Origin of the sequence: Micromonospora sp. D93 (genome assembly GCF_018070365.1) — a bacterium.
In the GTDB taxonomy this organism is placed as follows: Bacteria; Actinomycetota; Actinomycetes; order Mycobacteriales; family Micromonosporaceae; genus Micromonospora; species Micromonospora ureilytica.
In genome coordinates, this window is the sequence record NZ_JAGPXW010000018.1 from 1 (window position 1) to 115,343 (window position 115,343).

The following is a 115,343-nucleotide window of genomic DNA, read 5'->3' on the forward strand; positions in this document are numbered from 1 at the left end:
GCTCACCGCGATGCCACGGCCGGTTGTCGTGTCAGTTGGTCGCCTTGGCGGCGGCCTCGATCTGGTTGGTGACCGCACCCGCGTCCGTGACCATGGACAGGTGGGGGGCGTTGATCTCGACGGTGTGCGCCTTGGCCCTCTTGGACATGGCGATCTGCTGAGCGGCGGGGATGACGGCGTCCTGCTTGCCGATCACGGACCAGGAGGGGATGGTGCGCCAGGCCGGCTCGCCGGACTCCTCGACCAGGGCGCTGTAGGCCAGGGGGCGCTGCCGGGCCGCCAGCACCGCCACGTCCTTGGCGGGGATGCTCTTGTCGGCGAACGCCTTGCCGAAGACCGACGGCTTGACGTAGAGGTTGGGGTAGTGCGGGTCGCCACCGGGGATCGCGACCTGGTCGAAGACGGTGGACGCTTCGGCGGCGAAGACCGAGCCCGGCACGGCCGAGGTCAGCGAGTAGACGGTGTCGTGCTGGTCCGGGATGTACGCGTCGACGTACACCAGGGCCTTGACCTGCTTGTCACCCAGGGCGGCGTTCGTGATGACCATGCCGCCGTAGGAGTGACCGACGAGGACGACCGGTCCGGTGATGGTGTCCAGGTACGCGCGCAGACTCGCGGCGTCGTTGGCCACGCCCGACAGCAGGTTCGGCGGCGTGACCACCCGGTAGCCGTCGTGCTGGAGTTTGGCCGCCACCTTGTCCCAGCTGGACCCGTCAGCCCACGCGCCGTGCACGAGCACGACTGTCGGCTTGACCGATGCGGGGCGCGAATGCTGGGCCGTCGAGGCCTGCGCGGTGCCGATACCGGCACCAACCAGGGTCAGGGCGCCGATGGCCACGCCTACGGAAATGAGGCGCCGCCGGAAGGACAATTTCACGGTGTTTGTGTTTCCTTTCACTTCTGAAGAAAGTCGAGCAGGGCGGCGTTGACCTGATCGCTGTGGGTCCAGGCAATGGCGTGCGGACCGCCCTCGATAACGAGCAATCGCGTGTCCCCGATGAAGGCGGACAGTCGCTGGCCGGTCACCCCGATGGGTAGGACGCGGTCCTGGTCGCCCTGGATCACGAGTACCGGTACGTCAACCTTGGCCAGGTCGTCCCGGAAGTCGGTGAGCCAGGTCGGGATACAGGCCACCGCGGCGACGGGAGATCCGGCCACGGCCACGTTCAGACTGGCCTGGAACGCCTCGTCGCTGACCAGCGAGCCGCCGTAGACGTCGAGGTTGTAGAAGTTCTCCAGGAACTGCTTGAGCCATGCGTTCCGGTCCGCCCGCGCCGCCTGGATGAACCCATCGAACAACGACTGCGGTGCGCCTTCGGGGTTGTCGTCAGTGCGCAGGAGGAACGGCGGGATCGGCGACATCAGCACGGCCTTCGCGACCCGCTCGGTGCCGTAACGACCCAGGTACCGGGCAACGTCGCCAGTTCCCATCGAGTGACCCACGAGGATGGCGTCGCGTACGTCCAGGTCCGTGAGCAGCACGTTCACATCGCTGGCGAACGTGTCGTAGTCGTATCCACCGGCGGGCTGGCTGGAATTGCCCCAACCCCGCCGGTCATACGTGATGACCCGGTATCCGGCTGCGAGCAGTGCGGAGACCTGCTTTTCCCAGGCTTGCCCGCTCAGCGGATAGCCGTGACTGAGTACCACTGGCGTACCGGTGCCGTGATCCTCGTAATAGATCTCGATCGGGTTGGCTCCCTCTGAGCCAACTGTGACACGGGGCATGCGCACTCCTTGGGCTTGCGTTCCGCGCTGGGAACCTTGCCAAAGATATGGTTGTGGAGCCTTTCGCGAATCACCCGAATCACGTAGTCCCCGTGTGTGGCGACCGACTCGACGGACAACGAGAGATGGGGGATGCGGGGGACCTGGGGCAAACCGCAGGCTGGGCCGAAAAGCGAAGCCGCTGCCCTTCCATCTCTAGGATGTCAATCGTGACGACGCCCGACCGCAGGCTCCCGGACGCGCCGCAGTCCCACTGCGAGTTCAAGGTCTTCGGCGGTCTTGGCTCCCGGCGGGACGGCTCGGACGTCGATCTCGGCCCGGTACGCCAGCGGATCATCCTGGCCAAGCTCCTCGCCGCCGGGGGTGACGCGGTCAGCCTCGACAACATCATCGACAGCCTGTGGGACGAACAACCGCCGGCCAGCGCCGCCAACCAGATCCACAGGCACGTCGGCAACCTCCGGCGGATTCTCGAACCGGACCTGGACGTCCGCGAAACCGGTCGATACCTCCTACCGGCCGGTACGGGTTATCGGCTACTCCTCGCGACCGAGGCCTCCGATCTGGCCATGTATCGCGAGTTGGTCCGGCGGGCCCGTGAGGCGCTCACCGGCGGGGACGTCGTGGCCGGCGTGCGGGCGTACCTGACCGCTCTGGAACTCGGCCGCAGCCCTGCGTTCACCGACCTTCCGACAAGCGCGTTGAGTTCGCCGGAGTTCGTCGCCATCGAACGGGAACGCATCGCGGTGGCGCTCGCGGCCAGCGAGGCAGCGATCGATCACGGCATGGCCGGCGCCGTGTTGACCCCACTCCTGAGCGTTGCCGCCGCGGCGCCGCTGGACGAGGCGCTACAGGCGTGCCTGATGCGCGCGTACGTGGCCACCGGTCACCGGGCGGAAGGGGTACGGGTCTTCGAACGGAGCCGTCAACGTCTGGCCGAGGACCTGGGGGTGGACCCGGGGCCGGAACTGCGGGAGGCGTATCGGGAACTGCTCGCCAGCGGCTGGACCCTGCAGGAGGAACTGCACCCGCCGGAGGCTCCCCGGCCCGCACAGCTGCCGCCGCAGGTCGCGGGCTTCGTCCGCCGAAACGACGTGGCCAACGTGCTCGACGACCAACTGTCCGGCGCATTCAACGACGCGACCATCGTGATCACGGTGCTCGGCGGCATGGGTGGCATCGGCAAGACCGCGCTCGCCGTGCACTGGGCCCACCAGATCGCCACCGAGTTTCCCGATGGTCAGTTGTTCCTGAACCTGAGGGGTCTCGATCCGGACGGACGCGTCATGTCGTCGGAGGAGGCGCTCGCCACGTTGCTCGCGTCCCTGGGCGAGCCGGCGGTCTCGTCACCGCAGGAGAACGTCGACGCGCAGGCAGCTCGTTACCGCAGTCGTCTTTTCGGTCGTCGGCTCCTGATTCTCCTGGACAACGCGCGCGACTCCGATCAGGTCCGCCCGCTGCTGCCAGCCTCCCGGGGCTGTCTGGTCATCGTGACGAGCCGCAACCGGATGACGAGCCTGGTCACCCGGGAGGGCGCACGTTACCTGCAGGTCGATCGGCTGACCGGGGCCGAGTCCCGCCAGCTTCTGATCAATCGCCTCGGCGTTCGTCGCGTCACCACGAACCCGGACGCGTTGGACAAGGTCATCGCGCTCTGCGCCGGGCTGCCGCTCGCACTGGCGATCGTCGCGGCCCGCGTGGCCCTCAATCCGGCCCTGCCACTGAGCGCGGTCCTCAGCGACGTCTCGGCGCCGTCCGCCAGACTCGACGCGTTGTCCAGCGCGGACTCGTCCGACGACGTCCGGTCGGTGTTCTCGTGGTCGTATCGCGCCCTCGGCCCGTCAACGGCGCAGGTGTTTCGCGCCCTCGCCGTGCATTCGGGTCCAGGGATCTCGCTGGAGTCGGTGGCCAGTGTCGCTGGAGTCGGTCGCGCACAGGCGCGCGAACTGCTCATGGAATTGGTGACCGCGAATCTGCTCGACGAGTCGCAGCCGGGACGATACGTTCTGCACGACCTGTTGCGGGCCTACGCGGGTGAGCTTCTCGACGAGGATCAAGAGCGACCGGAGTACGAGCGGCGTCTCATCCTGCACTACCTGCACTCGGCCCGTGCCGCCTACGCGACGCACCACCGGCAGCCGGTCGGCACCGTCAGCGAACCGCCGTCGGATGTGACGCCTGAATCGTTCGACAGCGTGCCAGAGGCTGCCGCCTGGTATGCACGGGAACGGTCCGCCTTGTGGGCGACGATCGATCTGGCCCTCGCACACAGCCTCGGGCGCGACGCGGCGGCCATGGTCCTCGCCGCCTCGGCACCGGGCAGCAACTCCATACCCGCGGGTCGAACGCAGACGGTACTCGCGATCCTCGATCTGGTCAGCGTGCTCGGTGAGCCGCTGATGGAGGCCGAACTTCTTCGTACCGTCGGCGAGGTCTCCGCGCCGCTGCCACCGGCCGACGAATATCTACGTCGAGCCCTGTCCATCTTCGAGGGCGCCGGAGAACTCGCCGGACAAGCCGACGTCCTGCGAAACCTTGCCGTGCTGTCGTTGTCGCGTGGCGACCACGACGCCGCAAATGCCCACGGTGAACGCTCCGTTGGTCTTGCCCGGCAGACGGGGCGCCAGGAGCTGCTCGCCGTCTCGCTGCTGACGTTCACGAGAGCGCTCCTGGGATCCGATCGGTTCGAGGCTGGCACACGGGTCGCGGACGAAGGGCTGGCCATCGCAGTGGCGGAGCACCTGGATCACCTGAAGATCTATTACGCACAGCTCATTGCGGAGTCCTCCTGGAAACTCGGCCGGCTCGAACGAGCGGCGGAGGTGTCGGAGTGGGGATTGACGGAGGGCGTCTGTGAGTCGAACGGCCCCCGGTGTGCCGTCGCGGCGATCCTCGCGCGGGCCGCATTCGATCTGGGCGACCTGGCGCACGCGGAACGGGGGTGCCAGCAGTTCGAGAACCTGATCGCCGACAACGGCTTCCGGGAACTCATCGAGTTCTCCGGCATGGAGGAGGCCGAGACATACCGGACCATGGTCGCGTATGTGCGGGCCCGGCTCAGCTTGATGGGGGGCGCGTCCTGAGCGGATAGGGCGAGCACTCAGTCTGCACTCGTCGTGCACAGCGGTGCGTTCGGATGGTCGTCGAGACCCCGAACCCTCGCCCGAGGAGCACCATGCACTGCGCCGTAGCCGAGCCTGCCCGAATCCTTCCCCGTGCGGTGTTGACCCCACGACAGGAACAGATCGCCCTGCTGGTGGCGGCAGGCTCCACAAACGTAGAGGTCGCGACGCACCTGGTCATCAGCACCCATACCGTCAAACATCACCTACGCGGGGTGTTCCACCGGCTGGGCGTCGCATCCCGCCGCGAACTACGCAGCAGGCTGGCCTGCCACGACACGACCAACCACCTCGCCCAGAGCTGCTGCCTGACCAGCCAGGAGCGGGACATCGCACGGCTGGTCTCGAACGGCGCCTCCAACCGCGAGGTGGCGGCACAACTGTTCATCAGCCCCAGCACCGTGGACTACCACCTACGCAAGATTTTCCGCAAGCTCGACATCACCTCGCGCAGGGAACTGGCGCGACGAGACGCACGTGCCGCGCCTCGACCGGACAGCGCATCGTCGGCCGCGAGGTCTGGGCCTGGTCGGTCGGAACCGCACTCGGGTTCGCCAGTGACGAACACGCACCCGTAGGCGGCGAACCTGCTGAAGACGACCCCAGGTCATCGAAGCCGACGGCGATCCATATTACGACGAGGACTGTCCGGGCGCGGCGACGCGAGGGCTCGCGCCGACCCCTGGCCTCGATCTTGGGATTTGAGCACTCACCACCAACGGATACGAGCCCGCCAGGGGTGAAGTTCTCCGAGGACGACGACGCGCAGCCCGTCGCGTTCGGGCTGCGCGTCACTTCGTCGACGTCAACTGTTGATCAAGCCGGTGATGGCGGCGTTCGTACCGCCCCTCTCCGCCCGGTCCGCAGCCTTGCGAGCCTCTTCCTGTGTAGCTCCTCCTGCGGTTGCACCCAGGTACGCCTCCTGGCGCCGCTGCTGGATCTGCTTCTTTCGCCGGTCCTTGAGCCTGCTCCAAATGGTCATGACAAGATCCTTTCCGAATTGCGGCGGCGGCAAACCGCGAGGAGAAGCGCCCTTACGAGCTGGCCTACGCTTCGGCCGGGGACAAGCTCGCCGGGTGGGGTCAGGAGCCCGGGGCCAAAACAGTGAAGGGTGAGGCGCAGCGCGAGAACCTCACCACGCGGCGCTGGAGCGGAAACTGTCGGCGACCTCGGCCAGGAGGGTCTCGACCTCCGCACCGTTGCTGGCGCCGCCTGTTGCTTCGCAGTCGACGATCAGGCTGTGGGCCGGGGCCAGGTTGAACCCGCGCTCGCGCAGGATGTCCGCGGACTCCAGGGCCAGCCGCCCCGCGCCCGCCCGGTCGTCGGCTCGGGCGGCGATCGCCGCGAGGACGCCGAGCGCCATCCCCTCGAAGCCCCGGTAACCACCGCGATCTGGCGGGCGACGGTCGCGTCGCCTTGGAAGAGGCGTACGACCGCGAGGTATCCGGACGCGGCGGCCCGCCCCTCCACGTCGCCGAGCTGCTCGTAGAGGTCGACCGCGCGAATCGAATTGATTCGATATAACATCGCGGCAGGGCAGTCTTACTCCGCATGGGCGTACGGCGCGGAGTGCTCACCCACCACCGGGCGGACCGGGCAGCCGGCGGTGGCCACCGATTCGGGCGCGGCTGGGTTGACGCCGGCTCGGCGTCACCTGCGGCGTGCTGGTCCAGAGGCGAGCGCGGTGCTTCGTTCGTCGGCCGTGCAGCGACCTTCGCTTCCGTGTCTCTCATCGGCAATGGACCAGACGAACACCGAGGAGAAAGCACAGATGAACGACGTACCCGCTCGACCGAAACGCCGAACCAGGGGTGCCGCCAGGCTGCTTCTGGGTGGGGCCTGCGCCCTGGCGATCACCGTGTCCTCGATGGCTCTGGCGACATTCGCCCGCGCCGATCTCAGCGGACCGCCCGGGACCACCCTGAAAGCTGCCGCCGAGCGCAGCGGCCGGTACTTCGGCGCCGCCATGGGAGGGGACCGTCTCAGCGACTCGGGCTTCCTGACCATCGCGAACCGCGAGTTCGACATGATGACGGCCGTCAACGAGATGAAACCCGACGCGACCCAGCCCAACCCCGGCCAGTTCGACTTCCGTCGCGGTGATGCGATCTACAACTGGGCCACCCAGCGCGGCATGCGGTTCCGTGGTCACACCCTGGCCTGGCACGCGCAGCAGCCGAGGTTCTGGGGGAGTCTCAGCGGCAGCGCCCTGCGGACCGCGATGATCGACCACATCAACGGCGTGATGGCCCACTACAAGGGCAAGCTCTACGCCTGGGACGTGGTGAACGAGGCATTCGCCGAGAACGGCAGCCGGCGGTCGTCGAACCTGCAGTCCACCGGGAACGACTGGATCGAGGTGGCGTTCCGGACCGCGCGCGCCGCCGACCCGAGCGTGAAGCTGTGCTACAACGACTACAACATCGAGAACTGGACGTACGCCAAGACGCAGGGCGTCTACAACATGATCAGGGACTTCAAGGCCCGCGGGGTCCCGGTCGACTGTGTTGGCCTCCAGACCCACTTCACCGGTGGCAGCTCGCTGCCGGGCAACTTCCAGCAGACGCTGTCCAGCTTCGCCGCCCTCGGGGTCGACGTGGCGTTGACCGAGGCCGACGTCACAAACGCCTCGACCAGCCAGTACCAGGGTCTGACCCAGGCCTGCATGAACGTTCCCCGTTGCGTCGGCATCACGACGTGGGGCATTCGGGACAGCGACTCCTGGCGTGGCAACGAGAGCCCACTGCTCTTCGACCGCAACAGCAACCCCAAGGCGGCGTACACCGCTGTCCTCAACGCTCTCAACGCCGCCTCCACCACCGTGCCGGGAACGACCCCGCCGACCACCGATCCACCGACCACGCCGCCGACCACCGATCCACCGACCACGCCGCCGACCACCGATCCACCGACCACGCCGCCGACCACCGATCCACCGACCACGCCGCCGACCACCGATCCACCGACCACGCCGCCCGGGGCCTGCACCGCGACGTACCGCATGGTCAACAGCTGGAACGGTGGCTTCCAGGGCGAGGTCACCGTGGCCAACAACGGCTCCGCCACCCTCAGCGGCTGGACCGTACGGCTGACACTGGCCGGTGGGCAGGCCATCGCCAACGTCTGGAACGGCATCAACACCGGCACCAGCGGCACGGTCAGCGTGAGTAACGCCGAATACAACAAATCTCTCGGCGCGAACGCCTCCACCACCTTCGGCTTCCTGGCCAACGGCAGCAGCAACGCTGCGCCTGGCGGCCTCTCCTGCACCAGCCCCTGACCCGCGACACGTACCGGCCCTCCGCGTCAGGACGCTGACCGGGCCCGGAGCCACCGGCTCCGGGCCCGGGTGCCCGTCGTGGTCGGTCGAACCCTGTTCACGACTGTCGACCGGCTGCCGGCCGACCGAAGCCAACCCCCTCGCACGCCCCTGTGCCGGGGGACCAGCCCTCATGAAGGATGACCATGCGCAATGTTCTCGCGGCGTTCAGCGCCGCCCTGATCCTCGGCGCCGCAGTCGGCAGCGTCCCGGCCGGCGCGTCGGGGGCCTCCCCGTCCTCGTGCCCCCGTGGCCTGCTCTTCTGCGAGGACTTCGAGCGACTGCCCCCCGGTGGGCCCAGCACGTTGAAATGGGGCGTCGACACCCGCCACGGCACGCTCACCGTCGAACGTGCCCGCCGTGGCAACCAGGTGCTGCACATCCACACGGTTGACAACGGACGTGCCTTCCTGCGCGTCGACGATTTCGCCGCGCCGGGCAACCGCTTCTACGGACGGATGCGTCTGCGCGTCGACGCCTTCCCCACGGCCCCGGACTGGGCGCACTTCACGCTCGTGGAAGCGACAGGCACCGGCAGCACGGAGGTCGTCCGTCCGGTCGGTGGCCAGTACGCGCCCACGGTCCCCGGAACCTTCTGGGGGGTCGGCGCCGACGGCGGTCCGACCGGCGACTGGACCAACTGGCGGGAGTCCGCCCCGGTCGTCGAGGACACCTGGCAGTGCTTCGAGTGGAAGATCGACGCCGTGGACAACCGCGTCGCGGTGTGGATCGACGGCGTGGCGAACCCGGAGCTGACCGCCTCCACGAGCGACCACGGTGGCAACGATGTTCCGTTCGTCCTGCCGACGGTCGACACGGTGAAGATCGGCTGGCAGCTTTACCAGGGCGGCACGACACCTGGCGAGTTCGACCTCTGGATCGACGACATCGCCCTTTCGAGTAAGCGGCTCGGCTGCTGACCTGGAGCCCCGGGTGGCTCGGGCGCTCTCGGCACATGTCGTCGTGGTGTCGGCCCCGATCGGCCCCCTGCCGGGGTGCGGTTCTGCTCCCGCACCCCGGTGGTGGCGTCGCCGGGCTGGTCTGGCCGCGAGGCGAAGCACCAGCCTCCTGGCGGTGTGGCCAGTCTCCATGGCCGCCACCGCCGCAGCGCTCTGATCGAAGGTGGAAGGCTCAACTGACGATGAAGTTGGCCATCATGGCCATGTCTTCGTGTTCGAGGTTGTGGCAGTGGAAGACGTATTTACCCTGGTAGCCGTCGAAGTGGATGAGGATTTTGGCTTGCTCGCCGGGGCGCAGGTCGATGGTGTCCTTCCAGCCGGCGTCGAAGGGGCCAGGGCCTCCGCTGCCCCGAGCCAGAACTTGGAATGGGCTGAGATGAATGTGGACGGGATGGTGAAAGTCGGCGTTCAGTTGCCAGATTTCGGTGCTGCCGAGGCGGACGTGCGCGGCGATGGAGTCGGGGCTGAACGGGGCCTGGGAGATGAGCCAGCCGTCGTGGTCGTTGACGTCACCGGCCCGGAAGTCGAACTTGCGGGTGACGATCGCGTCGGCTGGCCGCAGGACCGGGATGGTGGACAGTCGATCCGGCACCTTGTATGCCGCAGGCCGGCCTTCGCCGACGACGAATCGCATGACCTGTCCCATTGCCGCAGTGCCGAAGTCGTTGACCAGGGTGACTTCGGCGCCCGGGGCGTAGTGGGAGAAGTCGACGAGAACGTCGAAGCGTTGGGCGGGGGCCAGTTCGAGGTGATCGTGTCGGACGGGTTCGGCGAGGAGCCCTCCGTCGGTGCCGATCTGGGTGATGGCGGACGGGGGCGGCGGGTCAAGTCGCAGCGAAAGTCGCCGGGCGTTGCAGGCGTTGAGTAGGCGTAGCCGGTAGGTGCCCCGTTCGACAGGTGCGACGGGCCAGGGTGTGCCGTTGACGAGCATCACGTCACCGAGGACGCCGGCGACGTAGTCGCCGTGGACTCCGTGTTGGTTCACCAGGGTGGGGTCGAGGCTGGGGTAGAGCAGTGATCCGTCGCTGTCGAAGCTGCGGTCGGTGATCATCAGCGGCAGCACGTATTCGTTGTCCGGCAGGCGAAGAGCTGCTTCTTCGTCGTCGTGATGCAGGTGGAAGCCGGCGAGTCCCCGCCAGACGCTGGGACCTGTGAAGTCCATGCGGTGGTCGTGGTACCACAGCGTCGCTGCCCGCTGCTGTAATGGGAAGGTGTAGGTCCGCTCGCCCTGTCGGGTGTCGCCGCCGGTGTCCATGTCGTGGCCGCTGCCGGTGTGTTCGTGACGGTGGTGCCGGGCGTAGCAGCTCATGTCGGTCGGGTAGACGTAGTCGGTCGGGTAGCCGTCGCTGTCCTGCGGTGTGCGTCCGCCGTGCAGGTGAACGACGGTGGGTATCGGCAGGTCGTTGGTGTGTCGGACCTTGACGGTGCGGCCCCGTCCGCTTCGGATGGTGGGCCCCGGGAAGGAGCCGTTGTAGGTCCACAACTCCGTCGTCAGCCCGGGGAGGATCGTGGCCCGGGTGGCGGTTTGCACGATGTCGTAGTAATCGGTGGTCGCGTCGGAGCGGGTCGGGCGTAGCACGGGCGGGAGGGTGAGCCGCCGTCGGAATGGCGGTGGGAGCGGTGCGCGGCTGGGCAGGACTCTCCCGGTGGAACTGGCTCCGGCGATGCCGCTGACGAAGGGGATGCCGATGCCGGCGGCAGCGATCCCAGCTCCGGCGATGCCGAGGAAGGTTCTGCGGCTGATGGTGCTCATCGGGTCTTTCTCCATGCTGCGGCGGTGAGGGCGATCAGCAGCACGACGATGGTGACGCCCAGGGGGATGTGTACGGCCAGGATCAGCTGGTAGCCGAGCCAGGTCTGCAGTGCGGTCAGGACGAACAGCACGATCGACGCGGGCAGTGGCCAGCGTGGGCCTGCCCCGGCGCGGCGCCACAGGGTCGCGGTGACGATGGTGGCCGCGAGCGCCGCGACGGTGTAGGTGGCTGTGTCCCGGTGGAGGTGCAGTGCCCCGTAACTGCCGGAGAGGAACTGGCCGGCGAAGACGGCCTGGTCGAAGGCCAGGACTGCCGCTGTGGTGCTGGTGAGCCGGAACAGCCAGATCGGCCAACGCCGCTTCGGCGAACTGGCTTGGGGCTGCCCGGATGGCGTGGTCTGGGTGGTTGTCATGATGCTTCGAATGCCTGGCTGTGGTGGGAGCGGAAGGTTTTGACGTCAGCGAGCAGACGAGAGGCCGCCATGCTGGAACGGCCGCCAGGGCTGGCCAGCATGGCCCCCAGGGCGTCGTCGTCACGCCAGCGCGCGTGGTGGATGACATGTCGCCCGTCGTCGGACCGGGTCAGTGTTGAGCCGAGGAAGCCGGGCGTGTGCTCCAGTACGTCCTGGCCGTTGGCGGCCAACAGCGCGTACAGCTGGGCCTGGTGTTGTTCGGTCACGGTGAAGACGCTGGTCACGGTCAGTTCACCGCTCGTCGCTGCCGGATGGTCTGGTCGGCTTGCTGGGCCCTCGGTAGGGGCGGTCATCGCTGAGCCGCCAGGGTCTTGCGGACGGCGACGATCGTGACCGCGACGAGGGTGGCGAAGACCGGTCCGGTGGCCGCGTGGGCGACGGCGAGCACGACGGTGTCGCCTCGCTCGTAGAAGATCACCTGCACGGCGGCGTTGATGACGTTGATACCGATCGCCGCACTGGTGGCGGCCAGGTGGACGCGGCGCAGCGCGGTGTTGCGGTACCAGTCACGAGGGCCGCCGGTGACCCGGTTGAGCAGCAGTCCGGTCAATGGCCGGCGCGCGATGATGGTGGCCAGGCACGCCATGATCACGGCGAACGGGATCAGGGTTGGGACCAGGAAGAAGCCTCGCGCGTCGCCGGTGACGGCGGCTACCACCGCGCACACCGTCACGACAAGGATGCCGATGAGCGCCGATCTCGGCGACTGTCGGCGCGCCAGCCGAAAGCCCAGCCCGGCGACAGCGGCTGCGGCGGCGGCGATGATCGCCGGGTACAGGGTGGCCACGACGTTCACTGCCACGAACACCAGACCCGGCGCTGCGGCCACGGCGATCTCGACCCACCGGTCCGGGTCACTCCATATCTGCCTGATCGCCGACCAACCCGACTCCGGTCCCTGGCGACGGCCCTGCGGCGGGCCGGATCGCGGTGGTGGTTCGGGGTGACGGCTGACGTCGTGCTCGGGCATCCGATCGCCGATCGTGAGGGTCGCTCGTTGGTCGCTCATGGAAAAATGGTTACACGTGAAACGGTTTCTTGCAAACCTGTGTCAGGTGAGATAGTGTTCGGCTGTGCCTATAGAATCAGCTTCCGCCAGCCAGCCAGCTACGTCCGGCACTCCGGAGAACCCGGGGGAGGGGTCACCCTTTGCGATCGGGCTGCTGCTGCGTCAGGCGCACGACCACGTGGCGGCGGCGATGGACGGCGCTCTGGTGCCGTTCGGCATTGAGCGGCGCCACCTGATGGTGCTGATGCGGCTGCACGCCTCGGGTCCGCTCAGCCAACGTGACCTCGTTGCGCAAACAAACCACGACAAAGCCTCGATCGTCCGGATTGTCGACGACCTTGAGCGACTCGACCTCGCGTCACGCCAGCTGGTGCCCGGCGATCGGCGACTGCGGGCCGTCACCCTGACCGAGCACGGCCGTGACGTCTTCGCCCAGGCGCACCAGGCTGCCGAACCCGCGGCCGCGGCCGCAACCGCTCCGCTCACCCCGGCGCAGACCCAGCAACTGCAGCGGCTCCTGCGCGCGATGGTCGCCCCGTGAACCCACCCGGCTGATACCCCGGCCGTTCATCGCTCGTCTCAGGCCGCCCGACGCCGTCCGGCAGGCCCTCACCGTCAGCTCGCTGGCACGAAAGGCAGCACCTCATGCGCGTTCTCATCATCGGCGCGGGCCTCGGTGGACTCACTCTCCTGCACGGCCTACGAAGCGCAGGAATCGACGCCCGAGTGTTCGAACGATCGGCGCACCGCGCCCAGCAACCGGCCAGCTACGGGATCCACCTCAACGCCGACGGCCTACGCGCCCTGCACGCCTGCCTCCCCGCTCAGAACTGGAAGATGATCGACGCGGCCGGAACTCCCGTACCGCTGATCATCCGGTTCCGCGACCCCCGCCGCGGCGTCCTGGCCACCATCGACAAAAGATTCCCCGAAGACACCACCGACCCGATCACCAAACGCCGCGCGATCAGCCGCGGCAAGCTCCACGAAGCCCTCCTGCACAACACCCGCACCGACGACGGCGCGGAACCTCTTGTGCACTGGGACAAGAAGTTCACCCACTACGAGCTGCACAACGACGGCGTCCGGGTGTACTTCGCCGATGGCTCCCACACCGACGGCGACATCCTGGTCGGCGCCGACGGCAGCAACTCCCGGGTACGCCACCAACGTCTTCCCGGCCTGCAACGTCAGGAACTCGGCATCATCAACATCGCCGGGCGTGTCCCCCTGGCAGGCGCCGTCGCCGCCGCCCTGACGGCTGACCTCACCGACGGCGGCATCAACAACGTCGTCCCCGCCCGCAACGGGTGGATGTTCCTCTCCACCTGGCCCAGTGGCGATCCCGACAACACTGACGTCAGCAACGGCGCCGCCGAGTACGTCGTCTGGGCCTGGGCCGGATCGGAAAACTCGTACCCACCGGGATTGAAGGACCTCGATGGAAGCCAGCTCAAGCGACTCGTCACCGAACGCGTCCGCGACTGGGCAGCACCGCTACGGACCCTGGTCGACGCCACGGACGCCGCGACCCTCACCACCGTGCCGCTACGGACCATGCCCCGGCTCCCCGAGTGGGCACCCTCGCGAGTCACACTCCTCGGCGACGCCATCCACAACATGACACCCATGGCAGGCATCGGCGCCAACACCGCCCTGCGCGACGCCGACCACCTCCGCCAAGCCCTCACGAACGACACCGACCCGGTGAACAGCATCGGCGTCTACGAAACGGCGATGCGACACTACGCCAACCAAGCCCTGGCCCTCTCCACCCGAAACGCCACAAACGCCGCCCTCGCCACGCCGGCGAACCGGACCGCCTTCCGTGCGCTTCTCCGTGCTAGCGCGGCCATCCCCGCACTACGGCGCAAGATCTTCGGGCCGTCCATCTAAAGAGCAGACATCTCTGAGGGCCCATCCTGGCCGCGCGAACGTCGGGTCGGCGACCGAACGGCGATGGCCGCCCCGGCGACGCCAGCGCCCGCGGTGTGGGGTTCTCTGGCTCATTTGTCGAACCGGATCTCGACACGTCGATTGCTGGCCCTGCCCTTCGGGTTGTCCTTGCCGTCCACGGTGTTCGGCGCGACGGGTCGGGTCTCTCCGAAGCCGTTGATCTCGTAGGTGATCCCGCTGTCGGCGAGTGCTGCGCTCAGCGCGTCGCGCACCGCCTGCTGGACTCGGCCTGCAGGCTGGCGCCGTCGGGGTCCCCGGTGAGCAGGAAGATATCCTGCACCGGCCCCTGGATGTCCACGATAGGCGCGCTCACCTGCTCGCCGGACGCGACCTGTGGTCCAGGCACGATGGTGGTCGACGGCGCTGGCGTCGGTATCGGCGCGGACCAGGCGACCGCCGGTTCGCTGACCAGTAGGCAGACGGTCAGCGCGGCGGCCAGCGCTGTCCGCCGGCTAGCACGGCTACGGCTCCTGACGGCTCGTTTCAAGGTTCGATGGTTCGGTTTTCAGGCGGTGCGGTGGGTTCGGGCGAAGGCTAGTCCGCCGAGGAGTGTGGCGAGCAGGCCGAGGACCAGGGCCGCGTAGCCGCCGACGATGCCGTTGCCGGTGCCGGGTCCTCCGTCGGCGGTGGCCACTACCAGCCCGCCGACGAGCACGCCGGTCACTCCCGCGATCAGGGCCACGGCCGATCTGCGCTTCCGGGTGAGGCTGGTGGGGCGGCCCAGCGCCAGTCCGCCGATGATCGCGCCGGCCAGCGCCACCACGACCGCCGCTGTGGCCACGATGCGGTCGCCGGTCAGGGTGGACGCGTCGACTGTGGACGCGGCGAGCAGGTCGTTGTTGGGCATGAGGTGCTCCTTCGTCTGGCCCGAACTAGCTGTCGCCTGATCCTGTCCGGTGGTTCGCCGCCTGGCGTCGTGCCGGCGTGGTCATGTCGTGCTGCTGCGGTCGTGGGCACCGGCTACTGCGAATGCGGGCGCGAGCCGGAAAGGTACTGCGTACGCGGTAGGGGTGGGTCCTTCGCTCGCACGACTCGCCCCGGGTGGGTGTCCGGTTAGGGTGCGCGCATGAGCAGCGCACGGATCGGTGTCCGGGACTGGCTGATAGCAGCCGGGGTGGCGGCGATCCTGCTGATCAGCGGGCTGTCCGGGGAGCGATCCGCCACCGGCCTCGATCCGATCGGGGTCGTCCTGCTGGGCGCCGGCGGTCTGGCGCTGGTCGCGCGGCGGCGGGCTCCGGTCGTTGTCCTGGTCGTGGCCGGGGTGTGCGCGGCGGGCTATCAGGCGGCCGGGTTTGACGTGTTCGCGGTCGCGTACCTGGTCGCGGTCTACGCGGCGGTGCGGGCCGGGCACCGGACCGTGACCGTGGTGACGAGCGTGCTCATGCTGGCAGCCCTCCCGGTGGCGGCGATGACCTCGGGTCTGCCCGCGGGGGAGGCGTTCGCGCAGGCCAGGGGTGTCCTTGAGCTGGCCTGGCTGATCGCCGCGGGTGCGGCGGGCGAGGCGCTGCGCCAAGCCGAGCGACGCGCGGACGAGGCCGAACGCACCCGCGAGGAGATCGCGCTGCGCCGCGCCGACGAGGAGCGGCTGCACATCGCGCGGGAGCTGCACGACACGCTCACCCACCAGATCTCGGTGATCAAGGTGCAGGCCGAAGCCGTCGTGCACCTGGCCCAGAAGCGGGGCGAATCGGTGCCGGACGCGCTGCTGGCGATCCGGGACGCCGGTCGTGAGGCGTCCCGGGAACTACGCGCGACCCTGGAAGCGCTGCGCGAGGACGGCAGCACCGCGTCGTACGGGCTCGACCAGATCTCGGACCTGGTGCAGCGGGCGCGGACGACAGGTCTGGCCGCGTCGTTGACGATCGAGGGCCACCGCAACGGTGTGCCGGTCGCCGTGGACCGGACCGCGTACCGGATCGTGCAGGAGTCACTGACCAATATCACCCGGCACGCCGCGGCCGTCACCGCGTCGGTCCGTGTCGAGTATCGCCCCGATGCGGTCGTCGTCCAGGTCGATGACGACGGCACGGCCACGCCGGAGTCCGGGCTGGTGCCCGGGGTCGGGCTGCTCGGAATGCGGGAACGGGTGACCGCTCTGGGCGGACGGTTCCGCGCCGCGGCGCGCAGCGAGGGCGGCTTCAGGGTGCACGCCGAACTACCCGTGGAACGGGCGTCGTGATCCGGGTCCTGCTGGTCGACGACCAGCCGCTCATCCGCAGCGGGTTCCGCGCCCTGCTCGACGCCGAGGACGACATCACTGTGGTGGCCGAGGCCGCCGACGGCCGTGCGGGGGTGGCGCTGGCCAGGCAGCACCTGCCCGACGTCGCGCTCGTCGACGTCCAGATGCCCATCCTCGACGGCATCGAGGTGACCCGCCGGATCGCGGCGGACCCGGCCCTGGCCGCGGTCCACGTCGTCATCCTGACCAACTACGGCCTGGACGAATATGTCTTCAACGCCCTGCGGGCCGGCGCGGCCGGCTTCCTCGTCAAGGACATCCTGCCGGAAGACTTCCTGCCCGCCGTCCGCGTCGCCGCACGCGGCGACGCCCTGCTCGCACCATCGATCACCCGCAAGCTGATCGATCGGTACGTCACCCAGCCGCCACCCTCCAACACCGCGGCGTTGGCACACCTGACCACCCGCGAACGCGAAGCCGTCGCTTTGGCCGCGCACGGAATGTCCAACGACGAGATCGCGGAACGGATGGGAATCAGCCCGGTGACCGCCAAGACCCACCTCAACCGCGCCATGACCAAAATGCACGCCCGCGACCGCGCCCAACTGGTGGTGCTCGCCTACGAGTCCGGCCTGGTGATTCCCCGCACCCGTTGACGCCGACCGCGCTGCTCGATCAGCCGCGGAACCCGGTCTGATACGAGGGGGCCGCCTCAATTCAGCAGCTTCTCCGTGAGGTCCATCAACCGTTCGGCGTCGCGGGGGTCGCGCTCGCGGCTGACGCAACAACCGCCGGGAGTGGCCCGGCGGCTGGACGTGGAGCCGACCGCAAGACCCCGCTCGCGGGGCTGGTGGCATTGAAGCGTCAACCCGGCACCGCGCCAGCGGGTCAGACCGGGACCGTCTCACGGCAAGGCGAGACTGCCAACCGCGTGCTCGCCAGAGCACACTGAGAGGCAACGGGAGTACGAGCGCTGTCCGGTCACCGACGTGCTGCGCCAGGTGAGCGACAAATGGACGCGGCTGCTGATCACCCTGCTCGGCCGGCATCCGTACCGGTTCAACGTTGCATCGGGCCGTGGAGGGCATCAGCGCGCGCATGCTCACCCGGACGTTGCGCACGCTGGAGAGCGACGGCCTGGTCGATCGTGAAGTGTTTCCGACGTTGCCGCCGAGCGTCGAGTACCGGCTGACGCCGCTCGGCGTCAGCAGTCTCGAACCGCTCTCCGCGCTGGCCGACTGGGCGGTCGACCACCACGCCGAGGTCGCCGCGGTACGTCAGCGGCCTGCCTGAGGCGTATTGGCGACAGCCGCCAACCGTGGTCGAGTCAGGGCTTCTCGAAGCCCGTCAGGTCACCCAGTTCGCTGAGGAGCGTCGCGTCGGTGTCCCCCTCGACAGGCTCACCGGGATCGAAATGCGCGAAGGTCGGTGCGGCCGCCAGCCGGCTCAAAATCGCCGAACGACTCGCCGCGAGGTCGGTGGTGAGCGACGCCCGTAGCACCGCCTCGGTCGCCGCCGCGATCACCTCCGAGGCTCGCAGGCTGGCGGTGAGGATTCCCTGACAGTCGGCACCCCGAAACACGCTGGTGTGGCCCTCCTGCCATTCCAGCGGATGACCGACCACCATCAGGTCTACCGGCAGCTCCAGAAGACTGCGGATGCTGGCCCGGTACTGGCGACCGGAGCCGTAGTAGACCGGGAGTTTCCGGGCGGATCCCGTACCCTGCACGCTGTCGCCGACGATCAGCAGTCGTCGGATCGGTTCGTAGAAGCAGACGCTGCCGGCAGTGTGCCCCGGCGTCTCGACCACGTCGAGGGTGACGTCCCCCCGGATGATCCGGTCACCCCCGGACACCGGCACGTCGGGTGCGAAACCGGCGAGGCCGGTGTCGTGCGGGGAGAAGTAGGAACGCGCACCACTGACCTCGCGGATCGCCGGGCTGCCACCCGTGTGGTCACGATGGCCGTGTGTGCTGCACACCGCGGTCACGTCCCGGGCGCCTCGGCCGAGCAGTGTGAGCGCCGGGCTCAGTGCCGCAGGCATGTACTCGGACATCCCGCTGTCCACGAGGAGCACGCCCCCTGCTCCCGCGTCGATTGCCACCATCGTCACCACGCCGGTGTGGCTCTGGGGTTTGGGACAACGGGCCAGGACCACACCGGCCGCGATCGGGATCGCCGCTGCAGACTCAGACACTGTTTCTTCTCTCGTCGAGTGGCAGGCCCCAGCCACGTGCCAGGGCGGCGAACTCCTCGTGGAACTGCGGGAAGGTCTTGTCGACGCAGGACGGTTCGTCAAACTCGATTGCCGGCGTCCGAAGGCCGGTCACGCTCATGCTCATCGCGATGCGGTGATCTGAGCGGGTCTGCACCAACGCTCCAGTCGGGATTCCCGGGTCGATTTCGAGCCAGTCAGGACCTGAGCGGGTGGACACGCCGCAGGCGGCGAGCGCGGCGGTGATCGCGTCGATGCGATCCGACTCCTTCAGCCGGCAGTTCGCCACATCGGTGATCCGGGTCGGCGCATCGGCGAACGGCGCGATGGCCGCCAGGGTCATCATGGTGTCGCTGATGTCGCGCATGGCAACCGTGCCTGGCGAACGCAGTCGGGTCGGGCCGGTGACGGTGACGCTGTTGTCACCGACCTCCACCCGGCAACCCATCGTCGGTAGGACCTCCGTGGCGAACCGGAGATCGCCCTGGCTCGACCGCCGGCCGAGACCCGGCACCGTCACCGTGTTTCCCGTGACGGCGGCAGCGGCGAAGAAGTACGACGCCGTCGACGCATCCGGCTCGATCTGATACTCCTGAGCCTGGTAGGTGCCCGGCGGGACAGTGATCGTGGAATCCTGCCAACTGGACTCGACCCCGAACTGCCGCATCATCGTCAACGTGAGATGAACGTACGGCGCCGAGACGGGGTTGGGCGCCCGCACCGTGAGGCCGTGTCGCATCGCCGGCGCCGACAGGCACAGTGCCGACAGGTACTGACTGGAGGCGCCCGCATCCACCTCGATGGCTCCGCCAGCGACGCGTGAGCCGTGCACGACCCACGGCAGGCCGCCCCCGACCGCAGCGTCGACCCGAACATCGAGGCCCCGCATCGCCGTCAACAATGACGCCATCGGGCGGGCCCGCATCTGCACGCTGGCATCGATCACATATCGCCCCGAACCCAACGCCGCCAGGGCCGGCACGAACCTCGCCGCAGTGCCCGAATCGTGGCACCACACCGTCGCCTCCGTGGCGGGCGGGCCGGCCGGATCACCAGTCACGCTCCACACGTCGGGCTCGCGGATCACCGGAAACCCGAGGCTGCGCAGACCCTCCGCGAAGGCAACCGTGTCGGCCGCGACCAGAGGGGCCACCAGGCGGGTCGTTCCCTCGGCCAGAGCCGCGATGACCAACGCTCTGGCCATGACCGACTTCGAACCGGGAACACGCGCAACTACCGTACGGGGTGCAGAAGTCATGCAGGCCTCTCCTGGCTAGTGCTGTGACCACTAACGTTCACCGGGTTGTCGGTGGTGTTGTGGTTCCTCGCCCAGACGTTGTCGGAGCGAGCGACCCCCCACCGGTAGTGGGGCGGGCCTCAGCCGGCCAACCGACCCTGCCACCGCTGGTGGGCGGCGTGGGTCACGCCGGGACAGCCCGGCACCGGGAAGGTGTCGGCCTGCTCGACGGTGCGTGATGACCGCACCCATGTTGGGTGCGGTGGTGGTGACGCCGCCCGGGGTCCGGGTGGCGATGGTGAACGCCGCGGCAACATCACGATGCCCGACGAACCCGCAACTCCTGCATATCATGGTCCGCCCGCGGGGCTTGACCACTCTGCGCCGGCACACCGGGCAGGTCGACGACGTACCCCGCTCATCGACCAGATACACGGTGATCCCGGCCAGCTCCGCCTTGTCCTTCAGGACCGCGATCGCCCGGCCGAGTTGCCACTGCCGCAACCGCAGGTTGTGCCGCCGACCCGCCGACAGATCGAGGACACCACGCGGGTCACCGACGGTAAGCGTCCCGACCCGGTGCTGCACTGCCCAGCCGATCACGGTCTTCGCGGCCTCGTGCCCGGCCTGCCGTACCCGACGCCGATGCCGCCCCTCCATCAGCCGAGCCCGCCGGCGGGTCTTGCGCCACCGCCGCGAACCCCGCTGGCCCCTCTTCGGCGCACGGGCGGCGGTCGCCCGGCGGCGGCCTTTCGCGTCGGCCAGGTGCTGACGGTGCTCGGCGCGGATCGCCCGCCCGGACACCAGCAACATCTGCCCGTCACCGGCTGCCACCGCGTACGGGTGAATGATGCCCAGGTCGACCCCGGCGACCCGCCCCCGCTCCGGCTCCTGACCCGCAGGGTAGGTCGCGACCGGAAGCTCCGCGGTGACCTCGACCCACAACCGCCCCTGATCGAACACCAGCGTCACTGACCGCACCGCATCATGGGGGTAGGGAACCGCCCGGTCCAGGCGCACCACCAGCGGCGGGCTCCCGGCCGAGGTCGGCAACCGCAGCCGCCGTTCACTCAGACCGAACGTGCCGTGATACCAGCGGACCGGCATCAACGACCGTCGCCGCCGCGGATACCGCACCTCACCATGCCCCGCCCTGCGGCGGGCAGCAGCGCTGAACCACGCATCAGAATAGCGACGCAACACCGACCGGGCGCCGGTCGAGTCGAGCTCACCGAACGTGCCCGGACCAGACGCGGCGAGCAGTCGACACAACTCCTGATAGCTCGCGACGGGCCGATCTTGACGACGATGCCGCCAGCCGTTGTATTCCAATACACACGCCCAAAGATCCCCGGCCGCGCGGAGCAGGCCGAAGCAGCGTTGCCGCTGCGCCCGGGTCAGACGCAGACCGACCCGGGCGGTGCGATGCACCACCCGCGGCGCTCCCGAATCCCTACGTCTGGGCATACCCGAAGCCAACCACGAGGGTCTGACACAACCCGGCCAACGTTAGTGGACACAGCACTAGCCGGCCGGGCATCACCAGACTAATCAGACGTGTCAGTGCGTCAGCCCCCGCCCGATGGTGGGGCGTCGGCGATACTGTGCGCGTGGAGTACGTGTCCAGAGTGCCGCGGCCGCCGCTGGACGGGCTGATCGACGACCTTTACTACCTGGAGGGTGCGCCGCCGTACGCCCGGCTGACGCTGCCGCCGCCGTCGGCGTTGCTCATCGTCAACCTCGGGGCGCCGTTCCGCATCCGCGCCGGCACCGACCTTGAGGCGGCCGAGTACGCCGACGGCTGCGTGGTCACCATGCCCACCCGCGCATGGGAGTTCGGCTATCCACTCCGAACCCGGTCCGTCGGCGTGCACTTCAAGCCGTGGGGGCTGGCGCCGTTCCTGCCGATGCCCGCGGCCGAGCTGTGTGACCGGCCGGCGACGGTGGAGCAGGTTTGGGGCCGGCCCGCCACTGCTGAGCTGCGGGACCGGCTGGCCACGGCGGCCGGGCCGTACGAGATGCTGACGCTCCTCGAAGACGAGTTGATGCGACGGCTGTGCGAGACCCCCGGTCTGGGGCTGGTCCGGCATACGAGCAGCGTCATCGTGGCGACCAGGGGGGCGGTGGCGATCGGCGACGTGACGGCGGCAGCCGGTGTCAGCAGCACTCACCTGGCGCAGCGGTTCAAGAAGCTCATCGGCGTCACGCCGAAGCGGCTGGCCCGTACCTACCGCTTCGCCGCCACAGTGCTCTCGATCGACCCCGCCGGACCGATCGACTGGGGCGACCTCGCCGGTGGAGCGGGCTATTTCGACCAGGCACACTTCGGCCACGAGTTCCGGGCGTTCACCGGGCTCACACCGACCCGATATGTCGAGGTCCGGCGGCGGTTCCTGCGCGAACATCCCGGCCACGTGCTGGACAGTTGGCCGCTGCCGGCCGATTGATTTCGTACAAGAGCGACAGCCCACAGGACTCTAATCTGAGGGCATCCCCCAAGCAGAGGAGCGCCCGTGGGCAAGGTGGTCATGTACAGCTCGGTGTCGGTGGACGGCTTCATCGCGGACGAGAACGACCAGCCCGGACCACTGTTCGACTGGTTGCTCGGCGGTGACGTCCCGTTGGACGAGAGCGGCGCGTTGAAGGTGTCGCAGTCCTCCTACGACTACACCCGGCCGTACTGGGACCAGATCGGAGTCACGATCGCCGGCCGCCACGTCTTCGACATGACGGACGGCTGGGACGGGAAACCTCCCGGCGGGGTCGACCACGTGGTCGTCGTGACGCACCGGCCGAAGCCCGAGGGCTGGGACCCAGAGGCGCCGTTTCACTTCGTCGACGGCGTCCAGGCAGCCATGGCCAAGGCGCAGGAGCTCGCGGGTGACCGCGTCGTCGAGGTCGCCGCTGGCGACGTCGGTGGCCAGGTGCTCGCCGCGGGCCTGGTCGACGAGGTGCGCATGGACGTCGTACCCGTCGTGTTCGGGTCCGGCAAGCGCTACTTCGGGTCGGTCCACGCGCAGCACCTGTTGGAGGATCCGGACGTGGTGATTCAGGGAAACCGGGTGCTTCACCTGCGCTTTCGGGTGCGGCGTCGACCGATCTGAGCGGGTCCGCGAAGAAGTCTTGCGGTCAGTCGAGGCCGGTGCGGCCCTCGGCCCAGTATGCCTTGCCCATGACCTGCCGGGGTTTCCGCTTCCACCCACGACTGTCGCGCCGTACGGCGTGCACGGTCGCCGCGTCGCCGGTGACGATGAGGGTGTACGGCGCCTGGATGGCCGCTGTGCGGCCGTGCTGGAGAAGCTCGACCCGGTCGGCGTCCTTCGCGACGACCGCCACTCGTTCGGTGATCCCCAGTTGGGCGAGTACGTCGGTGAGCGCGATGGGATCGCGTGCCTCGAAGACATACGACGTCTCGGCGGGAATGGTGAGCAGTGCGCGGGCGAGCGCCACGCTGGTCTCGTCCCCGACGAAGAGCACGGGACCGGCGGCCTTGCGCAGGTCGATCGAGCGCCGCGGCCCGAAGACCTCACAGGTCTGCCCTTCCGCCACCCGCTCGAACCACTGCGCCGCCGGACCGTTTCCGTGCGTGTACACGACCAGTTCCGTCGCGCCGTCGGTGGCGTCCCACATCGTCGGTGTGTAGGTGCGCAGGCTCATCGAGCCGCGCCGCGGCCGGAGCTGGAGTTTCGCCCCGGGCACCCAGGTCGCCTTGCGGAATGCCTCGGCCGACAGCGTCATCCGAATGAACTCGGGGGAGAGGTGGCTGAGGCCGGTGACGTGGGCGCTGTCCAGCATCGCGCCACTGGCGACGTCGGCCAGGCGTTCGGCGAGTCCGGTCATTGTTCCTCACTTCAGGCTCTGTTGTTATGCGGCGGTCGGTGCCCCGCTTCCCGAGCGGGGCGCCGCTCACGCCTCCACGATGCGGAGCATGCCGCCGACGCCGAGGACGCTGTCGAGGCTGCGCAGTTCCGCCACGGCCTGCCTCATCGCGCCTTCCTCGGCCCGGTGCGTGATGAAGACGACGCGCGCCTTCGAGGCACGGTCCTCCTGGGTGATGGAGCGGATGGACACCTGGTGGCGGCCCAACACACCCGACACCTCGGACAGGACGCCCGGCGCGTCGGTGACCTCCAACTTGAGGTAGTGGGGGTGCGCCAGCCGTTCGGTGGGTCGCAGCACCGCGGAGCTGCCGAGCGGCACCCTCCGGTGGGTGCCGCGTCGCAGGTGGTCCGCGGCGGTGACCAGGTCGCCGAGCAGGGCTGACGCGGAGGGCAGCCGCCCCGCGCCGTGACCGTAGAACATCTGGTCGCCGGCCGCGCAGCCCTTGAGGAACACCGCGTTGTACGTGTGGCGGACGTTGGCGAGGGGGTGGTTCTTGTCCACCAGGGCCGGGAAGACCTGGACCCCGATCTCGCGCTCGCCGGAGCCGGCCGCCCCGAAGACCTCGGCCTTGGCGATCGACTTGATCACGTAGCCGAAACGCGCCGCGATGTCGAAGTCGTCGCGTTCGAGCTTGTCGATCCCCTCGCGCTCGACGTCGTCGACGGCGATCGCGCGTTTGAAGGCGAGCGAGGCGAGGATGGCCAGCTTGGACGCGGAGTCCGCGCCCGTCACGTCGTTGGTGGGGTCGGGCTCGGCGTAGCCCTCCTCCTGTGCTTGGCGCAGGGCCTCGGAGTAGCCGAGCCCCTCTTCGGACATGCGCGTCAGCATGTAGTTGGACGTGCCGTTGACGATGCCGAGGACGCTGGTGATGTCCTCGCCGAGGAACGATTCCCGGAGCACGCGCAGGATCGGCACGGACGCGACGGCGGCAGTCTCGAAGAAGAGGTCGACGCGGCTGGCGTCGGCCGCCTCGTACAGCTCCGGGCCGTGTTTGGCGATCAGTTCCTTGTTGGCGGTGACGACCGACTTGCCGGCGCGGAGCGCGGCGAGCACGTACGCGTGGGCGGGCTCGATGCCGCTCATCACCTCGACCACCACGTCGATGTCGTGGGCGTCGGTGATCGCCCGCACGTCGTCGGTGATGAGCGGGGCCAGCAGGCCCGAGCGCTTCTTCCCCGCGTCCCGTACGGCGATGCGCTTGAGTGTCAGATCGATCCCGCTGATCTCCTGGATATCGGGGGCCCGGTCCAGGAGGAATTCGGCAAAAGTCGCTCCGACGTTGCCGCAACCGAGCATGCCCACGTTCACGGGACGATCCATGGCGGGAGCATATACACCCGCATCGTTCGGCCAACGCCGCTCCGCTGCGTCGTCTTGGATGGTGAAACCGGCCAGAAAGAGAAAATTTCCTGGGCGGCTGCTCGACGGCTGCCGAGGGCCGGTCGGGGTTGCCCAAATCATCTTAGTCATTAAGATAACCGCATGGGCGTATCGACTGAGTTCTCCGTGGCGATCGCGGGTGCCGGCCTCTCCGGCCTCTGCCTCGCCCAGTACCTGATGCGCGCCGGCATCGACGTGCACGTCTACGAGCGGGATCCGGGCCCCTTCGTCCGGCGGCAGGGCTACCGGATCATTCTCGACCGGTACGGGCTGGAGGCGCTGCGCGAGAGCCTGCCCCGCTCGCTGTACAACCTGGCGCTGACCACCGGCGACGAGCCCGGCGGGCACCTGCGCTTCACCGACAGCCGGCTGCGGGACGCATTCACCATCACCTTCAAGGACGAGCCGCACGCGACCCGTCAGGTCGACCGGCTGACCCTTCGGTCGATCCTGCAGTCCGGGCTGGACGGGCGCGTCCACTACGGCAAGGACGCCGTCGCGGTGGACAGCGGCGACCCGGCACGGCCGCGGTTGCTGTTCTCCGACGGCGGGGCCGCCGCGGCAACCGTCGTCGTGGGCGCGGACGGCGTCGGCTCGGCGCTGCGCGCGCAGATCATGCCGGACGCCGACCCGGCGAACACCCCGATGGCGGGCATCTACGGCCGGTCACCCCTGCGGCGCAACGGCGAGAGTGTCATCCCGGACGCGCTGCGTACCAGCGGGGTCCTGGCCATCGCCGACCGGCCGGGCCGCGCCTTCTTCTTCACCTCCATGCGGTTCGGCGAGAGCCCGCCGGAGGCGTTCGCGCGCCTGGCACCGGGCAGCTACGCGCCCACCGGCGACGACTACGTCATGTGGGGCCTGCTGCTGCGGCAGGAGGAGGTGCCCATCGGCATCCGGGGCGACCTGCTGGCGATGTGGAGACTGGCCTCCGGGATGAGCATGGACTTCCACCCGGTCATCCGGCGGCTGGTCGGCACGGCCGAGCTGGACGCCACGGTGCTCAACCTCTTCGCCACCGGACGGCGCCCGCGCCGGTGGGCGGTGCCCCGGGCGACGATGATGGGCGACGCCGTGCACGTCATGCCGCCGTTCGGCGCTCACGGCGGCAACACCGCGCTCCGCGACGCCGCAGTGCTCGGCCACCGGCTGGTCGAGGCCCGGGCCGGCGGCACGTCGGTGGAGGAGGCGATCGCCGGCTACCAGGACGAGATGGTGCCCTACGCCTTCCGCGCCGTCGACACCGCCGCTGGGCTGATGCGCCGCCTCACCGGGAGTGCGGCCGCACCGCACTGGGTGCTGACCCGCGTGTTACCTCGACTGCACCGGGTGACCGTGCCGGAGGCATGATTGCGGGCATGTCCGACGAGCCGGCCCGTGCGTCCGCGATCGCCGACCTCATGCGCGCCGGGCGGGAGACGTCGCGGCTGTCCATGGTGTTCCGGTACGCCATCGCGGAGCGGCTGGGCCTCACCGTGAGCGACCTGGAGTGCCTGGACTACCTGGCGGACGTCGGCTCCGCCACCGCGGGGCAGGTCGCCGAGCGGACCAACCTCACCACCGGGGCGGTGACCAGCATGCTCCGCCGGCTCCAGCAGGCGGGCTACGTGACGGCCGAGCGCGATCCGGCGGACCGGCGGCGGGTGATCGTCACCCTGCGGCCGGAGCGGGTCGCCGAGTTGAGGCGACCGTACGAGCGGTTCGCCGAGCGGGCGGGGCGGCTCATCGAGGGCTACCGCGTCGAGGAGGTCATGCTGCTGGTCCGGCACTTTGACCGCATGCAGGCGATGTACCTCGCCGAGTTGGACCACCTCCGCGGCGGCGACGCCGCGCAACGGTCTGCCTGAGGGCCCACTGCCGGCCCGCCGGGCGGGGAACTGTCCTGTCAGGTCCAGCTCCCCGCCCGGATCGTCAGGAAGCGGACCTCTGTACCGCCGTGGCCGGGTTGCCGTCCATCGCCGCGGCCAGCTGCGGGACGAGCTTCTCCAGCAGGAACGGCAGGCTCAGCGGAGTGATGAACGAGGTCGCGGCGCCGACCAGCTCCTCGTTCTCCAGGTAGATGTCGCGACCCTCGGTCTTGACCTTGAGCTTGCTGTAGAGCGGGTCGGCCTGGACCTTCGCCTTGTCGGTGTCGTAGCTGTCGACCAGCCAGATCAGCACGCCGGTGTCGAGCATGTCGGTGCGCTCCCGGCTCAGGTTCGCGCCGAATTCCTTGCCGGTCACCTCGGCCAGTCCGGCCGGCAACGTGAAGCCCAGGTCGGTGAGGAACCGGCCGCGCGAGTCCTGCGGGCCGTACACGTAGTAGCCCTCGTAGGTGGTGGCCATCAGGCCGGTCGCGCCGGCGAAGGCGGGGTTCGCCGTGCGTACCGCTGCGAACTTGGCCTCGACATCCGTGACGACCTTGTCCGCCTGAGCCTTGCGGCCGACGGCGGTGCCGACCGTACGGGTCACATCCTGCCAGGACACCCCATAGTCGACGGAGTCCTTCGGCTGTGCCACCGTCGGTGCGATCTTCGCCAGCTTCGAGTAGTCCTCGCTCGTCAGCCCCGAGTAGACGCCGAGGATGAGGTCGGGCCGCAGGGCGGCCACCTTCTCGAACTGGATGCCATCGGTGTTGGTGAGCACCTGCGGCTTGGCCCCGCCGCCCAGCGCGGCCTCGGCCCAGGGCCAGATGGCGCCCGGCTTCTCGCCGAACCACTCGGTGGTCGCCACCGGCACGACGCCCAGCGACAGCAAGGCGTCCTGCTCGACCAGGCCGACCACGGCGATCCGCTTGGGCTCGGCCGGGATGGTGGCGGTGCCGAACTTGTGCTCGATCGAGACCGGGAAAGCGTTGGAGGTGGCGGCACTGGATGACGGGGCCGACGGCTCCGACCCACCACCGCAGGCCGCGAGGAGAAGCAGGAGCGCGGTCGAAGCGACAGTCGCGCCCCGGCGGATTGAGGGAAGCCGCACGGCTGTTCCTTTCTGCCAACGAGGCCCCAGGGTGGTGACCTCGAACGGGAGTGTAGGTTAGCCTCACCTAATTGAGTAATGCGAACGGGTGGACGGATGGAGCACGTGTTGACCCCAGGCACCGGCACCCGCCCGGAGCCCGGGACCGTTTCACCCCAGAAGGTGCCGCGCGAGTCCTTGTCGCGCACCGGTCGCCGCTGGACCGGCCTCGTCGTCGGCGTCGTCGCCCTCGCCGCCGCGGTGGCACTGAGCATCGCGGTCGGCAGCCGCTCGCTCGGCCTCGGCACGGTCTGGCAGGTGCTCTGGCACGACGACGGCTCCGCCGCCTCGGAGATCGTGCACCAGCTACGGGTGCCCCGCACGATCCTCGGGTTCGGCGTGGGCGCGGCGCTGGGTCTGGCCGGCACGGTGATGCAGGCGCTCACCCGCAACCCGCTGGCCGAACCCGGGTTGCTCGGGGTCAGCCTGGGCGCGTCCACCGGCGTGGTGCTCGCCATCGCGCTGCTCGGAGTGACAAGCGCGAACGGGTACGTCTGGTTCGCCATCGCCGGCGCCGGGCTCACCTCGGCGGCCGTCTTCGCGCTCGGCGGCGCCGGCCGGGCGCCCACCCCGGAACGGCAGGTGCTTGCCGGGGTCTCCCTCACCTCGGTGCTCGGCGCCGGAATCTGGGCGATCCTGGTCACCCATCGGGAGGCGTTCGACAGGTACCGGCACTGGGACGTCGGATCGCTCGCCGACCGGGAGTCCAGCACGATCACGCAGTTGGCGCCCTTTCTGGTGGTCGGTGTCCTGCTCGCGCTGCTGCTGGGCCGCCAACTCAACGCGCTGAGCATGGGCGACGACACGGCGACCTCGGTCGGTGCACACCCGGGGCGGATCCGGGTGCTGGGCATGATCACGATCACGCTGTTGTGCGGCGCGGCCACCGCCGCCTGCGGGCCGATCTGGTTCGTCGGCCTGGCCGTCCCCTACGCGGCCCGGATGTTCACCGGCTCGGACCACCGCTGGATCCTGGCCTACTCACTGGTCCTCGGACCCACCCTGCTGCTCGTCTCGGACGTGCTCGGGCGGGTCCTGGTGGCCCCGGCCGAGTTGCCGGTCGGGGTGGTCACCGCGTTCCTGGGGGCACCACTGTTCATCGCGCTGTGCCGCCGACGCCGGCTGAGCACCCTGTGAGCGGGCCGGTGCTCCAGCTCCGTCCGTCCGGACGGACCACCCGGCTGGTGATCCGCAGCCGCGGTGGTCGGCTCTCGCTGCGGGTGCACCTGCGGTCACTGATCGCCGGCACCGCGCTGCTGCTCACGGCGCTGGGCGTCGCGGTGGTCAACCTCTCCAGCGGCGACTTCCCGATCCCCGTGCCCGACGTGCTCCGCAGCCTCGTCGGCCAGGGCGACCCGGGCACCGACTTCATCGTGCACGAGCTGCGGCTGCCCCGCGTGCTGATCACCCTGCTGGTCGGTACGGCCCTGGGCGCGAGCGGGACGATCTTCCAGGGGTTGACCCGCAACCCCCTGGGCAGCCCCGACTTCGTCGGCTTGACGGTGGGCGCGGCGACCGGCGCGCTGATCGTCCTGCTGCTGTTCAACGGCGCGGGCTTCCAGGTCGCGGCCGGTGCGATCGTCGGCTGCCTGGCCACCTCGGTCGCCATCTACCTGCTCGCGTTCCGCCGTGGGGTGCAGCCGTTCCGGCTGGTGCTGATGGGCGTCGGAGTGTCCGCGCTCCTCGACTCGTTCAACTCGTACCTGATCTACCGCAGCCGACTCGACGAGGCGATCGCCGCCCAGGTCTGGTTGATCGGCAGCGTCAACGGCCCCGGCTGGACCGAGGTGACGCTCGTCGCCGTCGCCGTCGCGGTGCTGCTGCCGGTCGCGCTCTACCACAGCCGGCACCTCGACATGTTGGCCCTGGGCGACGAGCCCGCGATGCTGCACGGCGTACCCGTCGAACGCAGCAGGGTGGTGCTCGCGCTGGCCGGCGTCGGACTCGCGGCCGGTGCCACCGCCGCGGCCGGGCCGATCGCGTTCGTCGCTCTCGCCGCGCCACCGTTGGCCGCTCGGCTGACCCGGTCGCCGAACGCCGGGATCCTGCCGGCCGCGTTGATGGGCGCCGCCCTGTTGACGGCCAGTGACTGGGTGGCGCAGCGCATCCTGCCGGACGACGACGTCCCGGTCGGTCTCGTCACCGCCGCCCTGGGCGGCATCTACCTGACCTGGTTGCTCTTCCACGAGCGACGTAACCGCGGACAAGGAGCACAGTGATGACCGAGTCGCGGCTGCGGGCCGACGCGCTGACCCTGGCGTACGACAAGAGGGTGGTCGTCCGGGACCTCGACGTCCAGATCACCGACGGTTCGTTCACCGTCATCGTCGGGCCCAACGCCTGCGGCAAGTCGACGTTGCTGCGGTCACTGGCCCGGGTGCTGAAGCCGCAGTCCGGCGCCGTCTACCTCGACGGCCAGACCATCGCGTCGCAACCGTCCAAGCAGGTGGCCCGACAGCTCGGCATGCTGCCGCAGTCGTCGGTCGCACCCGGCGGGATCGTGGTCGAGGAGCTTGTCGCCCGGGGCCGCTTCGCCCACCAACGTGTGCTGCGGCAGTGGTCGCCGGAGGACGAGGCGGCGGTCGCCGACGCGATGCGCCAGACCGAGGTGACCGAGCTGGCCGACCGGTTCGTCGACGAACTCTCCGGTGGCCAGCGTCAGCGGGTCTGGCTGGCGATGGCGCTGGCCCAGCAGACGCCGATCCTGCTGCTCGACGAACCGACCACGTTCCTCGACCTGTCGCACCAGTTCGAGGTCCTGGACCTCTGCGCCGACCTGCACGAGCAGGGCCGGACCGTCGTCGCCGTCCTGCACGACCTCAACCATGCCTGCCGGTACGCCACCGAGCTGATCGTGATGCGGGAGGGCCGGGTCCTCGCTCAGGGCCCGCCCGCCGAGGTGATGACGGCGGAGCTGGTGGAGACGGTCTTCGCGATGCCCTGCCGGGTGATGACCGACCCGGAGACGGACACGCCGATGGTGGTCCCGGCCGGGCGGCAGCGGCGTCGACTGGCCCGCGCCGGCGTCGTCGCGGCGCCTGTCGACCGGGTTCCCGCGTGACCGCCGGGCGCAGACTGCTCATCGACACGCTCGGCAGGCAGCGGCGGCTCATCTCGCTGAGCACGCTTCTGATCACCGGCCACCAGGCCGGCGAGGCCGCGGTGCCGTTCCTGATCGGTGTGATCATCGACCGGGCCGTGGACGGCGGCGTCGGCAGCCTGGCCCTCTGGCTGGGTGTGCTGGCCGCCGTCTACGTGGGCCTGAGCTACAGCTACCGGTACGGCGAGCGTACCGGTGAACGTGCCGCCGAACAGGCGGCGCACGACCTGCGGCTACGGGTGACCAGGAGGGTGTTGCACGAGCGCGGAGGCGCGGAGGTCGACCGGCTGCCCGGTGCCCTGGTGTCGATCGCGACAAGCGACGCGGCCCGGGTCGGGGCAGTCGCCATCGCTGTCGTGTCCGGCGTGGCCGCCGTCGTCGGCCTGATCCTCGCGGCGGTCCTGCTGCTGTCCATCTCCCTGCCACTCGGGCTGGTGGTGCTCCTGGGCACCCCGCCGCTGCTGCTGCTCACCCGCCTGTTCGGCAAGCCGTTGGAGGAGCGCAGCGCAACGGAGCAGGAGCACAGCGCCCACGCCTCCGGCATCGCCGCCGACCTCGTCATCGGCCTTCGCGTGGTCAAGGGCCTGCGGGCCGAGACGGCGGCGGTCGAGAGGTACGCGCAGCGCAGTCGCAGCGCGCTCGCCGCGACCGTACGAGCGGCGCGCGCCGAGGCCGCGTACCAGGGACTGGTGCTCACGCTCAGCGGGGCGTTCCTGGCGGTCATCGCGGTCATCGGCGGGGTCCTCGCACTCCACGGCCAGATCACCGTCGGTCAGCTCATCTCCTCGCTCGGCCTGGCGCAGTTCCTGGTCGGTCCGATGTCCACGTTCGGCTGGGTGGGCGCCGACCTCGCTCAGGGCCGCGCGTCCGCCCGCCGCGTCGCCGCCGTCCTGGACACCCCCGTCGCGGTGCCCGACGGCACGGCGAACCCGGTCACGCCGGCCCGTGGTGGTCTCGCACTGCGCGGGGTGGACAGCCCGCCCCTGCGCGGAATCGACCTGGAGATCGCCCCCGGCGAGCTTGTCGGAATCGTGGCCACCGACCCGGCCGAGGCAGCCGAGTTCGTGCGGCTGCTCGGGCGGGTGCGTGATCCGGTCGCCGGGGTGATCGAACTGGACGGCATACCGCTCGCCGACCTCGCACCGAACGACCTGCGGGCCGTGGTGCTGGCCGTCGAACATCAAACCGACCTGTTCGACGACACCGTCCGAGCGGCCGTCTCGCTCGCCGGACGGGCCCTCCCGGCACGCGTCGACGCAGCGGTGACCGCGGCAGACGCCGACGAGGTGGCCCGCGGCCTCCCGGACGGGCTGGACACGGTGCTGGACGATCGGGCCCGTTCGCTCTCCGGCGGCCAGCGGCAGCGCATCGCGCTCGCCCGGGCACTGGCCGGCGAACCGCCGGTGCTGGTCGTGCACGACCCGACCACAGCTGTCGACGCGGCGACCGAGTCCCGCATCGCCGGGCGACTGCGCGCGATGCGGGACGGACGTACCACGATCCTGATCACCGCCAGTCCGGCGCTGCTCGCGGTGACCGACCGGGTGATCGTCGTACACGACGGCACCGTCCGCACCGACGGCGCGCACGGCGACCTGGTCGCCGAGGACGACACCTACCGGGAGACCGTGCTCGCATGACCACCGACTCGACGACGTTGCTGCCGATCGCGACCGGACGTCGCACCCTGGCGCAGTTGCGGACGCTTGTGCGTCCGCACCGGTCCCGGCTGGCCGGGGCACTCGCCCTGCTGGTCGCCGGCACCGCTGCCGGGCTGGTGGGCCCGCCGCTGCTCGGGCGCATCGTCGATCTGGCCACCGGCGGCGGCAGCACCGGTGACGTGGTTCTCGCCGGCGCGGGGCTGGTGGCCGCCGCGGTCGTCGAGGCGGTGTTGGCCGGGTTCGGTGTCGCCCTGCTCGCGCAGGTCGGCGAGGGTGTGCTGGCCCGACTACGGGAACGGTTCGTCTCCTCGGCGCTGCACCTTCCGCTGGAACAGGTCGAGCGCGCCGGGACCGGTGACCTCACCTCCCGGGTGACCAACGACGTCGCCGTGATCGCCGAGGCGGCCCGCAGCGCGGTCCCCGAGTTCACCCGCGCCCTGCTGACCATCGTGCTCACCCTGGCCGGGATGGCCGTGCTCGACTGGCGTTTCCTCGTCGCGGCGCTGATCGCGGTGCCCGTGCAGGCGCACACCGTGCGCTGGTACGCCCGCCGCGCCGTCCCGCTCTACGCCCGGCAGCGGGTCGCCGTCGCCACGCAACAGCACCACCTGCTCGCGACCATCGACGGCGCGTCGACCATCCGCGCGTTCCGGATCGCCGACGAGCACCGGGAGCGGGTCGCCACGAGGTCCCAGCAGGCGGTGGACCTGCTGCTGCGGGGCGTCGCGCTGCAGACCCGGTTCTACGCCCGGCTGCACGTCGCCGAGTTCCTCGGGCTCGCCGCCGTCCTCGGCACCGGCTTCTTCCTCGTCCGCGGGGATTCGGTGAGCATCGGCACGGCGACCGCGGCGGCGCTGTACTTCCACGGCCTGTTCGGCCCGATCAACGTCGCTCTCGCCCTGGTCGACGATGCCCAGGCCGCCGCCTCGGGGCTGGATCGGCTGGTCGGGGTCGCCGACCTGACCCCGCCCGTACGGCAACGGGCCAGCGCCGGCGACGGCCCGGACGCGGTGGTGGTAGGTGGGCTGGACTTCGCCTACCGCCCGGACCGGCCGGTGCTGCACGCCGTCGATCTGACGATCGCCCGCGGCGAGCGGGTTGCCCTGGTCGGCGGCAGCGGCGCCGGTAAGACCACTCTGGCCAAGGTGATCGCCGGCGTGCACCAGCCGACCCGCGGGAACGTCGCGGTGCCGGCCGGCGAGGTCGCACTGATCACCCAGGAGGTGCACGTCTTCGCCGGACCCCTCGTCGACGACCTGCGACTGGCCCGTCCGGACGCCACCGACGACGAGGTGAGCGCCGCGCTGGACCGGGTGCAGGCGCTGGGGTGGGTGCGGCAACTGCCCGACGGCCTGCACACCGAGGTCGGTGCGGGTGGGCACGTCCTCACCGCGGCGCAGGCCCAGCAGTTGGCGTTCGCCCGGCTGATCCTGGCCGATCCGCCGGTGGCGATCCTCGACGAGGCCACCGCGGAGGCCGGGAGCGCCGGAGCGCGCCTGCTCGAACGGGTGGCCGACGCCGCGCTGGCGGGGCGTACCGCGCTGATCGTGGCGCATCGACTCACCCAGGCGGTGGCAGCGGACCGGGTCGTGGTGATGGAGGCCGGCCGCATCGTCGAGGCGGGCACCCACAGCGACCTGATCGAGCGGGACGGCCCGTACTCCACGCTGTGGCGGGCCTGGTCGGACCAGCGCGCTCGGCGCTGAGCGCGCTGGTCCGGGCCGCCGGTCAGCGGTCGGCGTCGATCAGGCTCTGCGGACGCATGTCGGTCCAGTTCGCGTTGACGTAGTCGACGCAGTCCTGCCGACCGGCCGGGCCGTGCACGGCCCGCCAGCCCGCCGGCACCTCGGCGAAGACCGGCCACAGGCTGTGCTGGTTCTCGCCGTTGACCAGCACCAGGAACGTGCCATCGGCGTTGTCGAACGGGTTCGTGCTCATCGGATACTCCTCGTGCGGGTGTGCGTTACCAGGGTTTGCAGTGCGTCGAACCAGAGGTGGGCGAGATCGTCCACCGATCCCTCGGGGAACACGCCGTCCGGCCAGCTCCAGGTGGCAACCAGTTGCGGGCCGGTCGCGCGGTCCTCGGTCTGGGCGTTCAGCACCAGTTCGTACGTCTCGGGCATGGCGTCGTCGGCGCCGTTCTCGGCGGCCTCCGCCTCGGGGGCGAACTCCCAGTCGGCGGCTTCCGGGAAGTCGAACCGTCCCATGTAGTTGAACTGGATCGGCGGATGTGGCAACGCGGCCAGGGTGGGCGCGGTCACCGGGTTGAGGTAGCGGAGCATGCCGTAGCCCATGCCGTTGTCCGGCAACTGGGCCAGGTCCTCGCGGACCCGCGCCACCGCCTCGGCCACCGCCGCACCGCCGACCGACACATCGATCCCGGCGGTGTCCAGGCAGACCGGGAAGATGTTGGTGAACCAGCCGACGGCGCCGGACAGATCCGCCCCGTCCACCAGGTGCTCCTCCCGCCCGTGGCCCTCCAGCGCGACGAGCACCGCGTCGCCTTCGTCGCCCTGCGCGGCCCGCCACCGGGTGACGGCCACACCCAACGCGCCCAGCAGGACGTCGTTGACACCGGCGCCGAGCCCCGCCGGAACGCGGGTGAGCAGGGCCTCGCTCATGTCGGTGGGCAGGGTCACTGTGATGTCGCGCAGGGTGCCGGCCACGTCGACCGCGGCATCGAGCGGGCGGCGTACCGGCAACGGGTCGCCCCGCCGCACGATCTGCGCCCACCTCGGCAGTTCCGCCACCCGTGCCGGATCCAACGCCCGCTCGGCGAGGCCGGTCGCCCAGCGGCGGAACGACGTGCCTGTCGCGGCGGTGAGCGGTGCACGACCGGCGACCGCGTCCCGCCAGGCCGCGCCGATCTCGGGCAGCAGCACCCGCCACGAGACACCGTCCACGACCAGGTGGTGGACCAGCAGCAGCAGGCGGCCCGGCCGGTGCGGGCCGGCGTCGAGCCAGGCGGCCCGGATCATCGCCCCGTTGTCCGGGTCGAGTCCGGCCTGCGCGACGGTCGCCTGCTCGACGACCGCGTCCCACAGGCCACGATCGTCGAGGCCGCTCACGTCGACGCGTACGGTCCAGTCGGCGGCCCGCGACGAGCCCGGCGGCGGCACGGTCACCGACCAGTCCCCAGTGCGGTCCAGCCGGGCCCGCAGCAGGTCGTGCCGGTCGGCGACGGCCTGCAACGCGGCCAGCAACGGCTCCCAACCGAGGCCCGCCGGGACCTGCACGACAGCGGACTGGTTGAACCCGTCGATCGGGCCGTCCACCTCGCGCAGCCACCGCATGACCGGGGTCAGCGGGAACGACCCGACCCCGTCGTCGACCCGGCCACCGGTCCGGTCGAGCACTGTCGCGACAACTGCCAGCCCGGCCACCGTACGCTCCGCGAAGACCTGCCGGGGGGTGAGCCGCAGGCCGGCCGCACGGGCCCGACCGACGAGCTGCATCGCGACGATGCTGTCGCCGCCCAACGTGAAGAAGTCCGCCTCGACATCCACCGAGGGCAGACCCAGCACGGCCGCGACCACCTCGCCCAGGACCCGTTCCCGCTCCGTGCGGGGTGCCCGGCCGGCACCCGTCGCGCCGAGTTCGGGCGCGGGCAGCACGGCTCGGTTCAGCTTGCCGTTGGCCAGGGTGGGCAACCGGTCGAGGCGGACCAGGGCGGACGGCACCATGTAGTCGGGTAGCTCGACGGCGACAGCGGCACGCAGCGCGGCCAGGTCGAGGCCGCCGGCACCGACCACGTAGCCGGCCAGGAGGCGTACGCCGGGGCGGTCCTCCCGGGCGATCACCACGGCCTCGGCGACGCCGGGCTGCGCGGCGAGCACCGACTCGATCTCACCCAGCTCCACCCGGAAGCCGCGGATCTTCACCTGTTCGTCGACCCGGCCGAGGTACTCCACCCGGCCGTCCTCGGTCCACCGCACCAGGTCACCGGTGCGGTACATCCGCTCGCCCGCCGGGCCGTACGGGTCGGCGAGGAAACGCTCGGCGGTCTGGTCCGGCCGGCCCAGATAACCACGCGCCAGGCCGGCGCCGGCGACGTACAACTCGCCGGCCACGCCGGTCGGGGTGTGCCGCAGGGCACGGTCCAGCACGTACGCGCGGGCGCCCGCGACGGCCCGGCCGATCACGGGGGACACGGTGTCGCCGATCCGGGCGGCGAGAGCGTCAACTGTCGCCTCGGTCGGACCGTACAGGTTGAACGCCTCGGTGCCGGGCAGCCCGCCAAGGCGTTGCCAGAGCGCGGGCGGCACCGCCTCGCCGCCGACACCGACCACGGCGAGGGGGCAGCGCCCGTCGCGGATCAGGCCGGCGTCGGCGAGTTGCGCGAAGTGCGAGGGGGTCAGCTCGATGAAGTCGATCCCCTCGGCCCGGATCAGCTCGGCGAGCTGCTCCGGGTCGCGTTGCAGTTCCTCGCTGACGATGTGCAGGGCATGCCCGTCGAGCAGCCACAGTTGCGGCTGCCAGGAGGCGTCGAACGCGAACGACCAGGCGTGCCCGACCCGCAGGTGACGGCGGCCGGTGGCGGCGCGGGCGGGCAGGTGCAGCTGCGCGCGGTGGCTCCGGAACAGGTTGACCAGGTTGCGATGGGTCACCACCACGCCCTTGGGGCGTCCGGTGGAGCCGGAGGTGTAGATGACGTACGCCGGGTGCTGGGGGAGGGCCGGACGTACCCGCTCGCCGTCGGTCAGGTCGTGCCCGGCGATGGTGTCCAACGCCGGGTCGTCGACCAGGACGCGGTCGAGCCCGTCCACGGCGACACCGACCCCGGAGGCGGTGACCAGCAGGGCGGGCCGCGCGTCGGCGAGCATCGCGGCGATCCGGGCCGGTGGGTAGGCCGGGTCCAGCGGCAGGTAGGCGGCACCGCACTTGAGCGCCGCGAGGATCGCGGTGATCGCGTCGGCGGTGCGCGGCAGGGCCAGTCCGACCACGTCCTCGGCGCCGACTCCACGGGCGGCCAGCAGCCGGGCCAGCCGGTTGGCGCGACCGTTGAGTTCGGCGAACGTCAGGCGAACCGTGCCGCAGACGACTGCTGGCGCGTCCGGCGACTCGGCCACCTGCCGTTCGAACAGGACCGCCACGGTCGGGTCGTCGCCGCCGGCGGGCGGTGGCGGGTTCCAGCCGGCGCGATCCTCGTCCGACACCAGGTCGAGGCGGCCCACCGCGCGGTCCGGATCGGTGGTGAACGCGGTCAGGACGGCGGTGAGCGCGCCGACCAGGCGTCGGGCGACCGGCGGGGCGAACAGGTCGGGACGGAACTCCAGGCCCACCCGCAGCCGCTGCCCCGGGTCGACGACCCAGGTGAGCGGATAGTGGGTGGCGTCCCGCCCACCCGCGTCGACGGCGGCGAGCAGGCTCTCCGGCCCGTCGCCGGTCCGCTCCGGGTAGTTCTCGACGATCAGCAGCGTGTCGAACAGCTCCCCGACCCCGGTCAGGCGCTGGACGTCGGCCAGCCCGAGGTACTGGTGATCGAGCAGCGCCGACTGCTCGTCCTGGAGCCGGGCCAGCAGCCCCGCCACCGGCTCGGCCGGGTCGATGCGCACCCGCACCGGCACGGTGTTGATGAACAGCCCGATCATCGACTCCACGCCTGGCAACTGCGCCGGTCGCCCGGAGACGGTGGCGCCGAAGACCACGTCGTCACGGCCGGTGAGCCGGCCCAGCACGATGCTCCAGGCGGCCTGGACCAGCGTGTTCAGCGTCAGCCCCCGGGAACGGGCCAGGCCGGTCAGGCGCGCGGTCACGGCCTCGGCCAGCTCGTGTTCGACAAGCTCGGGCACCGCCGGTTCCCGTTGCGGGTCGGCCGGGACGAGCCGGGTGGCGTCGGCGACCCCGGCCAGCGCGGCACGCCACGCCTGCTCGGCGGCGGACCGGTCCTGCCCGACCAGCCAGGCGAGGAAGTCGCGGTACGGCGCCGGAGCGGTGCCGCCGTCGGCGCCCTCGTACAACTCGGAGAGCTGGTCCATCAGCGGCCCTCGGGACCAGCCGTCGAGCAGCATGTGCTGGTGGGTGAGGATCAGCCGGTACGCGTCACCGGTGCGTACCAGCATCATCCGCAGCAGCGGGGCGACCGCCGGATCGAATCGGCGGCCCTCCTCGGCGAGGCAGCGCTGCCACGCCTCCTCCTGCCGTGCGGCCTCCAGATCGGACAGATCCGCCTCGGCCCAGGGCAGCGTGACACCACGGTTCACCACGGCGACCGGTCGGCCGGAGTCGAGTTGGTGAAACGACGTCCGCAGGTTGGCGTGCCTCTGCAACAGCGCCTGCCCGGCGGCGCGCAGCCGGGCAGGGTCGACGCTGCCGGGCAGGTCGAAGACCATCTGCACGGTGTAGAGGTCGAGGCCGTCGGCGTCGAACGCGGCGTGGAAGAGCAGCCCGGTCTGCAGCGGTGAGAGCGGCAGCACCTCGGCCACGTCCAGGCCCTGCCCGGCGATCTCGGCGGTCTCGGCGTCGGTGAGCGTGACCAGTGCACCGCTGCCGCTGGTCACGGTGAACGCCGACCCGGCGGCGGCGGCCAACGCGGCAGGCGTCCGCAGTTGGAACACCTGCCGCAGGGTCAGCGACAGACCGGCGGCGCGGGCCCGGCCGACCAACTGGATCGAGATGATGCTGTCGCCGCCGAGGCTGAAGAAGTCGTCCTCGACACCCACAGTGGGCACCGCCAGCACCTGTGCGAACAGGTCGACGAGCACCTGTTCACGCGGGTTGCGCGCGGCCGTGCCGGTGCCCGCACCGGCGAAGTCGGGCGCGGGGAGGGCGGCCCGGTCCAGTTTGCCGTTGACCGAGACCGGCAACGCGTCGAGGACGACGAACGCGGACGGCACCATGTGCTCGGGCAGCAGCGCCGCGAGCCGGGCCCGCAACACGGCCTCGTCCAGGTCGCCGGCCACGGTGAGGTACGCGACCAGGTGTGCGACACCCGGCCGGTCCTCGCGCAGCAGCACCACTGCCGAACCCACGTCGGGCTGTCCGGTGAGCGCGGCCTCGATCTCGCCCAGTTCGACGCGCAGCCCACGGATCTTCACCTGGCCGTCGCCGCGACCGAGGAACTCGAGCACCCCGGGCGCGCTCCAGCGGACCTGGTCTCCGGTGCGATACATGCGCGTGCCGGCCGGACCGTACGGGTCGGCGACGAACCGGCCGGCGGTCAGGTCGGGCCGGCCCCGGTAGCCGCGGGCCAACTGCACACCGGCGAGGTAGAGCTCACCCGGCACCCCCACCGGCACCTGGCGCAGCCCGGCGTCGAGGACTGTCACCCGGGTGTTCCACACCGGCGCGCCGATCGGGACCGTGCCCGTGCCGGTACCACGCTCGGCGGGCCACGCCGTCACGTCCACCGACGCTTCGGTCGGGCCGTACAGGTTGTGCAGGGCGGCGCCGGACAGCAGTTCCCGGCACCGATCGGCGAGGACGCTGGGCAGCGCCTCGCCGCTGCACAGGACGCGGCGCACAGCTGTGCAACCGGCCGCGCGGGGCTCGGCGAGGAACGCGGCGAGCATCGACGGCACGAAGTGCACGGTGCTGACCCGTTCCCGCTGGATCAGTTCGGCGAGGTAGACCGGGTCGCGGTGGCCGTCCGGCCGCGCGAGGACGAGGGTGGCCCCGGTGATCAGCGGCCAGAAGAACTCCCAGACCGAGACGTCGAAGCCGGCCGGGGTCTTCTGCAGCACCCGGTCGCCCACCGTGAGGCCGTACTCGTGCTGCATCCACCGCAGCCGGTTGACGATGCCAGCGTGCTCGATCTCGACACCCTTGGGCACGCCGGTGGAGCCGGAGGTGTAGATGACGTACGCCGGGTGCCGGGGACCGGGCGGGCTGAGTCGGACCTCCGGGTCGTCCAGCGGTCCGTCGAGCACGATGGGCGCGTCCGCGTGCGGCAGCCCGGCGACGCGCGCCGCGGTGCCGCCGACGGTGAGCACTGCGGCGGGCCGCGCGTCGGCGAGCATCGTCGCCAGTCGCGCGTCCGGGTGGTCGAGGTCGAGCGGCAGGTACGCGGCACCGGCCCGCCCGGTCGCGAGGATCGCCACGACCAGCTCGACCGAACGCGGAAGGGCCAGCGCGACAACTGTCTCCGGTCCGGCGCCGACGGAGGCGAGCACCCGGGCCAGCCGCTCGGTGCGCGCGTCCAGTTCGCGGTAGGTCATCTCGACACCGTCCGGGTCGACGAGCGCCACCGCGTCGGGGGTCGCCGCGACCTGGGCGGCCACCAGCTCCGGCAGGGTCGCCTCGGGCAGTTCCCGGATCTCGCCGGTCCCGGCGGCGAGGATCGCCGCGCGCCCGGCCCGGTCGAGCAGGCCGACCCGACCGACCGGGGCGTCCAGCCCGGTGACGAGTTCGTCCACGACGGTGACCAGCGCCGTGGCGAGCCGGGTGGCGTACGCGGAGTCGAACAGATCGGGCCGGTACTCGACGGCGAGGTGCAGGGTCGGGCCGGGCTCGGCGATCAGCGTGAGCGGATAGTGGGTGGCGTCGTGCCCGTCGGTGCCGGTGACCGGCAACCCGTCGTCGTCGGCGTCGCCGTCCGGGTAGTTCTCGAAGACCAGCAGCGTGTCGAACAACTCGCCGTGCCCGGCGATGCGCTGGATGTCGCTGAGGCTGAGGTACTGGTGTTCCATCAGCGCGGACTGCTCGTCCTGGAGGCGGTCGAGCAGCGCGTGGGCGGGCTCGGCCCTGTCGATGCGGACCCGCACCGGCACGGTGTTGATGAAGAGCCCGATCATCGACTCGACACCTGGCAGCTGCGGTGGCCGCCCGGAGACGGTGGCGCCGAAGACCACGTCGTCGCGGCCGGTGAGCCGGGCCAGCAGCAGTGCCCAGGCGGCCTGCACGATGGTGTTCACGGTGAGACCACGGGCGCGGGCGCTCGCGGTCAACGCCGCCGTCCGGTCCTCGGGCAACTCCACCTCGGCCACCTCAGGAGCCAGCGCGGCACGACGCCCGTCGGCGGGCGCGACACGGGTGGGCTCGGCCAGGTCGCCGAGCGCGGCGGCCCAGGCGTCCTCGGCGGTCCGCCGATCCTGCCCGGCCAGCCAGGCGAGGTAGTCCCGGAACGGCCGGCCGGTCACCGGCTCGGTGTCGCCGTCGCGGTACAGGGCGGACAGCTCGGCCAGCAGTGGTCCTCGGGACCAGCCGTCGAGCAGCAGGTGGTGGTGGGTGAGCACGAGCCGGTGGGAGTCCGGGCCGGTACGCGCCAGGGCGAGGCGCAGCAACGGCGCGACGGTCGGATCGAAGCGGCGGCCCTGCTCGGTGAGGAGCCGCTGCCAGGCGTCCTCCCTCGCGTCGCCGTCCAACTCGGACAGGTCGACAGCGGTCCACGGCACGGTGGCGGTGGCCGGGACGACGCTGACCGCCGTGCCGGATGTGAGGTGGTGGAACGAGGCGCGCAGGCTGGCCTGCCGGTCGAGCAGGGCCTGACCGGCGGCGCGCAGGCGGGTGGCGTCGATCGGCCCGGTCAGGTCGACCACCATGTGGACGGTGTAGACGTCCGGGCCGGCGTCGTCGAGCAGGCTGTGGAACAGCAGGCCGGTCTGCAACGGCGAGAGCGGCAGCACCTCGCGTACGTCGACGCCGAGGCCGGCCAGTTCGCGCCTGTCGGTCTCGGTGAGGGTGACCAGGGACAGGCTCGACGGAACCGCGTCGGCGCCGGTCACGGTGCCGGCGACGGCCACCAGCCGGGCCGGGGTGCGGTGGTGGAACACCTGGCGTGGCGTGATCACCAGGCCGGCGACCCGGGCCCGGCCGACCAACTGCATCGACATGATGCTGTCCCCGCCGAGGGCGAAGAAGTCATCGTCGATGCCGACCGTGGGCACCCCCAGCACCTCGGCGAACACGTCGCAGAGCAGCTTCTCGCGGGGAGTGCGTGGTGTGCGGCCGCCGCCGTCGGCGGCGAACTCCGGGGCCGGTAGAGCGGCCCGATCCAGCTTGCCGTTGACGGACACCGGCAGCGCGTCCAGGGCGACGAACGCGCCGGGGACCATGTAGTCGGGCAGCGTGGCGGCGATGCCCGCCCGAAGCTGGCCGAGATCGGTGCCGCCGACGACGTACGCGACGATCCGCTTGACGCCACCGTCGGTACGCAGCACCACGGCGGCCTGCCGGATGCCCTCCTGGCGGGCGACGACTGCCTCGATCTCGCCGAGTTCCACCCGGAACCCGCGGATCTTGACCTGGTGGTCGACGCGACCGACGAACTCCAACGCCCCGTCGGGGGACCAGCGCACCAGGTCGCCGGTGCGGTACATCCGGGCGCCGGGCGCGGCGAACGGGTCCGGCAGGAAACGCTCGGCGGTCAGACCGGGTCGGTTGTGGTAGCCACGGGCCAGGCCGAGGCCGCCAAGGTACAGCTCACCGACGATCCCGGGCGGGACCGGGTTCAGACCGCTGTCCAGCACGTACGCCAACTGCCCGGGATCGGGGTAGCCGATCGGCACGGTGCCGGTGGAGACCGGCGCGCACTCCCACAGGGTCGCGTTGACGCTTGTCTCGGTGGGCCCGTACGCGTTGAACATGCGCCGGCCGGCGGCGAACCGCTCGGCCAGCCGGGCGGGCACCTCCTCGGTACCGACAAGCATGGACACCCCGAGCGGCAGTCGGCAGTCGGCGGGCAGCGCGCTGAGCACCGACGGCGGCAGAGCCAACTGGGTGACCTCGTGCTTGGTGAGGTAGTCGACGAGCGGCGCGCCGGGAACGCGCAGTTCGGCCGGGACCACCACGAGCGCGCCGCCGGACAGCAACGCCTGGCACAGCTCCCAGTAGGCGAGGTCGAAGCTGGGCGACGCGAAGAGCAGCACCCGACTGGCCTGCGTGACACCGAGCCGGCGCTGCTGGGTGGCGAGCAGCTTCGCGACGCCCTCGTGGGTGACGACGACGCCCTTGGGCTGGCCTGTCGAACCGGACGTGTAGATGACGTACGCGGTGTCCGAGACGGCGGGCTCGACAAGCGTCACGTCCGGCCCGGACGCGGCTACGTCCACCACGGGAACGTCGTCGGGCAGCGCGTCGGTCAGCTCGGCGCGGGTGATGACGCAGGCCGGCGCGGCGTCCTCCACCATGTAGCGCAGCCGGTCGGCCGGGTAGTCCAGGTCGAGCGCGAGGTAGGCGGCGCCGCAGCGCAGCACGCCGACAAGCGCGGTGACCAGGTCGACCGAGCGGGGGAGTGCCACCGCGACGACCTGGCCGGGGCCGACCCCACGGGCGGCCAGCGCCCGGGCCAGCCGGTCCGACCGGACGGCCAGCTCGGCGTAGCTGATCTGCACGTCCTCGCAGATCACTGCGATGTTCTCCGGATACGCCGCGAGCATGTTCGCGAACTGCCGGGGGAAGGTCGTGGCGACGATGCCGTCCGTGCTGCCGTTCCACTCGGTGAGGACGACAGCGCGCTCGGCCGGGTCGAGGATGTCGATTCGGCCGACCGGGGCGGCCGGGTCGGCGGCCATCGCGCTGACGACGCGGATCAGCCGGTCGAGGATGGTGCGGGCGGCGTCGGCGTCGAAGACGTCGGCGCGGTGCCGGATCTCCAGGTTGATCCGGGGGCCCGGCTCGGCGACCAGCACCAGCGGATAGTGGGTGGCGTCCTCGTCCTGAGCCTCGGTGACCCGCAGTCCGGGCACCGGCTCGGCGGCGTCCGGATCGTAGGGGTAGCTCTCGAAGACGGTGAGCGTGTCGAACAGCTCGCCGTGCCCGGCCAGCCGTTGGATGTCGGCCAGCCCGAGGTACTGGTGTTCCATCAGCGCGGCCTGCTCGTCCTGCAGGCGTACGAGCAGGGCGTCGGCCGGCTCGGCCGGGTCGATGCGGACCCGCACCGGCACGGTGTTGATGAACAGCCCGATCATCGACTCCACGCCTGGCAACTGCGGTGGCCGCCCGGAGACGGTGGCGCCGAAGACCACGTCGTCACGGCCGGTGAGCCGGGCCAGCAGCAGACCCCAGGCCGCCTGCACCACAGTGTTGACTGTGACGCCGAGGGTGCGCGCGAGATCGGTGAGCCGGCCGCTCAGCTCGGCGGGCAGCGCGGTCTCCACCGAGCCGGGGACGACCGGCTCGGGCCTGGTGCCGGCGGGTGCCATCCGGGTCGGTTCGTCCAGCCCGGCGAGCGCGTGCCGCCAGGCGGCGGTGGCCGCGTCGCGGTCCCAGCGGGCCAGCCACGCCAGGTACGCCTTGTACGGGGTGACCGGCGGCAACGAGCCGGGCTTGGCGTACAGGTCGAGCAGTTCCCGCACGAGCAGCGGCGCGGACCAGCCGTCGAGCAGGATGTGGTGGTGCGTGATGGTGAGGCGGTGTACCGCGTTCCCGAGTCGGGTCAGTGTCATCCGCAGCAACGGCGGCCGGGCCATGTCGAAGCGTTGTTGCCTGTCGGCGGCGCTGAGCCGGTCGAGTTCGGCGTCGCGTTCGGCCTCGGACAGGCCGCTGAGGTCGTACTCGGCCCAGGGCAGGCGTGCCCGGGTGGGGATCGCGGCGACAGTGGTGCCCTTGGCCGTACGCCGGAACCCGGCCCGCAGGTTGGCGTGCCGGTCGAGCAGCGCCTGCCCGGCGTCGCGAAGCCGGACGCTGTCCAGCTGCCCGGTCAGGTCCAGCGCTGTCGACACGGTGTAGACGTCGGGGGCGTCGGTGTCGTAGAGCGCGTGGAAGAGCAGCCCTTCCTGCAACGGCGACAGTGGCAGGACGTCCTCGAGCCCGGTCTTCTTTGTCACTGCGTCTCCCACTCGGACTCGAGGTCGGCGAACTCGGCCTCAAGGCTGTCGATGTCGGCCTGGCTCAACTCGACCAGGCTCAGGTCGGACGGGGTGTAACCCCCGGATCCCGGATCGGCGGCGAGTGCCCGTAGCGCCGCCTGCCAGCGGCCGGCCAGGTCGCGGACCTGCTCCTCGGTGAGCAGGTCCCGCGGCCAGGTGAAGGTCGCGGCGAGCCGGGGCCCGTCGGCGTGGTCCTCGGTGGTCGCGTTGATCTCCAGCGGATGGTCGGCGGGCATGCCGTCGTCGGCGCCGCCACCCCAGCCCTCCCCGGCCGGTTCCCACGGCCCCTCGTCGGCGTTCCCGGCAGCGAACCGGCCGAGGTAGTTGAAGCTGATCAGGGGCTTGTCGTACCCGGCGAGCACGGTGGCCGTCTCGGGGTTGAGGTAACGCAGCAGGCCGTAGCCGACGCCGTTGTCCGGTGCCGCCCGCAACCGCTCCTTGATCGTTTTCAGGGCGTCACCGGGATGCTCCGTGCCGAGGTCCAGTCGTACCGGGTACTCGCTGGTGAACCAGCCGACCGTGCGGGACAGGTCAGCGCCGGCCACCAGGTGCTCCTCGCGGCCGTGCCCTTCGAGCATGACCAGCCAGCCGGCGCCGCCGGCCCAGTCGCGTAACGCCAACGCGAGCCCGGTCAGCAGCACGTCGCCGACGCCGGCGCGGAACCCGATGGGCACAGTGGTGAGCAGCGGCTGGGTCTCCTCCGGTGGCAGTTCGATGGTGATCTCGTCGCAGGTGCCGGTGCGGTCGCGGGTCGGGTCGAGGGGTCGGCTGCCCAGCGGGGCGCGCGGCCCGGCCAGAACCTCGGCCCAGTACGGCAGTTGCGCCACGGTCTTCGCGTCGCGGGAGAGGCCGTCGATTTCGCGGGCCCAGCGGCGGAACGAGGTGCCGGTGGGCGGGAGGGTGATCGGGGTTGCCGCCTGCCGGGCCGCCCAGGCGGCAACGAGGTCGGGCAGCAGGACCCGCCAGGACACTCCGTCCACGGCGTAGTGGTGCACGACGAGCAGCACGTGCCCGGGTTCGAGCAGCACCGCCTGGAGCATGACGCCGCGGGCGGGGTCGAGCCGGTCGCGGGCAGCGGCGGCGATCGCGGGCAGGTCCTTTTCGTCGTACGAGGCCACCCGCACGACGTCGACAGGCGCGCCGGGCTCGGGGATCCGCACACCGTCCTCGGTCACCCGGGCGCGCAGCAGGTCGTGGCGATCCACAAGCGCCTGTAGCACCTCGGCCAGCCCGGCCGCGGTGAGCCCGGCCGGGGCGTGCAGCAGCATCGACTGGCTGTATCCGGTGGTCGGGCCGTCCACCTCGGCGAGCCAGCGCATCACCGGGGTGAGCGGCGCGCTCCCGTACGCCTCGCGGGGGTCCTCGGTCACCGCGACCTCGACGGTGGCGGCCTGGGCGAGTCCGGCCGGGGTCTTGTGCCGGAAAACGTCACGTGGGCTGATGCCGAGTCCGGCCGCACGGGCGCGGCTGACCAGTTGGATCGAGACGATGCTGTCTCCGCCCAGGGCGAAGAAGTCGTCGTCGATGCCGACCGATGGCAGGTTCAGCACCTCGGCGAAGAGGTCGCACAGGTGTTGTTCGCGGTTGTTGCGGGCGGCCGTGCCGCCGGCCAGCGTGGAGAAGTCCGGGGTGGGCAGCGCGGCCACGTCGAGTTTGCCGGCGATGGTGCGGGGCAGCGCGTCGACCTCGACGAACGCGGACGGGATCATGTAGTCGGGCAGCGTGGCCCGTAGTCGGTCGGTGTCGACTGGTCCGCCGACCACGTACGCGACGAGTCGGCCGTCGCGGACGACGACTGCGGCTTGGCCGAGGGCGGCCTGGCCGAGGGCGGCCTCGATCTCGCCCACCTCGATCCGGTAGCCGCGGATCTTTACCTGTCCGTCGGCGCGGCCGGCGAACTCCAGCACCCCGTCCTGGTTGAACCGGGCGAGATCTCCGGTGCGGTACATGCGCGCGCCCGCCGGACCGAAGGGGTCGGCCACGAACCGCTCGGCGGTGAGCCCGGTCCGGTTCAGGTAGCCGTGTGCCAGCCCGGCCCCGGCGACGTACACCTCGCCGAGCACCCCCGGCGCCACCGGCTGCAACGCGGCGTCGAGCAGATAGGTCCGCACGTTGGCCAACCGGTACGCCGACCGGTCCGGACCCTCCCACCCGTAGGCGTCCACCGATGCCTCGGTCGGCCCGTACAGGTCATGGCAGGCCAACCCGGGTGTGGCACAGACCCGCTGCCACAACTGCCCGTCGATCGCCTCACCACCGACCAGCAGCACGCTCAGACCCGCGTCCAACACACCCGCCGGAACCAACTCCCGCAGATAGGTGGGCGTCACGTCCAACACATCGAGGTGGTGGCGGCGGACGTAGCCGACCAGGGCGGCGTCGTCGCGGTACTCGTCGTCGTCCAGGACGTGCAGGGTGTGCCCGTCGAGCATCCAGATCAAGGGTTCCCACGACCCGTCGAAGGTGAACGACGCGACGTGCGCAACCCGTCGCCGCGGACCCGTCATCAGCCGCTCACGATGCGAGCCGAACAGGTTCACGATCCCCCGATGGGGCACCACCACACCCTTCGGCCGCCCCGTCGACCCCGACGTGAAAATCACGTATGCGGGGTCGTCCGCCCGAGGGCGGGTGGTGCTGCCGATCGGACCCTCGAAGACTGTGGGGTCGTCGAGCGGCAGGCGGGCGGTGCTGGGCCTTAGGGGCGTGTCGCCGGTGGTGAGCACAAGCGTCGGCGCGGCGTCGTCGAGCATCGCGGCGATCCGGTCGGTCGGCTGGTACGCGTCGAGCGGCAGGTACGCCGCACCCGCCTTGAGTACGCCGAGGATCGCCGGGACGGTGAGCGGGCGGGGGACCGCGAGCGCGACCAGGTCCCCTCGGCCCACGTCGCGTCCGGCCAGTATCCCGGCCAGCCGGGACGACCACCCGTCCAACTCGGCGAACGTCCAGGACCGGCCACCGGAGACCAGCGCCACGGCCGTGGGCGTGGTCGATGCCTGCTTCTCGAAGAGGTCCACGATGGACCCCGGCGGGATGGTCGCGCTGACGTCCGCGTCGAAGAGCCGATCCCGTTCGTCAGGGCTCAGGACGTCGATTCGGCTGACCACCGCCGACGGGTCGGCGGCGACAGTGGCGAGGACCCGCTGCAACCGCTCGACCACTGTGTGAGCGGTCGTGCGGTCGTACCGGTCGGTGGCGAATTCGAGGCTTCCCTCGATGCCGCCGTCCGGGGCGTCGGCGAAGTCGAAGGAGAGGTCGAACATCGCCGTACGGTGTCCGACGGGTTCGGGCCGTCCGGTCAGCTCGTCGAGCGTCCAGGTGTCACCCCCACCGGGCAGGTAGGAGACCATCGTCTGGAACAGGGGGTGCCGGCCCAGCGACCGTACCGGGTTCAGCGCTTCGACCAGGTGCTCGAACGGCACGTCCTGCCTGTCGAACGCGGCGAGGTTCGTCTCCCGTACCCGGGCCAGCAGTTCCTGGAACGACGGGTCTCCCGAGGTGTCGGTGCGGAGCACGAGTGTGTTCACGAAGAAGCCGACGAGGTCGTCCAGTGCGGCGTCCGGGCGGCCCGCCACGGGCGCGCCCAGCGGCACGTCAGTGCCCGCGCCCAACCGCGACAGCAACACCGCCACCGCAGCCTGCACCACCATGAAGAGGCTGGTGCCTGTCGATCGGGCCAGGTGGCGGAGGTCGCGGGCCACCGCGTCGGGCAGGACGAAGTCGACGAGGTCGCCGCGGTGGCTGGCCTCGGCGGGGCGGGGACGGTCGGCAGGCAGGTCCACCTCGTCGGGCAGCCCGGCCAGGGCCTCCCGCCACGCCTGCACCTGTTCGGTCAGGTCCGCGGACTGCTCGCGCTGCCAGAGGGCGAAGTCGGCGTACTGCACGGGGAGCGGTCGGAACGCGGGCGCGCGTCCGGCGCGGCGCGCCTCGTACGCCGCGGTGAGGTCGGCGCGCAACGGTTCGTCGGACCACTCGTCGCCGGCGATGTGGTGCAACAGCAGGAGCAACACGTGCTCGTCCGGTGCCATCCGGAACACGTCGACCCGCAGCGGCGGCTCCCGATCGAGCGCGAACGCGTGTTCGGCGGCGGCGTCGACGTCGCCGCCCTCGTGGAACGCGACCGGGACGGCGTCCGGTTGAAGGATGTGTTGGTAGGGAGCCCCGTCGACGTCGGGGAAGATGGTGCGCAGGGTTTCGTGTCGGGCCACGACGTCGCCGACGGCGGCGATCAACGCAGTGGCGTCGAGACGGCCCCGCAGTCGCCAGGCGATCGGGATGTTGTAGGTCGGGTTCGGTCCCTCAAGGCGGTAGAGGAACCACAGCCGTTGTTGGGCGTACGACAGTGGCACCCGGTCCGGGCGCGGCCGTGCCACCAGCGGCGCTCGACTCGCCCCCACCAACCTCGGCAGCAGAGCCGCCACTGTCGGTGCGTCGAACACCGCTCGGACCGGCAACTCCACACCCATGACGGCCCGCACCCGACCGGCGAGACGCATCACCAGCAGCGAGTGCCCGCCCAACGCGAAGAAATCGTCCTGGATGCCGACCGATGGCAGGCCCAGCACCTCGGCGAACAGGTCGCAGAGGTGTTGTTCGCGGTTGTTGCGGGCGGCTGTGCCGCCGACGAGTTGGGAGAAGTCCGGGGTGGGCAGCGCGGCCACGTCGAGTTTGCCGGCGATGGTGCGGGGCAGCGCGTCGACCTGGACGAACGCTGAAGGGATCATGTAGTCGGGCAACGTCGCTCGTAGTCGTTCGGTGTCGACCGGCCCGCCGACCACGTAGGCGACGAGTCGGCCGTCGCGGACGACGACGGCGGCTTGGCCGAGGGCGGCCTCGATCTCGCCCACCTCGATCCGGTAGCCGCGGACCTTGACCTGTCCGTCGGCGCGGCCGGCGAACTCCAGCACTCCGTCCCGGTTGAACCGGGCGAGGTCCCCGGTGCGGTACATCCGCGCGCCGGCGGGACCGAAGGGGTCGGCCACGAACCGCTCGGCGGTGAGCCCGGCCCGGTTCAGGTAGCCGTGTGCCAGCCCGGCGCCGGCGACGTACACCTCGCCGAGCACCCCCGGCGCCACCGGCTGCAACGCGGCGTCGAGCAGATAGGTCCGCACGTTGGCCAACCGGTACGCCGACCGGTCCGGACCGTGCCATCCGTAGGCGTCCACCGATGCCTCGGTCGGCCCGTACAGGTCGTGGCAGGTCAGCCCGGGTGTGGCACACACCCGCTGCCACAACTGCCCGTCGATCGCCTCACCACCGACCAGCAGGACGCTCAGACCCGCGTCCAACAGCCCGGCTGGAAGCAACTCCCGCAGGAACGTGGGCGTCACGTCCAGCACGTCGATGTGCTGTTCACTCAACCGCGACACCACAACACCCGGATCGCGGTACTCGTCATCATCGAAAACGTGCAGGGTGTGCCCGTCGAGCAGCCAGATCAGCGGCTCCCACGACCCGTCGAACGTGAACGACGCGACGTGCGCCACCCGACGCCGCGGACCGGCCATCAGCCGCTCACGATGCGAGCCGAACAGGTTCACGATCCCCCGGTGGGGCACCACCACACCCTTCGGCCGCCCCGTCGACCCCGACGTGAAAATCACGTACGCCGCATCCTCCGCCGACGGCGCCCCCACGAACGGCGTCGCCTCCGGCACCGCCGAACCCACCACCAGTCGAGGGCCCGACCAGGGCACGTCGGTGTCCCCGGTGGTGACCAGGATCGCCGGCTGGGCGTCGTCGAGCATCGCAGTGATCCGGTCGGTCGGCTGGTACGCGTCGAGCGGCAGGTACGCCGCACCCGCCTTGAGCACGCCGAGGATCGCCGGGACGGTGAGCGGGCGGGACGTGGCCAGCGCGACGAGGCCGCCCGCGTACGCGGCGAGCGCACCGGCGAGCCGCGACGACCAGTCGTCCAGCTCGGCGAACGTCCAGGAGCGTCCGCCGGAGACCAGGGCCACCGCGTCGGGCCTGGCGGCCGCCTGCGCGACGAACAGGTCCACGATGGAGTTCGAGGGGATCGGCGCTGCGGCCTCCACGGCCAGCAGCCGCGAACGCTCGGCCGGGGCGAGCACGTCGATCCTGCTCACCACCGCCGACGGGTCGCCGGCGACCGTGGCGAGGACCCGCTGCAACCGCTCGACCAGGGTCTGGGCGGATGAACTGTCGTACCTGTCGGTGGCGTACTCCAGTTCGGCACGTATGCCGCCGCGGGTCTCGAAGAAGTCGAACGACAGGTCGAACATCGCGACGTGCTGGCGCACCCGCTCGGTCTCGACGCGCAGCGACCCGAGGTGCCAGGCGCCGTCGGCCTCGCCGAGGTAGGAGACCATCGTCTGGAACAGGGGGTGCCGGCTCAGGGACCGGACCGGGTTCAGTGCTTCGACCAGGTGCTCGAACGGTACGTCCTGCCGGTCGAATGCGGCGAGGTCGGTTTCTCGTACTCGGGCCAGCAGTTGCTGGAACGACGGGTCGCCCGATGTGTCGGTGCGGAGCACGAGTGTGTTCACGAAGAAGCCGACGAGGTCGTCCAGTGCGGTGTCCGGGCGGCCCGCCACGGGGGCGCCCAGTGGCACGTCAGTGCCCGCGCCCAACCGCGACAGCAGGACCGCCACCGCCGCCTGCACCACCATGAACATGGAGGTGCCTGTCGACCGGGCCAGCGCACGCAGCCGTTCGGTCACCTCGGCGGGCAGCGTGAAGTCGACAACGTCGCCGCGGTGGCTGGCCTCTGCCGGGCGGGGCCGGTCGGCCGGCAGGTCCACCTCGTCGGGCAGCCCGGCCAGGGCCTCCCGCCATCCGTCGACCTGCGCGGTGAGCGCGCTCGACTCTTCGCGCTGCCACAGCGCGAAGTCGGCGTACTGCACGGGCAGGGGCGGGAACGCCGGCGCCAGTCCGGCGCAGCGGGCCGTGTAGGCGGCCACGATGTCCCGGCGCAGCGGCACGTCCGACCATTCGTCGCCGGCGATGTGATGCAACAGCAGGAGCAGCACATGCTCGTCCGGTGCGATCCGGAAGAGCCAGGCGCGCAGTGGCGGCTCGTGGTCGAGGCGGAATGCGTACGCCCCGATCTCCGTGAGCCGTTCGGGGAGGTCCGCCTCGGCGATGTCCGCCACCGGCACCGCGACCGGTTCGGCGGGCAGGACGCGCTGGTACGGCTCACCGCCGTCCTGGTCGTTGAAGATGGTGCGGAGGGTTTCGTGTCGGGCCACCACGTCGCCGACGGCCGCGATCAACGCGTCAGTGTCGAGACGGCCCCGCAGTCGCCAGGCGATCGGGATGTTGTACGTCGGGTTCGGTCCCTCAAGCCGGTAGAGGAACCACAACCGTTGTTGGGCGTACGACAGCGGCACCCGGTCCGGGCGCGGCCGTGCCACCAGCGGCGCTCGACTGGATCCGACCAGCCTCGGCAACAGACCCGCCACCGTCGGTGCGTCGAACACCGCTCGGACCGGCAACTCCACACCCATGACGGCCCGCACCCGACCGGCGAGGCGCATCACCAGCAGCGAGTGACCGCCCAACGCGAAGAAGTCGTCGTCGATGCCCACCGACGGCACACCCAGCACCTCGGCGAACAGGTCACACAGGTGTTGCTCGCGGCTGTTGCGGGCGGTGCGACCCACGCGTGACCCGGCGAGGTCCGGAGCCGGCAACGCGGCCACGTCGAGCTTCCCGGCCACCGTCCGGGGCAGCGCGTCCATCTCGACGAACGCCGACGGGATCATGTAATCCGGCAACGTCGCCCGCAGCCGGTCCATGTCGACCGGCCCGCCCACCACGTACGCGACCAGCCGGCCGTCGCGGACCACCACGGCGGCCTGGCCGAGGGCGGCCTCGATCTCGCCCACCTCGATCCGGTAGCCGCGGACCTTCACCTGCCCGTCGGCGCGGCCGGCGAACTCCAACACCCCGTCCCGGTCGAACCGGGCCAGATCCCCGGTGCGGTACATGCGCACACCGGCGGGACCGAACGGGTCGGCCACGAACCGCTCAGCGGTCAACCCGGCCCGGTTCAGGTACCCGTGCGCCAACCCGGCCCCGGCGACGTACACCTCGCCGAGCACCCCCGGGGGTACCGGCCGCAACCCGCCGTCGAGGACGTACGTGCGCACGTTCGTCAGTCGATACGCCGACCGATCCGGGCCCTCCCACCCGTAGGCGTCCACCGATGCCTCGGTCGGCCCGTACAGGTCGTGGCAGGTCAGCCCCGGAGTGGCCGACACCCGCTGCCACAACTGCCCGTCGATCGCCTCACCACCGACCAGCAACACACTCAGACCCGCGTCCACCACACCCGCCGGAACCAACTCCCGCAGGAACGTGGGCGTCACGTCCAGCACGTCGATCCGCTGCTCACGCAGGTGGCCGACCAGCGCGGCGGCGTCGTGGTAGACGTCGGAGTCGATGACGTGCAGGGTGTGCCCGTCGAGCAGCCAGATCAGCGGTTCCCACGACCCGTCAAACGTGAACGACGCCACGTGCGCCACCCGACGCCGCGGACCGGCCATCAGCCGCTCACGATGCGAGCCGAACAGGTTCACGATCCCCCGATGGGGCACCACCACACCCTTCGGCCGCCCCGTCGACCCCGACGTGAAAATCACGTACGCCGCGTCGTCCGCCGACGGCGCCCCCACGAACGGCGTCGCCTCCGGCACCGCCGAACCCACCACCAGTCGAGGGCCGGCCCACTGCGGGGCCGGGTCGTCGCCGGCTGCTACCACAAGCACCGCCGGGGCCGCGTCGTCGAGCATCGCCGTGATCCGGGCGGTCGGCTGGTTCAGGTCGATCGGCAGGTACGCCGCGCCGCTGTCGAGCACGCCGAACACCGCCGGCACGGTGAGCGCCCGTGGCAGCGCGAGCGCGACCCGATCGGTTCGTGTGACGCCGCGCTCGCGCAACGCCCCGGCCAGTCCGGCAGCCCAGCGCTCCACGTCGGCGAAGGTCCACTCGCGTCCGTCCGCGACGAGAGCGACAGCCGTGGGCGTCCGGGTCGCCTGCTCGTGGAACAGCGCGCTGACCGTGGTGTCGGGCACCGGCCTGTCGGTGTCGTTCCAGCCCCGCAGGACGCGGTCCCGTTCCACCGAGGTCAGCACGTCGACAGCGGCGAGGGGTGCGTCCGGGGCGTCGCAGATCCGGGTCAGCACCAGGGTCAGCCGGTCCAGCAGCGTCCCGGCGGCGTCCCGGTCGATCAGGTCGGCGCGGTACTCCAGGTCGAGGTGCAGCCGGTGGCCGGGACGCGCGGTCAGTGTCAGGGGATAGTGCGCGCAGTCGCGGACGTCCGCGCCTGTCACGCGTAGGCCGTCGACCGGCTCCGGCAGCGACTCGCCCAGCGGGTAGTTCTCGAAGACCGTCAGGGTGTCGAACAACTCGCCGTGCCCGGCCAGCCGCTGGATCTCGGCCAACCCGAGGTGCTGGTGCTCCATCAGCCGCACCTGCCCGTCCTGCAGGCGGCGCAGCACTGTCGCCACCGGCGCGGCCGGGTCCAGGGTGATGCGTACCGGAATGGTGTTGATGAACAGACCGATCATGGTGTCGGCGCCGGGGAGGTCCGGTGGACGACCGGCGACTGTCGCGCCGACCACCACGTCGTCGCGTCCGGTCAGCGCCCCGGCCACAACCCCCCAGGCACCCTGGACGATGGTGTTCATGGTGAGCCCACGGGCACGACCGAGTGCGGTGAGCCGCGCGGTCAGTTCGACCGGGAGGTCACGCACGAGGCGTTCCGGCACCACCGCGTCGGCCGGGGGACGCCCGGCGAGCACTGTCGGTCCGTCCAGCCCGGCCAGTGCCTCGCGCCAGGCGGCCTCGGCTGCCGGACGGTCCTGAGCGGCGGTCCAGGCGAGGTAGTCGCGGAAGTCGGCGGGCTCCGGCAGCAGGTCGCCCCGGTACAGGGCGATCAGCTCGTCCAGCAACAGCGGCACCGACCAACCGTCGAGCAGCAGGTGGTGGTGGGTGATCACGAGTCGGTGCCGGTGTGGACCGAGGCGGACCAGTGTCATCCGCAGCAGCGGCGCGGTCGCCGGGTCGAGCCGGGTGGCGAGGTCCTTGTCGAGGAATCCGGGGAGTTCGTCCTCGGCCAGGGTCAGGGCGGACCAGGGCAGTGGCACGTGCCGCGGCACCACGGCCACGGACTGCCCGTTCTTGCGGCGGCGGAAGGCCACCCGCAGGTTGGGCCGACGGTCGAGCACTGACTGCCCGGCGGCCCGCAGCCGCTCGGCGTCCAGTGGCCCGTCCAGGGCGACTGTCAACTGCCCGGTGTAGACGTCCGGGCCGTCCGCGGCGAGGTGCGCGTGGAACAGCAGCCCCTCCTGCAGCGGGGTCAGCGACAGGATGTCGGCGATCCCGGAGGCATGCCCGGGAGTGGCGGTCGCGGTCACGAAAGCTCCCATTCGGCCTCGAACTCGTCGATCTCGTCCTGGCTGAGCGTCAGCGTCAGGTCGGACGGGGTGAGCCCGCCGGCGGCCGGGCCGCGGGCATGCACGACGAGCGCCTCCAGCGCGGCGAACCAGGCCGCGGCGAGGTCGGCGACCGCCGCGTCGTCCAGCAGGTCACGCGGGTACGCCCAGGTCACACCCAACTCCGGGCCGGCAGTGGTGTCCTGCACGTACGCGTTGATCTCCAACGTGTACGGCGCGACAGGCATGCCGAGGTCGAACCCGCCGGCCAGGATGCCGTGCCCCGCCACCGGCGTCCAGCTCTCGCCGTCGCCGGACGAGGCGGTGAACCGGCCGAGGTAGTTGAAGCTGACCTGCGGCGCGGGGCGGCCGGCCAGCTCAGGCTCGGTATCCGGATTGAGGTAGCGCAGCATCCCGTACCCGATGCCGTGGTCCGGGATGGCCCGCAGTTGCTCCTTGAGCCGCTTCAGCGCGGTGCCGGCACTCGGTCCACCGGTCAGCGCGTCGGCGACATCGATGTCACCGGGGTCGAGGCGGACCGGGAAGACTGTGGTGAACCAGCCGAGCCCCGGGGTGAGGTCGGCGTTCGCGACGATCTGCTCCTCCCGGCCGTGCCCCTCCAACGCGATGAGCACCGAGCGCTCGGTGCCCTTCCCGTGCCGGGTCCGCCAGTCGATCATCGCCAGGGCGAGCGCGGTGAGCAGCACGTCGTTGATGCCGGCGTGGAAGGCGGCGGCGACCGTGGTGATCACCGGTTCGGTGGTCGCGGCGGGCAGTCGTACGGTGTGCCGGGCGACAGTGGCGAGGTCGTCCACCGGCCGCAGCGGGCGCCGCGTCAACGCGGGGTCCGCGCCGGTCAGGATGCGCTGCCACAGCGGGAGTTCCGCTGTGCGTTCCGGGCGGCGGGCCGCCTCGGTGAGTTCCGTGGCCCACCGCCGGAAGGACGTGCCGGTGCGTTCCAGGACGGGGGTACGACCAGCCAACCGCCGCTCCCAGGCGGTGGCGAGGTCGGCCGGCAGGATCCGCCACGAGACGCCGTCCACGATGCTGTGGTGGATGACCAGCAACAGCCGGCCCGGCGCGGAGTCCCCCCTGTCGAACCAGACGGCCTGGGCCAGCACACCTTGCTCGGGGTCGAGCCGGCCGGCGGCGGCCTGCTCCTCGACCTCGATCACCGCTGCGGGTTCGGCCCGCCGCAGCCACGACCGGCCGGTGCCGCGCGGCGCGACGTGCAGCCGGCCCGGTGTCGTGGGGGTGGCGCGGATCAGCCGTGAACGCAGCAGGTCGTGCCTGTCGGTGAGCGCGTTCAGCACGGCGGCCAGGTCAGCCTCTGTGGCTCCCGCCGGGGTCGCGAGCACGATCGACTGGCTGAACGCGTCGATCGGGCCGCCGGTCTCGTCGAGCCACCGCAGGATCGGCGTGAACGGGACGTCGCCCACGCCGTCGTCGGGCTGGTCCTGGGTGCCGGTGTCGAGGTCGGTGACGACCTTGGCCAGCGCGGCCACCGTCCGAAGCTCGAACACCTGGCGTGAGGTGCAGACCAGCCCCGCCGCGCGGGCGCGCAGCACGAACTGGATGGAGACGATGCTGTCCCCGCCCAGGCTGAAGAAGTCGTCCTCGATGCCGACGCCGGGGACGCCGAGGACGTCCGCGTACAGCTCGCAGAGCACCCTCTCCCGTGGCGTGCGGGGGGCGGTGCCGGTGGCCTGGGCGGCGTAGTCCGGTGCTGGCAACGCGGCCCGGTCGAGCTTGCCGCTGGTCAGCACCGGCAGTCGGTCCAGCAGTACGAAGCCGGTCGGCACCATGTAGCTGGGCAGCCAGGATTCGGCGTGCAGGCGCAGCGCCTTCACCAGCGCCGTCGGATCGCCGACCGCGGTCAGGGTGTTGGCGTGCGCGACCACGCCACCGGGGCGGTAGGCGTGGCGGGGCTCGGCGCCGCGTTGGAAGACGACGTCCAGATCGCCGCTGGTCGAGGAGCCGTCCCAGGTCACCACGGCCCGGTAGCCGGATGCGTCGGCCAGCGCGTGGAAGTCTTCGACGGACGGGGCGTGTTTCCCACCCAGGCGGGCGTTCGGCACACCTGTGATCCGCAGCCGCTGCGGGCCGACCGCCAGCTGGTCCCGGACGTCGTCCAGGCGCCCGGCCCAGGCGTACGTCGCCTCGGCTGGGGGCGGGGGCGTGGGCGCGGTGGTCAGCACGACGTCGTAGCGGTAACGGCTCAGCTCGTTGTCGTAGCCGCCCCGCTTGACCCACACCTCGGCGCCCCGGATCGATCCGCTCGGCAGCGCGGCGAAGTAGTCCGGGTCGAGCAGTAGCTCGCGTTCGGCTCGGACCGCCGCCTCGACCGCGGCGTCCAACTCGGCGGGGGCGACGCCACGGCTGGCCTGGATCGCCTCGTGCAGCATCCGGTGCAGGCGCAGGTTACGGACGTCCCCGACGAAGATCACACCGCCGGGGGCGAGTCGCTCGGCTGCGGCGCGCAGCACGCCAGTCAGGTAGTCGGCGCTCGGGAAGTACTGCACCACCGAGTTGATGACGACAGTGTCGAACCAGCCGGTCGGCACCCCCGTCAGGTCGTGGGCCGGTTGGGCGCGAAGCGTGACCCGTTCGTCGAGCCCCGGGATCGTCGTCACCGCGGCACGTAACGTGTCGATGGCCTGCTCGGAGAGGTCCAGCCCCCAGTAGCTCTCGCACTCCGGGGCGAGTCGCGACAGCAGCAACCCGCTGCCGACGCCGATCTCCAGGACGCGTCGGGGCCGCAGCGACCGGATCCGGTCGACTGTGGTGTCCCGCCACTCGCGCATCTGCTCCAACGGGATGGGCGAGCCGTCGAAGCTGCTGTTCCATCCGGTGAAGTTCTCGTCGAAGCGCTCGACCCGGCCGGCCTGGTAGAGCAGTTCGTGCAGCTCCTTCCACTCGGCGACCTGACTGTCGGCCCGGTCGTCCGGTGCGTCGTCCTCGCTCGGTACGACGTAGGCGGCCAGCCGCACGTCACCCGGGCGGTCCTCGCGGGCCAGCACGGTGACCTGGCCGACGTTCGGGTGGCGGGCCAGCACCGACTCGATCTCGCCCAGCTCGATGCGGTATCCGCGCACCTTCACCTGGTCGTCGACCCGCCCGAGGAAGTCCAGCCGGCCGTCGGCACGCCAGGTCGCCACGTCACCGGTGCGGTACATCCGTCGGCCGGGTGGCCCGTACGGGTCGGCGAGGAACCGCTCGGCGGTCAGGTCCGGCCGGTTGACGTAGCAGCGGGCCAGTCCCGGACCGGCGAGGTAGAGCTCGCCGGGCACACCGGGCTCGACCGGCCGCAGCGCGTCGTCGAGCACGTAGGCGTCGGTGCCCGGGTCGGGGCGTCCGATCGGGACGGAGGAGCCCGCGATCCGCTCCGGGTCACACTCGCCAAGCGTGGAGTTGACGGTGGCCTCCGTCGGGCCGTACGCGTTGAACATGCGGCGGCCCCGCGCCCAGCGGGCGACCAGTTCCGGTGACACCCGTTCGGTGCCGGCCAACAGGATGCCCGGTGGCAGTTCACACTCCGGGGGCAGTGCGGCCAAGAGCGCCGGTGGCAGGATCATGAAGTTGACCCGGTGCCGGATCGCGTACTCGGTGAGCGCCGGTCCGGCGACGCGGCGGTCGGCGGGGACGATGACCAGCCGCCCACCGGAGAGCAGGGCCAGGCAGAGATCCCAGAACGCCACGTCGAAGCTCGGCGAGGCGAAGTGCAGGACCCGGACGTCGGGGGTGAGCCCGAACCGCTCGAACTGGGTGGAGAGCAGCTTGGCCACGCCGGTGTGGGTGAGCAGCACTCCCTTGGGTCGGCCGGTCGAGCCCGAGGTGTAGATGACGTAGGCGGCGTGGTCGACCCGCAGGCCGGGGCGTTCGGGGTCGTCGGCCGACGCGTTCGCCAGCTCTGCAGTCACCTCGGGGGCATCGAGCAGCAGCCGGGGCACATCGTCGACCCGGGGGAGCCGGTCGGCCACCTCGGAGGTGGTGACCAGGCAGACCGGCCGGGCGTCGCCGACCAGGTAGGCGAGCCGCTCGGCCGGGTCGGCCGGGTCCAGCGGAAGGTAGGCGCCCCCGGCCTTCAGCACGGCCAGCTCCGCCACGATCATGTCGACCGAGCGCGGCACGGCGAGCCCGGCCACCCGATCCGGGCCCAGCCCTCGGGCGACGAGCAGGTGCGCCAGCCGGTTGGCCCTGGCGTCCAGCTCGGCGTAACTGACCTCGATGTCCTCGAAGACGACAGCTACCGCGTCGGGGTTGCGTCGAGCCATCGTCGCGAAGGCGTCCGGGAGTGTGGTCGGCGCGACGGTCAGCGGGCCGCCAGTGGAGTGCGCCTCCCGGTCCGCCACGGTGCCGCCGGTGCTGCCACCGATGATCTGCATACAGTCGCTCCTGAGGGCCGGGGCGGTTGAAGTCGGTAAGGCAAGCCTGCCCTAAATGTGTGGATCCGGGGCGCGACGGATCCGGGGCCCGGCCCATCGGCGCGAACCCCGGAGGCCCGAACGAATCAGCGCCCGCGCGTCACGGGTGGCTGGTGAGATAGCCGCCCATGGTGCGGAAGTACTCCGCCGCGGTCAGCTCGGTGCCGTCGTCCAGGCGGACCCGCTCGATCGCGAGACCGCGGCTCTTGCCGCGGCGGGCCTCGGCGCCAGCCACGATGACGACGGCGTCACCCTCGCGGATGAAGATGCGACCAGGCGTACCGCCGTAGTTGCCCTGCGAGACGGACGCGGCGGTGATGCGCAGTCGCTGTCCCTTGTGGAACGCGTACGCGTTCGGGTACGGGTCGGACTGCGCCCGGACCAGCCGGTCCAGCTCCTCCGCCGACCAGGTCCAGTCGATGCGGTTGTCCTCGTCGGACCGCTTGTGGAAGAAGCTGGCCTTCGAACGGTCCTGCGGCGTCCAATCGGTCTTGCCGGAGGCGATCAGCGCGAGACCGTCGACGGTGATCGGCCCGAACAGCTCCAGCGTCTTGTGGAAGAGATCGGTGGTGGTGTCGCGTGGGCCGACCGGGACCGACCGCTGCAACACGACGTTTCCGGCATCCAGCTCCGCATCCATCATGTGCGCGGTCACCCCGACCTCCTTCTCGCCGTTGATCAGAGCCCAGATCAACGGCGAGAAGCCCGCGTACGCGGGAAGTAACGAGTCGTGCACGTTGAGCGTGCCCCGGCGGGGCAACTCGAAGATCTGCGGTGGGATCCAGGTACGCCAGTTGGTCGCCACGATGACGTCCGGATCGGCCTTCTCCAGCGGGACCAGCAGGTCGTCGTCGGGCCGGTCACGGACCTCGACTGGAACGCCGTGCGCCGCCGCGAGGTCGGCGACCGAGTCGCTCCAGATCCGCTCGTACGCGTGGTCACTCGGCGGATGCGTGACCACGAGAGCGACCTCGTGCTCCGAGTCCAGCAGCGCTTGCAGGGTGCGATGCCCCCACGTCTGGTACCCGAACATGACTACCCGCACGGTTCCTCCTGGCCCATCCAACTCAGCAAAAGTTAGGTTAGTCTAACCTAGCTTCGCGCCGTCCCCGGGGGCGGCTCGTTCACGTGCAGGGTGTCGACCCGCTCGACCTGACGATGAGGACTGCCGATGTCACAGGCCGCTCCGTACGGCGCAATTCCGGTCATCGACCTGCTGGGAATCGGCTTCGGTCCGTCCAATCTGGCCCTGGCGGTCGCTGTTCACGAGCACAACCGCAGCGGCGGCGCGACGGACCCGGTCACCGCCGTGTTCCTGGAGCGCCAAGCCCGTTTCGGCTGGCACCGCGGCATGCTTCTGTCGGACGCGACCATGCAGGTGTCCTTCCTCAAGGACCTGGTCACGCTGCGTAACCCCACCAGTGAGTTCAGCTTCCTGTGCTACCTGCAGGACCAGGGACGACTCATCGACTTCGTCAACCACAAGAGCTTCTTCCCGCTGCGCGTCGAGTTCCACGACTACCTCGAGTGGGCCGCGGCCAAGGTCGGCGACATGGTGCACTACGGCCAGGACGTCACAAAGGTCGTCCCGGTGCTCCGCGACGGCGTCGTCGAGGCGTTCGACGTGCTGGTCTGCCACAGCGGCGGCGCCAGCTCGTACCGCGCCCGCAATCTCGTCATCGCGACCGGGCTGCAACCGCAGACCCCGGCCGGCGTGGAGATCTCCGACCAGATCTGGCACAGCCGCGACCTCCTGACCAACATCGACCGGCTCGACGGCACCGACCCGTCCCGGGTCGTCGTGGTGGGCGCCGGCCAGAGTGCCGCCGAGGTCACCGCGTTCCTGCACGAGCGGTTCCCGAACACCGAGGTCTGCGGTGTGTTCTCCCGCTACGGCTACAGCCCGGCCGACGACAGCTCGTTCGCCAACCGCATCTTCGACCCGGCCGCCGTGGACGATTACTTCACCGCGCCGTCCGAGGTCAAGACGATGCTGATGAACTACCACCGCAACACGAACTACGCGGTCGTCGACGCCGAACTCATCGAGGACCTCTATCGGCGCTCCTACCAGGAGAAGGTAAACGGCGTCCAGCGGCTGCGCCTGCTCAACATGTCCCGCCTGACCGGAGCCCGCCAACACGACGGCAGGGTGGCGGTGAGCGTCGAGACGCTGACCACCGGCGAGGTGTCGGTCCTCGACGCCGACGTCCTGATCTGCGCCACCGGCTACCAGCCGGTCGACCCGTTCCCGCTGCTCGACGACGCCGCCCGGTACTACCACCGGGACGAATTCGGCCGGGCCGTGGTGCAACGCGACTACCGCATCCGGGCCGACGCGTCCGTGTTGGCCAACGTCTACCTGCAGGGAGGCACCGAACACTCCCACGGCATCACTGCCTCCCTGCTGTCCAACGCTGCCGTACGCGCCGGCGAGATTCTCGGCTCCATCGTCGGCCACCTCGGCGACGCGCGCCCGATGGCCAACCGCGTCGCGGTGAGCGCGGGCGTTCCGGACTGACGGCGCAGCCCCCGTCGATCGCCCGGCAACTGCGCCTGGCCGACGTGGCGTCGCTGCTATTCGGCGTCGGTGACGATGACGAGGTTGGCCATGTCGACGACCGGCCGGTAGCCGAGGGCGGCGTAGATCTTGTTCGAGGTCGGGTTGGCCTGGTCGGTGAACAGGCAGACCCGCGCACCCTCGGCCTGGATTCGCCGGGAAACCTCGGCGACCGCGTTGCTGGCCCAACCACGCCCGCGCTGGGCCGGCGGTGTGTACACCGGGCCCACGCGGGCCACCCCGAACGCCGGTGGGTTGGCGCCGGTGAGGTGCACCGGCTCGCCGGTCTCGTCGACCCAGAACCACAGCCGTCCGGTGTGGAGTCGGCGCAGCATCTCCGCGTGGTCGGGCACGTCGTGCGCGCTGGCACCGCGCGGGCGGCCCGCCTGTTCGTCGGCGTCGCCCACGAACGCGGCGAACCACTCCGTGACCAGTCCCACGTCGTCCTCGCTCGCGGCCACCAGGCCGCCACGGACAGGTGGCGGCCAGGCCAGCTCGCCGAGTTCGTGCAGTCGTGTGTGCTGGGTGACCTGGACCCGACCCCCGCCGAGCCGGGTCAGCTCGGCGGCGCACAGCTCAACGGCGGGCAGGGCCCCGTTGACCGCGAGGACCTCCTCACCGCGCTCATGCAACGCGTGGGCCAGCGCAACGGCCGCCTCGTCGGGCATGGGCAGCAGGAAGGGCGGGTAGGGGGCGTACGGCGCCGAGCGCATCCCCGCGCCGACCACGGCACCCGAGTCGTCGCTGACCACCAGCCACCAGTTGCGGTCGGGCTGCGAGATTCCCTCGGACCGCTGCGACAACACCCGGTGCGCGATGGTGGTCACCACAGTGCTGACGACCGGATCGGCGCCCAGGTAGTCACCCGCAGCGGCCAGGAACTCTTCCGGATCGGTGTAGAACCGCAGCCGCAGGCCGGCCATCGGGAGGATGCTCATCTGCGTACGCTAGCCACCGTCGACCACGTCGACACCCGAATTTTGCACGGCGGAGAACCTGCGAACCCTGAGCCAGCCGGCGCGCGCTGCCGCGCGGAGAGGCGCCGGGTCCGGCCTTCACCGTCGTCCTGAGGCTCGGGTACGAGACCTCGACGCCGTTGAAGGCCGGGCGCCGTCGTGCGTCAGCGGCCCTGCAGGCGCTTCACGTTGTCGCCGAAGGTCCATCCCTTCGACCCGTCCCAGTTAGCCGACCAGGTCATCAGGCCCTTGAGGCCGGGCACGGAGTTCCATGCCTGCGTGACCAACGACGTCGACAGGTAGCCGCCGCCCGCCCCGTTCTGCGCGGGCAGGCCCGGGACCTGCTTGTCGTACGGCACACGGATGGTGGTGCCCTGAATGGTGAGGCCGTTGTTCAGGCACTGCGTCTGCACCGTGAAGCCCTGCACGGTGCCCGCCGGGTACGAGTCGCCGGCGCAGCCGTACATGCTGCCGTTGTAGTACTGCATGTTCAGCCACCAGAGCCGGCCGTTGTCCACGTACTTCTTGATGATCGGCAGGTACGAGCCCCAGATCGAGCCGTAGACCACGCTGCCACCGGTGACGTAGGCCGTCTCCGGCGCCATGGTCAGGCCGAAGTTCGACGGCATCCGGGCCAGCACACCGTCGATGATCCGGATCAGGTTGGCCTGCGACGTGGACAGGGTGTTGATGTTGCCGCTGCCGGTCAGGCCGGTCTCGATGTCGATGTCGATGCCGTCGAAGTGGTAGGCCGTCAGGATCGGCACGATCGTCGCGATGAACCGGTCGGCGACCGCGGCGGAACTCAGGTCGATGCCCGCGGCGGCCCCGCCGATCGACATCAGGATGGTGGCGCCGGCCGCTTTGGCCTGGCACATCTCGGCCGGGGTCGCCACCTTCACGCCAGCGTCCATGCCGTTCTCCCAGAGGACGGTGCCGTCCGAGCGGATGACCGGGAACGCCGCGTTGATCACGTTGTAGCCGTGCTGGGTGAGCCGGCTGTCGGTGATCGGGATCCAGCCGAGGCCGGGGTGTACGCCGTTGGAGGCGCCGTCCCAGTTCTCCCAGTAGCCCTGCAACACCTTGCCGGTGGGCCGCGACTTCACCGCGCAGGTCCCACCGGTCGGCGGCGGCGTGGTGGGGGGAGGTGTGGTCGGTGGTGGGGTGGTGGGCGGCGGAGTGCTACCCGAGCACGCGCCCAGGTCACGCCACAGCGACGGAGTCGCGGCGGGGTTCCAGCCGGCGCCGGGGTGCGCGGTGTGGGTGACCAGTGCCTGGTATTGCCTGCCGCTGTAGGTGACCTGGGCGCCCGCCTGGTAGGTGGGGCCCTCGGACCAGCCCGGGGCGGTGCAGGCGACCATCGGGGCGGCGTTGGCCGAGGACACGGCCGCCATGCTGCTGGGGACGAAGGCGACGGCGGCCGCGACGGTCATCGCCGCCCCGGCTACCACTGCGAAAATTCGACGGCTTCTCATGGCTCACTCCCCAGGCTTCGACGACCCGCGACCTCCACATATTGACGTTCGTGAAGTTTAATATCAAGGGTTGTTTACAGATCCGGGGAAGTTGGGGGTGCCGAGGCCGGGGCGCCTCCCTGGGTTCCCTACTTGGAGCGTGGGCCTCGTCTATCTGGCGCCGCACCTCATGAACCGACGCAGTGCATCGAGTGTCGCCGGGGCGAGCACGTCGGGATTGGCGGGATCGGTCAGATCGTGAGCCACGCCCGGTAGCACGATTCGGCCGGGCCCGCTGGTGTGCGCCCGCTCCAGCGCTACCGCCAGCTGCGTGGTCGTGTGGCACGGGACCTGCTGGTCGATGGTTCCGCAGGTGAGCAGGGCAGGGGTCCGAGGCGGTAGCCGGTGTGCGACCGAGACAGGGTTGATGGCGTCGATGGTTTCCACGTACCGCCGACTGGGACCGGCGAGGGCCCGGAAGAGTGTGGCGAGCGCGGGCGGCATGGCGCTGGTGTCGGGCGGGCGGTGCGCCCGGAGATCGGCAACGGCCTGGTCGACGGCGCGGCCGATGGTGAGTTGCTCCTGCCGGCTCAGCTGGCCTGCGGCGACGGCGGCGGCGAGCTGGTCGTGCAGTTGCTGGGCGAGCACGTCGAGGAACCGTCTCGCCAGGGGTTGCAACAGCCCGACTCCGGCCGCGCGGGGTTCGGCGGTGACCGCGACCCGCAGTGCCGTCAGTGCGCCTTCGCTGTGACCGATCAGGCGTACCGCTCGCCGGTTGACCTCGGGCTGGCCGGCGAGTAGCCGGTACGCGGCATCGGCTTGGCGGACGAAGGCGGGGTAGTCGAGCGTCTCGGGCCGTCCGGTGTAGGCGCCCAGCCCGGTCCGGCCCGTGCCGTACTTGTCGAAGCGCAGGCTGACGACTCCGTCACCCGCCAGCGCCCCGGCAAGTTTGGCCAGGGTGTGCGGGGTGAGCGCGGGCGGCTGGTCGCCGTTGCGGTCGGTGGGACCGCTGCCGGGCAGCAACAACACGGCAGGCATCTTCTGCCCCCGGCGGTGGGCGGGGATGTGCAGGGTGCCGTACGTGATGGTCCCGTCGACGGTGAAGGTGATCTCACGGTCCGCGGCCGGCGTGGCTGGCCTGGCCTGCGCGGCGGTGGCGGTGGCGGGAAGGGACCCTGCGGCGATGCTGCCGACCATGACGGTGCCGACCGCGACCCTCCGTGCGATCCGGCGGACGGTCCGCGGCACCCGGCCGATCGAGATCATCGCCGGACCGCCTGCTCGATCAGGGCGACCGTGGCGGCCGGGTCGGCGACCTCCACGACCAGGCGGGCGTAGTCCTCGTCCGCGAGTTCGATGACGACGGCGCGGGCACCGTCACGAATGTTCCAGAAGATGCGTTCACCGTCCTGGTGGAAGGTGCCGGCCGTGATCACACCGGGCAGGCTCGTTCCCGGTGCGCGCAGGCCCTTGGGTTCGGCGGCGATGCCCGGGTCGGCGGTGGCGCCGCGGACGTTGGCCAACGGGATCACCATGCGGCTCTTGAGCGACCACAACCTGTCCATACCTTCGATCTGCACGACGAGGTCGTCGCCATCGATGAGGACATTGGCCATGAATACGGTCCTTTCGTCAGCCCCGGCGGCACCGGCTGCGGGGCGTGGTGGGGCACCGGCGCGCGCAGCGCTGGGCGGGGTGGTCGGGTGAGCACAGGGCTACCAAGGGTCGGCCGATGCCGGAGCGGCACGGATCCGCAGCCGCTCGCCCAGTAGCACGTCCAGCGCGGTCGAGCGAGGGTCGTCGGCGGGGGTCGTCGACGCCCGTTGCAGGGCCTGATCAAGCGCCTGCCACGCCTTGGCCACGAGGGTGGCTACCTCGACGTCGTTGGGGGCGCGTTCGACCGCGGCCAGCAACAGCAGATCGAGCGCGGAGCCGTCGGCGACTGCCGCGTCGGCGGCGAGTTGCTCGGTCAGCGACGGTAGGCGGTGCTCGAGGTGCCACCGCAGGGCGGCGAGATACAGACCTCGCTTGCTGCCGAAGGTCTTGTACAGACTGTTGCGGTGCACGCCCAGCTGTTGGACGAGGTCGTCGACGGACACCCCGTCGTAGGCCCGGACGGCGAACAGCTCCGCTGCCGCGGCCGTCACGGCCTGTTCGTCGAAACCCCTCGGGCGTCCCATGTCGAGAACCCTAAATTATTTGGGAACGACCAGTCAAGAACAATCGTTCCTAATCTGCGCGGGTGCTCCGCTGCCGCTGGACGAGGACGGTGAGATCGTCGCGCCGGATGGCGGCGACTGGCCTGGGCAATCGGGCGACAAGCGCTCGGGCGGTGAGCAAGCTGTCCGTCGAAGATCGCTCTGCCAACCGGCGCGCGGGTTGGCCAGGCGGGACGGATCGCGTGGCGGCTGGCCACGCCGGCCTGTCTGCCTGTCTGCCTGTCTGGCGAGGGCGACGTTCCTGACGCGGCAGTAGCCCTGCGGCACCCACCGTCTCCGCGCGATGCCTGCTGGGCGCTTGACGGTAGGGACCGCGCCGATATAATTCATCAAACCGGGATGTCACCAGATGAGGAAAGCCCTTCGTTCGGCACGAGCACACCCGTCGAGCCGGCCCGCCGTTCGAGCAGCGTGGAGGCTACGTGTCCACTATAGATTCGCCGCTGGCGGCCGGGAGGAATGATTTGCCCGCGCACGGCACCGGTTGGGTCGACGACGTCCTGCTGGCCGGGCCGGGCAGCGAAACCTGCCTCGTCCTCGGCGTACCGATCACCAGGGCGCAGCTGCGCGCCGAGGTGACCTCCCGGCAGGCCCGGCTCACCGACGCCGGCCTGCGTCCGGGCGGCGCGATTGTGCTGCGCCTGCCCTCCTCGCTGGCATACGTGGCCAACCTTCTCGCCGCCTGGCGGATCGGCGCCCAGGTGACGCTGCTGGACCACAGACTGTCACGCGGCGAGGTGGAGCGGGCGCTCGAACGCGTCGGCGCGCAGTTCCTCGTGCAACCCGCCGCGGCGGTGGTCGCTCCGCTGCGCGGCTTCGTCACAGTCGACGAGACGGTCGTCGCACTCCCGGCCGGGCGACCCGCGCCGACATCGCACGCGCTCATCCAGCTGAGTTCCGGGTCCACCGGTCCGTCGAAGGTCATCGGCCGCACCGTCGACGATCTCGTCGCCGAGATCGAGCGCTACACACGCATCGACGGCGTGCCCCGGCCCGGCGAGCGGCTCGTGCTGCTCGCGTCGATGGCGCACGTGCTCGGCCTGGTCGGCGGCCTGCTCTACGCGCTGCACGCCCGTGTCAGGCTCACGCTGCCCGAACGGATGACCGTGGGTGGGGTGCTGGGCGCCATCACGGCGGAATCGACGCCGACCACGGTGATCGGTGTTCCGGTCCACCTCGAGATGCTGATGGCCGGCCGCCCCGACGGGCCGCTGTCGCAGTTCGTGCGGATGACCACGGCGGGCGAGCTGGTCCGGCCCGGGGTCCGGGAGCGTTTCGCGACCTGCTACGACACCGTGCTGGCCAACATGTACGGGATGACCGAGGTCGGCGTCATCGCCACCGACCTGTTCGGCGAACACCGGCCCGGGGTCCGCCCGGCGCCCGGGATCGACGTACGGGTCGTCGACGGTGAGCTTCAGGTGCGCCGACCCGTCACACCGTACGTGGGGCTCGTCGACGAGAGCCGCTGGTCCGACGGCTGGCTGCGCACCCGTGACGCCGCCTCGCTCGACCCCGTGACGGGCCTGGTCACGATCCGCGGTCGCCTCGACTCGCAGGTCTCCATCGGGGGCCTCAAGGTCGACCTGACCGAGGTCGAACAAGCCATCCTCGACCTGCCCGGCGTCACCGAGGTGGTGGTGACGTTCGACGGCGGTGCCATCGAGGCCTACACGGCGGTGGAGAAGCCGTGGACCGGGCCGGAGCTCGACGCCGCGCTGGAGGACGTGCTGGCCCCGTACAAGCGACCGCTGCGGTGGCAACTCCTGGAGCGTCTGCCGCGTACGTCCAGCGGCAAGGTCGTGCGTGACGTGGCGGTGCTGCGCAGTGCGTCGGCCGGGCCGACGCCGTCATGATGCCCCTGCACGGGACGCGTGCGGCGCAGCTGCCGACCGGCCCCGGCCGTCATGGCGCGGTCGCCTCCCGGGGGTCGGTGATCAGCCGGATGCCGTCGGCAGCGCCGTCGTGGAGCAGCCTGTCCTGCCCGGCCACCGCCAGCACCAGGCCGCCGGAGAGCACACCGCAGGCCACCCCGGCCGTGCTGCCGGGCACGGGGCGTAACGGCAGCGAGCCCAGCGGGTCCGGCCAGACGGGCGGCAGCACCAGCGGCTGCCGTAGACCGCCGCCGCGCAGGCCGGTGCCGCGTGCCTTGCCGATGGCCTCCTTCTGCGTCCACAGCCACAGGAACGCGCTGGTGTGCAGCGCCGCCGGCCGGTCGGTCAGCCAGTCGGCGTCGGCCGCCGTCATCCAGCGCCGGGCCAACGCCTCACCCGGCAGGGCGCGCTCGCGCTCGACGTCCACACCGACCTCCGTGACCGCAGACACGGCCACCGCGACCACGCCGCGTCCGTGGCTGATGCTCGCGTGCAACCCTCGCGCCGCGCCGGTGAGCCTCGGCCGGCCGGTCTGGTCCCGTGCCACGGCGACCTCGCCTGCCGGCACGCCGAGCACGTCGGCGGCGGTGTCGACCAGATATCCCGACGCCCGATCCCTGGGGTCGCCGGTGACCCTCGCAATCCGCACCACGACCCATTCCATGGGAGGAGTCAAGCAATGTCAGATGAGGTTCGCCAGTCCATCATCGATGCGCTGGCCCAGATGAACTACGACGTCGACGACGTCAACGGGACCACAGTGCTCGGCCCCGCCGGGCTCGACCTGGAGTCGCTGGCCGTCGCCGAACTCGCCGTCCGGGTGGAGGACACCTTCGGAGTCAAGTTCACTGATGAGGAGTTGGAGAAGCTGGCCGACCTGACGCTCGATCGGTTCGCCGCCGAGGTGGCCGGGCGTGCGGAGCCGGCGTTGAGCGCACCTGCCGCGCCGGCTGCTACGGCGGAGTGACGGTGGGCGGCAGCGATCGCCGCGACGAGATCCTGTCGATCCTCGCCGCCGTGGGTTACCGGACAGTCGACGCCTCGCGCGAGCGCATCGACTCGCTGGAGCTCGCCCGGCTGGTCCACGAGCTTGAGCGGCGCTACGGCATCGACCTGGACCTGGACGACGACGAGTTGGCGGCCATGTCCACGGTGTCCGGTGCGGCGGAGCTCCTCGGCCGCCTTACCCTGACGGCGGCGGAGCCCGAGTGACCTGCTCACCTGTTCTGGTCACCGGGCTGGGCCTGCTGACGGCCCACGGCCGTGGCGCCGCGCGGCTACTGGCGGCGGTGTTGGCCGGGGAGCCCGCGTTCAGCGAGGTTCGCCGCTTCGACCCGGGCCGCAGCCGGGTGCGGGCGGCGGCGACGCTGGCCGACGCGGGCGACCTGACCGCCGAATTGGTCGCCGTGGTGGCGGATGCCTGCGACGACGCCGGGTTGGCGCACCGTCGAGCGGAGTGCCAGTTGTTCTTCGCCACCGGCACGGGCACCACAGTGGTCCGTTCCGGCGGGCAGGGCAACGGGCCGGCCGAACTGGCGGCCGCCGTGGCCCGGCGGTCGGGGCTTTCCGGCGTCGCGCGGGTCTACACGTCGGCATGCGTGGCGGGCAGCACGGCGCTGGCCGAGGCCGCCTCGATGATTGCCCGGGGCCGCTGCGAACGCGCCGTGGTCGCCGGGGGCTTCCTCGTCGACGCCGACCACCAGGCCCTGTTCGACGCCGGCCGGGCGCTGGCCGACGACGGCGCCGTACGGCCGTTCAGTAAGGACCGGCGGGGGATGCTGCTGGGCGACGGGATCGTCGCCGTGGTGCTGGAGTCGGCGGCCGGCACCCGGGGTCGGGGCGATCGGGTGCGGTCCCGGCTGGCCGGCTGGGCCCGGGCTGGAGACGCGTACCACGTCTGCCAGCCCGACCCGGGCGGCGCCGGGTTGGCGTCGGCCATCCGGGCCGGCCTGGCCCGGGCCGGGGTGACGCCGGAGGAGGTGGCCTACGTCAACGCCAATGGCACCGGCACGATGCGCGCCGACGCCGCCGAGAGCAGCGCCCTGCGCACCGGCCTCGGCGCCGTGGCGGGGTCGGTCGCGGTCAGCTCGACCAAGTCCGTTCACGGGCACGCCCTGGAGGCGTCCGGTCTGCTCGAGTTCGCGGTCACCGCACTGGCCCTCGACGCGGGACAGCTGCCGGTCAACGCCGGCTTCCGGGCGGCGGATCCGCAATGCCCGGTACAGGTGGTCCGCGAGCCCAGCCCGATGGTGGGCCGGTACGCCCTGAGCTGCAACCTCGCCTTCGGCGGCGCGAACACCGCGCTGGTGCTGGGGGCGGTGTGACCGGCCTCGACACCGACCGTGGTGCGCTTCACGAGCTGGCCCGCGCGGCGTGGCCCGAGCCCGGCGACGCTGGCCCACCGCCGCCGATCCGCGGCTTTGTCGCCTCGCCGTTCGCCCCGCTCGTCGCGGCCGTCGCCGGTCGCTGCCTGCACCGGCGCACCGGAGTCGGGCCGGCTGGGCAGACCGCTGTCGTCCTGGTCAGCGCGTACGCCGACCAGGCGACGGCGGCGGCGGTCGTCGCGGAGGTGGACGCTGGCCGCCGGGTGTCGCCGATGTACTTCTTCCAATCCGTGCCGAACTCGATCCTCGGCCACGTCGCCACCGAATGGGCGTTGACCGGACCGGTCGTGTGCCTCAGCCCGGCCGGCGATCCACTTGGCGAGGGCCGGGCGGTGGCCGAGGGCCTGTTCGCCGATGGAGACGCGGCCGAGGCGCTGGTGATCATCGTCGAGCACGGCGCCGACCCGGCCAAGCCCTCCGGCGCTACCGCCGTGCTGCTGAGGCCGGACAACCAGACGACCAGGCCGCCGACCGGCGGCGGACAGGGCGGTTGACATGACCGGATCGACCAGAGTCTCGGCCACCATCACCGGCATCGGGCTGGTGACGCCCGTCGGGCGGGGCGTGGCGGACTTCTTCGGGGCGATCTGCACCGGACGCTCCGGGCTGGTGCGCCCACCCGACGGGCACGGCGCGGCCGGTGCCACGGAGGCGGTCGGGATCGCCCCGGACATCGACCCCACCACAGTGCTGCCGCGCAACGAGGTGCTGGGCGCCGACCGATTCCTGATCATGGCGTTGGCCGCCGCCGACGACGCGATGCGCGACGCCGCGCTGGAGGTCGGCCGCGATGTCGACCCGCTGCGGATCGCCGTTGTCGTCTCCAGCGGAGCGGGCGGCCTCACCACCTATGAGGCGCAGGCCAAGGCCCGGGAGGAGCGCGGCCGCACCGCGGTGAGCGCGTACCTCTACCCAGGCTTCCTCCCCAACATGGCGGCCGCCCGTATCGCCATCAGGTACGGCATCCAGGGCTACAGCTCCTGCATCGCCACCGCCTGCGCGGCCGGCGCCCACGCGGTGGCCGAGGCGCTGCGGCTCATCCGGGCCGGCGACGCGGACGTGGTCGTGTGCGGCGGTGCCGAGTCACCACTCGGGCCGACCGGCACCGCCGGTTTCGCCAATGCCCGGGCGCTGGCCACCGGCTGGCCCGACCCGACGGAGGCGAGCCGCCCGTTCGACCGACGACGTAACGGCTTCGTGCTCGGCGAGGGTGCCGGGATCATGGTCGTCGAGCGCGCCGGACACGCGGACGCGCGGGGGGTGGCCGGCTATGCCGACATCATCGGGTGGGGAGCCACTACCGACGCCTTCCACCCCACGTCGCCGCGGGCGGACGGCGCCGGCGCCGCGCAGAGCATGCGTCGGGCGGTCGCCGACGCCGGCGTCGAGGCTACCGACGTCGGTTACATCAACGCCCATGGCACGAGCACCAAGCGGGGCGACGTGGCCGAGACCCGGGCCATCCACACCGCATTCGGTGCGCACGCCCCCGCGGTCAGCTCCACCAAGGGCGTGACCGGCCACCTGCTGGGTGGCGCCGGAGCCGTGGAAGCGGCAGCCACCGCCCTGACGATGACCTACGGGCTGCTGCCGCCGACCCACAACCTCGACGAGCCGGACCCGGCCTGCGACCTCGACCACGTGCGGGATAAGGCGCGCCCGGCTCGGCCCCGCGCGGCCCTGTCCAACTCCTTCGCGTTCGGCGGACACAACGTCAGCCTGATGTTCGGCCCGCCGTCCACGACGCGGGCCCGGGAGGCGGACGCGGCGCCGGCGGTCACCACAACGGACCAACGATGAGAGGAGCGCGATGACAACGACGGAATTCACGCTGACCGACGCGGAACGGGCCGCGCTGCCCACCGACGAAGACGTGCGGTCGTACGCGGAGCGGGGCTGGTACCTGAGCCAGAAGCTCCTCACCGACGACGAGGTCGACACGCTCGTCGAGGCCAGCGAACGGTTCTACGCGGGTCACCGCGACCGGCGGCTGCCCAGCCGGCCGGCGAAGCTCGCCTACTGGGAGCCGGAGCACGGCGACGTGCAGCGGCACAACGACTACGTGCACTACGAGAGCGACGAGATCGCCGCGATCCTGCGCAAGCCGATCATCGGCGCGGTCGCGGCCCGGCTGGCGGAAGCGGCCGAGATCCGGGTGTTCCAGAGCACGCTCATCCTCAAGCCGCCGAGCCCCGGCGAGCCGAGCAACATCGTGCCCTGGCACTTCGACCGCCACTACTGGCAGACCTGCACCTCCGAGCGGATGCTCACCGCCTTCATCCCGATGCACGAGTGCACCGAGGAGATGGGCACCATCACGATGGTCGACGGCAGCCACGCCTGGAAGGAGATCGGCGGGGACGACAAGACGACGAGGCACTTCGCCGAGCGGAATCGTTCCGAGCTGGAGGACCTGCTCGTCCGCAACGCGGAGTACAACGGCGCGCAGGTGAACAAGATCCCCATGCACATCCCCAAGGGGCACATGAGCTTCCACCACTGCCGCACGTACCACGGCAGCGGGGCCAACCGCAGCTCGCGCCCCCGGCGCGCCATCTCGTTGCACCTGCAGGACGGCGACAACCGGTACCGGCAATTCCGCCGCTCGGACGGCGACCTCGTCGTCTACAACCACGATTCCCTGGTGCGCCGTGACGAGGCGGGTCTGGCCGACTACAGCGATCCGCAGTTCTGCCCGGTGCTGTGGCAGTCCCCAACCGCCTCGGACGAGACGGCATGACGACCGGCACGCCCCGGCTCGCGGCGGTTGCGCGGGACCGGGGCGATGTCCGGCGCGACCCGTTGCTGTGGCCAGAGGAGTGCCTGTTCGCGGTGGCCCTCACGCTCGTCGCCGGGCTGGCCGTGGCCACCGGCGCGTTCTCGTGGGCGCTGGGTGGCGCGTTGGCCGTGGTGGTCGCCGGGCTCCTGGCCGCGTTCACGCTGTCGCGCCGCCGGCGTACACAGTCGTTGGGGTCGGTGGGGCTCGACGGGCCGGCGCGGTCGGGCGGCCCGGCGAGGTTGGCCAGGCTCGTCGGCGGGGCGGCCAGGACGGGGGTGCCGTTCCTGGCCTGCGTGGTGATCTACACGAGCCTGCGCACCATCACCCCGCAGCTCGACCTTCCGCTTGCCGATCCGGCGTTGATCGAGTTCGACCGGGCCGTCTTCGGCGGTGACGTCAGCCGTTGGGTCAACGACACCCTCGGCTCACCCGCACTGACGCTGTTCATGGTGATCTGTTACCTGAGCTACGGCGTGTCCCAGGGGGCGTACGCCCTGACCACGTACCTGCGGGGCCGGGTGAGGGAGTATCACGGCTTCGCACTCGCGATTTCCATCACCGCTGTCGTCGGCTACTCCGGCTACGTGCTGGTGCCGGGGGTCGGTCCGCACATCTACCAGACCGACACGTACGCCGACCCGCTCCCCGGCCAGGAGGGGTCGATCGGGGGCGCGCTGGACGCCATCACCGCGGTCCAAGGCCCGGCGCGGGACCTCTTTCCCAGCCTGCACACCGCCATGACCGTGGTGTTGATGGTGTACCTGTGGCGCGACGCCCGTCGGTTGTTCTGGTGGTATCTGCCGGTCGGCCTGGGGCTGCTGCTGTCCACGCTGTACCTGCGTAAGCACTACGCCGTCGACCTGCTGGCCGGGATAGCGCTCGCGGCACTGGCGGTGGTGGTGTCCGGGCGGGTCAACCGCTGGTGGTACCGGCCTCGGGTCGACGGCCCGGCCGAAGCAGCTCGGTCATTCGCGCCGTCAGCGTCGCGATGACCTGCGGATGGTCGAGAAGGAAGTGCCCGGCATCGGCAACGGTCAGGTCGAAGCGGTCGACCGTCTCCTGCTGCCAGGTCAGCGAGCCCGCGGCGTCGGCCATCCGGTCGTGTCGGCCCACCACGGCGGCGATCGGGCATGGCAACGCCGGCCGGGGCGGGCGGGCGTAGGTCTCTGCCAGTCGGAGGTCGGTGCGCAGCACGGGCAGGGCGAGCCGCATCAGCGCCGGTTCGGCGAGGACTTCGGCCGGGGTGCCGCCGAGGCGCCGCAACGACTCGATGAGCCGGTCGTCGTCCAGCATGTGCAGGGGGCGGTGCGCGAGACCGGCGGCGGGTCCGTTGCGTCCCGCGACGATCAGCAGCGCCGGGCCCGGGCCGGTTCGTGGCAGCGTCGCCGCCACCTCGTACGCCAGGAGGGCGCCGAAGCTGTGCCCGACCAGCGCGTACGGACCGGACACGCGGCCGTGCAGCGTTTCGCACGCCGCGGCCACCAGCTGGGGCCAGTCGTCGATCGCCGGCTCCTGTCGGCGGGTGCCGTGCCCGGGCAGGTCCACCGGCTCGACAGTCACTCCGGCCGGAAGCCATCGCCTCCACCTGGTGAAATACGAGGCCGACCCGCCGGCGGCCGGGAAGCCGAACACCGTCAGCGACGGCAGCCCGGCCGGGCCCTTATGCAGGGCGCCATCCCCAGCCGAGGCGTGATCTATCAGCATTGACATCTCGCTTCTCGTCCGATGTACTTCAACATACAGGGAAATCATCAGGCGGGGAATCGCCGTTGCAGTTCGCCAGACGGATGAGCGTGGGGGGTGCCGTGGGGATGCGCCGCGACCGTCGCTCGGCCTCCCGGGTGGGCGGGACCGACATCGCCGTGGTGGGCGTCGGTTGCCGGTTCCCCGGCGACGTGGACGACCTGGACTCGCTCTGGCGCGTTCTGCAGGAGGGGCGAGACGTCACCGGCCGGGTCCCGGCCGGGCGGCCCGGCGCCGCCTCGCTCGACACGGTCGGCGTCGGCGGATTCCTGCCCGACATCGACAGGTTCGACGCCGAGTTCTTCGGCGTCTCGCCACGCGAAGCCCGCGAGATAGACCCGCAACAGCGTCTCCTCCTGACGCTCGCCTGGCAGGCCATGGAGCACAGCGGCGTGCCGCTGGCGACCTGGTCCGGCAGCAACACCGGGGTCTACTTCGGCATTCTGGCGATGGACTACGCGGTCCTGCACGCCCGCACCCTCGGCGTCGACCAGGTTGGCGCGCACTACGCCAGCGGCAAGGAGTTCAGCTTCGGCTCCGGGCGGGTGTCGTACACGTTCGGCCTGAACGGGCCGTGCATGACCCTGACCGCCGCCTGCGCGTCCTCGCTGCTGGCGGTGCACCTCGCCGCCCGCGCCCTGGTGGCCGGCGACTGTGACACCGCGCTGGCCGGTGGGGTGAACCTGATGGTCGGGCCGGAGCTCACCCTCTATATGCGACAGATTCAGGCCCTGTCGCCGCAGGGGCTCTGCCGACCATTCGACGCGGCGGCCGACGGCGTGGTGCGCGGCGAGGGCGGCGCCGTGGTCGTCCTCAAGCGATACGCGGACGCGGTCGCCGACGGCGACCAGATCTGGGGTGTGATCAAGGGGAGCGCGACGAACCACGACGGCCGCAGCGCAGGTCTGACCGCGCCCAGCGCCGTCGCCCAGGAGCAGTTGTTGCGCAGCGCGCTCCGCGATGCCGGCGTGGCGCCCGCGGAGGTCGGCTACGTCGAGGCCCACAGCACCGGCACACCGCTGGGCGACCCGATCGAGCTCAGCGCGCTGGCGGCGGTCTTCGGCCCGGAGCGTCCACCGGAGCGCCCGCTACTCATCGGCTCGCACAAGGCCAACTTCGGCCACCTCGACTCCGCCGCCGGCATCCTCGGGTTGCTCAAGGGCCTTCTGGTCGCCCGCACCGGCATGGTGCCGCCGCAGATCAAGCTGGCCCAGCAGACGCCCCGGTTCGGCTGGTCCGGCTCCGGCCTGGCCGTCCCCACCGCCCCTACGGCGCTGCCCCATGCCGCCCAACACCTGACCGGCGTCAGTGCGTTCGGCCTGTCCGGCAGCAACGTCCACGTCGTGCTCGCCGCGCCCGACCAGGACCGGCCGGCGCCGGCGCCGGCGCCCGTCCGGTGGCCGGTTCTGGTGTTGTCCGGTCCCACCGAATCGGCCCTGGCGGACCAGGTCACGCGGCACGCGGAGCTGCTCGACGACAGTTCGGTGGCCGAGCCCGACCAGCTCGGCGACCTGCTGTTCAGCGCTGGCGCCCGGCGCAGCCACCACACGCACCGGCTCGCGGTGACCGGCGCGACGGCCGCCGACCTGCGCGCCACGTTGGCCCGGCACCAGGCCGGCGAGGCGTCCCCCACGACGGTCGCCGGGGAGCTGCTCCACGACGGGCCGGCGTACGTGGTGCACGTGTTCTCCGGCCAAGGCTCGCAATACCCGGGCATGGGGCTCGACCTCTACCGAGCAGACCCGACCATGCGCGCCACGCTCGACGAGTGCGATGCGCTGCTGCGGCGGATCGCCCGGTGGTCGCTCCTGGAGGAGCTGGGCCGCCGCACCGGCAGCCGGCTCGCCGACACCCGGTTCGCTCAGCCGGCGATCTTCGCGCTCCAGGTCGGGCTCTCCCGGCTCTGGGCACGGTGGGGTGTCCCGCCGGATTCGGTCGTCGGTCACAGCATGGGCGAGGTCGCCGCGGCCTGCGCCGCCGGCGCGCTGCCGCTGGAGGACGCGCTGCGCGTCATCGTGCTCCGCGGTGAGCTGCTGCAGCAGGCCGCCGGCAGCGGGCGGATGGCCGCCATCGCGCTGTCCGCCGACGAGGTCACCGCAGCCACCGAACGGCACGCCAGCGAGGTCGTGATCGCGGCTGTCAACGGGCCGCGCTCGGTAGTGGTCGCCGGCCCGGCAGCCGCCCTGGACCGGCTGCTCGCCGAGCTGACCGCCGCCGGGGTGCGGTGCGTGCCGCTGGCCGGTGACTACGCGTTCCACAGCCCGGCGGTTGCGGCGTACGGCGACGAGCTGGAGCGCCAGCTCGACGGTCTGACACCGGCCAACCCACGGGTGCCGATGCTGTCCAGCGTGGACCCGGCCGCCGGCCCGCCCGTGCCCGACTCGGCCTACTGGGGCCGCAACGTGCGCGAACCCGTGCTGTTCTGGCCGGCGGTCGACCGGCTGCTGGCCCGGCGTCCGGTGGTCTTCCTGGAGCTGGGCCCGCACCCGGTGCTGACCGGGCCACTGAGCGCCTCACTCGCGGCCCGCTCCCGTCCGGGCGCGGCGATCGGCACGCTGGCCCGGGGCCGGTCGCCGGCGGAGAGCATGACGCGTGCCCTCGCTGAGGCGTACGTGGCCGGTGTCGCCGTCGACTGGGCGGCTGTGCACGGCGAGGGCCGGCGGTACGTGCCGCTGCCGCCGGTGCGGTTGGCCGGCGAAAAGTACTGGCTGCCAAGCCCGCCGATCCAGAACGGGGCATCCGTCGCCCAGGCGTCACCGGATGCCGTGCGGGTGGGCTCCCAGGGGCCCGCCGACTCCGGGCCTGGTGCCCGTGGGCTGGCCGGCCTGACGCTCGGCGAGCTGCGGGCCGAGGTCCGCCTCATCGCGCCGGACGGCACCGTCGTACAGACGCTGGCCGGGGTCGGTGCGCCCGCGGTCGCCACGCGCAACGGCGGCGGCAATGGTAGCCGGGACAGCAGAGCCGTCGGCGACGGGCACGTCGCCGGCGCGGACGCCAACCGCGCGGGTGCGACAAGCGGCGACGCCGGTGGCGGTGTCGGCAACGGCGGTCGTGCGGCCACCAACGGAAACCGCCCCCGCGCTGGCACGCCGTCGGAGCGGGAGCGGATCGCCGCCCTGGTCAACGACGCGGCCGCCGAGGCCCTGGGGTACGAGCCCGGCCGGCGCCTGGCGCGCGGGCGTGGGTTCTTCGAGCTGGGCATGGACTCGCTCGCCCTGGTCGCTCTCGTCAGTCGGCTCGAACGCGACCTGGGGGCGGTCCTCGGCGCCGCCGTCGGCATCGAACACCCGACCATCGACGCCCTCACCGACCATCTCCTCGCCGAGGCCCTCCCGGCTGAGCCACCGCTTCAGCCTGAGCCACCGCTTCAGCCTGGACCACCGCTTCAGCCTGGACCACCGCTTCAGCCTGGACCACCGCTTCAGCCCGGGTCGCCGCCGACCCGCGATGCGGTTGTCGCGCCGGCGGCTGGAGCACTCGCCGCCCTCGCCACGTCGGAGACGCCTGGTCCGACCTCGGCCGTCGCACGTGGGTCGGCCGAACCGGTGGCCATCGTGGGCATCGGTTGCCGACTGCCGCAGGCCGACGGCCCCGAGCAGTTCTGGCAGCTGCTCTCCGACGGCGTCGACGCCACCGGCGACGTGCCGGCGGACCGGTGGGACGCCGAGGCGCTGCTCGGCGCCGGGCCCGGGGCGCCCGGCACGGTGGTCACCCGTCGCGGCGGCTTCCTGGACCGGATCGACCTGTTCGACAACGCGTTCTTCCGAATCTCGGCTCGCGAGGCCCGCGCCATGGATCCGCAACAGCGCCTCTTCCTGGAGGTGGCGTGGGAGGCACTCGAGGACGCGGGGATCACGCTGGAGCACCGGCGCGCCGCCCGCGTCGGCGTGTTCGTCGGCATGAACACCACCGACTACCAGCAACTGCTCACCCGGCGCGCCCGGGACGTCGACCTCTACTACGGCACGGGCAACTCCTTCAGCGGAACGGCCGGCCGGTTGTCGTACTTCCTGGACGTACGCGGCCCGAGCCTGGCGATCGACACGGCGTGCTCGTCCTCGCTGGTCGCGGTGCACCTGGCCGTGCAGAGCCTGCGCGCGGGCGAGGCCGACGTCGCGCTCGCCGGCGGCGTCAACGTGATGGTCGGGCCCACCGTCCACCTGGCCATGTCGGCCGCGGGCGCGTTGTCGCCCGACGGTCGCTGCAAGACCTTTGACGCCGGCGCCGACGGTTACGGGCGCGGTGAGGGCGCCGGCGTGGTGGTGCTCAAGCCGCTCGCTCGGGCCGAGCGCGACGGCGACCGGATCTACGCCGTGATACGCGGCAGCGCGGTCAACCACAACGGCGCCAGCGGCGGCCTGACCGTGCCCGGTGGCGAGGCTCAGGAGGAGCTGATCCGGTCGGCGCTTGCCGTGGGCGGCGTCGCCGCGTCGGACGTGGACTACCTGGAGGCGCACGGCACCGGCACGGTGCTCGGCGACGCCGTGGAGGTGCGCGCTATCGCCCGCGCGCTCGGCGGCGGACGCCAGCCGGACCGGCCGCTGCTGGTTGGGTCCGTCAAGACGAACATCGGCCACCTGGAGGCGGCCGCCGGCATCGCCGGGCTGATCAAGACCGCGTTGGCGCTGCGGCACGGTGAGCTGCCCGCGCACCTGCACGTTTCCCAGCCCACGAAGCAGGTGGACTGGGCGCGGCTGCCGGTCCGGATCACCACGTCGACGACGCCGTGGCCGGCCACCGGCGGGCGACCCCGGGTCGCCGGCGTGAGCGCGTTCGGGTTCACCGGGACCAACGCCCACGTGGTTCTCAGCGGGCCATCGACCCGGGCGTCGTCGGCGAACGGTGCCGGGCGTCCGACGTCGGGTGCCGGTCCGACGTCGAGGGCCGGCGCGATCATCTCCGGCCGGGCCCACCTACTGGTGCTGTCGGCCGCCGGGGACGGCGCCCTGGCCGCCGCGCGGGACGGCTTCGCCCGGGCGCTGTCCGCGCCGGCCGACGCCGACATCGGCGACATCTGCTACGCCGCGGCGGCCCGCCGCGCTCACCTGGACCACCGGCTGGCGGTGGTCGGCCACGGGGCCGCCGAACTCGCCGCGGGGCTGTCCGGCGGCCCGAGCGCACACCAGGGCGTGGCCCAGGGCGACGCCGCGCGCCTGATGATCGTGTACGGCGACCGGGTGGCCGTGGACTGGCGTGCTCTGGAACGGGACGAGCCGGCATTCCGCGGCGCGTTGGACGCACTCGACGACGGCGGCGGGGTGCGCGCGGCGCTGGCCGCCAACGGCGCGGAGCGGGGCGAGCCCGTCGCCGTGCTGGCGATCCAACTCGCTCTCGCTGCCGTCTGGGAGGCGTACGGGCTGCGGCCCGACGCGGTTGCCGGCCGGGGCGTCGGTGAGTTGGCGGCAGCCTGCGCGGCTGGTGCGCTGGACCAGGCGCAGGCGATCCGAGCGACGCTCGACGGCGCGACGGTCACCGTGGCGCCGCCCGTGGACAGTCCGGCGGCACCTGTGCTGTGGCTGGCCTCGGTGGGCGGGCCGCTGTCCGGTCCGCACCCGCTGACGGCGCGGACACCGGCGTTCGATTGGGATGCGCTGTCCGTGTCACTCGCGGCGGCGGGGGAGTACGAGCTGCTCGCGGTCGCCGGTGGGCCGGACGCTGCGGCCGTCACCGCGAAGCGGCAGCCGGGCCTCGCTGCCGTCGGGGCGGACCTGAACCGCCCCGAGGGATTCCTGGACGCCGTCGCCGGGCTGCACGTGCGCGGGGTCGGCATCCACTGGGAGACGCTGTTCGGCCGCCGCCCGTACCGGGCGGTGCTGCCGCGCTACCCGTGGCAGCGTCGCCGGCACTGGGCGGACGCGCCGGGCCAGACGGCGTCGCCGGCACCCGCCGGGACACCTGCGGCCGTGGTGCGGACCGCATCCGTGACCACTGCCCCGGCTGCCACCACCGCTGCGGCTGTCCCCGCTGTCTCGGCTGTCGCTGTCTCGGCCGTCGCGCTCGAGGCTGTCGAGGTGACATCCGGCGGTCCCGTCGGCGCGGTCCTGCCCGACGACGTCCGGGACCGCTGTGCGGCGCGGATGTTCACTGTCCGGTGGTGCCACGTCTCGCCGCCCGCCGCAGGCCCGGTCGGGAGGTGGCTCGTCGTCCCGCTCACGGGCGCGTCCGTCGAGGCGGGTCGCCGGGTGGCCGACGCTCTGCGGCTCGGTGGTGCCGAGGTGACCTGGCAGCCAGCGTCCGCCGGCTCCGACCGCGACCGGGTTGCTGGCGCGTCGGCCGCCGGCGTGCCTGAGGCCGACGGGCCGTGGGACGAGGTTCCGCCGGAGCACGGGATCGTGCTGGTCGCGGCAGCGGTACCCGGCAGCGTGCCGGGCGACGTCCTGGCCGCGCGTGTGTTGCGGGCGGCCCGTCAGCTGCGCACCGGGCTGGACGTGGCGCCCGGGCGGCTGCGCGTCGTCACGGCCGGGGCGCACCAGCCGACCGGCTCCGGGGAGGTCGACCCGGCGCAGGCGGCGGTGTGGGCCGCCGGGCGGGTGCTCGCGATGGAGGCGGCGCCCGGGTGGGGCGGTCTGGTCGACATCGACCCGCACGCACTCGGCACCGAGCCGGGTCAGGCGGGTGCCGAGCCGGGCCAGACAGGTGCCGAGCCCGGCTGGGCCGCCGGCGACGCGGCCGAACTGGCCGGGGCCCTGACGGCGTCGCGCGCTTCCGCCACCGAGCCCGCCGAGGACGAGCTGTGCCTGCGCGACGGCACCTGGTACGCCCCCCGGCTGTCCTCGGCGGACCCGGTGCCCGCCGCGCTGCCCGAGATCGACTGCGACCCGGACGCCTGGTATCTGGTGACCGACGCGCTGCACCCCGCCAGCCGGCCGTTCGTCGACGTGCTCCTGCGCCGTGGCCTGCGCCGGCTGATCGTCGGAGAGACCGCGCCAGCCGACACCGCGCCAGCCGACACCGCGTCGCCCGACACCGCGCCCTCCCACGATGCCCGGCTCGGCGAGCTGGCGGCGGCCGGCGTGGCGGTACGACGAATCGACCTCACGGCGACAGACCTCACGGCGGCAGACCTCACCGCCGAACTGACGCCGGACGCGCTGGGCGCCCCGCTCGGTGGCGTGCTGCTGATCGGCTTGCCCGTGCCGGCGGCCCCGCTGGACACTGTCGACGCGGCTGCGGTGTCGGCGACCATGCGCTGGGCTGACCTCGTACACCGGCTGGACCTGGCGACCCGCGAACTCGCGCCGCGGCTGTTCTGCGTGACCGGGGCGGCGGCCGCGATCTGGGGGGCCACCGGAATGGCCGCGCGGGCCGCGGCCGAGGGCGCGGTCGACGCGGTGACCGCCGCCCGGGAGCGGGCCGGCCAGCCCGTCCAGGTGGTCCGGTTCATGCCCGGCGACGACCCCGCCCAGCTGTCCCGCCGGGACCGGATGGTGATGGTCGACAGCGGCCTGCGGCCGCTGGCCGGGGCGGACGTCGGCGAGGCCTTCGAGGTCGCTCTGCGAGCGGGCCTGACCCAGGTCACGGTCGCGGACGTCGACGGTCCGCGGTACGCGCGGGTGTGCCGAGAGCGGGCCTACCGCGCGTTCCTGGCCGAGGTCGGCACCGGATCGCAGGTGACCGGCGACCGAGCGGCGGAGGCCGCGCCGCCTGTCGCGCCGCTGACCGCCGTCGTGCTGGCGCTGCCGGCCGAGCAACGCGCCGAGCACCTGTTGGAGACGGTGCTCGACGCGGTGGCCGAGGTGCTGGGCGAGACGTCCGGGGTGGATGTCATGGCCAACCAGGGCTTCTTCGATCTCGGCATGGATTCGGTGATGTCTCTGAGCCTGCGCGGATGGCTCGAGCGGGCGCTGGGGGTCGCCCTGCCGGCGACGCTGACCTTCGAGTTCCCCAACGCGGCGGCGCTCACTGATCACCTCCTGACGCTGCTCGACCCGACGGCCGCTCCGGTTGGTGGCCCGCCGACCACCACGGCCCCGGGCGTGCTGGACGGGGCCGACGACGACCTGGCGGCGATGCCCGAGGACGAGCTGATCGCGCGGTTGTCGGCCGCGATAGCGGAGGGAGGCTGAGATGTCGACGCAGACTTCGCGTACCCCGGACAGCCGACGGCTGATGGTCGAGGCGCTGCGCACCATCGAGGACCTGCGCGGCCGTCTTGCCAGCAGCCGTGACGGGTGGCTGGACGAGCCGATCGCCATCGTCGGGATGGCCTGCCGGTTTCCCGGCGGCGCGCAGTCGCCGGAGGAGTTCTGGACGCTGCTGCGCAACGGGGTGGACACCACCTCGGAGTTCCCGCCGGAGCGCGCCGACGCCCAGTCCTACCACCACCCGGACCCGGAGGAGCCGGGCAAGGCGTACACGATTCGGGGAGCCTTCCTCGACCAGGTCGACCGGTTCGAGCCGGAGGCGTTCGGCATCTCCCCGCGCGAGGCGCTGGGCATGGACCCGCAGCACCGCATCGCGCTGGAGATCTGTTGGGAAGGGTTGGAGCGGGCCGGCTACGCCCCCGACCGGCTCGACGGTTCGCGCACCGGCGTCTACTTCGGGCTGAGCACGACCGACTACGTACGCGGTCGGCAGGCCGTCGGCGACATCAACGACGTGGATTTCTACCAGCTCACCGGCGAACCCAGCTTCCTGGCCGGTCGCATCTCGTACCTGCTCGGGTTGCGGGGGCCGAGCAAGGTCGTCGACACGTCCTGCTCGTCGTCGCTCGTCGCCCTGCACGAGGCGTGCCAGGCGCTGCGGCTGAGGGAGTGCGATCTGGCGCTGGCGGGCGGGGTGAACCTGCTGCTGTCGCCGTATGGCTTCGTGATGATGAGCAAGTTCCGCGGTCTGTCCGCCGACGGGCGGTGCAAGACCTTCGACGCGTCGGCCGACGGATACGCCCGCGGGGAGGGCGCCGGCGTCGTGGTGCTCAAGCGGCTGTCCGCCGCGCAGGCGGACAACGACCCGATCATCGCCGTCATCCGCGGCTCGGCGATCAACCACGACGGTCGCTCCAGCGGCCTCACCGTGCCGAACCCCGTCGCCCAGCAGGACGTCATCGGCGCGGCCATGGCCCAGGCCGGCGTCGGGCCGGACGGGATGGACTACGTCGAGGCGCACGGAACGGGCACCTCCCTCGGCGACCCCATCGAGCTGCGCTCGCTGGAAGCCGTCATCGGCCGCCACCGTCGGTCGGACGATCCGCTGCTGGTGGGCTCGGTCAAGACGAACATCGGGCACCTGGAGCCGGCCGCCGGCATCGCCGGTCTGTTCAAGGTCGTCCTGGCGATGTCGCACGGGGAGATCCCACCGCACCTGCACCTGACCCAGCCGAACCCGAATCTGGACTGGTCGGGTCTGCACGTGCGGGTTCCCGTGGCGTGCACGCCGTGGCCGGAGCGGGGCCACCCGCGCACCGGCGGAGTGAGCAGCTTCGGAGCCAGCGGAACCAACGCGCACGTCGTGGTCGCCGCGCCGCCGGCCGGCGACGCCCGCACCGGCTCGCACCTGTCGCACGGGCTGTTCCTGGCCTCCGCACGTACCGAGGAGGCACTGCGCGAGCTGGCCGACCGGCACGCGCGGTGGCTGCGTGGTCCCCAGGCGCCGTCCCTCGGCGATGCCTGCTACACCACGCACGTCGGCCGCGCGGTGCAGGCCCACGGCCTCGCGGCCACCGCGGCGGACACCGAGGAACTCGCGGACGTGCTGTCGGCGTACGCCCAGGGACGCCACCCGCGCGGGCTGACCGTCGCCGCGTTGCCGCGCCGCCGCGAGCGCAAGGTCGCCTGGCTGTTCACCGGCCAGGGCGCGCAGTACCCGGGCATGGCCCGCGGTCTGCTCGGGAACGCCGCCTTCCGCGCCGCGTTCGAGGAAGCGGCAGCACTCTTCGATCCCGAGTTGCCGCGCCCGGTGGCGGACGTGCTGTGGGCCGACGGCCCGACGCCGCTCGACGACACCCGGTACACGCAGCCGGCGCTGTTCGCGGTGGAGTACGCGCTGGCCCAGATGTGGCTCTCCTGGGGCATGCGGCCGGCCGCGGTGGCCGGCCACAGCGTTGGTGAGCTGGTCGCCGCCTGCGTCGCCGGCGTGCTGGACCTGCCCGCCGCCGCGACGCTGGTGGCCGCGCGGTCGCGACTGATGGCCGAGCTGCCGCCGGGCGGCGCGATGGCCGCCGCGAGCTGCGCCGAGGAGGTCGCCGTCGCGGCGATCGACGGGTACGCGGACACTGTCGCCCTCGCGGCGGTCAACGGGCCGGCCGACGTCACCATCTCGGGGGCCACAGCACATGTGGACGCCGTCCTGGAACGGCTGGCCGCCGACGGAGTACGAACCCGGCGGTTGGCGGTGTCGCACGCGTTCCACTCGCCGCTGATCCGTCCCATGCTGGAGCCGTTCCGGGCGGTGCTGGCCGGGCTGTCCTTCCGGCCGCCGCGCATCCCGCTGGCGTCCAACGTCACCGGTCGGCTGTGGGGCGACGACGAGGTCGGCCCGGACTACTGGCTGCGGCACGCGGCCGGCGCGGTCCGCTTCCGCGACGGGGTGCGCGCGTTGCACGGCGCGGGGGTACGCACCTTCGTGGAGCTCGGGCCCGCCCCGGTGCTGACGACCCTGGCCACGCGCTCACTCGCGGGCGAGGCGGACTGCGCGTTCGTGCCGACCCTGCGGCGGGGCGGTGCGGACCTGCGGGACGTGCTCGGCGCTGTCGGGACCGTCAGCCTGCGGGGTTCCCGGCCGGACTGGCAGGCCTTCCACGAGGGCGAGGACGTGCGCGCGGTACCGCTGCCGACGACGCCGTGGCGCGGGGCGCACTACTGGTTCCGCGAGGTCGGGCGGGCGGCCGCGCCGGTGTCCGTGGCGGCGCCGAAGGTCGGCGAGGAGACCGGGGCCGCCGTCGTGACCGGCGAGGTACCGGGCGTCGGCCGCCGCCTGTCGGGGCCGGTGCCGGCGTACGAGGTGACACCCGAGGCGTTGCCCGGTGAACCCGGTCTGGGTGTGGTGTTGGACCTGGCAGCCCGCGCCGCCGCGGACTGCCTGGGTGGCGTGTGGCGTTGTGTCGAGGGTCTGACCGCCCACGCCGCGGTTCCGACCGGCGACCGGGGCCAGTTGCGGCTCGCTGTCACGGCGCAGGACGACGGTTCGGCCGCCTGGGAGCTGACCGGGGCCACGGCCGCACGGGAGGCGCTGGCCGCCCCGTGGATCCGCTACGCCAGCGGGCTGCTGCGTCGCCGGTGGCCGGCGGATCGTCAGTACCCGGACGCCGAGGCGACGACTGCGGCGTCCATGACGGAGGTTCCCGTGCCGGACGGCGCGGGTTGGCACGAGGTGCTCGGGGCCGCCGGCGTCGCGGTGACGGCGGCGGGCGGGGCGGTACCGCCGGATCCGGCGCTCGGGTCGACGGTGACCGGCTGTGGCGCGCTTGGCGTAGCGCGCGGGGTCGGCACCACTGTCGGACGTGGCACGGTGCCACCGGACGGCGTGCGGGCGGTGCGGGTCCGCGCCGGGTCCGTCCGGCTGGTCGACGACGCGGTGACCGGCTCCGTCGACCTGCTCGACGGATCGGGCGTCCAGATCGGATACGCGCGGGACGTGACAGTGGCGCCGGTGCCGGCTGCGACGCCGTGGGAGGAACCGGCCGATCTGCTCTACGACCAGATCTGGGTGCCGTTGACCGGGCCGTCCCCGCAGCCCCCGGCCGACCTGGCCGGACGGAGCTACCTGCTGGTGGCCGACCCGGCGGGCCAGGATGCCGCGCTGACGACCCGGCTGACCGCGCTGCTGCGGCAGCAGGGCGCCGTGGTGACCGTGGCGGCGCCGCCGGTGCTGGGGGAGGGGCCGGACTGCCGGCCCGACTCCGACGGCGTACGGAATCTGGTGACCGCCTGGTCCACCGGCCCCGGCCGGCCCTGGCTCGCGGTGGTCATGACCGGGCTCGACGCACCGGCGTCCGCGCACTGCGACGCCTGGAGCCTGGAGGAGTACGCCGGGCGCGCCGACCTGATGACCCTTGCCCTTCTCCGCGAGCTGCTCGACCACCCGGAGTGCGCGGACGCCCGGCTCACACTGGTCACCCGGGCGGCGATGCGAGTGCCGACGACACCGGCCAACGACACCACCGAACGGGCCGCTGGCAGCTCGGACGCCGCAGCTCCGGTCGCCGGCACGTTGTGGGGCCTGGGCCGGGTGCTGGCACTGGAACACCCCGACCGGTGGGGCGGCGCGATCGACCTCGACCCGGACCGACCGACCGGTGAGGAGCACCAGCTGCTCGCCGCGCTGACCACGGGCGGGCTGACCATGGACGGGTCGCCCGGCGGGGAGGACGGATACGAGGATCAGCAGGCGCTGCGCGCCGACCGCCGGTACGCGCTGCGCCTGGTGCCCGCACCGCTGCCACCCGAGGCTCTGCGCCGTCGGCCGCCGGTCCACGGCGACGCCACGTACCTGATCACCGGGGCTTTCGGTGGGATCGGCCTGACCGTCGCGGAGTGGCTGGCCCGCGCCGGCGCCGGCCGTCTGGTGTTGCTCGCCCGCACGCCGCTGCCGGAGCGGGACGGTTGGGCCGACGCGACCGGGGAGGCGGCGCGGCGGGTGTCCGCGGTGCGGCGACTGGAGCAGCTGGGCGCAGCGGTCGACGTGGTGGCCGCGGACGTCGTCGACGAGGCGGCGATGACCGCCGTGTTTGCCGCGTTGGATGCGGCTCCTCTGCCGCTGCGCGGGGTCGTCCACGCCGCCGGGGTGTCCGAGCCCGAGTTCGCCCGCGAGGCCACCGGCGCGGCGTACCGGCGGGTGTGGCGACCCAAGGTGATCGGCGGCTGGCTGCTGCACCGGCTCACCCGCGGCGCGGAGCTGGACTTCTTCGTCGGTTTCTCGTCGATCGCCGCGACCTGGGGCTCGCAGCACCTGGCCAGCTATGCGGCCGGCAACGCGTTCCTCGACGCGCTGGCCGGGCACCGCAACGCGGCCGGCCTGCCGGCCCTGTCCGTCGCGTGGGGCCCATGGGACCTGCCCTCCGCGCTGTTCGGCGACGAGGTCATGGCGTTCCTGCGGGCCACCGGACTGCGGCCGCTGCCGGCCGAACAGAGCATGCGGCTGCTCACCGCGCTCGCGGCTGACGACGCCCCGCAGCGGGTGGTGTGCGCGGTGGACTGGTCGGTGTTCAAGCCGGTCATGCAGGCCCGCACGGAGCGGCCGATGCTGCGCGGGATCACCGTCGACGAGACGGCGACTGACGACTCCGGAGCGGCGCCCCTGTTGGCCGGCCTGCGCGCCGAGCGCGACCCGCGCCGGGTGCGCGCGACGCTCGGCTCGTACGCGGTCGAGCTGGCGACGGACGTCCTGGGCGCCGGTGCGGGCGCCCTCGACGAGGAGAGCGACGTGCTGGCCAGCGGCATGGACTCGCTGATGGTCATGGACGCGGTCCGGCGCTGCCGGCGCGACCTCGGCCTGACCGTGCGGGCCGGTGACCTGCTCACGCTGGCCACCCCGGCGCAGTGGGCCGACCTGTTCGTCGGGCTGCTGGCCGACCGGCTCGGTGACCCGGCCGCCGACGATCAGGCCGGCGAGCCCGCGGACGATCAGGCCGGCGACGATCAGGCGGGTGACCTGGCCAGCGACCCGGCGTGGATCGCGGTCGACGTCACCCTCGCGCCGGATGTCCGGGTGATCGGCGCGGCGCCGGCCCGGGTACGCGACCCCCGGCACGTCCTGCTGACCGGCGCCACCGGCTTCGTCGGCGGCTATCTGCTGCACACCCTGCTCGAGCAGACCACGGCCCACGTGTCGTGCCTGGTCCGGTGCGCCGACGAGGCGGTCGGGCTGCGGCGGGTGCTGGACAACATGGAGCGCTACCTTCCCCGGCCAGCCACGGCAGCCGACCGGATCACCGTGCTGCCGGGTGACCTGGCACAGCCCAGGCTGGGCCTGTCCGCGGACCGGTACGACGAACTCGCCGAGCAGCTGGACGGGATCTACCACTGCGGCGCCCGGGTGCACTTCGGCTACAGCTACCAGCAGCTCCGGCCGGACAACATCGCGGGCACGGCGGAGATTCTGCGGCTGGCCGCGCGCGGCCGTCCGACCGCCGTGCACCACGTCTCCACGTACGGCATCTGGGGCCTTCCGGCCCCCGGCCGGGATGTCGTCGGTGAGGACGACGACATCGCCACTGCCGGCCGGCTGGTGACCGGCTACGTGCAGACCAAGTGGGCGGCGGAGCGGCTGGTCGAGTTGGCCCGCGCACGCGGGGTCCCGGTCGACATCTACCGACCCGGCCGGGTGCTCGGCGACTCCCGCACCGGCGCCAGCCTGACCACCCACTTCACGACGCGGGTGATGAAGGGCTGCGTGCAGCTGGGGATGGCTCCGGACATCGACATCAAGGTGGAGATGACGCCTGTCGACTACGTGGCGAGCGCGCTTGTGCACATTTCCCGGCACGGCCCGGCCCTCGGTGGCACGTACCACCTGGTGAGCCCGCACAAGCTGCTGTTCGCGGACGTGGTGCGCGCGCTGCGCCGGCACGGCTTCGGGGTCGAGGTCGTGCCGGTGGAGGAGTGGTGGCAGGCGCTCAAGGCGTCCTACGCCGTCGGCACGAACGAGCTGCATCCCGTCATGCCGGTGGTGGAGGAGTTCGTGGTCGGTGGCGAGGAGGCCGTCCACTACGCCGTCGACAACACCGAGGAACAGCTGCGCGGCACCGACGTCCGATGCCCGCCGTTGGACGACGACCTGCTCGACACCTACCTGCGCTGGATGGTGCGGACCGGCTACCTGCCCGCGCCCAGAGCGGCCGATAAAGGAGCTCGAACGACATGACTGATCATCCGCGGAGCACGCCGGATTACGACGTGGCGATCATCGGGTCCGGCCTGTCCGGCACGATGCTGGCCGCCTGCCTGGCCCGCAACGGTGCGAAGGTGCTGATCGTCGACGGCGCCACCCATCCCCGTTTCGCCATCGGAGAGTCGACCATCCCGGCCACGTCGATGATGATGCGGCTGGTCAGCGAGCGGTACGGGGTTCCCGAGATCAAGTGGCTGTCCACCTTCGAGGGCGTCCAATCGAAGATCAACACCACGTCGGGTGTCAAGCGCAACTTCGGGTTCGTCTACCACCGGCCCGGGGAGCGCCAGGACCCGCGCGAGACGCACATGTTCCCGATCCCGAAGGTCACCCACACCGAGAGCCACTTCTACCGCCAGGACATCGACAACTGGATGCTGACGGTAGCGGCGAAGTACGGCACCACGGTCCGCCAGCAGGTGCGGATCACCGGCGTGGAGGTGGATGACGACGGGGTGACGCTCGCGCACACCGGCGGGCACTTCCGGGCCAAGTTCGTGGTGGACGCCAGCGGCTTCCGCTCGGTCCTGGCCGAGCAGTTCGGCCTGCGGGAGGAACCGTCCCGGTTCCGACACCAGTCGCGGTCGCTGTTCACCCACATGGTCGGTATCCGGCCGTACGACGAGATCGCCCCCAAGTCCCGCTACGGGCATCCCAGTCCATGGCACGACGGCACGCTGCACCACCTGTTCCCCGGCGGCTGGATGTGGGTCATCCCGTTCGACAACCACCTACGGGGCACCAACGACCTGTGCAGCGTCGGCCTGCAGCTCGACCCGCGGGTGCACCCGGTGCCGGACTGCTCCCCGGAGGAGGAGTTCCGTCGCTTCATCGCGCGGTTCCCGGACATCGAACCGCAGTTCGCCGAAGCGCGGTCGGTACGCGACTGGACGCGCACCGGCCGGCTGCAGTATTCGTCGCGGCAGACGGTCGGCTACCGGTGGTGCCTCACCTCGCACGCGGCCGGGTTCCTGGACCCACTGTTCTCCCGAGGGCTGTCGAACTCCCTGGAGACGATGCACGCGCTTGTGCACCGCCTGCTGTCCGCGATCGCCGACGACGACTTCTCGGTCGAGCGGTTCGAGTACATGCAGGAGTTCGAGCAGGGTCTGCTGGACTTCAACGACGACCTGGTCGCCAACGCCTACACGTCGTTCGGCGACTGGCGGCTGTGGGACGCCTGGTTCCGCATCTGGTCGCTCGGGCAGTTCATCGCCACCTTCGAGGTGAACCGGGCGTACGCCCGGTTCCTCGACACCCGCGACCCGGCGGTGCTGGCCCCGCTGGAGCGGCCGTGGTGGCGGGGTCGGGTCATTCCGCAGGACTCGCCGTACGGGGCGGTGATGGAACTGCTGCAGCAGGTCAACGACATGACCCGCGCGGTGCAGGAGGGCCGGGCGGAGTCCGGGGCGACCGCCGAGGAGCTGCTCCGGCTGTTGCGCGAGGCGGACTTCGTGCCACCCGCGTGGGGGCTGGCGGACCCGAACAACCAGTGGACCGACGCCAGCTTCCTCGAAATCGGTCGGACCCTGCGCTGGGCTCGCAAGACGGCGCCGAAAGCCGTCGGCGACCTCACCTACGACGGTCTCACCCTGTTCATGAAGAAGCGCTTCTCGCGCGGCGAGTTCGCCGTCGGCGAAGAGCTCAAGCACCTTCTCGCGCGCTGGCCCGTGATCGGTAAGCGGCTACGCGTTCCGACGCCGAAGTGAAGCCGATGAATAAGGAGCCCATGATGGAAGGTGCGGCCGCGCACAACGGGTCGTTCGACGTGGTGGTGATCGGCTCCGGGCTGGCAGGCTCCACCCTGGCGGCGTGCCTGGCCCGCAACGGCGCGCGCACGCTCGTGCTGGACGCCGGCACACACCCGCGATTCGCCGTCGGCGAGTCGACCATCCCGTACACCTCCATGGCGATGCGCCTGATCAGCGAGCGGTACGGGGTGCCGGAGATCAAGTACCTGAGCACCTTCGAGTCGGTGTACGCGCACATCAACACGACCGGCGGGGTGAAGCGGAACTTCGGCTTCGTCTATCAGCGGCCGGGCGAGCAGCAGCGGCCCGAAGAGTCCAACATGTTCCAGATTCCGAAGATCCTGAACACCGAGAACCACTTCTTCCGGCAGGACATCGACAACTTCATGCTCACCGTCGCGGCGAAGCACGGCGCCGTGATCCGGCAGCAGGTGCGTGTCGCGAACGTGCAGGTCGACGACGACGGTGTGACGCTCGACGTCGGCCCCGGCGCGCCGGTTCGGGCCCGCTACGTGGTGGACGCCAGCGGTTTCCGCTCGGCGCTGGCCGAGCAGTTCGACCTGCGGGAGGAGCCGACCCGGCTGGAACACCACTCGCGGTCGCTGTTCACCCACATGGTCGGCGTGCGGCCGTACGACGACTTCGCCCCACGAAGCGAGTACGGCAATCCGACCCGGTGGCACGAGGGCACGCTGCACCACATCTTCGAGGGCGGGTGGATGTGGGTGATCCCGTTCGACAACCACCCCCGGTCCACAAACGACCTGTGCAGCGTCGGCGTGCAGTTCGACCCGCGGACGCACCCGGTGCCGGACTGCTCGCCGGAGGAGGAATTCCGCCGGTTCCTCGAGCGGTTCCCGGGCATCGCCCAGCAGTTCACGAACGCCACGCCGGTGCGCGAGTGGGTGCGTACCGGCCGCCTGCAGTACTCGCCGAAGAAGACGGTCGGCTATCGCTGGTGTCTGATGTCGCACGCCGCGGGCTTCGTCGACGCGCTGTTCTCCCGCGGCCTGTCCAACACCATGGAGATCATCAACGCGTTGACCCAGCGGCTGCTCGACGCGCTGAAGGACGACGACTTCTCGGTCGAGCGGTTCGAGTACGTGCAGGAACTCGAACAGGGCCAGCTCGACTTCAACGACGATCTGGTCAACAACGCGTACATCGCGTTCCGGGACTGGGACCTGTGGGACGCCTGGTTCCGGGTCTGGGCGCTGACCCAGATCCTCTCCACGTTCGAGATCAGCCGGGGCTACTCGCTCTACTCCAAGACCCGTGACCCGGCCGTGCTGCGGCGGATGGAGCGGCCGTGGTGGCGGGTGGACCTGCGCGAGTTCGACAGGTCCAAGGTCGACGACCCGGACCACGCCGCGGTGCTCGAGTTCCTGGCCGACGTCAGCCGGATGATGCGCGCCGTCGACGCGGGGCAGGCTCAGCCCAAGGACGTCGCCAACCAGATCCGTGACCGGCTCGCACGCGCGCCGTTCGTGCCGCCGGCGTTCGGGCTGGCCGACCCGTCCGTCCGGATCACCGGTGCCTCCGCCGCCAAGGTGCTCGGCACCCTGCGCTGGGCAAAGCGGGACGCGCCGCCGGCGATCGGCGAGCTCACCTACGAGGGCCTGACCCTCTTCATGCGCAAGCGCTTCGCCCGGGGCGAGTTCGAGCCGGTCGAGGAGATCAAGCAGAAGCTCGCCGGCTGGCCCGTGCTCGGCTCCCGGCTGCGCGTTCCCGAGCCGAAGTAAACCGAGAAAATTGGAGTGCACGGTGAGTGAATTGATAGAGGCCGAGAAGGTCACGTACGACGTCGCGATTCTCGGGGCGGGGTTCGCCGGGTCGATGCTCGGCGCGATCCTGGCGCGCAACGGCGCGAAGGTGTTGCTGGTCGACGCCAAGGCGCACCCGAAGTTCGCCATCGGCGAGTCCACCATCCCCAACATGCTGGTGTCGTTGCGCACCATGTCCGAGCGCTACAAGGTGCCGGAGCTGATGACCCTGGCGACGCTGACCGCCTGCCAGAAGATCATCTCGCCCTGGCACGGCAAGAAGGACCACTTCGCCTTCCTGAACCACCAGGAGGGCAAGCAGCAGGACCCGAAGCAGGTCACCATGTTCAACTTCCCGAGCCTGCTGCACGAGACGCCGCACATGTACCGGCAGGACACCGACGCGTACCTGTTCCACGCGGCGATCAAGTACGGGTGCACGGCGCGGGTGAACTTCACGATCGCCGACGTCGACTTCGACGACTCCGGTGTGACTGTCAGCTCCACCCGGGGCGAGCAGTTCCGCAGCCGGTACGTGGTGGACGCCAGTGGTTACCGCTCGCCGCTGGCCGAGAAGTTCGCCCTGCGTGAGGACCCGTGCCGCTACAAGCACCACTCGCGCGCCGTCTGGAACCACATGATCGACCTCAAGACCACCGACGAGGTGTTCAAGCGCACCGGCGTGGACAAGCCTCCGGTGCCGTTCTACGAGGGCACCGTGCACCACCTGTTCCCGCGGGGCTGGTCGTGGGTGATCGCGTTCAACAACCACAAGGACTCCAAGAACCCGCTGTGCAGCGTCGGCCTGACGATGGACCCACGCATGTATCCGAAGACGCCCGGCATGTCGCCGGAGGAGGACTTCTGGAAGCACATGCAGCGGTTCCCGGGCATGGCCGCGCAGTTCGAGGGCGCCCGGCCGATGCGGGAGTGGGTGGGCACCGACCGGGTGCAGTACTCGTCCAAGACCACCGTCGGCGACCGCTGGGTGCTGCTGGCCCACGCCGCCGCGTTCATCGACCCGCTCTTCTCCCGCGGCCTGTCCAACACCTGCGAGGCGGTCAACGTGCTGGCCTGGCGGATCCTGCGGGCGGTCGGCGACGACGACTTCTCGGCCGACCGGTTCGAAGGGGTGAACACCCGCCAGCAGGCGCTGTTCGACGGCAACGACAAGTTGGTGAACGCCGCGTACGCCTCGTTCGAGAACTACGGGCTGTGGACGGCCGTCTTCCGGATCTGGGCGTGGGGCTCGAACGCCGGCACCTTCCGGGCCCACGAGGCGTACCGCCGCTGGCGCTCCACCGGCGACGAGCGGCATCTGAACGAGCTGGAGGAGGTGAAGAACCCCGGCCTGCACTGGTCCGACCACGAGGGCTATGGCGAGCTGTTCGAGGACATGGTCAAGCAGTGCGGTGACTTCGAGGCGGGGACGATCACCGGCGAGCAGGCGACGGACGCCCTCTACGACCACCTCAACCGCGCGCCCTTCGTGCCGGACCACTGGGGCTGGAAGGACCGCAACCTGCGGTTCATCAACCCGACCCCAGTCAAGATCGCCCGAACCATGCTGTGGGCCGCGACCAAGGCGCCGCCGGACGTGCGACGGCTGATGCTCGGCTTCCTCCGCGAGGCCGGCAAGGAGCAGCTGCTGGGCCGGAAGATCTTCTAGGAGACCGAATGACTACCACCGAACCCGGTGCCACGGTGTCGTACGACGTCGTGATCCTGGGCAACCATCTGGCGACTGGCCTGCTCGCCACGGTGCTGGCCAGGCAGGACCTGCGGGTCCTGCTCGTCGGCTCGCCCGACGACACGGTGTTGCCGTCGGGCGACAGCACCGTGCCGTACACGACAGCTGTGCTGCACCTCCTGGCCGAGCGGTTCGACGTGCCGGAGATCGCCTCCTTCGCCCACTTCGAGGACCTACCGGAGCAGGTACGCAGGAACAGCGGGATCAAGAAGAGCCTCGCGTTCCTGCACCACACCGCGGGCCGTGGGCACGATCCGGCGCACGCCGTGCAGTTCCACGTGCCGGGGGAGCACAGCGAGTGGCACCTCTACCGGCCGGTCGTCGACGAGTACGCCCGGGAGTTGGCCGTCAGCTACGGCGCGTCGGTCCTACCGGACCGGGCGTCCGCCACCGAGGTTCGGCTGGCGTCCGACGCCGTACACCTGACCTTCGGTGGTGGGCAGACGGCGACCGCGCGGTTCGTGGTGGACGCGTGCGGAGCTGACTCGCCAATGCGGGCAGTGACCGCCGACGGCGATCCGGGCACGCTGACGTTGCGGTCCCGGATGATGCACGCCTACCTGCGCGACGTCCGGAAGTTCGAGGAGTGCAGCCGGCTCGCCGACTACCACCGGGCGACCGCCTGGTCGCGGGGGACCGTGCATCACCTCTTCGACGGCGGCTGGATCCAGGTGGTGGACTTCCGCAACCACCACGACGCGGTCAACGACCTGTGCAGCGTCACGGTGGGGCTGGACCCCGACCGGTTCGACGACCTGCCGGCCGGCCCGGAGGAGGCGTTCCGGGCGCTGGTCGCGCGGTTCCCGAGCCTGGCGGAGCAGTTCGCGTCCGCCGCGGTGCAGGGTGACTGGACCACCTCACCGAGCTGGCAGCGTCGGGCGGCGGTGACCCACGGGCCGCGGTGGTTCGCGATGGAGCGGTCGGCGTGCCGCACTGACGAGTTCCTGTCCCGCGACGTGACGATGACGGCCGAGGTGGTCCACGCGCTCGGCGCGGCGCTGCCGCGCGCGGTGCGCGATGAGGAGGCGGCGGGCGCCGCGTTGGCCGAGGTGGCGGCCTTCCAGGACGCCCTGATCGAGTTCAACGACCAGATGCTGGCGGCGGCGCGTACGGCCTGCGGCAGCTTCGCGCTGTGGAACGCGTACAGCCGGGTCTGGCTGCTCTGGCAGATCCTGGCCCACCTGTCGCTGAAGCGGGCGACGAACGATGCCGTCGCGGCCGGGACGTGGGATCCGGTCGAGCGGTTCGCCGGCGGTGGGCTGTGGTTCCGCACCCCGGACGGCCTGCGCCAGATGTTGGACTGGTTCTTCGGGGTGTTCGCCCGGGTGCGTGACGGCGGGCTGGGGCAGGCCGAGGCGGCTGACATGATCTTCCGGGAGTTGCGCCGGGCGCGGTTCGTGCCGCCGCTGTACCGCTTCGGCGACCCGGACGCGCGGTACTACCACTTCACCAAGGCCCGTCGCCTCCTGATGGTGGCGTGGGTCATGACGGTGGCGCCCGCGGACTTCAAGCGGCTGCTGACCAAGGACAACGTGACCGGCCGGCGAGATGACGCGCCGGTGCCGACCCCCGCTCGGGGGCCGGTCCCGGCCGGCGACGGGCGGGTGGAAACCAACGGTGACGGGCGCGCGGACGGCTCGGCCGCCGGCGCGCCCGGCGTCACTCAGCCAGGTCGGCGGTGAGGTAGTGCTGGATCGTGCGACCCATCAGCCGGGCCAGATCGTCGCGGTCGTGCCGGGACAGCTCGGTGCCGTCGATCAGGTAGCGGCACAGGGCCAGGCCAATCACCTGGGAGGCGGCGAGCGCGGCCCGCAGTTCGTGCCGGTCGGGGCTGACGCCCTCGGCCAACGTGCCGAAGAACGTCCGCACGAACTCGTCGCGCATGAGACCCGCGATCTCGTCGCTGGTCAGCGAGGCGGACAGCCGGGCCCGGTACGTGATCGTCGTGCGGGGGCTGTCCCAATGGGTGAGCAGGGCGGTCGCGGTGGCCCGGCCCAACCGGCGCCGGCTGCCGCTGAGCAGATGCTCGGCCAGTTCCACGGGGTTGCCCTCGACCTTCACCGCCTGGCGCAGGAGCTGCTCCTTGGAGCCGTAGTAGTGCCGCACGAGCCGCGGGTCGACGCCCACGCGCCGGGCGACACTGCGGATGCTCACCCCGGTCAGGCCGCATTCGGAGATCTCCCGACGGGTGACGTCGAGGATCGCCTGCCGGATGCCGGTCCCACCGTCGAAGCCCTGTTGCGTCGTCAAGGAAACCTCTTACGAGTTCTCGTGCACCCGCGCGCACAGCCCGATGAAGTGCCTAAGTCTAGACCTTTGAGGATATGTCAGTACCGACCCAGTTGCTCCTGCAACCCGGTCGTTTTACCGCGCCGGCTTTCCGTACGGCCGAGGGGGCACCGTGGACTTCGCCTGGACGCCTGAACAGCGGGCCGCGTACGACGAGGTGCGCGCGAGCGTCGAGCAGACGTTCGCGCCCACCGCCGACGCCGGTCGGCTGCACGACCGTGATGTCTGGCGGCAACTCGGCCAGTTGGGGCTGCTCGGCCTCTGCATTCCCGCAGAGTACGGCGGCGGTGGGCTGGGCGCATTGGACACCGCGCTGCGTGTCGAGGCGTTCGGTCGGGGGTGCGCGGACACCGGTCTGGTGTTCGCGGCCGGCGCACACCAGTTCGCGTGCGCGGTGCCGGTCGCGGGATTCGGCACGCCGGAGCTGAAGAAGGGCCTCCTCCCACGGATCTGCTCCGGTGAGGTGGTGGCCGGCAACGCGATGACCGAGGCGGGCGCCGGTTCCGACGTCTCGCGGCTCGCCGTGACCGCGACGGCAACGGCGGACGGCTACCTGCTCAACGGCGAGAAGACGTTCGTGACCAACGGGCCGGTGGCCGACGTGCTGGTGACCTACGCGACCACCGATCCGGCGGCCGGCCACCTCGGTGTCACAGCGTTCGTGCTGGACCGCGACACGCCTGGCCTGACGGTCGGCGCGCCGCTGGACAAGATGGGGCTCGTGTCGGCGCCGGCCGGGCGGGTGTCCTTCGAGGACTGCCCGGTGCCGGCGCACCGGGTGCTCGGCGAGCCGGGCCAGGGCGCCGCCATCTTCCAGCACTCGATGCGGTGGGAACGCGCCTGCCTGTTCGCGGGCTACGTCGGCCTGCTGGACCGCCTGGTGGAGCGCTGCGTCGGCCACGCGACCTCGCGCCGACAGTTCGGCCGGCGTATCGGCGACTTCCAGGCGGTGGCGAACCGGATCGTGGAGATGAAGCTGCGCACGGAGTCGGCGCGGCTGCTGCTCTATCGCTGCTGCTGGGAGATGGACAACAACGCCGGATCGGAGCTCAACGTGGCGCTGTCCAAGCTGGCCGTCTCCGAGGCGGCCGTCGCCGGCGCACTGGACGCGGTGCGCCTGTTCGGCGGCCTCGGATACCTGCGCGAGGCCGGCATCGAGACAGTTCTTCGCGACGCCGTGCCCAGCACCATCTTCTCCGGTACGTCCGACGTGCAACGGCTGTTGATCGCCCACGAGTTGGGCCTGTGAGGGCTGCGGCCTTGAGGAGGAAGGAGGTGCCGACCGTGCGGGACGTGGACCGGTCCGACGCGCCGGGTGGAGCGGGAATCCACGGCTACGTGGCCGCGTGGGCCCGGCGTACCCCTGACGCACCGGCCGTGACAGCGGAGGGTGAGCAGCTCACGTACGCGGAGTTGGCAGCGACCGCCCGGCGTCTGGCGGCGGGGCTGACCCGCGCGGGTGTGTCAGTGGGCGACCGGGTGGTGCTGTGGTCCGACAAGCGGCCCGCCGCGGTGGCCGTCATGCAGGCGGCGCTGTCGCTCGGCGCGCCGTACGTCCCGGTGTCCGCCGCGAACCCACCCGCCCGGGTGTGGCGCATCGCGGCCGACTGCGCGGCGACAGTGGTCGTCGCCGACGCGCCGGGCGCGGAACGGGTCGCGAGGGAGGGCGCTGTCCCTGGCGGACCGCCGTTGGTGACGCTCGACGAGCTGGAGCGACTGGGTGCCGACAGCGACCCGCCGCCAGTGCACCCACCCGACCTGGACGATCCCGCGTACATCCTCTACACCTCCGGGTCGACGGGGGCCCCGAAGGGCGTCAGCCTGAGCCACCGCAACGCGACAGCGTTCGTCGAGTGGGCCGGCGACCTGCTCGCGGTGTCGTCGCGGGATCGGCTGGCCAACCACGCCCCGTTCAACTTCGACCTGTCGGTGTTCGACCTCTACGCGGCGTTCCGGGCGGGCGCGTCGGTGCACCTGGTCCCCGCCGAACTGGCGTACGCGCCGGTGCAGTTGGCGCGGTTCGTCCGCGAGGCGGGCATCACCATCTGGTATTCGGTGCCGTCCGCGCTGACCCTGATGATCCGGGACGGCGGGTTGCTGGAGGGTCCGCCGCCACCGGCCCTGCGGGCCTGCGTCTTCGCCGGCGAGGTGATGCCGATCCGGTACGTGCACGACCTCCGTGCCGCCTGGCCGGCGGTGCGACTGCTGAACTGGTACGGGCCCACCGAGACCAACGTGTGCGCCTCCTACGAGGTGACCGACGCCGATGCGGGGCGCGACCGCCCGCTGCCCATCGGCCGATCGGCGAGCGGCGCGGTCCTGAACCTGGACCCGCCGATGTCGAACGGCGCGGGCGGTGACAGCGTCGGCGACCACCCGGAGGGCGAGATCGTGGTCGACGGGCCCACTGTCATGCTCGGCTACTGGGGCCGAGAGCCGCAGCGCGGACCGTACCGGACCGGCGATCTCGGCCGGCGGGCATCCGACGGTTGTCTGGAGTACCTGGGCCGCCACGACGACATGGCCAAGGTCCGCGGCAACCGGGTGGAGCCCGGGGAGATCGAGGCCGTCCTCGCCGCCCATCCGGACGTCGCGGCGGCGGCGGTGGTCGTCGCCGGCGCGGGGCTCGCCGCGCGGCTGCACGCGGTCGTGGTGCCGGCCGGCGACCGCAGACCCGGCCTGCTGGAGATCAAGCGCTGGTGCGCGGGGCAGCTGCCGACCTACATGATCGTCGACTCAGTTCAGGCGGCCACGAGCCTGCCGCTCACCCCGAACGGAAAGACCGATCGAGCCGCGCTGCTGGCGGCGATCGAAGGAGGTGGACCATTACTGGCACCGAACTAGTCAACGTAGAGCCAGGTGCGTTCCTGGCGATCATGGGCTCGCTGGCCAGCGGCGTCAGCGTGGTGACCGCACTGGACGCGTCTGGACGGCCGCACGGCCTGACCTCGTCGTCGGTGTGCAGCGTCTCCAAGGACCCACCGCTGCTGCTGTTCTGCGTGCGGCAGGTGAGTTCAACCTTGGACGCCATCCGGGAGACCGGCGGATTCGCCGTCAACTTCCTCGATGCCGACGGCCACGAGATTTCCGAACTGTTCGCCAGCTACACCGACGACAAGTTCGCGAGCGTGGCGTGGCGTCCCGGCGACGTCGCCGGCATGCCGCGCCTGGAACCCACCGTCGCCTTCACCGAATGCGCGCTACATGACGTGATCGCCGCTGGTGATCACGTCATCGTGCTCGGCCGCCTCGTCGGCGGTGCGACGGTGCCGGACCGATTCCCGCTGGGTTATTGGCGCGGAACATATGTCCGGGTCTCTCCCCCCCAATACCGACGAGAGGAGCGCAACGGGCATCGCCCCAGCGATCCTTCCCAGTCATTCCATCTCGAGTAGGGAAACAGAGTGGACAAGAACCAACCAGCGACCCACAGCACCGCCTGGACTTGGACCGCGGCCCTGGTCGCTGTGTTCATGGTCGCGATCGACACCCTCGTCGTCACGACGACGCTGCCGGTCATTCGCACCGAACTCGGTGCGACTCTTGAAGATCTTGAATGGATCGTCAACGCCTACACGCTCACCTTCGCCGTCTTCCTGTTGACCGGCGCCGCGCTCGGCGACCGATTCGGCCGGCGGAAGGTCTTCACCATCGCGCTTGTGGTCTTCACCCTCGCGTCCGGGCTGGCGGGCCTCGCCGAGGACATCAACTACCTGATCGCGGCACGCGCGGTGCAGGGCCTGGGTGCCGCTGTCATCCTCCCGCTGACCCTCACCCTGTTGGCCAGCGTGGTGCCGGCACGCCAGCGCGGTCACGCGTTCGGGCTGTGGGGCGCGATGGTGGGTCTCGGTATCGCCCTCGGGCCGGTCATCGGCGGTGCCGTGACCGAAGCCTGGTCCTGGCAGTGGATCTTCTGGGTCAACGTGCCCATCGGTCTGTTGCTGTTGCCGGTGATGGCGCGCGTCCGTGAGAGCCGCGGCGGCTACGGCAAACTGGATCCGCTGGGCGTCGTCCTGATCACCGCTGGAATGCTCGGCATCGTGTCCAGCCTCGTGCGGGGCAACTCCGCCGGCTGGGGCAGTGCCTCCGTGCTGGCCGGATTCATCGTCGGCGGTCTTCTCGTGCTGGTGTTCGTCTTCTGGCAGTCGCGGGCGCAGACGCCGATGGTGCCGCTGCGGTTGTTCCGCAGCCGAGGCTTCAGCCTCACCATGGTGGCGACGATCCTCATGCCGTTCGGCGTCTTCGGCGCCGTCTTCCTCGGCACCCAGTACCTCCAGAGCGTTCTTGGCTACTCGCCGCTGGAGGCCGGCCTCCGCACGCTGCCGTGGACGGCCATGCCGATGATCGCGGCACCGATCTCCGGCATCCTGACCGACAAGATCGGCGGCAAGCCGCTGGTGATCCTGGGCCTGACGATGCAGGCGATCGGCGTGGGCTGGATCGGTGCGGTCGCCGACGATCTGACGTACTCGAAGCTCGTCGTGCCGTTCGTGGTCACCGGGCTCGGGCTGGGCATCTTCCTTGCCCCGATCGGTCGGTTGGCCTTCGGGTTCGCACCCGCCGAGTTGGAGGGTGTCGCCTCCGGTGTGTCCAACGCCATCCGGCAGACCGGCACCGTACTGGGTGTGTCCGTCGGCGGCGCGATCCTCGGCGTCCATGGCGGCTACGAGTCCACGGCCACGTTTGTCGAAGGTCTGCAGAACGCTCACCTGGTGGCCGCCATCGCACTCGGCGCTGGCGCGGTGATCGCGCTGTTCATTCCACACCTGCGGACGCAGGGTCACGGCCACGCGGTTGACGACGAGGAGGAGAGCGTCCCGGCGGGCGCCGCGGCCTGAGCGGTCCACCGGTTCGGTTCGAGGCCCCGACCGCACGGTCGGGGCCTCGAACGCGCGCGACAGGGGGTGTTGCCCGCGAGGGAATTGTCCGATGAGTGAGTGGTAGGACCCGGTTCGGTGCCGCCGGCAGCTGGTGTCAGATTGGCGGCAGGCTCTCGCTACGGGGGCGCCGGCCGTCGCCGCGGGAAGCCCGGGCGCCGGCTCGATGCCTGGGCCGCGAGGTCGGTGGCGTCGTGGTGCGACATTCGTTGCCGGTCGGGCGGCTCATCGCGTTGTCCCACGTCAACCGGGTTGTTCCGGTGCCGTCGAGCACCAGCGGATTGTCGCGCCCGTATTTGTGTCCGACACCCTCGCGCCGACACGTCATGCCCGACCCGACCTATTCGGGGCGCGACGGTCCGCATCCTGAGGACCTTGCCGCGCGATGGCGTACCCATTTAGGGGGGGGACAGGAGGCTGCCTGACAGGATAACATCCATCGATGAACTGGCGGTACGCTAATGGGGGATGGGGCCACCAGGGATATGAAAGCATCAGCTCTAGCGGCTACGGATGTCCAGATACTCTTCTACGAGCCCGAAGGCCTGTTGTTGACGGCGGGACTATTGCCGGCAGACGTAGGTGGGCGTGAGTATCGCGTAATGTTTCAACTAAGTTACTTGGGTAGTGGGGGGATTACAGCGCACGTTGGCTTCCAGCAGTGCGATGGCACTGACAAGACGGCACCAGAGTTCGTCACGGTTGAATTGCTGGGGGCAGCACGGAATCGTATGCCCATCATTTGGACCGCCTCGGCGTCGGTGCGCGCGGAGCAGGTGAACTGTCGGCTCATCATTTGGGGGGAGCCCGACGGCGAGGACCTGTTGCGTGGCGAGTTGATCGCCGAGGTGTCGGGTCGACTGCCGGTGCTGACGGCCAGTTGCCAGGCATCGGTGACGCAGGCGGAGCTGCCTACTCGGGAACGGGTGGCCTAGACGGCTGGCGGCCCTCCGTCGGACGGCGGGGGGCCATCAGCCCTCGTGGGCGAACGGCATGGCAGTCCCTTCGCGGGTCGGTCGACCGCCTGGTGGTCGGGTGTGCGGTCACGCGTGCGGTTAGCTGGCGCCCTGCCACGGACGCAGCCGGGGGATCCACGCCGGCACCGCGGCACGGTAGGTGTCGTAGGTCGAGCCGTACCGCCGACGCAGGCCGGGCTCCTCGTAGAAGCGCACGAACGCGGCCTGGATGAGGGCGATGGCCAACGCGTACCACAGCAGCGCGCCCTGACCGAATAACAGCGCCTGGCCGAGGATGGCCGTCACCACCGCGACGTACATCGGGTTGCGGACGTATCGGTACGGCCCGCCGATCACCAGGTGCTCGGTCGGTGCCACCGGGGCCGGAGTGCCCAGGCCCTCCACGACGAACCGCACGAACGACTGGAGAAGAAAAGCCACCGCGGCAACCAGCATCAGTACGCCGAGGACTCGAACCGGCTGGTAGAAGGCGAACGGTGTCGCGACCTCCCAGTCGGATATCCACCACGGGCCGAGACCGGCGACCACGCCCGGCGCGGCGCAAAAGAAGACAAGACTCCCGACAACCGCCCGTGTTCGTAGCACTGCGCCATGCTACGGCTCGTGCGGGGCACCGTGTCAAGGCATCGTTACGTACTGTTGTTGTTGCCGCGCCGCAGAACCTGCCTAATTCCGCAGGTAGGAAGGCGATACTATGGCGTTTGCCCCCATACGATGAATAGGGCATGCGATGAACTGGGAAAGGTGAACTTGTGGGCGCGGAGGTGTCCCCGAACGGTGCTCCACGACGGCGGACGGGGCGACGCGTCGGGCCGACGGTGAGCCATCAGCTCATCCTCGAGATCGCTCGTGGCCAGTTCGCTGAGCGGGGCTACGAGGGCACCACTGTGCGCACCATCGCCCAGGAGGCGGGGGTCGACAGCGCGCTCGTGCACCACTTCTTCCTCACCAAGGAGGGCCTGTTCGAGGCGGCGGTACGTGGCGCCCTGCAGCCGCCGGATCTGGTGGAGCGGGCGATGAAGGGCCCGCGCGGCCAGGTCGGCCGGCGCACCGTCGAGCTGTTCTTCAGCCACTGGGACGAGCCCAGCGCGGCGGCGCGGCTCGGCGGCATCCTGCGATCGATGACGGCCAACGACATGGCGGCGGACGCCGTCCGCAACTTCCTCGGCGACCAGGTGATCCTCCCACTGACCCAGGCGCTGGGCCACTCCCAGCCTGAGCTGCGCGCCGCCATGGTGGGCTCGCACCTGATCGGTCTCGCCACCACCCGGTACGTCTACCGCGTGCCGGCGATCGCAGAGCTCACCGCCGCCGGGCTGGCCGCGGGCACGGGCAAGGCTATCCAGACCTACCTCACCGGCGTCCTGGCCTGATTCGTCCGCACTCAGCGGGCGTCGCCGTCGTCGCGCCAGTGGCCGACGTCGATCCTTCCTCGACATCCCCTTGACGAACCCACATTGGCTCCTAGAATTCATCGGGTAGGGATGTCATCAGAGGGGGAAGCGCCGACGGTGTCTCGGCCTCCTGGATGACGACCCGCAGGGGAGATCGTGTCCGGCGACCTGGGAGGGGTTTGTGCCGACAGACCAACGCGACGAGATACTCGGCCAACTGATGGTGTACGTCCGCCACGAGCTGCTCGGTGACCAGGGCGAGGCGGTCAGCGGAGTCGATCTGCGTCCCGACTCGCCACTGCTGGAGTGGGGCGTCCTGAACTCGCTGAACACGGCTCGGCTCATCGCGTTCGTCCGGGCGGAGCTCGACGTCGACGTGCCGCCCTCGCACATCACGGGACGGCACTTCCGCAGTCTCGACACCATCACCGACCTGATCCTGTCGTTGCCCCGCGCCTGACAGGCATGCCGAGGAGGCGCCATGAACACCAAGCCAGCAGAGTGGGACATCGGCATCATCGGGGGCGGGCCCGGCGGGTCCACAGCCGCCGCCTACCTGGCCAAGGCGGGGCTGTCCGTCGTGGTCTTCGAAAGCGCACACTTCCCCCGCGAACACGTGGGCGAATCGTTGGTCCCGGCCACCACGCCGGTGCTGTTGGAGACCGGGGCGATGGCCGCCGTCGAGGCAGCCGGCTTCCCGCGCAAGTTCGGTGCGGCGTGGACGTCGGCCGAGACACGGCCGGTGAGCCACCTCGGCTTCTCCAACCTCACCCACGACTTCCGGCTCGCCGAGGTCATGTTCAACGAACGGGATCAGGCCGGCGTCGACCGGGATTACACCTTCCACGTCGACCGAGGCAAGTTCGACCAGATCCTGCTGGAGAACGCGGCGAGTCTGGGCGCGCAGGTGCACCAGGGTGTACGGGTCAACCGCGTCGACTTCGACGGCGAGCACCCCGTCATGCACACCCGGTCCGCCGACGGGAACCGCGAGGTGCCGGTGCGGATGGTGATCGACGCCAGTGGCCGGAACACCACGCTGGGCAGTCAGCTCAAGGTGAAGGTGGCCGACTCGGTCTTCAACCAGTACGCGATCCACACCTGGTTCGACGGCTTCGACCGGCAGGCGCTGTCGGCGGAGCAGTCGAAGTCGGACTTCATCTTCATCCACTTCCTGCCACTGACCGACACCTGGGTGTGGCAGATCCCCATCACCGATACGGTCACCTCGATCGGCGTGGTTACTCAGAAGCGCCGGTTCGCCGACGCGGCCCGGGAGGATCTCGAGGCCTTCTTCTGGGAGTGCGTGGGCAGCCGCCCAGAGCTGGAGGCGGCCCTGCGGAGCGCGGAGCAGGTGCGGCCCTTCAAGTCCGAGGGTGACTACAGCTACGCGATGAAGCAGATCTGCGGGGACAACTTCGTCATGGTCGGCGACGCCGCCCGCTTCGTGGATCCCATCTTCTCCACCGGTGTCAGCATCGCCCTCAACAGCGCCCGGCTGGCCTGTCAGGACATCATCGCCGCCGCCGAGGCGGGCGACTTCAAGCGCGAGCGGTTCAAAACGTACGAGATGCTGCTGCGGCGCGGCGTGCGCAACTGGTACGAGTTCATCTCGGTCTACTACCGGCTCAACATCCTGTTCACCGCGTTCGTCCAGGACCCGCGGTATCGCCTCGACGTGCTGAAGATGTTGCAGGGCAACATGTATGACGAGGCCGAGCCCAAGGCGCTCGTCGAGATGCGGAACGTCATCCGGGCAGTTGAGCAGGACCCCGAACATCTCTGGCATCCGTATCTCGGTGAGCTGTCGGCTCCGACCGCGGCTCCCATCTTCTGATCACAAGGGGGCCGTGCGGCCCCGGTAGGGGGACATCAGTGAGCGTGGGCAGCAGTGTGTTCAGTGACCTGGCCGTGCACCACGTCGAGTTTCACGTGACCGACGCCGTCTGGGCGGCCCGCGAGCTCGCCGGACAGTACGGCTTCGCCGTCGTCGGCTCGCGTCAGGCCGAGGACCACCTGTCGGTGGCGCTGCGGCAGGGTTCGACAATTCTCGTGGTCACCGAGGGGCTCACCGACGGGCACCCGGCCAGCCTGTACGTGCAGCAGCACGGCGATGGCGTCGCCGACCTGGCGCTGCGTACCGCGGACGCGAGGGCCGCGTTCGAGGTGGCGGTGTCCCGGGGCGCGCGGGCGGTGGTCGAACCGGCCGCCCGCGACGGGTTCGTCACGGCCACTGTCGGCGGCTTCGGCGACGTGACGCACACGTTCGTCCAGCCGCCCGAGGGGTCGGCCGGTCCGGTGCTGCCCGGCCTGACCCCCGGCCTGCCCAACGGGCAGGTGCCGGAGGCAGGTCCGGCGCCGGGGCTGGGCGTGGTCGACCACCTCGCCGTCTGCCTGGAGTCGGGCACGCTTGATCCGACAGTGGATTTCTACCGCACGGTGCTGGATTTCGACGTGACCTTCGTGGAGCACATCCTGGTCGGCAAGCAGGCGATGTTCTCCAAGGTGGTGCAGAGCCCGTCCCGGTTGGTCACGCTGACGCTCATCGAGCCGGACGCGTCCGCCGCCGCCGGGCAGATCGACGACTTCCTCAAGGGACACGGTGGCCCCGGCGTGCAGCACCTGGCGCTGTGCTCCACCGACATCGTGTCCGCGATCTCGGCGTTGACCGATCGCGGCGTGGAATTCCTGCGGACGCCGGACACCTACTACGACCGGCTCGGCAAGCGACTCGACCTCGCCCGGTACGACGTGGGCCAGCTGCAGTCCCGAAACATCCTCGTCGACGAGGACCACGACGGGCAGCTGTTCCAGATCTTCGCCAGGTCCACGCATCCGCGCCGGACGTTCTTCTTCGAGGTCATCGAGCGGCTGGGCGCGCGAACCTTCGGCAGCGGAAACATCCGGGCGCTCTACGAGGCGGTCGAGGCGGAGCGGACCCAGACCCACGACGTCCTGTGACCACCACCGCGGATCAGGGAACCGACCTGGCCGCCCTGCTCAGCCTCGACGACGTGGCACTGGCGGCGCGGCGGGTGCTGGCCGAGCCGGTCTGGGACTATGTCGCCGGCGGCAGCGGCACGGAGTCGACGTTGCGGGACAACCGGGACGCGTTCGACCGGGTCCACCTGGTCCCGCGGGTGCTGGCGGGGGCGGCGACGTACGACCTCGGCACGGAGCTGCTGGGCACGCCGATGGGGTTGCCCGTCGGGGTGGCCCCGATGGCCTACCAGCGGCTCCTGCATCCGGACGGCGAGGTGGCACTCGCCGAGGCCGCCCGGGACGAGGGCGCGGTGTTCGTGGCCAGCATGCTCAGCAGCGAGCCGGTCGAGCGGATCGCCGCCACCGGCGCGGCGGTCTGGTTGCAGCTCTACTGGCTGCGCGACCGCAGGGTGATCGTGGACCTGGTCACCCGTGCCGAGGACGCTGGCTGTCGAGCTCTCATGCTGACGGTCGACGTGCCGAGGATGGGCCGCCGGCTGCGGGACATGCGGTCCGGGTTCACCCTGCCGGGCGACGTCGTGGCCGCCAACCTGCCGCCGGAGGTCCGCGCGCCCGCACACGAAAGCGGTGCCAACAGTTCGGCGCTGATGGTGCACACCGGTCTCGCGTTCGACCCGAAGCTGTCCTGGCAGGACCTGGACTGGCTGCGTCGACGTACGCGTCTGCCGATCATCGTGAAGGGCGTTCTGCACCCGGACGACGCGGTGCGCGCGGTGGACCGGGGAGTGGACGCGGTCGTGGTGTCCAACCATGGTGGCCGCCAGCTCGACGGCGCGGTGCCCAGCATCGCGGCGCTGGAGCCGGTGGTCGCGGCCGTGGAGGGCCGTTGCGCGGTGCTGCTGGACAGCGGCGTCCGTGGCGGCGTGGACGTGGCACGGGCGTTGGCCCTCGGCGCCTCCGCGGTGCTGGTGGGCCGGCCCGCCCTCTGGGGGCTGGCGGTCGGTGGCCGGGCCGGCGCCCGCCGGGTGCTGTCGTTGCTACGGGCCGAGTTGGAGGATGCGATGGCCATGATGGGCTGTGCCGACCTGCGGGAGCTGGGCCACGGTGCCACAGTGCCCGCCGGCGGGTCGGTGCCGACGATGCGGGGTCGAGCGTCGGGTGACACCCCGGCGCGGTCGGCTGGATGGTCCCCGTGACCGGCGGGTCGGGGACGACCACTGTCGGCGCTCGCTCGCCGATCGCGCTCGCCGACCTGCACGATTCGCTGGCCGACCCGGTGCTCGACTCGATGACCTTCCTCAACGAGATCGCCGGCCGCTTCCCGGACGCGGTGTCGTTCGCGGCCGGTCGGCCGTACGAGGAGTTCTTCGAGGTGGAGGCGGTGCACCGGTATCTGCGCCGCTACTGCGACCACCTGCGCGACGAGCAGGGGTTGAGCGAGGTGCAGGTCAATCGCACCCTGTTGCAGTACGGGCGGACGAAGGGCATCGTGCACCACCTGGTGGCCACCAACCTGTCGGTCGACGAAGGGATCGACGTCGACCCGGAGGCCATCGTGGTGACCGTCGGCGCGCAGGAGGCGATGTTCCTCGTGTTGCGGGCGTTGCGGAGCGACCCCCGCGACGTGCTGCTGGCGGTCTCGCCCAACTACGTGGGGATTCGCGGCGCCGCGTCGCTCGTCGACATGACCACGCTGCCGGTGCGGGACGGCTCGCTGGGCATCGACCTGGTCGATCTCGCCCGGGTGGTGCGCTCCGCCCGGGCGGCGGGGCAGCGTCCCCGCGCGCTGTACCTGGTGCCCGACTTCGCCAACCCGGCCGGGGCGAGCCTGGACCGGGACACCCGGTTGGCGCTGTTGCGCGCGGCCTCCGAGCACGACCTGCTGATCCTGGAGGACAACCCGTACGGGCTGTTCCACGCGGGCGGCGACCGCCCGGCCACCCTGAAGGCCATGGACGACGAGTGTCGCGTCGTCTATCTCGGCTCGTTCGCCAAGACCGGGATGCCCGGCGCCCGGGTGGGCTATGTGGTCGCCGACCAGCCGGTGGCCGGGCCTGCGGGCATCGGCCTGCTGGCGGACGAGCTATCCAAGATCAAGAGTATGGTGACCGTCAACACCTCACCGCTGGCGCAGGCGGTCATCGCCGGCAAGTTGCTGGAGCACGGGTGCAGTCTGGTGCGCGCCAACGAGCGCGAGGCCGGGGCGTACCGGCGCAATCTGCGGCACGTGCTGGACGGCCTGGCCGCGCGTTTCCCGAAGACCGGCCCGGAGGGTGACCGGGTGTCCTGGAACACGCCGGCCGGCGGCTTCTTCGTCGTGGTGACGGTGCCGTTCGTGGTCGACGACGCGCTGCTGGAGCGCTCCGCCCGCGACTTCGGTGTGTTGTGGACGCCGATGCATCACTTCTACGCCGACGAGGGCGGGCGTCACCAGCTCCGACTGTCGGTCAGTCTGCTGCAGCCCCCGCAGATCGAGCAGGGGCTCGATCGGTTGGCGGCCCTGGTCAGGGAGATGAGGCCGGTATGAGCGCTCCCGTCATGCCGTTGGCTGGCGGGCAGGTAGCGATCCTGCTCGTCCAGCTCGCGGCCCTGCTCCTGCTGGGCCTGAGCCTGGGCCGGTTGGCGGCGCGGTTCGGGTTGCCCCCGATCGTCGGTGAGCTGATGGCCGGCGTGCTGCTCGGGCCGTCGCTGCTCGGCCACGCCGCTCCGGCGATCCATGACTGGCTGTTTCCCGCCGACGCGGCGCAGATGCACCTGCTGGACGCCGTCGCCCAGGTCGGCGTGCTGCTGCTGGTGGGGGTGGCCGGCATCGAGCTGGACACCCGGACCATCCGCCGACGCGGCACGTCGGCCCTCCGGATCAGCGTCGGCGGTCTGCTCATCCCGATCGGCTTCGGGATCCTGATCGGTTACCTGGCCCCGGCCGTCCTGGTGCCGGACACCACCGAACGCCCGGTGTTCGCGCTGTTCCTCGCCGTCGCCATGTGCGTGACGGCGATCCCCGTGATCGCCAAGACGCTTGCGGACATGAAGCTCATCCACCGCGACGTCGGCCAGCTGATCATGACCTCCGGCATGGTCGACGACGCCGTGGGCTGGTTCCTGCTGTCGATCGTGTCGGCCATGGCGACCGTCGGCGTGCGCGTCGGCCAGGTCGCGCTGTCGCTGCTGCTGCTGGTGGCGTTCGTGGTCGCCGCCATCTTCGTCGGCCGGCCGCTGGTGCGCGGCGCCATACGGCTGGCCGGCCGGTCCGCCGAGACGGGACCCACAATCGTCACGGCCGTGGTGATCGTTCTCGTCGGCGCGGCGATCACCCAGTCGATGCACATGGAGGCGGTGTTCGGCGCGTTCACCGCCGGCATCCTCATCGGGCAGGCGGTCCGGGAGCGACGGGCGGTGCTGGCCCCGTTGCGGACCATCGTGCTCACCGTGCTGGCACCGATCTTCCTGGCCTCCGCCGGCCTGCGGATGGACCTCGGCGTGCTGCTCGACACCGACGTCGCGCTGGCGGCCGTCGTGGTGCTCGCGGCGGCGATCCTCGGCAAGTTCACCGGCGCCTACCTCGGCGCGCGATCCAGTCGGCTCGGCCACTGGGAGTCCGTGGCCGTCGGCGCCGGCATGAACGCCCGCGGCGTGGTCGAGATCGTCGTCGCGATGGTGGGGTTGCGGCTCGGCGTCCTGGACATCGCCACCTTCACGATCATCGCGCTCGTCGCGATCGTCACGTCGATGATGGCGCCGCCACTGCTGCGCATGGCCATGTCCCGGGTGGCGCACAGCGCCGACGAACTCCTTCGGAAAGCCGACCACGAGGAACAGTGGTCGACCGGGCCGGTCGTACGGCCGGCGGAGACCGGCGCCCCGCCAGCGGCGTAGCCGGTCATCCGACGCCGGCCGGGCCGATTTTGTCGGCCCCGTCGGCGTCGTGCACCGCGAGGATGGCCTCGGCCGCGTTCGCGGGCCCGTCGGTGGCCGCGTACCAGCGCTGGACCCGCTGGGCCGCCTCGCGGTAGGACTGGTCGGCCAGCATCTCCGCGACGAGCGGCGCCAGCCGCGCGCCCACGTGCCTCGGCGCCAGCAGGCGCGCCGCGCCGATGCGCTCCAGCAGCGCGAGGTTCAGATCCTGCTCCGGTTGGAGCGGAAAGCCGAGCACCGGAGTGCCACCGGCCATCGCGGTCTGCACGCTGCCCTGCCCGCCGGCGGTGACCGCCAGGTCCACCGCCGGCATGATCAGATGGCTGGGCAGCACGCCGCCCACCATGACCCTGTCGCCGGCCATGTCGTGCAGGTCGTGATGGGTGCCGGCGACCAGCACGCGCACCGGCAACGCGGCGATGGTCGTCACCACCCGCCGCACGAATCCGACCTCCGTCGAGTTGACCGCCACGTAGACGACCGGGCCGGGTTCGGCGAGGAAACGGGCGACCCGGTCCGGCAGAGGCAGGTCCAGCCGGGCGTAGAGCGGCCCGACGCAGCGCAGCCGCGTCCCCGCGCGGTAGCCGGACCGGCCGTTCGGCCGCCAGTCGGCCACCTCCGTGGCGGGCACGCCCAGCACCTCCGGCACCTCCGGTATGAGGGCCAGGTCGCCGAGGACCAGCGAGGCGAGGCTGGGCACGGGCGGAACGCCAAGCTCGGCGGCCAGTCGGTTGAACCCACCGCAGTAGAAGCCGACCCGGGGTGGCAGGGCGTTCGACAGCCGGCGCAGCAGGCGCGCCGGCAGCAGGCCGAAGTGGGCTTGGCTCGGGGCCGGCAGCAGTCCGCGTTCGAACACCGGCGGCACCCAGCTGCCGGCGTGCTCGGTGACCAGCGCGGCGCCGGCCAGCCTGGTGGACAGCAGGGTGGTCAGGGTGAAACCGGTGACCACCGTACGGATGTCGTGCCGGCGGAAGTACTCGGTCTCCGCGGCGACGTACTCGCGCATCTCCCGATCGGTGTACATGCTCTGCCCGACGTACCCCATGCCGATCTCGTCGCGGATGAACCTGGCGCACCTCTCCGGCGTCATCCGCGGGCCGACGATGTCGTACGGCACGCCGACGTCGCGGAGAACGTGCTCGTAGGTGCCGCCGTGCGTGGCGATTCTGGCGGCCACTCCCCGCTGGCGTAGCGCGCGGTAGATCTCCAACATCCGTGAGGTGGCGGACAGGAAGCCGCAGTGCGGCATGAGGCAGATCATCCGGTCGTCACCTCCGAGAGCGGCCCGGCCTCCGGCGGGGGGCCGGCGCCGCGGGCGACCGCCCGTACCTCGTCCAGCACCCTGGCGACCGGCACGTCCGCGCGCTGGGCGACGGCCAGGGCGTCGTCGTACTCCGGCTGCACGCTGACCAGACGGTCACCCAGGTAACCGCGCTTGACCCGCACGGCCGCGTCGCCGTACGGCATGGCGATCTGGTCGCGGCGCAGCCGGCGACGCTGCACGGTGGACACCCGAACGCCGAGCGTGCCGGTGTAGGTGAACACCAGCCGGCAGACCAGGTCGAGCTGCGCCGGCGCGGTCAGCACGCTGAGCAGTTGCCCCGGTCGACCCTTTCGCATCAGGACGGGAGTGCACCAGGCGTCCGCCGCGCCGACCGCCCGCAACTGCTCCAGCAGGTCTGGCCAGACCCGCGGGTCCACATCGTCGATGGTGGTGTCGACCCGATGCAGCGGCTCGCCCAGCCATGGTGTGCCGCCGGCGTCGCGGTCGGCGGACGTGCCCACGAGCACCCGCAGGATGTTGGGATGGCCGGGCGGGTCCTTGGTGCCGGCGCCGACGCCGACCGAATGGGGCACCAACGCCGGTGGGGGCCCCCAGCTGGTGGCGATGGTGGCGAGCAGGGCCGCGCCCGACGGCGTGCACAGCTCCATCGCGGCCGGATGGGCGGCGATCGGGGCGCCGGCGCCGCTGAGGATCTCCAGGACGGCGGGCACGGGCACCGGCATCGGGCCGTGCCCGGTGCGGACCGTGCCGGAGCCCACCGCGACCGGACCGACCACCCGGGCGGGCGCGTCGAGCAGGCCCAGATCGGCCAGCGCGAGGGCGCAACCGACCAGGTCGACCACCGCGTCGAGAGCACCGACCTCATGGAAGTGAATGTCCGCCAGCGGTACGCCGTGGACTCGCGCCTCGGCCCGCGCCAGCGTGTTGAAGGCGGAAACCGCGAACGCGTGCACCGCCGGCGGGAGGGCGGCGCGGGCGATGATCGCGGTCACCGCCGCCAGGTCGCGGTGGGTGCCGGAGTCGGGTGCGGTGACGATCAGCCGAGCAGCGCGCAGGCCGTGCCGGCG

At 71.2% G+C, this 115,343-nt stretch carries 77 protein-coding genes (1 of these 77 running past the window's edge); 45 read left to right on the top strand and 32 right to left on the bottom strand.

Annotation, left to right across the window (positions count from 1 at the left end):
* Window positions 1-31: 31 nt before the first annotated feature.
* Entirely contained in the window at window positions 32-877 is an 846-nt protein-coding gene (locus KBX71_RS20215) for an alpha/beta fold hydrolase (protein WP_210819574.1), read from the bottom strand.
* A 17-nt stretch (window positions 878-894) separates the two neighbouring features.
* On the bottom strand, window positions 895-1,728 hold the full coding sequence (locus KBX71_RS20220) for an alpha/beta fold hydrolase (RefSeq protein ID WP_210819575.1): 834 nt from the start codon (window positions 1,726-1,728) through the stop codon (window positions 895-897).
* A gap of 125 nt (window positions 1,729-1,853) precedes the next feature.
* On the opposite strand from KBX71_RS20220, the gene KBX71_RS20225 reads away from it, so the two are divergent.
* Complete coding sequence (locus KBX71_RS20225) at window positions 1,854-4,811, top strand: AfsR/SARP family transcriptional regulator (protein ID WP_210819576.1); 2,958 nt, start codon at window positions 1,854-1,856, stop codon at window positions 4,809-4,811.
* 92 nt (window positions 4,812-4,903) lie between these two features.
* Window positions 4,904-5,428 (top strand): LuxR family transcriptional regulator, encoded by a 525-nt coding sequence (locus KBX71_RS20230; protein WP_247683809.1) that lies wholly within the window; start codon window positions 4,904-4,906, stop codon window positions 5,426-5,428.
* A 227-nt stretch (window positions 5,429-5,655) separates the two neighbouring features.
* Here the strand turns inward: KBX71_RS20230 and KBX71_RS20235 are convergent, their stop codons facing one another.
* On the bottom strand, window positions 5,656-5,832 hold the full coding sequence (locus KBX71_RS20235) for a hypothetical protein (protein ID WP_210819577.1): 177 nt from the start codon (window positions 5,830-5,832) through the stop codon (window positions 5,656-5,658).
* Window positions 5,833-5,982: 150 nt separating this feature from the next.
* Window positions 5,983-6,213 carry a hypothetical protein gene (locus tag KBX71_RS20240; RefSeq protein ID WP_210819578.1) on the bottom strand — a complete coding sequence of 77 codons (231 nt, stop codon included), beginning with the start codon at window positions 6,211-6,213 and terminating at the stop codon, window positions 5,983-5,985.
* A gap of 408 nt (window positions 6,214-6,621) precedes the next feature.
* Between KBX71_RS20240 and KBX71_RS20245 the strand changes: the two genes are divergently transcribed.
* Window positions 6,622-8,130 (top strand): endo-1,4-beta-xylanase, encoded by a 1,509-nt coding sequence (locus KBX71_RS20245; RefSeq protein ID WP_210819579.1) that lies wholly within the window; start codon window positions 6,622-6,624, stop codon window positions 8,128-8,130.
* 185 nt (window positions 8,131-8,315) lie between these two features.
* On the top strand, window positions 8,316-9,089 hold the full coding sequence (locus tag KBX71_RS20250; RefSeq protein WP_210819580.1) for a hypothetical protein: 774 nt from the start codon (window positions 8,316-8,318) through the stop codon (window positions 9,087-9,089).
* Between the two features lie 211 nt (window positions 9,090-9,300).
* Here the strand turns inward: KBX71_RS20250 and KBX71_RS20255 are convergent, their stop codons facing one another.
* The 4 genes from KBX71_RS20255 to KBX71_RS20270 form a co-directional block, all read right to left on the bottom strand.
* On the bottom strand, window positions 9,301-10,881 hold the full coding sequence (locus tag KBX71_RS20255; protein WP_247683811.1) for a multicopper oxidase family protein: 1,581 nt from the start codon (window positions 10,879-10,881) through the stop codon (window positions 9,301-9,303).
* The gene (locus tag KBX71_RS20260) at window positions 10,878-11,294 is read right to left on the bottom strand and encodes a hypothetical protein (RefSeq protein ID WP_210819582.1); all 417 of its coding nucleotides are present in this window, start codon (window positions 11,292-11,294) and stop codon (window positions 10,878-10,880) included. Before KBX71_RS20260 ends, KBX71_RS20255 begins: the two co-directional genes overlap by 4 nt.
* A complete protein-coding gene (locus KBX71_RS20265) occupies window positions 11,291-11,578 on the bottom strand; it encodes an antibiotic biosynthesis monooxygenase (RefSeq protein WP_210819583.1) in 288 nt (95 codons plus the stop codon). Before KBX71_RS20265 ends, KBX71_RS20260 begins: the two co-directional genes overlap by 4 nt.
* Before the next feature lie 65 nt (window positions 11,579-11,643).
* On the bottom strand, window positions 11,644-12,363 hold the full coding sequence (locus KBX71_RS20270; protein WP_210819584.1) for a DUF3159 domain-containing protein: 720 nt from the start codon (window positions 12,361-12,363) through the stop codon (window positions 11,644-11,646).
* A 190-nt stretch (window positions 12,364-12,553) separates the two neighbouring features.
* Here KBX71_RS20270 and KBX71_RS20275 point away from each other — a divergent pair, with 190 nt between their 5' ends.
* Together KBX71_RS20275 and KBX71_RS20280 are read left to right on the top strand one after the other, a co-directional pair.
* Window positions 12,554-12,904, top strand: a complete 351-nt coding sequence (locus KBX71_RS20275) for a MarR family winged helix-turn-helix transcriptional regulator (protein ID WP_210819585.1) — start codon at window positions 12,554-12,556, stop codon at window positions 12,902-12,904.
* A 104-nt stretch (window positions 12,905-13,008) separates the two neighbouring features.
* On the top strand, window positions 13,009-14,259 hold the full coding sequence (locus KBX71_RS20280; protein WP_210819586.1) for an NAD(P)/FAD-dependent oxidoreductase: 1,251 nt from the start codon (window positions 13,009-13,011) through the stop codon (window positions 14,257-14,259).
* A gap of 110 nt (window positions 14,260-14,369) precedes the next feature.
* Here the strand turns inward: KBX71_RS20280 and KBX71_RS20285 are convergent, their stop codons facing one another.
* Both KBX71_RS20285 and KBX71_RS20290 read right to left on the bottom strand, forming a co-directional pair.
* Window positions 14,370-14,531 (bottom strand): hypothetical protein, encoded by a 162-nt coding sequence (locus KBX71_RS20285; RefSeq protein WP_210819587.1) that lies wholly within the window; start codon window positions 14,529-14,531, stop codon window positions 14,370-14,372.
* A gap of 293 nt (window positions 14,532-14,824) precedes the next feature.
* Window positions 14,825-15,166, bottom strand: coding sequence for a DUF6223 family protein (locus KBX71_RS20290; RefSeq protein ID WP_210819588.1), 342 nt, complete (start codon window positions 15,164-15,166; stop codon window positions 14,825-14,827).
* A gap of 219 nt (window positions 15,167-15,385) precedes the next feature.
* Here KBX71_RS20290 and KBX71_RS20295 point away from each other — a divergent pair, with 219 nt between their 5' ends.
* From KBX71_RS20295 to KBX71_RS33850, 3 genes are all read left to right on the top strand, one after another.
* A complete protein-coding gene (locus KBX71_RS20295; RefSeq protein WP_210819589.1) occupies window positions 15,386-16,498 on the top strand; it encodes a sensor histidine kinase in 1,113 nt (370 codons plus the stop codon).
* Entirely contained in the window at window positions 16,495-17,154 is a 660-nt protein-coding gene (locus tag KBX71_RS20300) for a response regulator transcription factor (RefSeq protein WP_210819590.1), read from the top strand. The genes KBX71_RS20295 and KBX71_RS20300 overlap by 4 nt, the downstream gene beginning before the upstream one ends.
* 421 nt (window positions 17,155-17,575) lie before the next feature.
* Window positions 17,576-17,791, top strand: a complete 216-nt coding sequence (locus KBX71_RS33850; RefSeq protein WP_307847196.1) for a helix-turn-helix domain-containing protein — start codon at window positions 17,576-17,578, stop codon at window positions 17,789-17,791.
* Between the two features lie 34 nt (window positions 17,792-17,825).
* Here the strand turns inward: KBX71_RS33850 and KBX71_RS20310 are convergent, their stop codons facing one another.
* The 3 genes from KBX71_RS20310 to KBX71_RS20320 are packed head-to-tail and all read right to left on the bottom strand — an operon-like array spanning window position 17,826 to window position 21,384.
* Window positions 17,826-18,695, bottom strand: coding sequence for an MBL fold metallo-hydrolase (locus tag KBX71_RS20310; protein ID WP_210819591.1), 870 nt, complete (start codon window positions 18,693-18,695; stop codon window positions 17,826-17,828).
* Window positions 18,688-19,971, bottom strand: coding sequence for a 3-phosphoshikimate 1-carboxyvinyltransferase (gene aroA / locus KBX71_RS20315; protein ID WP_210819592.1), 1,284 nt, complete (start codon window positions 19,969-19,971; stop codon window positions 18,688-18,690). Before aroA ends, KBX71_RS20310 begins: the two co-directional genes overlap by 8 nt.
* A gap of 30 nt (window positions 19,972-20,001) precedes the next feature.
* The gene (locus KBX71_RS20320; RefSeq protein ID WP_210819593.1) at window positions 20,002-21,384 is read right to left on the bottom strand and encodes an RNA-guided endonuclease TnpB family protein; all 1,383 of its coding nucleotides are present in this window, start codon (window positions 21,382-21,384) and stop codon (window positions 20,002-20,004) included.
* Between the two features lie 176 nt (window positions 21,385-21,560).
* On the opposite strand from KBX71_RS20320, the gene KBX71_RS20325 reads away from it, so the two are divergent.
* Window positions 21,561-22,397, top strand: coding sequence for a helix-turn-helix domain-containing protein (locus KBX71_RS20325; RefSeq protein WP_307847197.1), 837 nt, complete (start codon window positions 21,561-21,563; stop codon window positions 22,395-22,397).
* A 66-nt stretch (window positions 22,398-22,463) separates the two neighbouring features.
* On the top strand, window positions 22,464-23,054 hold the full coding sequence (locus KBX71_RS20330; RefSeq protein WP_210819594.1) for a dihydrofolate reductase family protein: 591 nt from the start codon (window positions 22,464-22,466) through the stop codon (window positions 23,052-23,054).
* A 25-nt stretch (window positions 23,055-23,079) separates the two neighbouring features.
* Here KBX71_RS20330 and KBX71_RS20335 read toward each other — a convergent pair whose 3' ends face one another.
* Both KBX71_RS20335 and KBX71_RS20340 read right to left on the bottom strand, forming a co-directional pair.
* A complete protein-coding gene (locus KBX71_RS20335; RefSeq protein WP_210819595.1) occupies window positions 23,080-23,790 on the bottom strand; it encodes a siderophore-interacting protein in 711 nt (236 codons plus the stop codon).
* 66 nt (window positions 23,791-23,856) lie between these two features.
* Window positions 23,857-25,152, bottom strand: a complete 1,296-nt coding sequence (locus KBX71_RS20340) for a homoserine dehydrogenase (RefSeq protein WP_210819596.1) — start codon at window positions 25,150-25,152, stop codon at window positions 23,857-23,859.
* Between the two features lie 162 nt (window positions 25,153-25,314).
* On the opposite strand from KBX71_RS20340, the gene KBX71_RS20345 reads away from it, so the two are divergent.
* Window positions 25,315-26,562: an NAD(P)/FAD-dependent oxidoreductase gene (locus tag KBX71_RS20345; protein WP_210819597.1), complete on the top strand. Its 1,248-nt coding sequence runs from the start codon at window positions 25,315-25,317 to the stop codon at window positions 26,560-26,562.
* An 8-nt stretch (window positions 26,563-26,570) separates the two neighbouring features.
* Complete coding sequence (locus KBX71_RS20350) at window positions 26,571-27,059, top strand: MarR family winged helix-turn-helix transcriptional regulator (protein WP_247683814.1); 489 nt, start codon at window positions 26,571-26,573, stop codon at window positions 27,057-27,059.
* Between the two features lie 64 nt (window positions 27,060-27,123).
* Here the strand turns inward: KBX71_RS20350 and KBX71_RS20355 are convergent, their stop codons facing one another.
* A complete protein-coding gene (locus KBX71_RS20355; RefSeq protein WP_210819599.1) occupies window positions 27,124-28,167 on the bottom strand; it encodes an iron-siderophore ABC transporter substrate-binding protein in 1,044 nt (347 codons plus the stop codon).
* Window positions 28,168-28,263: 96 nt separating this feature from the next.
* Between KBX71_RS20355 and KBX71_RS20360 the strand changes: the two genes are divergently transcribed.
* Genes KBX71_RS20360 through KBX71_RS20380 form a run of 5 tightly spaced genes read left to right on the top strand, consistent with a single transcriptional unit; the run spans window position 28,264 to window position 34,673 of the window.
* Entirely contained in the window at window positions 28,264-29,343 is a 1,080-nt protein-coding gene (locus KBX71_RS20360; protein ID WP_205780107.1) for an iron ABC transporter permease, read from the top strand.
* An 8-nt stretch (window positions 29,344-29,351) separates the two neighbouring features.
* A complete protein-coding gene (locus tag KBX71_RS20365) occupies window positions 29,352-30,425 on the top strand; it encodes an iron chelate uptake ABC transporter family permease subunit (RefSeq protein ID WP_210819600.1) in 1,074 nt (357 codons plus the stop codon).
* Entirely contained in the window at window positions 30,425-31,267 is an 843-nt protein-coding gene (locus tag KBX71_RS20370; RefSeq protein ID WP_210819601.1) for an ABC transporter ATP-binding protein, read from the top strand. Before KBX71_RS20365 ends, KBX71_RS20370 begins: the two co-directional genes overlap by 1 nt.
* A complete protein-coding gene (locus KBX71_RS20375) occupies window positions 31,264-32,946 on the top strand; it encodes an ABC transporter ATP-binding protein (protein ID WP_210819602.1) in 1,683 nt (560 codons plus the stop codon). The genes KBX71_RS20370 and KBX71_RS20375 overlap by 4 nt, the downstream gene beginning before the upstream one ends.
* Window positions 32,943-34,673 (top strand): ABC transporter ATP-binding protein, encoded by a 1,731-nt coding sequence (locus KBX71_RS20380; RefSeq protein WP_210819603.1) that lies wholly within the window; start codon window positions 32,943-32,945, stop codon window positions 34,671-34,673. Before KBX71_RS20375 ends, KBX71_RS20380 begins: the two co-directional genes overlap by 4 nt.
* 22 nt (window positions 34,674-34,695) lie before the next feature.
* Here KBX71_RS20380 and KBX71_RS20385 read toward each other — a convergent pair whose 3' ends face one another.
* The 5 genes from KBX71_RS20385 to KBX71_RS20405 all read right to left on the bottom strand — a co-directional run bounded on the left by KBX71_RS20385 (window position 34,696) and on the right by KBX71_RS20405 (window position 61,582).
* The gene (locus KBX71_RS20385) at window positions 34,696-34,905 is read right to left on the bottom strand and encodes an MbtH family protein (protein ID WP_124820737.1); all 210 of its coding nucleotides are present in this window, start codon (window positions 34,903-34,905) and stop codon (window positions 34,696-34,698) included.
* Window positions 34,902-45,671 carry a non-ribosomal peptide synthetase gene (locus KBX71_RS20390; RefSeq protein ID WP_210819604.1) on the bottom strand — a complete coding sequence of 3,590 codons (10,770 nt, stop codon included), beginning with the start codon at window positions 45,669-45,671 and terminating at the stop codon, window positions 34,902-34,904. Before KBX71_RS20390 ends, KBX71_RS20385 begins: the two co-directional genes overlap by 4 nt.
* Window positions 45,668-56,095, bottom strand: a complete 10,428-nt coding sequence (locus tag KBX71_RS20395) for a non-ribosomal peptide synthetase (protein ID WP_210819605.1) — start codon at window positions 56,093-56,095, stop codon at window positions 45,668-45,670. Before KBX71_RS20395 ends, KBX71_RS20390 begins: the two co-directional genes overlap by 4 nt.
* Window positions 56,092-60,498, bottom strand: a complete 4,407-nt coding sequence (locus KBX71_RS20400; RefSeq protein ID WP_210819606.1) for a non-ribosomal peptide synthetase — start codon at window positions 60,496-60,498, stop codon at window positions 56,092-56,094. Before KBX71_RS20400 ends, KBX71_RS20395 begins: the two co-directional genes overlap by 4 nt.
* Before the next feature lie 139 nt (window positions 60,499-60,637).
* Window positions 60,638-61,582: a methionyl-tRNA formyltransferase gene (locus tag KBX71_RS20405; protein ID WP_196925817.1), complete on the bottom strand. Its 945-nt coding sequence runs from the start codon at window positions 61,580-61,582 to the stop codon at window positions 60,638-60,640.
* 126 nt (window positions 61,583-61,708) lie between these two features.
* Between KBX71_RS20405 and KBX71_RS20410 the strand changes: the two genes are divergently transcribed.
* Entirely contained in the window at window positions 61,709-63,058 is a 1,350-nt protein-coding gene (locus KBX71_RS20410; RefSeq protein ID WP_210819607.1) for a lysine N(6)-hydroxylase/L-ornithine N(5)-oxygenase family protein, read from the top strand.
* A gap of 56 nt (window positions 63,059-63,114) precedes the next feature.
* Here KBX71_RS20410 and KBX71_RS20415 read toward each other — a convergent pair whose 3' ends face one another.
* From KBX71_RS20415 to KBX71_RS20435, 5 genes are all read right to left on the bottom strand, one after another.
* The gene (locus KBX71_RS20415; protein ID WP_247683816.1) at window positions 63,115-64,035 is read right to left on the bottom strand and encodes a GNAT family N-acetyltransferase; all 921 of its coding nucleotides are present in this window, start codon (window positions 64,033-64,035) and stop codon (window positions 63,115-63,117) included.
* Between the two features lie 182 nt (window positions 64,036-64,217).
* Window positions 64,218-65,528 carry a carbohydrate-binding protein gene (locus tag KBX71_RS20420; RefSeq protein ID WP_210819608.1) on the bottom strand — a complete coding sequence of 437 codons (1,311 nt, stop codon included), beginning with the start codon at window positions 65,526-65,528 and terminating at the stop codon, window positions 64,218-64,220.
* Window positions 65,529-65,678: 150 nt separating this feature from the next.
* Complete coding sequence (locus KBX71_RS20425; protein ID WP_210819609.1) at window positions 65,679-66,773, bottom strand: S9 family peptidase; 1,095 nt, start codon at window positions 66,771-66,773, stop codon at window positions 65,679-65,681.
* Window positions 66,770-67,123 carry a hypothetical protein gene (locus KBX71_RS20430; RefSeq protein WP_210819610.1) on the bottom strand — a complete coding sequence of 118 codons (354 nt, stop codon included), beginning with the start codon at window positions 67,121-67,123 and terminating at the stop codon, window positions 66,770-66,772. The genes KBX71_RS20425 and KBX71_RS20430 overlap by 4 nt, the downstream gene beginning before the upstream one ends.
* A gap of 99 nt (window positions 67,124-67,222) precedes the next feature.
* Entirely contained in the window at window positions 67,223-67,687 is a 465-nt protein-coding gene (locus KBX71_RS20435; protein WP_210819611.1) for a TetR/AcrR family transcriptional regulator, read from the bottom strand.
* Between the two features lie 470 nt (window positions 67,688-68,157).
* Here KBX71_RS20435 and KBX71_RS20440 point away from each other — a divergent pair, with 470 nt between their 5' ends.
* Window positions 68,158-69,582, top strand: a complete 1,425-nt coding sequence (locus KBX71_RS20440; protein WP_307847209.1) for an AMP-binding protein — start codon at window positions 68,158-68,160, stop codon at window positions 69,580-69,582.
* Window positions 69,583-69,631: 49 nt separating this feature from the next.
* On the opposite strand, the gene KBX71_RS20445 is transcribed toward KBX71_RS20440, so the two are convergent.
* On the bottom strand, window positions 69,632-70,264 hold the full coding sequence (locus tag KBX71_RS20445) for a 4'-phosphopantetheinyl transferase superfamily protein (RefSeq protein ID WP_210819612.1): 633 nt from the start codon (window positions 70,262-70,264) through the stop codon (window positions 69,632-69,634).
* A gap of 15 nt (window positions 70,265-70,279) precedes the next feature.
* Here KBX71_RS20445 and KBX71_RS20450 point away from each other — a divergent pair, with 15 nt between their 5' ends.
* Genes KBX71_RS20450 through KBX71_RS20480 form a run of 7 tightly spaced genes read left to right on the top strand, consistent with a single transcriptional unit; the run spans window position 70,280 to window position 75,755 of the window.
* Window positions 70,280-70,567, top strand: coding sequence for an acyl carrier protein (locus KBX71_RS20450; RefSeq protein ID WP_124822735.1), 288 nt, complete (start codon window positions 70,280-70,282; stop codon window positions 70,565-70,567).
* A gap of 2 nt (window positions 70,568-70,569) precedes the next feature.
* On the top strand, window positions 70,570-70,812 hold the full coding sequence (locus tag KBX71_RS20455; RefSeq protein ID WP_196925827.1) for a phosphopantetheine-binding protein: 243 nt from the start codon (window positions 70,570-70,572) through the stop codon (window positions 70,810-70,812).
* Window positions 70,809-71,924, top strand: coding sequence for a beta-ketoacyl synthase N-terminal-like domain-containing protein (locus tag KBX71_RS20460; RefSeq protein WP_210819613.1), 1,116 nt, complete (start codon window positions 70,809-70,811; stop codon window positions 71,922-71,924). The genes KBX71_RS20455 and KBX71_RS20460 overlap by 4 nt, the downstream gene beginning before the upstream one ends.
* On the top strand, window positions 71,921-72,478 hold the full coding sequence (locus KBX71_RS20465; RefSeq protein WP_307847200.1) for a beta-ketoacyl synthase chain length factor: 558 nt from the start codon (window positions 71,921-71,923) through the stop codon (window positions 72,476-72,478). The genes KBX71_RS20460 and KBX71_RS20465 overlap by 4 nt, the downstream gene beginning before the upstream one ends.
* A 1-nt stretch (window position 72,479) precedes the next feature.
* Complete coding sequence (locus KBX71_RS20470; protein WP_210819615.1) at window positions 72,480-73,784, top strand: beta-ketoacyl synthase; 1,305 nt, start codon at window positions 72,480-72,482, stop codon at window positions 73,782-73,784.
* A gap of 10 nt (window positions 73,785-73,794) precedes the next feature.
* Window positions 73,795-74,724 carry a phytanoyl-CoA dioxygenase family protein gene (locus tag KBX71_RS20475; protein WP_210819616.1) on the top strand — a complete coding sequence of 310 codons (930 nt, stop codon included), beginning with the start codon at window positions 73,795-73,797 and terminating at the stop codon, window positions 74,722-74,724.
* Entirely contained in the window at window positions 74,721-75,755 is a 1,035-nt protein-coding gene (locus tag KBX71_RS20480; RefSeq protein WP_210819617.1) for a phosphatase PAP2 family protein, read from the top strand. The genes KBX71_RS20475 and KBX71_RS20480 overlap by 4 nt, the downstream gene beginning before the upstream one ends.
* Here KBX71_RS20480 and KBX71_RS20485 read toward each other — a convergent pair.
* A complete protein-coding gene (locus tag KBX71_RS20485) occupies window positions 75,676-76,473 on the bottom strand; it encodes a thioesterase II family protein (RefSeq protein ID WP_210819618.1) in 798 nt (265 codons plus the stop codon). The two genes, KBX71_RS20480 and KBX71_RS20485, sit on opposite strands and share 80 nt — an antisense overlap.
* Before the next feature lie 101 nt (window positions 76,474-76,574).
* Between KBX71_RS20485 and KBX71_RS20490 the strand changes: the two genes are divergently transcribed.
* From KBX71_RS20490 to KBX71_RS20515, 6 genes are read left to right on the top strand one after another with little or no spacing between them, the layout of a single operon-like run.
* Entirely contained in the window at window positions 76,575-84,572 is a 7,998-nt protein-coding gene (locus KBX71_RS20490; RefSeq protein ID WP_210819619.1) for a type I polyketide synthase, read from the top strand.
* Between the two features lies 1 nt (window position 84,573).
* A complete protein-coding gene (locus tag KBX71_RS20495) occupies window positions 84,574-91,305 on the top strand; it encodes a type I polyketide synthase (RefSeq protein WP_210819620.1) in 6,732 nt (2,243 codons plus the stop codon).
* Complete coding sequence (locus KBX71_RS20500; RefSeq protein WP_124822744.1) at window positions 91,302-93,041, top strand: NAD(P)/FAD-dependent oxidoreductase; 1,740 nt, start codon at window positions 91,302-91,304, stop codon at window positions 93,039-93,041. Before KBX71_RS20495 ends, KBX71_RS20500 begins: the two co-directional genes overlap by 4 nt.
* A gap of 5 nt (window positions 93,042-93,046) precedes the next feature.
* Window positions 93,047-94,825 carry an NAD(P)/FAD-dependent oxidoreductase gene (locus KBX71_RS20505; protein WP_210819621.1) on the top strand — a complete coding sequence of 593 codons (1,779 nt, stop codon included), beginning with the start codon at window positions 93,047-93,049 and terminating at the stop codon, window positions 94,823-94,825.
* 22 nt (window positions 94,826-94,847) lie between these two features.
* Entirely contained in the window at window positions 94,848-96,515 is a 1,668-nt protein-coding gene (locus KBX71_RS20510) for an NAD(P)/FAD-dependent oxidoreductase (protein ID WP_210819622.1), read from the top strand.
* 8 nt (window positions 96,516-96,523) lie between these two features.
* The gene (locus tag KBX71_RS20515) at window positions 96,524-98,278 is read left to right on the top strand and encodes an NAD(P)/FAD-dependent oxidoreductase (RefSeq protein ID WP_210819623.1); all 1,755 of its coding nucleotides are present in this window, start codon (window positions 96,524-96,526) and stop codon (window positions 98,276-98,278) included.
* Here KBX71_RS20515 and KBX71_RS20520 read toward each other — a convergent pair.
* Entirely contained in the window at window positions 98,256-98,846 is a 591-nt protein-coding gene (locus KBX71_RS20520) for a TetR family transcriptional regulator (RefSeq protein ID WP_210819624.1), read from the bottom strand. The genes KBX71_RS20515 and KBX71_RS20520 overlap by 23 nt on opposite strands.
* Before the next feature lie 151 nt (window positions 98,847-98,997).
* Between KBX71_RS20520 and KBX71_RS34310 the strand changes: the two genes are divergently transcribed.
* From KBX71_RS34310 to KBX71_RS20545, 5 genes are all read left to right on the top strand, one after another.
* Window positions 98,998-100,134 (top strand): acyl-CoA dehydrogenase family protein, encoded by a 1,137-nt coding sequence (locus KBX71_RS34310; protein ID WP_124822746.1) that lies wholly within the window; start codon window positions 98,998-99,000, stop codon window positions 100,132-100,134.
* 26 nt (window positions 100,135-100,160) lie between these two features.
* On the top strand, window positions 100,161-101,729 hold the full coding sequence (locus tag KBX71_RS20530; protein ID WP_210819625.1) for an AMP-binding protein: 1,569 nt from the start codon (window positions 100,161-100,163) through the stop codon (window positions 101,727-101,729).
* A gap of 32 nt (window positions 101,730-101,761) precedes the next feature.
* Complete coding sequence (locus KBX71_RS20535; RefSeq protein WP_210819626.1) at window positions 101,762-102,280, top strand: flavin reductase family protein; 519 nt, start codon at window positions 101,762-101,764, stop codon at window positions 102,278-102,280.
* 9 nt (window positions 102,281-102,289) lie between these two features.
* The gene (locus KBX71_RS20540) at window positions 102,290-103,723 is read left to right on the top strand and encodes an MFS transporter (RefSeq protein WP_210819627.1); all 1,434 of its coding nucleotides are present in this window, start codon (window positions 102,290-102,292) and stop codon (window positions 103,721-103,723) included.
* 770 nt (window positions 103,724-104,493) lie between these two features.
* Window positions 104,494-104,697: a hypothetical protein gene (locus tag KBX71_RS20545; RefSeq protein WP_196925842.1), complete on the top strand. Its 204-nt coding sequence runs from the start codon at window positions 104,494-104,496 to the stop codon at window positions 104,695-104,697.
* A 120-nt stretch (window positions 104,698-104,817) separates the two neighbouring features.
* Here the strand turns inward: KBX71_RS20545 and KBX71_RS20550 are convergent, their stop codons facing one another.
* Window positions 104,818-105,324 (bottom strand): isoprenylcysteine carboxylmethyltransferase family protein, encoded by a 507-nt coding sequence (locus KBX71_RS20550; RefSeq protein ID WP_210819628.1) that lies wholly within the window; start codon window positions 105,322-105,324, stop codon window positions 104,818-104,820.
* 233 nt (window positions 105,325-105,557) lie between these two features.
* Between KBX71_RS20550 and KBX71_RS34620 the strand changes: the two genes are divergently transcribed.
* The 7 genes from KBX71_RS34620 (at window position 105,558) to KBX71_RS20585 (ending at window position 112,952) form a co-directional block, all read left to right on the top strand.
* Window positions 105,558-106,112 carry a TetR family transcriptional regulator gene (locus tag KBX71_RS34620; RefSeq protein ID WP_307847201.1) on the top strand — a complete coding sequence of 185 codons (555 nt, stop codon included), beginning with the start codon at window positions 105,558-105,560 and terminating at the stop codon, window positions 106,110-106,112.
* Between the two features lie 202 nt (window positions 106,113-106,314).
* Window positions 106,315-106,593, top strand: a complete 279-nt coding sequence (locus KBX71_RS20560) for a phosphopantetheine-binding protein (RefSeq protein WP_205780232.1) — start codon at window positions 106,315-106,317, stop codon at window positions 106,591-106,593.
* 21 nt (window positions 106,594-106,614) lie between these two features.
* Complete coding sequence (locus KBX71_RS20565; RefSeq protein ID WP_124822751.1) at window positions 106,615-107,970, top strand: NAD(P)/FAD-dependent oxidoreductase; 1,356 nt, start codon at window positions 106,615-106,617, stop codon at window positions 107,968-107,970.
* A 38-nt stretch (window positions 107,971-108,008) separates the two neighbouring features.
* Entirely contained in the window at window positions 108,009-109,094 is a 1,086-nt protein-coding gene (hppD, locus tag KBX71_RS20570) for a 4-hydroxyphenylpyruvate dioxygenase (protein ID WP_307847202.1), read from the top strand.
* A complete protein-coding gene (locus tag KBX71_RS20575) occupies window positions 109,091-110,272 on the top strand; it encodes an alpha-hydroxy acid oxidase (protein WP_374102619.1) in 1,182 nt (393 codons plus the stop codon). The genes hppD and KBX71_RS20575 overlap by 4 nt, the downstream gene beginning before the upstream one ends.
* Window positions 110,260-111,603, top strand: coding sequence for a PLP-dependent aminotransferase family protein (locus KBX71_RS20580; protein WP_210819630.1), 1,344 nt, complete (start codon window positions 110,260-110,262; stop codon window positions 111,601-111,603). The genes KBX71_RS20575 and KBX71_RS20580 overlap by 13 nt, the downstream gene beginning before the upstream one ends.
* Window positions 111,600-112,952, top strand: a complete 1,353-nt coding sequence (locus KBX71_RS20585) for a cation:proton antiporter (RefSeq protein WP_210819631.1) — start codon at window positions 111,600-111,602, stop codon at window positions 112,950-112,952. The genes KBX71_RS20580 and KBX71_RS20585 overlap by 4 nt, the downstream gene beginning before the upstream one ends.
* A 4-nt stretch (window positions 112,953-112,956) precedes the next feature.
* Here the strand turns inward: KBX71_RS20585 and KBX71_RS20590 are convergent, their stop codons facing one another.
* Window positions 112,957-114,252, bottom strand: coding sequence for a glycosyltransferase (locus KBX71_RS20590; protein WP_210819632.1), 1,296 nt, complete (start codon window positions 114,250-114,252; stop codon window positions 112,957-112,959).
* Window positions 114,249-115,343 carry the 3' portion of a nickel pincer cofactor biosynthesis protein LarC gene (larC, locus tag KBX71_RS20595; protein WP_210819633.1) on the bottom strand. The gene runs 207 nt beyond the window's last position, so 1,095 of the gene's 1,302 nt are visible here — the last part of the coding sequence; its start codon lies beyond the right edge, outside the window; it ends in the stop codon at window positions 114,249-114,251. Before larC ends, KBX71_RS20590 begins: the two co-directional genes overlap by 4 nt.

What these genes read in the sequence shown, in the direction of transcription:
- KBX71_RS20220 (WP_210819575.1), bottom strand. Translation starts at nt 1,728, where the DNA reads ATGCCCCGTGTCACAGTTGGCTCAGAGGGAGCCAACCCGATCGAGATC.
- KBX71_RS20225 (WP_210819576.1), top strand. Translation starts at nt 1,854, where the DNA reads ATGGGGGATGCGGGGGACCTGGGGCAAACCGCAGGCTGGGCCGAAAAG.
- KBX71_RS20230 (WP_247683809.1), top strand. Translation starts at nt 4,904, where the DNA reads ATGCACTGCGCCGTAGCCGAGCCTGCCCGAATCCTTCCCCGTGCGGTG.
- KBX71_RS20235 (WP_210819577.1), bottom strand. Translation starts at nt 5,832, where the DNA reads ATGACCATTTGGAGCAGGCTCAAGGACCGGCGAAAGAAGCAGATCCAG.
- KBX71_RS20240 (WP_210819578.1), bottom strand. Translation starts at nt 6,213, where the DNA reads ATGGCGCTCGGCGTCCTCGCGGCGATCGCCGCCCGAGCCGACGACCGG.
- KBX71_RS20245 (WP_210819579.1), top strand. Translation starts at nt 6,622, where the DNA reads ATGAACGACGTACCCGCTCGACCGAAACGCCGAACCAGGGGTGCCGCC.
- KBX71_RS20250 (WP_210819580.1), top strand. Translation starts at nt 8,316, where the DNA reads ATGCGCAATGTTCTCGCGGCGTTCAGCGCCGCCCTGATCCTCGGCGCC.
- KBX71_RS20255 (WP_247683811.1), bottom strand. Translation starts at nt 10,881, where the DNA reads ATGAGCACCATCAGCCGCAGAACCTTCCTCGGCATCGCCGGAGCTGGG.
- KBX71_RS20260 (WP_210819582.1), bottom strand. Translation starts at nt 11,294, where the DNA reads ATGACAACCACCCAGACCACGCCATCCGGGCAGCCCCAAGCCAGTTCG.
- KBX71_RS20270 (WP_210819584.1), bottom strand. Translation starts at nt 12,363, where the DNA reads ATGAGCGACCAACGAGCGACCCTCACGATCGGCGATCGGATGCCCGAG.
- KBX71_RS20275 (WP_210819585.1), top strand. Translation starts at nt 12,554, where the DNA reads ATGGACGGCGCTCTGGTGCCGTTCGGCATTGAGCGGCGCCACCTGATG.
- KBX71_RS20280 (WP_210819586.1), top strand. Translation starts at nt 13,009, where the DNA reads ATGCGCGTTCTCATCATCGGCGCGGGCCTCGGTGGACTCACTCTCCTG.
- KBX71_RS20290 (WP_210819588.1), bottom strand. Translation starts at nt 15,166, where the DNA reads ATGCCCAACAACGACCTGCTCGCCGCGTCCACAGTCGACGCGTCCACC.
- KBX71_RS20295 (WP_210819589.1), top strand. Translation starts at nt 15,386, where the DNA reads ATGAGCAGCGCACGGATCGGTGTCCGGGACTGGCTGATAGCAGCCGGG.
- aroA (WP_210819592.1), bottom strand. Translation starts at nt 19,971, where the DNA reads ATGACTTCTGCACCCCGTACGGTAGTTGCGCGTGTTCCCGGTTCGAAG.
- KBX71_RS20335 (WP_210819595.1), bottom strand. Translation starts at nt 23,790, where the DNA reads ATGACCGGACTCGCCGAACGCCTGGCCGACGTCGCCAGTGGCGCGATG.
- KBX71_RS20340 (WP_210819596.1), bottom strand. Translation starts at nt 25,152, where the DNA reads ATGGATCGTCCCGTGAACGTGGGCATGCTCGGTTGCGGCAACGTCGGA.
- KBX71_RS20345 (WP_210819597.1), top strand. Translation starts at nt 25,315, where the DNA reads ATGGGCGTATCGACTGAGTTCTCCGTGGCGATCGCGGGTGCCGGCCTC.
- KBX71_RS20350 (WP_247683814.1), top strand. Translation starts at nt 26,571, where the DNA reads ATGTCCGACGAGCCGGCCCGTGCGTCCGCGATCGCCGACCTCATGCGC.
- KBX71_RS20360 (WP_205780107.1), top strand. Translation starts at nt 28,264, where the DNA reads ATGGAGCACGTGTTGACCCCAGGCACCGGCACCCGCCCGGAGCCCGGG.
- KBX71_RS20370 (WP_210819601.1), top strand. Translation starts at nt 30,425, where the DNA reads ATGACCGAGTCGCGGCTGCGGGCCGACGCGCTGACCCTGGCGTACGAC.
- KBX71_RS20380 (WP_210819603.1), top strand. Translation starts at nt 32,943, where the DNA reads ATGACCACCGACTCGACGACGTTGCTGCCGATCGCGACCGGACGTCGC.
- KBX71_RS20385 (WP_124820737.1), bottom strand. Translation starts at nt 34,905, where the DNA reads ATGAGCACGAACCCGTTCGACAACGCCGATGGCACGTTCCTGGTGCTG.
- KBX71_RS20400 (WP_210819606.1), bottom strand. Translation starts at nt 60,498, where the DNA reads ATGCAGATCATCGGTGGCAGCACCGGCGGCACCGTGGCGGACCGGGAG.
- KBX71_RS20410 (WP_210819607.1), top strand. Translation starts at nt 61,709, where the DNA reads ATGTCACAGGCCGCTCCGTACGGCGCAATTCCGGTCATCGACCTGCTG.
- KBX71_RS20415 (WP_247683816.1), bottom strand. Translation starts at nt 64,035, where the DNA reads ATGAGCATCCTCCCGATGGCCGGCCTGCGGCTGCGGTTCTACACCGAT.
- KBX71_RS20420 (WP_210819608.1), bottom strand. Translation starts at nt 65,528, where the DNA reads ATGAGAAGCCGTCGAATTTTCGCAGTGGTAGCCGGGGCGGCGATGACC.
- KBX71_RS20425 (WP_210819609.1), bottom strand. Translation starts at nt 66,773, where the DNA reads ATGATCTCGATCGGCCGGGTGCCGCGGACCGTCCGCCGGATCGCACGG.
- KBX71_RS20430 (WP_210819610.1), bottom strand. Translation starts at nt 67,123, where the DNA reads ATGGCCAATGTCCTCATCGATGGCGACGACCTCGTCGTGCAGATCGAA.
- KBX71_RS20435 (WP_210819611.1), bottom strand. Translation starts at nt 67,687, where the DNA reads ATGGGACGCCCGAGGGGTTTCGACGAACAGGCCGTGACGGCCGCGGCA.
- KBX71_RS20445 (WP_210819612.1), bottom strand. Translation starts at nt 70,264, where the DNA reads ATGGAATGGGTCGTGGTGCGGATTGCGAGGGTCACCGGCGACCCCAGG.
- KBX71_RS20450 (WP_124822735.1), top strand. Translation starts at nt 70,280, where the DNA reads ATGTCAGATGAGGTTCGCCAGTCCATCATCGATGCGCTGGCCCAGATG.
- KBX71_RS20470 (WP_210819615.1), top strand. Translation starts at nt 72,480, where the DNA reads ATGACCGGATCGACCAGAGTCTCGGCCACCATCACCGGCATCGGGCTG.
- KBX71_RS20475 (WP_210819616.1), top strand. Translation starts at nt 73,795, where the DNA reads ATGACAACGACGGAATTCACGCTGACCGACGCGGAACGGGCCGCGCTG.
- KBX71_RS20480 (WP_210819617.1), top strand. Translation starts at nt 74,721, where the DNA reads ATGACGACCGGCACGCCCCGGCTCGCGGCGGTTGCGCGGGACCGGGGC.
- KBX71_RS20485 (WP_210819618.1), bottom strand. Translation starts at nt 76,473, where the DNA reads ATGTCAATGCTGATAGATCACGCCTCGGCTGGGGATGGCGCCCTGCAT.
- KBX71_RS20490 (WP_210819619.1), top strand. Translation starts at nt 76,575, where the DNA reads ATGCGCCGCGACCGTCGCTCGGCCTCCCGGGTGGGCGGGACCGACATC.
- KBX71_RS20495 (WP_210819620.1), top strand. Translation starts at nt 84,574, where the DNA reads ATGTCGACGCAGACTTCGCGTACCCCGGACAGCCGACGGCTGATGGTC.
- KBX71_RS20500 (WP_124822744.1), top strand. Translation starts at nt 91,302, where the DNA reads ATGACTGATCATCCGCGGAGCACGCCGGATTACGACGTGGCGATCATC.
- KBX71_RS20505 (WP_210819621.1), top strand. Translation starts at nt 93,047, where the DNA reads ATGAATAAGGAGCCCATGATGGAAGGTGCGGCCGCGCACAACGGGTCG.
- KBX71_RS20515 (WP_210819623.1), top strand. Translation starts at nt 96,524, where the DNA reads ATGACTACCACCGAACCCGGTGCCACGGTGTCGTACGACGTCGTGATC.
- KBX71_RS20535 (WP_210819626.1), top strand. Translation starts at nt 101,762, where the DNA reads ATGGGCTCGCTGGCCAGCGGCGTCAGCGTGGTGACCGCACTGGACGCG.
- KBX71_RS20545 (WP_196925842.1), top strand. Translation starts at nt 104,494, where the DNA reads ATGCCCATCATTTGGACCGCCTCGGCGTCGGTGCGCGCGGAGCAGGTG.
- KBX71_RS20565 (WP_124822751.1), top strand. Translation starts at nt 106,615, where the DNA reads ATGAACACCAAGCCAGCAGAGTGGGACATCGGCATCATCGGGGGCGGG.
- KBX71_RS20580 (WP_210819630.1), top strand. Translation starts at nt 110,260, where the DNA reads ATGGTCCCCGTGACCGGCGGGTCGGGGACGACCACTGTCGGCGCTCGC.
- KBX71_RS20585 (WP_210819631.1), top strand. Translation starts at nt 111,600, where the DNA reads ATGAGCGCTCCCGTCATGCCGTTGGCTGGCGGGCAGGTAGCGATCCTG.
- KBX71_RS20590 (WP_210819632.1), bottom strand. Translation starts at nt 114,252, where the DNA reads ATGATCTGCCTCATGCCGCACTGCGGCTTCCTGTCCGCCACCTCACGG.